Annotated in this window: 90 protein-coding genes, 2 tRNA genes, 1 rRNA gene and 1 pseudogene (1 of these 94 running past the window's edge); 34 read left to right on the top strand and 60 right to left on the bottom strand. The window is 45.3% G+C overall.

What is annotated here, in order from left to right; genetic code table 11:
• Positions 1-711, bottom strand: partial view of an exodeoxyribonuclease V subunit gamma gene (recC, locus tag F0231_RS04775; protein WP_171758577.1) — the 5' portion only. 2,751 nt of this gene lie to the left of the window's left edge; only the first 711 of its 3,462 coding nucleotides appear in the window; it begins with the start codon at positions 709-711; its stop codon lies beyond the left edge, outside the window.
• A gap of 94 nt (positions 712-805) precedes the next feature.
• Positions 806-1,774, bottom strand: coding sequence for a TDT family transporter (locus F0231_RS04780; RefSeq protein WP_171758578.1), 969 nt, complete (start codon positions 1,772-1,774; stop codon positions 806-808).
• A 108-nt stretch (positions 1,775-1,882) separates the two neighbouring features.
• On the opposite strand from F0231_RS04780, the gene F0231_RS04785 reads away from it, so the two are divergent.
• The 7 genes from F0231_RS04785 to F0231_RS04815 all read left to right on the top strand — a co-directional run bounded on the left by F0231_RS04785 (position 1,883) and on the right by F0231_RS04815 (position 7,052).
• A complete protein-coding gene (locus F0231_RS04785) occupies positions 1,883-2,776 on the top strand; it encodes a LysR family transcriptional regulator (protein WP_171758579.1) in 894 nt (297 codons plus the stop codon).
• 102 nt (positions 2,777-2,878) lie between these two features.
• Positions 2,879-3,172 carry a YebG family protein gene (locus F0231_RS04790; protein ID WP_171758580.1) on the top strand — a complete coding sequence of 98 codons (294 nt, stop codon included), beginning with the start codon at positions 2,879-2,881 and terminating at the stop codon, positions 3,170-3,172.
• 161 nt (positions 3,173-3,333) lie between these two features.
• Positions 3,334-4,077 carry a copper homeostasis protein CutC gene (locus F0231_RS04795; RefSeq protein WP_171758581.1) on the top strand — a complete coding sequence of 248 codons (744 nt, stop codon included), beginning with the start codon at positions 3,334-3,336 and terminating at the stop codon, positions 4,075-4,077.
• A 74-nt stretch (positions 4,078-4,151) separates the two neighbouring features.
• Positions 4,152-5,081: a LysR family transcriptional regulator gene (locus F0231_RS04800; protein ID WP_171758582.1), complete on the top strand. Its 930-nt coding sequence runs from the start codon at positions 4,152-4,154 to the stop codon at positions 5,079-5,081.
• Between the two features lie 238 nt (positions 5,082-5,319).
• Positions 5,320-5,778 (top strand): hypothetical protein, encoded by a 459-nt coding sequence (locus tag F0231_RS04805; protein ID WP_171758428.1) that lies wholly within the window; start codon positions 5,320-5,322, stop codon positions 5,776-5,778.
• A 50-nt stretch (positions 5,779-5,828) separates the two neighbouring features.
• A complete protein-coding gene (locus F0231_RS04810) occupies positions 5,829-6,503 on the top strand; it encodes a hypothetical protein (RefSeq protein ID WP_171758583.1) in 675 nt (224 codons plus the stop codon).
• Between the two features lie 33 nt (positions 6,504-6,536).
• Positions 6,537-7,052 carry a hypothetical protein gene (locus tag F0231_RS04815; protein WP_367613459.1) on the top strand — a complete coding sequence of 172 codons (516 nt, stop codon included), beginning with the start codon at positions 6,537-6,539 and terminating at the stop codon, positions 7,050-7,052.
• Here the strand turns inward: F0231_RS04815 and phoU are convergent.
• The 4 genes from phoU to F0231_RS04835 form a co-directional block, all read right to left on the bottom strand.
• Positions 7,049-7,747: a phosphate signaling complex protein PhoU gene (phoU, locus tag F0231_RS04820; protein WP_171758584.1), complete on the bottom strand. Its 699-nt coding sequence runs from the start codon at positions 7,745-7,747 to the stop codon at positions 7,049-7,051. The genes F0231_RS04815 and phoU overlap by 4 nt on opposite strands.
• An 81-nt stretch (positions 7,748-7,828) precedes the next feature.
• Positions 7,829-8,647 (bottom strand): phosphate ABC transporter ATP-binding protein PstB, encoded by an 819-nt coding sequence (gene pstB, locus F0231_RS04825; protein WP_171758585.1) that lies wholly within the window; start codon positions 8,645-8,647, stop codon positions 7,829-7,831.
• Positions 8,648-8,649: 2 nt separating this feature from the next.
• Positions 8,650-10,296, bottom strand: a complete 1,647-nt coding sequence (pstA, locus tag F0231_RS04830) for a phosphate ABC transporter permease PstA (protein ID WP_171758586.1) — start codon at positions 10,294-10,296, stop codon at positions 8,650-8,652.
• 25 nt (positions 10,297-10,321) lie between these two features.
• A complete protein-coding gene (locus F0231_RS04835; RefSeq protein ID WP_171758587.1) occupies positions 10,322-12,508 on the bottom strand; it encodes an ABC transporter permease subunit in 2,187 nt (728 codons plus the stop codon).
• Between the two features lie 196 nt (positions 12,509-12,704).
• Here F0231_RS04835 and ppk1 point away from each other — a divergent pair, with 196 nt between their 5' ends.
• Both ppk1 and ppx read left to right on the top strand, forming a co-directional pair.
• Positions 12,705-14,804, top strand: coding sequence for a polyphosphate kinase 1 (gene ppk1, locus F0231_RS04840; RefSeq protein WP_171758588.1), 2,100 nt, complete (start codon positions 12,705-12,707; stop codon positions 14,802-14,804).
• Positions 14,805-14,847: 43 nt separating this feature from the next.
• The gene (gene ppx / locus F0231_RS04845; RefSeq protein WP_171758589.1) at positions 14,848-16,347 is read left to right on the top strand and encodes an exopolyphosphatase; all 1,500 of its coding nucleotides are present in this window, start codon (positions 14,848-14,850) and stop codon (positions 16,345-16,347) included.
• A 40-nt stretch (positions 16,348-16,387) separates the two neighbouring features.
• Here the strand turns inward: ppx and F0231_RS04850 are convergent, their stop codons facing one another.
• Genes F0231_RS04850 through phoB form a run of 3 tightly spaced genes read right to left on the bottom strand, consistent with a single transcriptional unit; the run spans position 16,388 to position 19,361 of the window.
• Positions 16,388-17,347 carry a PstS family phosphate ABC transporter substrate-binding protein gene (locus tag F0231_RS04850; protein ID WP_171758590.1) on the bottom strand — a complete coding sequence of 320 codons (960 nt, stop codon included), beginning with the start codon at positions 17,345-17,347 and terminating at the stop codon, positions 16,388-16,390.
• Positions 17,347-18,645, bottom strand: coding sequence for a phosphate regulon sensor histidine kinase PhoR (gene phoR, locus F0231_RS04855; protein WP_171758591.1), 1,299 nt, complete (start codon positions 18,643-18,645; stop codon positions 17,347-17,349). The genes F0231_RS04850 and phoR overlap by 1 nt, the downstream gene beginning before the upstream one ends.
• A gap of 26 nt (positions 18,646-18,671) precedes the next feature.
• Positions 18,672-19,361 (bottom strand): phosphate regulon transcriptional regulator PhoB, encoded by a 690-nt coding sequence (gene phoB, locus F0231_RS04860; protein WP_171758592.1) that lies wholly within the window; start codon positions 19,359-19,361, stop codon positions 18,672-18,674.
• 208 nt (positions 19,362-19,569) lie between these two features.
• On the opposite strand from phoB, the gene rdgC reads away from it, so the two are divergent.
• From rdgC to F0231_RS04875, 3 genes are all read left to right on the top strand, one after another.
• Positions 19,570-20,484 carry a recombination-associated protein RdgC gene (rdgC, locus tag F0231_RS04865; RefSeq protein ID WP_171758593.1) on the top strand — a complete coding sequence of 305 codons (915 nt, stop codon included), beginning with the start codon at positions 19,570-19,572 and terminating at the stop codon, positions 20,482-20,484.
• Between the two features lie 259 nt (positions 20,485-20,743).
• Entirely contained in the window at positions 20,744-22,141 is a 1,398-nt protein-coding gene (gene yegQ / locus F0231_RS04870) for a tRNA 5-hydroxyuridine modification protein YegQ (protein ID WP_171758594.1), read from the top strand.
• A 2-nt stretch (positions 22,142-22,143) separates the two neighbouring features.
• Complete coding sequence (locus F0231_RS04875) at positions 22,144-22,398, top strand: YfhL family 4Fe-4S dicluster ferredoxin (protein ID WP_171758595.1); 255 nt, start codon at positions 22,144-22,146, stop codon at positions 22,396-22,398.
• A gap of 40 nt (positions 22,399-22,438) precedes the next feature.
• On the opposite strand, the gene F0231_RS04880 is transcribed toward F0231_RS04875, so the two are convergent.
• The 9 genes from F0231_RS04880 to queA form a co-directional block, all read right to left on the bottom strand.
• Positions 22,439-22,978, bottom strand: coding sequence for a Tfp pilus assembly protein FimT/FimU (locus tag F0231_RS04880; RefSeq protein ID WP_171758596.1), 540 nt, complete (start codon positions 22,976-22,978; stop codon positions 22,439-22,441).
• 83 nt (positions 22,979-23,061) lie between these two features.
• Positions 23,062-23,922 carry a penicillin-insensitive murein endopeptidase gene (gene mepA / locus F0231_RS04885; RefSeq protein WP_171758597.1) on the bottom strand — a complete coding sequence of 287 codons (861 nt, stop codon included), beginning with the start codon at positions 23,920-23,922 and terminating at the stop codon, positions 23,062-23,064.
• A 26-nt stretch (positions 23,923-23,948) separates the two neighbouring features.
• Positions 23,949-24,281 carry a DUF1904 domain-containing protein gene (locus tag F0231_RS04890; RefSeq protein WP_171758598.1) on the bottom strand — a complete coding sequence of 111 codons (333 nt, stop codon included), beginning with the start codon at positions 24,279-24,281 and terminating at the stop codon, positions 23,949-23,951.
• 101 nt (positions 24,282-24,382) lie between these two features.
• On the bottom strand, positions 24,383-24,877 hold the full coding sequence (locus tag F0231_RS04895) for a hypothetical protein (protein ID WP_171758599.1): 495 nt from the start codon (positions 24,875-24,877) through the stop codon (positions 24,383-24,385).
• An 82-nt stretch (positions 24,878-24,959) separates the two neighbouring features.
• Positions 24,960-25,907, bottom strand: coding sequence for a protein translocase subunit SecF (gene secF / locus F0231_RS04900; RefSeq protein ID WP_171758600.1), 948 nt, complete (start codon positions 25,905-25,907; stop codon positions 24,960-24,962).
• A 14-nt stretch (positions 25,908-25,921) separates the two neighbouring features.
• Positions 25,922-27,778 carry a protein translocase subunit SecD gene (gene secD, locus F0231_RS04905; RefSeq protein WP_171758601.1) on the bottom strand — a complete coding sequence of 619 codons (1,857 nt, stop codon included), beginning with the start codon at positions 27,776-27,778 and terminating at the stop codon, positions 25,922-25,924.
• Positions 27,779-27,798: 20 nt separating this feature from the next.
• Complete coding sequence (gene yajC, locus F0231_RS04910; RefSeq protein ID WP_171758602.1) at positions 27,799-28,128, bottom strand: preprotein translocase subunit YajC; 330 nt, start codon at positions 28,126-28,128, stop codon at positions 27,799-27,801.
• Positions 28,129-28,289: 161 nt separating this feature from the next.
• Positions 28,290-29,429, bottom strand: coding sequence for a tRNA guanosine(34) transglycosylase Tgt (gene tgt / locus F0231_RS04915; RefSeq protein ID WP_171758603.1), 1,140 nt, complete (start codon positions 29,427-29,429; stop codon positions 28,290-28,292).
• Between the two features lie 253 nt (positions 29,430-29,682).
• Complete coding sequence (queA, locus tag F0231_RS04920) at positions 29,683-30,735, bottom strand: tRNA preQ1(34) S-adenosylmethionine ribosyltransferase-isomerase QueA (RefSeq protein ID WP_171758604.1); 1,053 nt, start codon at positions 30,733-30,735, stop codon at positions 29,683-29,685.
• 296 nt (positions 30,736-31,031) lie between these two features.
• Here queA and F0231_RS04925 point away from each other — a divergent pair, with 296 nt between their 5' ends.
• Complete coding sequence (locus F0231_RS04925) at positions 31,032-31,472, top strand: CBS domain-containing protein (protein WP_171758605.1); 441 nt, start codon at positions 31,032-31,034, stop codon at positions 31,470-31,472.
• 213 nt (positions 31,473-31,685) lie between these two features.
• A complete protein-coding gene (locus F0231_RS04930; RefSeq protein WP_171758606.1) occupies positions 31,686-33,626 on the top strand; it encodes a methyl-accepting chemotaxis protein in 1,941 nt (646 codons plus the stop codon).
• A 135-nt stretch (positions 33,627-33,761) separates the two neighbouring features.
• On the opposite strand, the gene aceA is transcribed toward F0231_RS04930, so the two are convergent.
• The 3 genes from aceA to F0231_RS04945 form a co-directional block, all read right to left on the bottom strand.
• A complete protein-coding gene (gene aceA, locus F0231_RS04935; protein ID WP_171758607.1) occupies positions 33,762-35,075 on the bottom strand; it encodes an isocitrate lyase in 1,314 nt (437 codons plus the stop codon).
• Between the two features lie 132 nt (positions 35,076-35,207).
• Positions 35,208-36,854, bottom strand: coding sequence for a malate synthase A (aceB, locus tag F0231_RS04940; protein ID WP_171758608.1), 1,647 nt, complete (start codon positions 36,852-36,854; stop codon positions 35,208-35,210).
• Positions 36,855-37,486: 632 nt separating this feature from the next.
• Positions 37,487-38,392: a hydrogen peroxide-inducible genes activator gene (locus F0231_RS04945; protein ID WP_171758609.1), complete on the bottom strand. Its 906-nt coding sequence runs from the start codon at positions 38,390-38,392 to the stop codon at positions 37,487-37,489.
• A gap of 199 nt (positions 38,393-38,591) precedes the next feature.
• Between F0231_RS04945 and F0231_RS04950 the strand changes: the two genes are divergently transcribed.
• Complete coding sequence (locus F0231_RS04950) at positions 38,592-39,200, top strand: peroxiredoxin (protein WP_171758610.1); 609 nt, start codon at positions 38,592-38,594, stop codon at positions 39,198-39,200.
• A gap of 323 nt (positions 39,201-39,523) precedes the next feature.
• Positions 39,524-40,552, top strand: coding sequence for a 2,3,4,5-tetrahydropyridine-2,6-dicarboxylate N-succinyltransferase (gene dapD, locus F0231_RS04955; RefSeq protein ID WP_171758611.1), 1,029 nt, complete (start codon positions 39,524-39,526; stop codon positions 40,550-40,552).
• 91 nt (positions 40,553-40,643) lie between these two features.
• Here the strand turns inward: dapD and F0231_RS04960 are convergent, their stop codons facing one another.
• On the bottom strand, positions 40,644-41,894 hold the full coding sequence (locus F0231_RS04960) for an HD-GYP domain-containing protein (protein WP_171758612.1): 1,251 nt from the start codon (positions 41,892-41,894) through the stop codon (positions 40,644-40,646).
• A gap of 495 nt (positions 41,895-42,389) precedes the next feature.
• Between F0231_RS04960 and F0231_RS04965 the strand changes: the two genes are divergently transcribed.
• The 4 genes from F0231_RS04965 to glpD all read left to right on the top strand — a co-directional run bounded on the left by F0231_RS04965 (position 42,390) and on the right by glpD (position 47,514).
• Positions 42,390-43,244, top strand: coding sequence for an MIP/aquaporin family protein (locus F0231_RS04965; protein WP_171758613.1), 855 nt, complete (start codon positions 42,390-42,392; stop codon positions 43,242-43,244).
• A gap of 57 nt (positions 43,245-43,301) precedes the next feature.
• Entirely contained in the window at positions 43,302-44,819 is a 1,518-nt protein-coding gene (gene glpK, locus F0231_RS04970) for a glycerol kinase GlpK (protein WP_171758614.1), read from the top strand.
• A gap of 167 nt (positions 44,820-44,986) precedes the next feature.
• Positions 44,987-45,763 (top strand): DeoR/GlpR family transcriptional regulator, encoded by a 777-nt coding sequence (locus F0231_RS04975; protein ID WP_171758615.1) that lies wholly within the window; start codon positions 44,987-44,989, stop codon positions 45,761-45,763.
• A gap of 191 nt (positions 45,764-45,954) precedes the next feature.
• Entirely contained in the window at positions 45,955-47,514 is a 1,560-nt protein-coding gene (gene glpD, locus F0231_RS04980) for a glycerol-3-phosphate dehydrogenase (RefSeq protein WP_171758616.1), read from the top strand.
• 53 nt (positions 47,515-47,567) lie between these two features.
• Here glpD and F0231_RS04985 read toward each other — a convergent pair whose 3' ends face one another.
• Positions 47,568-48,752, bottom strand: a complete 1,185-nt coding sequence (locus tag F0231_RS04985; protein WP_171758617.1) for an NnrS family protein — start codon at positions 48,750-48,752, stop codon at positions 47,568-47,570.
• A gap of 246 nt (positions 48,753-48,998) precedes the next feature.
• On the opposite strand from F0231_RS04985, the gene F0231_RS04990 reads away from it, so the two are divergent.
• A complete protein-coding gene (locus F0231_RS04990) occupies positions 48,999-49,559 on the top strand; it encodes a gamma-glutamylcyclotransferase family protein (RefSeq protein ID WP_171758618.1) in 561 nt (186 codons plus the stop codon).
• Positions 49,560-49,606: 47 nt separating this feature from the next.
• Here the strand turns inward: F0231_RS04990 and F0231_RS04995 are convergent, their stop codons facing one another.
• Positions 49,607-49,939: a tRNA-binding protein gene (locus tag F0231_RS04995; RefSeq protein WP_171758619.1), complete on the bottom strand. Its 333-nt coding sequence runs from the start codon at positions 49,937-49,939 to the stop codon at positions 49,607-49,609.
• A gap of 181 nt (positions 49,940-50,120) precedes the next feature.
• Between F0231_RS04995 and F0231_RS05000 the strand changes: the two genes are divergently transcribed.
• Positions 50,121-51,125: a substrate-binding domain-containing protein gene (locus tag F0231_RS05000; RefSeq protein WP_171758620.1), complete on the top strand. Its 1,005-nt coding sequence runs from the start codon at positions 50,121-50,123 to the stop codon at positions 51,123-51,125.
• 77 nt (positions 51,126-51,202) lie between these two features.
• Here the strand turns inward: F0231_RS05000 and F0231_RS05005 are convergent, their stop codons facing one another.
• On the bottom strand, positions 51,203-52,084 hold the full coding sequence (locus F0231_RS05005; protein ID WP_171758621.1) for an aldo/keto reductase family oxidoreductase: 882 nt from the start codon (positions 52,082-52,084) through the stop codon (positions 51,203-51,205).
• A gap of 182 nt (positions 52,085-52,266) precedes the next feature.
• Here F0231_RS05005 and F0231_RS05010 point away from each other — a divergent pair, with 182 nt between their 5' ends.
• Entirely contained in the window at positions 52,267-53,175 is a 909-nt protein-coding gene (locus F0231_RS05010) for a LysR family transcriptional regulator (protein ID WP_171758622.1), read from the top strand.
• Positions 53,176-53,253: 78 nt separating this feature from the next.
• On the opposite strand, the gene ahpF is transcribed toward F0231_RS05010, so the two are convergent.
• From ahpF to ahpC, 3 genes and pseudogenes are all read right to left on the bottom strand, one after another.
• Entirely contained in the window at positions 53,254-54,846 is a 1,593-nt protein-coding gene (ahpF, locus tag F0231_RS05015) for an alkyl hydroperoxide reductase subunit F (RefSeq protein WP_171758623.1), read from the bottom strand.
• 176 nt (positions 54,847-55,022) lie between these two features.
• Positions 55,023-55,163: pseudogene (locus tag F0231_RS05020) on the bottom strand (LD-carboxypeptidase); the annotation flags it as partial.
• 218 nt (positions 55,164-55,381) lie between these two features.
• Positions 55,382-55,939 carry an alkyl hydroperoxide reductase subunit C gene (gene ahpC, locus F0231_RS05025; protein ID WP_032553653.1) on the bottom strand — a complete coding sequence of 186 codons (558 nt, stop codon included), beginning with the start codon at positions 55,937-55,939 and terminating at the stop codon, positions 55,382-55,384.
• A 259-nt stretch (positions 55,940-56,198) separates the two neighbouring features.
• On the opposite strand from ahpC, the gene F0231_RS05030 reads away from it, so the two are divergent.
• A complete protein-coding gene (locus F0231_RS05030; protein ID WP_171758624.1) occupies positions 56,199-56,543 on the top strand; it encodes a ribosome recycling factor family protein in 345 nt (114 codons plus the stop codon).
• A gap of 61 nt (positions 56,544-56,604) precedes the next feature.
• On the opposite strand, the gene galM is transcribed toward F0231_RS05030, so the two are convergent.
• The 4 genes from galM to galE form a co-directional block, all read right to left on the bottom strand.
• On the bottom strand, positions 56,605-57,663 hold the full coding sequence (gene galM / locus F0231_RS05035) for a galactose-1-epimerase (protein ID WP_171758625.1): 1,059 nt from the start codon (positions 57,661-57,663) through the stop codon (positions 56,605-56,607).
• A gap of 6 nt (positions 57,664-57,669) precedes the next feature.
• Positions 57,670-58,824, bottom strand: a complete 1,155-nt coding sequence (gene galK / locus F0231_RS05040) for a galactokinase (RefSeq protein WP_171758626.1) — start codon at positions 58,822-58,824, stop codon at positions 57,670-57,672.
• A 187-nt stretch (positions 58,825-59,011) separates the two neighbouring features.
• Positions 59,012-60,064 carry a UDP-glucose--hexose-1-phosphate uridylyltransferase gene (locus tag F0231_RS05045; protein ID WP_171758627.1) on the bottom strand — a complete coding sequence of 351 codons (1,053 nt, stop codon included), beginning with the start codon at positions 60,062-60,064 and terminating at the stop codon, positions 59,012-59,014.
• Between the two features lie 167 nt (positions 60,065-60,231).
• Entirely contained in the window at positions 60,232-61,242 is a 1,011-nt protein-coding gene (galE, locus tag F0231_RS05050) for a UDP-glucose 4-epimerase GalE (RefSeq protein WP_171758628.1), read from the bottom strand.
• 360 nt (positions 61,243-61,602) lie between these two features.
• Here galE and ebgR point away from each other — a divergent pair, with 360 nt between their 5' ends.
• From ebgR to F0231_RS05075, 5 genes are all read left to right on the top strand, one after another.
• Complete coding sequence (ebgR, locus tag F0231_RS05055; RefSeq protein WP_171758629.1) at positions 61,603-62,586, top strand: transcriptional regulator EbgR; 984 nt, start codon at positions 61,603-61,605, stop codon at positions 62,584-62,586.
• A gap of 326 nt (positions 62,587-62,912) precedes the next feature.
• On the top strand, positions 62,913-66,002 hold the full coding sequence (gene ebgA, locus F0231_RS05060; RefSeq protein WP_171758630.1) for a beta-galactosidase subunit alpha: 3,090 nt from the start codon (positions 62,913-62,915) through the stop codon (positions 66,000-66,002).
• Between the two features lie 3 nt (positions 66,003-66,005).
• Entirely contained in the window at positions 66,006-66,458 is a 453-nt protein-coding gene (locus tag F0231_RS05065) for a beta-galactosidase subunit beta (protein WP_171758631.1), read from the top strand.
• Positions 66,459-66,653: 195 nt separating this feature from the next.
• A complete protein-coding gene (locus F0231_RS05070) occupies positions 66,654-68,087 on the top strand; it encodes an amino acid permease (RefSeq protein ID WP_171758632.1) in 1,434 nt (477 codons plus the stop codon).
• Between the two features lie 167 nt (positions 68,088-68,254).
• A complete protein-coding gene (locus F0231_RS05075; protein WP_171758633.1) occupies positions 68,255-69,349 on the top strand; it encodes a phosphatase PAP2 family protein in 1,095 nt (364 codons plus the stop codon).
• On the opposite strand, the gene F0231_RS05080 is transcribed toward F0231_RS05075, so the two are convergent.
• Complete coding sequence (locus tag F0231_RS05080) at positions 69,346-70,254, bottom strand: LysR substrate-binding domain-containing protein (protein ID WP_171758634.1); 909 nt, start codon at positions 70,252-70,254, stop codon at positions 69,346-69,348. The two genes, F0231_RS05075 and F0231_RS05080, sit on opposite strands and share 4 nt — an antisense overlap.
• Before the next feature lie 105 nt (positions 70,255-70,359).
• Between F0231_RS05080 and chrA the strand changes: the two genes are divergently transcribed.
• Positions 70,360-71,505, top strand: coding sequence for a chromate efflux transporter (gene chrA, locus F0231_RS05085; RefSeq protein ID WP_171758635.1), 1,146 nt, complete (start codon positions 70,360-70,362; stop codon positions 71,503-71,505).
• A 58-nt stretch (positions 71,506-71,563) separates the two neighbouring features.
• Here chrA and F0231_RS05090 read toward each other — a convergent pair whose 3' ends face one another.
• The 12 genes from F0231_RS05090 to F0231_RS05145 form a co-directional block, all read right to left on the bottom strand.
• Positions 71,564-72,568 carry a lipopolysaccharide assembly protein LapB gene (locus tag F0231_RS05090; protein ID WP_171758636.1) on the bottom strand — a complete coding sequence of 335 codons (1,005 nt, stop codon included), beginning with the start codon at positions 72,566-72,568 and terminating at the stop codon, positions 71,564-71,566.
• Between the two features lie 9 nt (positions 72,569-72,577).
• The gene (locus F0231_RS05095) at positions 72,578-73,519 is read right to left on the bottom strand and encodes a type II secretion system F family protein (RefSeq protein WP_171758637.1); all 942 of its coding nucleotides are present in this window, start codon (positions 73,517-73,519) and stop codon (positions 72,578-72,580) included.
• Positions 73,520-73,522: 3 nt separating this feature from the next.
• A complete protein-coding gene (locus F0231_RS05100; protein ID WP_171758638.1) occupies positions 73,523-74,491 on the bottom strand; it encodes a type II secretion system F family protein in 969 nt (322 codons plus the stop codon).
• A gap of 14 nt (positions 74,492-74,505) precedes the next feature.
• Positions 74,506-75,981, bottom strand: coding sequence for a CpaF family protein (locus tag F0231_RS05105; RefSeq protein WP_171758639.1), 1,476 nt, complete (start codon positions 75,979-75,981; stop codon positions 74,506-74,508).
• Positions 75,982-76,009: 28 nt separating this feature from the next.
• Positions 76,010-77,233: an AAA family ATPase gene (locus F0231_RS05110; RefSeq protein ID WP_171758640.1), complete on the bottom strand. Its 1,224-nt coding sequence runs from the start codon at positions 77,231-77,233 to the stop codon at positions 76,010-76,012.
• Between the two features lie 212 nt (positions 77,234-77,445).
• Complete coding sequence (locus tag F0231_RS05115) at positions 77,446-77,712, bottom strand: hypothetical protein (RefSeq protein WP_171758641.1); 267 nt, start codon at positions 77,710-77,712, stop codon at positions 77,446-77,448.
• Positions 77,713-77,721: 9 nt separating this feature from the next.
• On the bottom strand, positions 77,722-79,188 hold the full coding sequence (locus F0231_RS05120) for a type II and III secretion system protein family protein (RefSeq protein WP_171758642.1): 1,467 nt from the start codon (positions 79,186-79,188) through the stop codon (positions 77,722-77,724).
• Positions 79,189-79,196: 8 nt separating this feature from the next.
• Positions 79,197-79,940: a Flp pilus assembly protein CpaB gene (gene cpaB, locus F0231_RS05125; protein ID WP_171758643.1), complete on the bottom strand. Its 744-nt coding sequence runs from the start codon at positions 79,938-79,940 to the stop codon at positions 79,197-79,199.
• Positions 79,937-81,283 (bottom strand): AAA family ATPase, encoded by a 1,347-nt coding sequence (locus F0231_RS05130; protein WP_171758644.1) that lies wholly within the window; start codon positions 81,281-81,283, stop codon positions 79,937-79,939. Before F0231_RS05130 ends, cpaB begins: the two co-directional genes overlap by 4 nt.
• A gap of 15 nt (positions 81,284-81,298) precedes the next feature.
• Complete coding sequence (locus F0231_RS05135; protein ID WP_171758645.1) at positions 81,299-81,817, bottom strand: prepilin peptidase; 519 nt, start codon at positions 81,815-81,817, stop codon at positions 81,299-81,301.
• A 21-nt stretch (positions 81,818-81,838) separates the two neighbouring features.
• On the bottom strand, positions 81,839-81,988 hold the full coding sequence (locus tag F0231_RS05140; RefSeq protein ID WP_171758646.1) for a Flp family type IVb pilin: 150 nt from the start codon (positions 81,986-81,988) through the stop codon (positions 81,839-81,841).
• A 108-nt stretch (positions 81,989-82,096) separates the two neighbouring features.
• On the bottom strand, positions 82,097-82,279 hold the full coding sequence (locus F0231_RS05145) for a Flp family type IVb pilin (RefSeq protein WP_171758647.1): 183 nt from the start codon (positions 82,277-82,279) through the stop codon (positions 82,097-82,099).
• A gap of 449 nt (positions 82,280-82,728) precedes the next feature.
• On the opposite strand from F0231_RS05145, the gene F0231_RS05150 reads away from it, so the two are divergent.
• The 3 genes from F0231_RS05150 to F0231_RS05160 all read left to right on the top strand — a co-directional run bounded on the left by F0231_RS05150 (position 82,729) and on the right by F0231_RS05160 (position 86,260).
• Positions 82,729-83,466 (top strand): helix-turn-helix domain-containing protein, encoded by a 738-nt coding sequence (locus F0231_RS05150; protein WP_171758648.1) that lies wholly within the window; start codon positions 82,729-82,731, stop codon positions 83,464-83,466.
• A gap of 132 nt (positions 83,467-83,598) precedes the next feature.
• Entirely contained in the window at positions 83,599-85,284 is a 1,686-nt protein-coding gene (locus tag F0231_RS05155; protein ID WP_171758649.1) for an AMP-binding protein, read from the top strand.
• A 70-nt stretch (positions 85,285-85,354) separates the two neighbouring features.
• Positions 85,355-86,260, top strand: a complete 906-nt coding sequence (locus F0231_RS05160; protein ID WP_171758650.1) for a LysR substrate-binding domain-containing protein — start codon at positions 85,355-85,357, stop codon at positions 86,258-86,260.
• Between the two features lie 101 nt (positions 86,261-86,361).
• Here the strand turns inward: F0231_RS05160 and fusA are convergent, their stop codons facing one another.
• From fusA to trmJ, 12 genes are all read right to left on the bottom strand, one after another.
• Positions 86,362-88,449 carry an elongation factor G gene (fusA, locus tag F0231_RS05165; RefSeq protein WP_171758651.1) on the bottom strand — a complete coding sequence of 696 codons (2,088 nt, stop codon included), beginning with the start codon at positions 88,447-88,449 and terminating at the stop codon, positions 86,362-86,364.
• Between the two features lie 227 nt (positions 88,450-88,676).
• Positions 88,677-89,102: a nucleoside-diphosphate kinase gene (ndk, locus tag F0231_RS05170; protein WP_171758652.1), complete on the bottom strand. Its 426-nt coding sequence runs from the start codon at positions 89,100-89,102 to the stop codon at positions 88,677-88,679.
• Positions 89,103-89,162: 60 nt separating this feature from the next.
• Positions 89,163-90,461, bottom strand: coding sequence for an aminopeptidase PepB (gene pepB, locus F0231_RS05175; RefSeq protein ID WP_171758653.1), 1,299 nt, complete (start codon positions 90,459-90,461; stop codon positions 89,163-89,165).
• A 150-nt stretch (positions 90,462-90,611) separates the two neighbouring features.
• On the bottom strand, positions 90,612-90,806 hold the full coding sequence (gene iscX / locus F0231_RS05180) for a Fe-S cluster assembly protein IscX (RefSeq protein WP_171758654.1): 195 nt from the start codon (positions 90,804-90,806) through the stop codon (positions 90,612-90,614).
• Positions 90,807-90,866: 60 nt separating this feature from the next.
• Complete coding sequence (gene fdx, locus F0231_RS05185; RefSeq protein WP_171758655.1) at positions 90,867-91,205, bottom strand: ISC system 2Fe-2S type ferredoxin; 339 nt, start codon at positions 91,203-91,205, stop codon at positions 90,867-90,869.
• Positions 91,206-91,216: 11 nt separating this feature from the next.
• Positions 91,217-93,070 carry a Fe-S protein assembly chaperone HscA gene (gene hscA, locus F0231_RS05190; protein ID WP_171758656.1) on the bottom strand — a complete coding sequence of 618 codons (1,854 nt, stop codon included), beginning with the start codon at positions 93,068-93,070 and terminating at the stop codon, positions 91,217-91,219.
• Between the two features lie 19 nt (positions 93,071-93,089).
• A complete protein-coding gene (gene hscB, locus F0231_RS05195) occupies positions 93,090-93,605 on the bottom strand; it encodes a co-chaperone HscB (protein ID WP_171758657.1) in 516 nt (171 codons plus the stop codon).
• A 57-nt stretch (positions 93,606-93,662) separates the two neighbouring features.
• The gene (gene iscA / locus F0231_RS05200) at positions 93,663-93,986 is read right to left on the bottom strand and encodes an iron-sulfur cluster assembly protein IscA (protein WP_171758658.1); all 324 of its coding nucleotides are present in this window, start codon (positions 93,984-93,986) and stop codon (positions 93,663-93,665) included.
• Between the two features lie 61 nt (positions 93,987-94,047).
• Positions 94,048-94,431 (bottom strand): Fe-S cluster assembly scaffold IscU, encoded by a 384-nt coding sequence (iscU, locus tag F0231_RS05205; protein ID WP_171758659.1) that lies wholly within the window; start codon positions 94,429-94,431, stop codon positions 94,048-94,050.
• A 48-nt stretch (positions 94,432-94,479) separates the two neighbouring features.
• On the bottom strand, positions 94,480-95,694 hold the full coding sequence (locus F0231_RS05210; RefSeq protein ID WP_171758660.1) for an IscS subfamily cysteine desulfurase: 1,215 nt from the start codon (positions 95,692-95,694) through the stop codon (positions 94,480-94,482).
• Between the two features lie 29 nt (positions 95,695-95,723).
• The gene (gene iscR, locus F0231_RS05215) at positions 95,724-96,230 is read right to left on the bottom strand and encodes a Fe-S cluster assembly transcriptional regulator IscR (protein WP_171758661.1); all 507 of its coding nucleotides are present in this window, start codon (positions 96,228-96,230) and stop codon (positions 95,724-95,726) included.
• Positions 96,231-96,348: 118 nt separating this feature from the next.
• Entirely contained in the window at positions 96,349-97,074 is a 726-nt protein-coding gene (trmJ, locus tag F0231_RS05220) for a tRNA (cytosine(32)/uridine(32)-2'-O)-methyltransferase TrmJ (RefSeq protein ID WP_171758662.1), read from the bottom strand.
• A 178-nt stretch (positions 97,075-97,252) separates the two neighbouring features.
• Between trmJ and suhB the strand changes: the two genes are divergently transcribed.
• Complete coding sequence (gene suhB, locus F0231_RS05225; RefSeq protein ID WP_171758663.1) at positions 97,253-98,056, top strand: inositol-1-monophosphatase; 804 nt, start codon at positions 97,253-97,255, stop codon at positions 98,054-98,056.
• 567 nt (positions 98,057-98,623) lie between these two features.
• On the opposite strand, the gene F0231_RS05230 is transcribed toward suhB, so the two are convergent.
• From F0231_RS05230 to rrf, 3 genes are all read right to left on the bottom strand, one after another.
• Positions 98,624-98,700, bottom strand: a tRNA-Trp gene (locus F0231_RS05230).
• 34 nt (positions 98,701-98,734) lie between these two features.
• A tRNA-Asp gene (locus tag F0231_RS05235) sits at positions 98,735-98,811 on the bottom strand.
• 40 nt (positions 98,812-98,851) lie between these two features.
• A 5S ribosomal RNA gene (gene rrf / locus F0231_RS05240) occupies positions 98,852-98,946 on the bottom strand; the annotation flags it as partial.

Here is a 98,946-nt window from a genome sequence, read left to right on the forward strand (position 1 = left end):
GTGGACATCAATATGTTCACCTATCGCTTTAAGAGCATCCATATAGCGTGGCGGCAATGAGGTAATACCAAATACAAAGAGACGTTTAGGTAGATGTTCGAAATTGCCAGAAAAGTTATCGAGCATATCAATAAAGTGCTCATACAGATTGGCACGATGATAAGGCGACTGGCCTAGAGCAAGCGTGTGATCATACAGCGCCTGCCATAGAACAGGCTGCCAAGGGTGCTCATCTTCCAATTCGGCAACAGGTAGCCCTGCTTCCCAACTCGCAATCCACTCAGGGCGATACACCAAATAGCCATCGAAGATATCAGCGATTTTTTCCGACAACTGGTAGAGCTTTGAATCATCTTCGTCTTGCTCTAAGTAGCGCTGCAGAGGCTCAAACTCAGGTTGGGTGAGCATGTTTGGCAAAATGTGCATTAACTTCCAAGTCATCGACTCTTTATTGAATGCACTGCGCTTTGGCACGTCGGGAAGGACTTCCGTAAACATATTCCAAATGAAGGTCGCAGGAAGTGGAAAGTCGATGTTTGCCGCTACACCAAATTCCTTGGCGAGCTCCATTTTTAACCACTGAGACATGCCTGGGCTTTGGACCAGAATTTGCTCTTTCTCAAATGGGTTTTCTAATGGGTTGAGCCGAACCAGCTCGACAAGTAAGGACTTTAACACGTCCACTTGGTTGGAATGGTAGACAGTAAACAAAATGCACTCACACTATTCTCGCCACAATTGGGTTGAGATTAGCATAAGTGCACGATTTTCTAGATAAATATACGCTTAGAAAAAGCCTAAAAGGTTACGCATTACTCACAATGCCACGATGAGGCTGATAGAAGTGGAAATAACGCAACGCGACATAACCCACAACCAAAGTCGCAATAATCAGTTCCACGCCAGCAAGCCAATGCACTTGAGCAACGTAGTGATCCTCTACCCCAATATTTTCCATCCAAGCAGCCAATTTAAATAGCGCTGTTGAGCCAATCACCATAGGGAAGGTAAACGCTGCATAGCCCGGACTAAACGGCAGTCTCAATAACTTAAAGAAAGCCAAATAGATTATCGCGGTCATCAGTATTGCAATGCCAAAAAGCACGCCGACAATCACTGGTGAAGGGTCAGCAGTCACTGTTAAGTAGCCCGCTAACGACAGACTGGCTGGTGCTGCCATTATCGCCATAGTAGGTTTTGCTACATCAGGAACTTCATGGGTGAACATAAAGCGATAAATCATCATCGGCAACATCACCGCATACGCCACCATGCCAAAGATCAAAGCACCGTGAGCGACCACATCAAGTGCTGGGTTGCCAGAAAAAGAGACATCGGCAACCACTATGCCTACAGGTGGGACAAACCAACTTGGCACCATATGATGAAGCTCAAATGACTGAGAGCGATGGTAAACAAAGCTAGCCAAAAAGATGATATGTAGAGCGACGGCGACTAACCACAAGGCATCGCCCGCTAACGGAAAAAAGTGCCCGAGTGAATTCGAGACAACCATAGTCCCCATTGCGAAAGTTGGGACCACACTTCCAACGACTGGGTGCGCTAAATCTTGGCGCAGTAAATGATTATGGAACAGAAACTTCACCGCAAGGATCACCAGTAACACACTGGCGATAGCAGCCCCGCTCCATTGCGCGACGCCATAGAAAGGCGCGGCGTTTTCCCAACACCAACCCAAACTGGCAATCCCTAGCGCTAAGCCAGCCATTGGAGTCGGCGCTCCCATTACTTTTGCTTTTGCTGCTTTAATCATGTTGCCTTGCCTCACACTCTCTTAACGACAGAGCCAGTTTACGCTTGCTAAACGTTCGGTAATATCTAATTATTTAGAACAGTCGTTCAACTATTCTTAACATTCTTTATGGCCACGAATATCTCTCTCAAACAGCTCAAAGTGTTTATTGCTATTACTCAGCACGACACGCTCACTGCCGCCTCAGATGCCCTGTTCTTGTCCAAAGCCGCCGTCAGTATGGCACTCTCAGAACTAGAGAAGCAGATTGGCCATTCGCTGTTTGATCGAGTGAACAATCGTCTTATCCTCAATCAAGAGGGGCAGAAATTACTCCCTTTGGCGGATGAGATCATTGAGCGATCGCAAGACATTGAGCAACTGTTTGATAACGACCAGACTCTTTCTGGTCAATTGAGGATTGGGGCCAGTGATACCATCGGCAATCAAGTCGCCCCCTATTTACTCCGAGACTTCCGCCGCGAAACTCAGCATGTCTCGCAAAGCCTGTTTATATCTAACTCTGCGCTCATCTGTCAGAAACTCGTCGACTATGAGCTTGATCTTGCATTGATTGAAGGAAAAACACTCCACCCTCAGCTGACTTCAACGCAGTTTAGTGAAGATGAAATGTGTGTGATCTGCGCGCCGAGTTCCGAGCTGGCCGAACAAGCAAGAATCACACTGGGTGATTTCGAAGGCAGTTACTGGATTCTGCGTGAGCCGGGATCAGGTTCAAGAGAGTTCTTCTTACGAGCCATTGCCCCTAGGATTGAAGAGTGGCATGAGTCATTTCAGTTAAACACCACAGAAGCACTGATTAATAGCGTTTCTGCAGGGCTTGGATTAGGCTGCTTATCGAGACTTGCTGCAGAGCCTGCAATCAAGGATGGCCGAGTGGTAGAGTTAACCCTGCCGCTCGATATGAAAAGGCGCTTTTGGCTGCTGGTTCATAAAGAGAAATACCAAAGCCCACTGCTTAAAGCCTTTATAGAATACTGCCATCAATGGCGTAAAGAGTAGTCACTTAGATCCCAGAACCAAGCTCTCACCTAGACTTAACTGGTTAAAAACTGTATAAACAGCCAGTGAATATTTTTGATAATTTGAGTTAGAGGAACAACCATGGCTGTAATCGTCAAGTACGTGGTCGAACGCAACGGAGAAGAGAAAATGACTTTTACCTCTAAAGCGGAAGCTGACGCATATGACAAAATGCTCGATATGGCTGATGAGCTTTTTGAGCTACTAGGTAAAAGTGAACTGCTAGAAGATGAAGGCAAGAAAGAAGACTTGGCTATGTTCCTAGCACAAAATAAAGAAGAAGTGCTTTACGCTCTAGGTGCTAAACGCAAGCCAGCACCAAAGAAAGCGAAAAAGATTGAAGCGGTTGAAGACGCGCAAGACGACGCAGCGTAATATCTCCAAGCCGGCTAAAATCCAAAACCTCAACCTCTGTGTTGAGGTTTTTTGCTTTATGCACTCCCTATTTAGGGAAAACGAAGCGACCTATCTTTACCCTAATATCTTTTTCTTCAGCTGCTAGAATAGCTCATCATAACCAAGATGAGCGTATGCCAATGAAGTACCATATTGAAGTTTGTATCGACAATCTAGAATCCCTACACAATGCGATTAGCGGCGGTGCAACTCGGATCGAACTCTGCTCTTCTCTCGCTCTAGGCGGGCTTACTCCTAGCTTTGGTTTTATGAAAAAAGCCGCTCAGATCTCCTCTATTCCTGTCTACGCAATGATTCGTCCAAGACAAGGGGATTTTCTTTATGATCAAGATGATGTCGACGCCATGCTGCTAGATATTGAAGCCGCTGCTGAGGCAGGTCTTCAAGGTGTCGTATTTGGCGTACTGACTGCAAATGGAGATGTAGATTTGCCGTTGGCCACTCAATTGGCTGAGCGCGCAAAGCTGCATGGTCTTGGGTTCACTTTCCACCGTGCGATTGATCAGTCTTCAAACTGGCAACAAGCGCTAGAAGCAGTCATCAGTCTCGGTGCGGAGCGCATTCTAACCTCAGGCCTTGCTGCGAATGTTATTGACGGTAAAGAAGTACTTTCACAGATGGTTGAACAGGCTAATGGACGTATTTCCGTTATGGCTGGGGCAGGACTTACCTCAGATAATGTGAGTACCATAATCAACCATACTGGCGTTCGTGAGGTTCATCTATCTGGAAAGACGACTCGAGCTAGCGGCATGAACACCATCAGTGATAAGGCAAAAATGGGCAATGAGAATCTTGATGATTTCATCGTTCCAATTACTAACAAGGCCGCGATAGAAAAAGTCGTCAACGTCCTCAGTTAATGGTAAAAAGGTGGCGGTTTAGAGGATTACATTCCTCTGTTCAATAGGTATAAACCTCTTATCAAGGATGGAGTATGGCAAAGGATCTGTTTTACAGCTTAGACTTAAATCTGTTGAGAACCTTTCTAGTGTTGTCTCAAGAGCTGAATATGCGTAAAGCTTCTCAGAGGTTATTCGTTTCCCAGCCTGCGATTAGCCAATCTTTGCAGAAACTTCGCCACCACTTTGATGATGAGTTATTTGTCAAAGTACCCAAAGGCCTAGAAGCCACCTCTTTTGCCGAGCAACTAGCACAAGCGATTGCCCCTCACCTCGATGGGCTTGCTGGAGCTTTAAATCAAAATGAGAGCTTTGATCCAAAAGAGCTTACGGGTTCAATCAAAATTGCGGTCGCGCCAATCGTACTGACATGCCTTTCAGGTACCTTGTTTCCACGTTTCAGAGAACACGCACCAAACTGCATGATTGAGTTAGTGGGCTGGTCGAAAGACACGTTCACTGATATTCAAAAAGGTGATGTACTTTTTGGTGTGAACTTAGATCTCAGTACTCCACAAAATGTATCCGCAAAGAAATTAGTCGAACTCCGTGGTCAGTTGATCGTGCGTAAAGATCACCCTTTGAAAAAGAAAACCGCCACGGCGTTTGATATGGAGCCCTACCCGATTGCTTCCGTTATTACTCCGGGATGGAATGATAACTTTGCCTATGCTGCAGAAATTATGAAGCAGGAAGGGGCAAACCCGAACATCGGTTTTCGTTCCGAGTTTGTCATGGCTGTCGTCGACGTCATTCAACACACCGATTTTTTCCTCCCCCATTCAAACTTATTCCCAGTTCAAAACTTTCCGAATCTAAAAGCGATTGATGTACTGATTCAGGGGCAACCTTACCATCACCAAATTTACAGCTATTACCACAATAAATATCGTCATAACCCATTGATTCATTGGGTTTATCAGCAAATTCTAGCTGTACTCGAAGAGCAAATTACTAATAAGTAATACTTATTAGCTTAATAAATTTTACGGATTAGCCAAATCAACATCCTTACCCCATTATCACTGACGAAATTTCTTAACCAGTAGAGGAATTACTGGCGAAGGGATAAGCGTAGTGAACACTTCTCTTTCTATATCTTTGTGACTCTGCTTTTCCTACCCAACAAGGACGTGAGTTTATTTATTTACACATTGCGCTCAGAGCGCGGTTAATACTCAACAGACTTTTAGGTAGTGAATTATGAAAAAATCACTTATCGCACTTATCGTTGCTGGTTCATTTGCTTTGGCTGGCTGTTCTTCTTCAGGTGGTACTGATGTTAACGATCGTGACATCGATCCTGAATGGGGTGTTGTACCACCACCAGTGCAGCCGCCAGTAGATAACACACCAGATCGCCCACAACCAGAAGTCGATCCAGACTTTGGTGTTGATACAACTCCTGATTGGGGCTTAGAACCTGTTGATCCTGACTTTGGGATCACACCAGATGACACTCCTGACCGCTTACCACCAACTTGGGGGGGCGCATGTGGCTCACCTGATGACGGTGCAAACTGTGACCCGATTCCACCGAAACCGCCAGCAGATGTAGATAACGACTGGGGAATCAGTACAGATCCAGAAGTCAGTCCTTCTATCAATAGCATCGACCGTAATAAAGTACGTGACGCAGTTCGCTCTCGCCTAAACGGTTAACCCTTAATTGAGCCCTTAGAGTTCTAAGGGCTCTCTATCAAAGTGAAACAATGAAAAAACTTTCAATAGCTTGCTTAGCGGGGCTTATAAGCCACTCTGCTATGGCAAATATCACTGTATCTATTGAAAAGGACTTCTTAGAGTTTGGTATATACGCACCACTTTTTGATGAGGCTTACTTGTTCGTTGGCGCTGATACGGATGATTGGTTGGGCGTTGGTGTCGGCTACTACTATGACATAAACCCACAATGGAAATTAGGAGCTTATTACGAATACGGCTTATACGACGATTGGTTGATGCACGAAGTCGGGATTGATGGCGTTAAAACATCTAGTCACCAAGTAGATCTCTCCGCCACTCACTATTTTACTAAAAGCGCAGCAAAAATCGGCATCACAGCTGAACATGTGCGTAATGGCTTCACATGGATAACGGTGGATGATGTAGACAAGTACTCAATCTATTTAAGTGCTTCTCACTACCTTCAGCATGTCTATTTCACTGGGAAATATGAACATTACTTAGCGATCGATCAATCCGATATGGAAGACTTTAATCAAGGTCACGCAAATATATGGGAGCTATCTATTGGCTCAATGCATCCACTGTTCAACTTTTATCCCTATACAAAAGTAAGTGTTTTTGATCCCAATGGTACCTATTACGGCCAAAGAAACTCAGATGTCACCTTCTCTATTAACGGCACGTTCTCATTCAGATGAGTAACGGGCGAGTAAGCACTTAACTGAGCACCCATGATGAAGAAACACTTTTTAGCCTTAATGCTTTTAACGCCATTTTCAGCTGCTGTGAGCGGGCTGCATATTTCTCCTGAACTTAAGATGGGCCCTTACTATGGTTCGGGTTTATCCGGTGGTGGTTTACAGCTTGGCGTCACCGATGTGGCCGGCCTTGATGCGCTGTACCTTAGTTACTCGCACACATCAGCCGAACTTTTATGGAATAAAGACAGATTAAAAACCTACCGAGTTGGTGGTCAATATCATTTTATCAATCAACCGGTAAAATTTGGTCTTCAGCTAGAAGCAGGTATCGTAGAGTATGACGGCCGTCGTGACCCAATTTTTAGCGGTGAAACTCAATATGCAGAGGGGACAGGAGCCAGCTTTTCAGCGGCTTGGGTATTCTTTCCTACCGATAATTTAGGTATTCGACTGGGTGGCGATTTCAACTACATCGACAAAAGCAAAACATTGTTGGAGTCAACTTGGTCTGCCACCCTAGGTACCGGAGTCATCTTACACTTTTAGCGTAGCGCATCGTCAATGCTTTGTTCGCCCAAGTGGCGAACATCTTTGCCTTTAACAAAGTAGATGATGTATTCACAAATGTTTTGGCATCGATCCCCAACTCGCTCAATCGCACGGGCTGACCACATCACTTGTAGGATGTTCGGAATGTTTTTCGGATCTTCCATCATGTAAGTCATTAACTGACGAATCACCGCTTCATATTCGGCGTCAATCTTGTCATCAAGCTTGTACACTTCTGCCGCCGCATCGACATCCATACGGGCAAACGCATCCAGCACTTGGTGTAACATGCTGATCGCTTGTCGACATAAAGGTTCTAGTGACACATGGAACTGACGCTGCTTAGTTGACGGGCTCTCTATCGCCACATAAGCAATTTTACTGGCAACATCACCAATACGCTCTAGGTCAGTAATCGTTTTGATGATCGCCATAATAAGGCGCAGGTCTTTCGCGGTAGGCTGACGTTTCGCAATGATGCGAGTACAAGCCTCATCAATCGAGACTTCCATGGAGTTAACTTTGTGGTCATCACGAACGACTTTCTTAGCAAGTTCAATATCATCCTTATGCAGAGCCTGCATCGCAAATGACAGCTGCTGCTCAACCAATCCGCCCATCGTCAGTACATGAGTACGGATTGATTCTAATTCGACATTAAACTGGCCTGAAATATGACGCCCAAAATTCATAAATAAAGTTAATCCCTATTTGTAAGTGAAGAAGAAAGATCGCTGTTAACACCGCTACAGTTTCAAATATGACGAACAAGTCTAACCATATCTACCTGTAATGTAGTCTTCCGTCTGCTTTTTCAATGGAGAAGTAAAAATGGAGTCGGTATCTGAGTACTCGATCAATTTCCCCATGTGAATAAATGCAGTGTGATCACTGACTCGCGCCGCCTGCTGCATATTGTGCGTAACAATAACTACAGTATATTTCGTTTTGAGCTCATTGATTAGCTCTTCAATGGTTAACGTAGAAATTGGGTCCAGCGCTGACGTTGGCTCATCCAATAATAAAACTTCCGGTTCGATTGCGATCGCACGAGCAATCACTAATCGCTGCTGTTGACCACCCGATAGTCCAAACGCATTTTCATGTAAGCGATCTTTGACTTCATCCCACAAGGCAGAGGCTCTTAACGATCGTTCGACGGCATCATCCAAAGCTCGGCTGTTTTTCACACCTTGTAGGCGTAGCCCGTAAACCACATTCTCATAGATTGACTTAGGGAACGGGTTAGGTCTTTGGAATACCATGCCAACTCGACGGCGTAACGTCGCGACGTCAACTTCTGGATCGTAGACATTTTTACCGTGCAGCTTCACTTTACCTTTCACACGGCACCCTTCAACCAAGTCATTCATTCGATTGATGCAGCGAAGCAATGTCGATTTCCCACACCCTGATGGACCGATAAACGCCGTCACTTGGCCTTTAGGAATACGCATCGAAATATCACTCAAAGCCTGAGCATTTTGATAGTGCAAATTCAAACCTTCGATAGCGATGGCTGTCTTCTCATCACTCAAATTATTGACATCTAATGGCGTCGGATAGCCCAGTGTTTGATTAACAGAAAACATGATTAATCTTGTCCTAAAGTTCGATATTTCTCTCGTAGATTATTTCGGATACTGATTGCAGTTAAGTTCAGTCCGATAATCACCGTTACGAGTAAAAATGACGTTGCGTAGACCAATGGTCGTGCGCTTTCGATGTTGGTAGTTTGGAAGCCAACATCGTAAATATGGAAGCCTAAATGCATGAACTTGCGCTCTAAATGCAAAAATGGGAACTGACTATCAACCGGTAAGCTAGACGCCAACTTCACCGCCCCTACCAACATCAAAGGAGCCACTTCACCTGCCGCCCTTGCCACTGCAAGAATCAATCCCGTAATAATAGCAGGGCTCGCCATAGGCAATACAATGCGCCACATTGTCTCAAACTGCGTAGCCCCCAGCGCCAATGAGCCATTGCGCACAGAACTAGGGATACGCGCCAAACCTTCCTCGGTTGCGACAATCACAACGGGCAAGGTTAAAACCGCAAGAGTGAGTGCTGACCATAGCAAACCTGGTGTACCAAACGTCGGTGCAGGTAGTCGCTCAGCGTAGAAAAGCGAGTCAATCGATCCACCTAAGGTGTAGACGAAAAAGCCTAAACCAAAGACACCGTAAACAATAGAAGGAACACCCGCTAAGTTGATTACCGCAACCCGAATTAAACGAGTAAAAGCGTTGTTTCTTGCGTATTCATGAAGATAAATCGCGGCAACAACACCCAACGGCATAACCACTACAGACATGATCAATACCATTAAAACAGTGCCAAACATCGCCGGAAATACCCCGCCTTCCGAGTTTGATTCTCTAGGATCATCAGACAAAAACTTCCACGCTTGTTGGCTCCAACGTACCAGCTTTTGCCCCAATGACATCTGGTTTGGATACCAAATATCAAGCATTTGGCTAAGCGGTATCGTCACTTGCTGGCCCGTCATATCTTCAACTAGCAAGCCTTGCCTAGCTAACTTGTCACGAAGGGAGTCCAGCTTAGCTTCTGCTTTCGCCAGCATATCCATATAGTTGGCGTATTGCTTGTCGTATTGCTCTATGAAAGCATCATCTAAACGATCATTGAGTCGACGTTTACGCTTTTCTAATCTGAGGCGCTCGGCTTGAGCACTAATAACCCGGACTTCTCGCGCGATAATACGGTCAATCTCTTCGCGCAAGGTATCGGCAAACGACAAACCTGAAATGATATTTCTTTCAACTTCGCGCGTTATCTTGCCATTATCGAGCACATAGCCAACAGGTTTACCATAAAAATCACCACCACGAGTACGCTCGATAACCGCCCAACCTTCAGGCTTGGTCGGCGGCATCAAATCCAGTTCAAGCAGTGTGAAAAAATCCGCATCATAGAGATCGCGGTTGGCTACCTTAATGCTGACACGTTTCGCCAGCCCACGCTCAACAATGTTTTCAGGCAACTCGATGTCCATTTCAGTCAAATGACTGATTGGCACGTACTCTTGAGAATAGATCTGCCCGACCAGAATATTCCCTTGCTTGGTTTCCCATTGATAAAGAGGCGCAGGCCAAAAATAGGAAAGCCCTTTCCAACCAATAAGCAGCAATAGCCCTAACACAGACAACAGGCTAATGCTGACCGCACCACCTGTTAACCATATCCAAGGAGAGCCTGATTTTAACCACTTAAACACGTTGATTGTTTCCTAATCTCATAAACTAAAGTGAGCGATATTTTTCACGAAGACGCTGACGAACCCACTCCGCTAACGAGTTAACCGCAAAGGTAAAGATAAGCAGCAGTAAAGCCGCTAAGAACAGTAATCGATAATGAGAGCTGCCCACTTCTGACTCTGGCATCTCAACCGCAATGGTCGCTGAAAGCGTGCGCATTCCTTCAAGAATATTCCAATCCATAATTGGCGTATTACCCGTCGCCATCAGCACGATCATGGTTTCACCCACAGCGCGCCCAAGTCCCATCATTATCGCCGAGAATATCCCCGGACTCGCCGTAAGTAAGACAACATGAGTCAAGGTTTGCCATTGCGTAGCACCAAGAGCGAGTGAACCGTCCGATAAGTGTTTAGGTACCGAAAAAATAGCATCTTCAGCAATCGTAAAGATGGTCGGAATCACCGCAAAGCCCATGGCAAAACCAACAACTAAGGCATTACGTTGGTCAAAATCGACCCCATGCTCTGCGAGATAGACTCGAACATCGCCTTCGAACAACCATGATTCAATGTTGCCGCTTTGCGCAAGAATAAGAACTGAGATGACCACTATCGCTGGCATCAAGATGGCCGCGTGAAGGCCATTCGCAAACTGGCTTGTCCAACGCTTAGGCAATTTGTGCCACATCATTCCCACCAGAATGGTCGAAATTGGCAAAAACAGCATCAAGGCTACGATAGCTGCAAGATGTGTTTCAACGATAGGTGCAAACCACAAACCGGCTAAGAAACCAATGATCACCGTAGGCAGTGCTTCCATCAATTCTATCGACGGTTTCACGACCCGTCTCATCTTCGGCGTCATGAAGTAAGCCGTATAAATCGCACCGAATACAGCAATCGGTACTGCAAATAACATGGCGAATGCCGCTGCTTTTAACGTGCCGAATGCGATAGGTACTAAACTGAACTTCGCTTCAAATTCATCGCTGGCTGACGTGGTTTGCCAAACAAACTCTGGCTCTGGGTAACTCTCGTACCATACTTTTTGCCACAAAGAAGACACCGACACTTCAGGGAATGGGTTGTCCACCTTGGCCAAATTTAGCCCTTGTTCGGTTAAAGCCAGTAAGTAGGACTCATTTTTCGACATGGCTGCAAGATATGGCGCTTTCTGGTACGCACGCTTAAAGATCACTAGCTTTTCACTGGTTGTATAGTGACTTTGAACTGTGCCGTTGAAGTAAAAGCTATAAAAACCTTTTCGGTAGGTGTCCGGCAGCAAGAATTGCAGCTCTGATGCTAGTTTAAATTCGCGAATATGAGTTAATGATCTTTGCCCATCAGCCAGTACATCAAACCATTGTGAAACCAAGCCATCACTGTGAGTCACCAGTAAAGAGTACGCCCCTGCCAACAGGTCAATATCAATCACATCATGCTTGGCTTTGCCCTGACTAAGATCGAGTACTTCACGCACCGAAAACGTGTTATTTCCCTTTTCAGCAATCGCGACGTCAGAGCCCGAACGTAGATAGATGGTGTTACCATCAGGTGTAACTAACAACTGGTCTAAGCCTTTCACCGCTTCAGGAAAGATGAAGCTTTTCACTTCTGACTCTTCGTTCGTCCAACGAATCTCTATTGAGCCGTCATCATACCAACCCGCTAAGGTCACGTCTCTTTCCGCCGCAAACGCAAACTTTTGCAGTCGTTTACCTTCGACCTTAAGATCAAATGCAGGGGAGAGCTCAACCACATTAGGAGAGAACTGACGGCGATTATGCTGAAACTCCGAATCCAAGCGAGGTTTGAAAATCTGGACATCACCTTGACTAGAGGCAAATGCATACCAACCGTAGGCTGCTAGGGATTGAGAAAAGAGGCTACCCGACTGGGCGATACGCTGGGTTAAAACGGGTTGCGTTGTCGGTTCGGTAAGTGACCAAAAGTCGATGGTGCCTTGGTCTGAAATGACAAAAGCGTTGTCACCATAGTCATCCACACCGACTGCGATAGGCTGTTCTGTGGTTATTTCAACACTACGAACATCGGGCGTGATCCTAGCATCACCAAACAGTGGCAACACCATTATCGCAAGGTAAACAAAGATCAAAACCAGTGCAGCCAATACACTTACGCCACCAGCAGATACAGCCAAGCGAACTAATCGATCTTTGATTAGTCGTTTTCGATCACGTTCTCGCAATGAGAATTCTGCTTTGGCCATTCCTATCTCTTACCTATTTTCGTCCGAGTGTATAATATTTCCGTAAGGTGACAATTATATTACAGATCGCATTAAACAACTGAAAACAATGCAATAAAAAAGTGCAATAAAAGTGTCATACTAACACTTTAAGTTGCTAATCACTTCGAGGTAGTTCACCTCAACCGTGATCGTCAGGCAGGGAATAGGGTTAGTTATGAGTGCAGAGAAACTGTATGTTGAGAAAGAACTAAGTTGGTTATCGTTCAACGAACGAGTGCTACAAGAAGCGGCAGACAAAACGGTTCCTCTCATCGAACGAATCCGATTTCTAGGTATATTTTCCAATAACTTAGATGAATTCTACAAAGTTCGTTTTGCCGACGTTAAACGCCGAATCCTGATCAATCAAGAACGCGGCGGTAATGACAACTCAAAGCACCTTCTGACAAAAATGCAGACCAAAGCGCTCAAGCTCAATGAACGCTTCGATGAACTTTACGCAGAGTTGATTCGAGATATGGCAAGACGTCGTATCTTTCTCGTAAATGAGAACCAGCTCAGTGAGACTCAACAAAAGTGGGTTAGAAAGTATTTCCGCAAAGAGGTACTTCCGCACGTTACACCGCTGATGATGCGCGATGATATCGACGTACTGCAGTTTCTGAAAGATGAATATGCCTACATTACCGTTGAGTTAAAAAAACACGATCAAAGCAAATACGCTCTACTTGAGATCCCAACTGATCACCTCCCCCGCTTTGTCATGGTGCCGGAGCAAAAAGGCAAACGCCGTAAAACCATCATCTTACTTGATAACATTATCCGCTACTGCCTTGATGAATTGTTCCGAGGGTTCTTCGATTACGATGAGCTCAATGGCTACGCTATGAAGATGACTCGAGATGCGGAGTACGATTTGAGTCACGAGGTGGAACACAGCCTGCTAGAGCAAATGTCGGAGGGGGTTAGCCAACGATTAACAGCGATGCCAGTCCGATTCGTGTATGAGCGCGAGATGCCACAAGATATGCTCGATTTCTTATGCGATAAGCTCAAGATATCTAACTATGACAACCTTATCCCTGGCGGTCGTTACCACAACTTTAAAGACTTCATCGACTTCCCAAATGTTGGCCGTGAGTACTTAGAGCACAAGTCGCTTCCTCCAATGAGATGCGGTGACTTCGACGGTTTTGATAACAGTTTTGATGCGATAAAAAACCAAGATATTCTGCTCTACTACCCATATCATACGTTCGATCATATCTCTGAGTTGGTTCGACAAGCATCGTTTGACCCCAAAGTTCTGAGCATAAAAATCAACATCTACCGTGTCGCTAAGAACTCACGCCTAATGAACTCGTTAATCGATGCAGTCCATAACGGTAAGAAAGTCACGGTTGTCGTCGAACTTCAAGCTCGATTTGACGAAGAAGCGAATATTGAGTGGGCAAAGGTGCTCACCGAAGCGGGCGTACAAGTCATTTTTGGCGCACCCGGCCTCAAAATCCACTCTAAACTGCTACTGATTAGTCGCCGTGAAGAGGAAGAGATCGTTCGTTACACTCACATTGGTACAGGTAACTTCCACGAAAAAAACGCCCGTATCTATACCGACTTCTCACTACTCACCGCCAACACAGAGCTCACCGATGAAGTACGCAATGTCTTTGATTACATCGAGAATCCGTATCGACCTGTGCGCTTCAATCATCTTATCGTTTCACCACGTAACTCTCGCAAACAGTTGTACAAGATCATAGACAGCGAAATCGCCAATGCCAAAGCAGGTAAAAAAGCAGAGTTGATACTGAAAGTGAACAACTTGGTCGATAAAGGGCTGATTAATAAGTTATACGGCGCTAGCGCCTCAGGCGTAAAGATTAAGATGATCATTCGCGGTATGTGTTCGCTCGTACCTGGAATTGAAGGGGTAAGTGATAACATCAAAATCATCAGCATTGTCGATCGCTTCCTAGAGCACCCGCGTGTTGTGATTGCCCATAATGGTGGTGATCCGCACGTTTACATCTCTTCCGCTGATTGGATGAAGCGCAACATAGATCATCGCATTGAAGTTGCTACACCAGTTCGTGACCAACGTCTTAAACGACGAATTATTGATATCATTAACATCCATTTTACCGATACAGTAAAAGCAAGATGGATAGATAAAGAGATGAGCAATAGTTACGTACCACGCGGAAACCGTAAGAAAGTCCGTTCACAAATTGCCATTTACGACTATCTTAAAAACATAGAAAAACAAACAAAGAAACGTAAATCGCAGTTACCGACCAATCAGGATAAGTAGCTGCCGATACAATTGCGCAGCTATAAATTTAGATTGGTATCCAATGACTCAAACACAGGACATTCGTGACGTTGCCGCGATAGATTTAGGTTCCAACAGTTTTCATATGGTCGTGGCTCGAGTCGCCGAGCAAGACCTTCAGCTTGTCAGCCGACACAAGCAACGTGTTCGCTTAGCTGCAGGGCTAGATGCTCAGCAGAATCTCGACAACGCTTCCATAGAAAGAGGTTTAGAATGCCTAGCAATGTTTGCCGAGCGCCTGCAAGGGTTTGAGGTCGACAACGTTCGAATTGCCGCGACTCACACTCTTCGACAAGCCAATAACGCGCATATTTTCCTCCAACGCGCGCGTGATATTCTCCCCTTTCCTATTGAAATCATTCCTGGTGTTGAAGAAGCTCGACTGATTTACCTTGGCGTGGCCCATACTCAGCCAGGGTCAGATTCAAAACTCGTGGTGGATATAGGAGGCGGCAGTACCGAGATGATTATTGGTGATGGATTCGACCCAAAGCTCATCAACAGTAAACAAATGGGTTGTGTCAGTTACACCAAAAAGTACTTCGCCAATGAGAAACTATCGAAGAAGAACTTTGCCAAAGCGACGCTCGCTGCCGAGCAAAGAATGGAGTCATTAGCCTATCGCTACAAGAAAAAAGGTTGGGATATTGCCTTCGGTTCTTCAGGGACAATCAAAGCCATTCGAGAAGTTTTAATTGGTTTGGGCTACAGCGACGGCATTATTAGTGCAAAACGGTTAGATAAATTGGTCTGCGCCTTATGCGAGTGGGAAACCATTGATGAAATTGAACTAAGCGGATTAACCCCAGAGCGAAAACCAGTTTTCGCCGCGGGTGTCGCGATTCTTTGTGCGGTATTCCAAAGCTTAAAGATTGACGAGATGCACTTCTCAGAAGGGGCTTTGAGAGAAGGCCTCTTGTTCGAAATGGAAGACAGCTTCAAACGCTCCGATATCCGCATGCGAACAACGGAAAGCCTCGCGAGCAAGCACCTAGTTGATTTAGAGCACGCCGCTAAAATTAAAGGTCAAGCGAAAGAGTTTTTACAACAAGCCCATAAGGAACTGGGCATTAAAAAGAGTTCAGAGCTGTTTGAACTGCTTGAGTGGAGCGCACTATTACATGAAGTTGGGCTGAGTATCAGCTTACAAGCTTTCCATCGCCATTCCGCTTATATTTTGCGTCACACCTATATGCCAGGTTTTAACCGAGAGCAACAACGGGTACTGGCAACGTTGGTGCGATTCCAGCGTAAGGCGTTAAAACTACATGAAATGGAAGAGTTCACACTGTTCAAGAAAAAACACATCATCGGACTTATTCGTATTTTACGTTTGGCAATATTACTCAATGGCCAACGCAACGATGATCCTCTGCCTAACTTGTCTTTGTCTATTGAAGAGGATAAGTGGTCACTTACTTCTGATGAGGATGAGTGGTTAGAAAACAATAAATTGCTTCACGCCGATTTACTGTCCGAGCAAGAGTATTGGCACAATGCAGGTTGGGAACTGCACTTCTGAAACTAAAAGGGAGCCGACTTTGGCTCCCTTTTTTTAATCACTATTCTATGCCAACTTTGGCGAGCTCCAGACGCGCAATATCACTCGATATCGGTATGTAACCATCTTTCGCCACTAACGTTTGTCCCTGACGAGAATAGATGAAACGGATAAACTCACGTTCAATTGGGCTAAGAGGTTTTAGTGGGTGCTTATTCACATACACATAGAGATAGCGTGATAGTGGGTACTCACCCGATAAGATATTTTCTTGGCTCGGATAGATATAGTCATCACCCGTTTGAGCAATCGGCAGCAGCTTAACGCCCGACACACGATACCCCGCCCCCGAATATCCAATAGTGTTGATTGCAGAGCCTACCGACTGTACAACCGATGCTGAACCAGGCTGCTCATTGACGTCACTTTTGAAATCTCCACCACATAAGGCGTTCTTCTTAAAGTAACCGTAGGTGCCCGAAACTGAGTTGCGACCAAAAAGCTGCATACTGCGTTTGGCCCATTTAAACTCTAAGCCTAAATCGGCCCACGTTTTGACTGACTCAGTCGCACCACAACGTAAAGTGGCTGAAAAAATACTATCAAGCTGAGTAAAGTTCAGTCCTTCAATTGGGTTGTCTCGGTGAACAAAGATCCCAATCGCATCAATGGCAACTCGCAGTTCTGTCGGCTTATAACCGTGTTCACGTTCAAACGCTTCAATCTCACGATTGCGCATTGGACGACTCATGGGGCCAAATTGAGCAGTACGTTCGGTCAATGCAGGCGGCGCCGTCGAAGACCCCGAAGCTTGCACCTGTCCATTCACACTTGGGTAAAGCTGTTTAAACTCCTCAACCCAAAGTGTTGTCATCCCCGCTAGGGTATCCGACCCAACGCTGGTTAACCCACCGGTAATACCCGCAACTTTGCTATAACGTGGTAATTCAGAGTCTACGGCAGCGTAACTGGCCGAAGAGCAACCCAAAAGAATCGTCAGAGCAATACGGAGCACTTTCATCAACTGACCACCAACCTTGGTGGTAGCGTGAATGAGAACTGGCTTCCAACGCCAACAGCACTGCTGATTTCAAGATGTGAATCATGGTGAGTCAATGCGTGCTTCACGATAGCCAGTCCTAAACCACTTCCGCCTGTATCACGCGATCGTGCTTTATCGACACGGTAGAAACGTTCCGTCAATCGATGTAAATGTTGTGGCTCTATACCATCACCACTGTCCGAGACTTCAAGGTGTGCCCCTTGCACAGATTGGTACCAACGAACATGAATATCAGCCCCCGGCGGGGTATATTTCACTGCATTGTAGACGAGGTTTGAAATGGCGCTGCGTAGCTGGTCATCATCGCCCAACACGCGCAAGCTGCTGTCCACATCAAAGGTCAGTTTGTGCTCATTATCACCACTCAAACTTGCCGCTTCTTTCTCAAGCACTTCAAGCATGGCTGGCACATTCACTACATCTTCAAGCTCGTGCATTGGCGCGGCTTCAATCTTAGACAGCGTCAGCAACTGATTGACCAAGCTGTTCATTCGGTTGAGCTGCTCGGTCATCACGCCATGAGCTTTGGTCCACATCGGGCCAACCACCATGTCGGGATCTTCGGTCATCTCTAGGTAACCTTGCAGCACCGTCATTGGTGTACGCAGTTCATGAGAAACGTTGGCAAAGAAGTTGCGACGCATGCCTTCTAACTGCTTCAGCTGAGATACATCACGTACCACCATCAGGTGCTCACCTTCGGTGTAAGGCACGATACGAAGCTCGAGCATACGCTCTACATTAAGTGGCGAGCGCATTTCAAGCGGTTCGGAAAAGTCTTGCTTATTAAGGTACTTAATGAAGTCTGGAGTACGGATAAGATTCGAGATCGGCTGACCAGAATCGTCAGGCCACTTAAAGCCAAGAAGATGCTGGGCAAGCTTGTTACACCAAACAATGTTCCCTTCGCTGCGAAATACAACGACGGCATCGGGCAACGATTCAGCACCATTACGGAAACGGCGAATCAGATTAGTCAACTCTTTGCGTTTTCTACGCTGTCGCTGCTGCAAACGGTAAATACCATTAAACAGAGATTCCCAGTTTCCGCTGCCAGAAGGTGGCGTCAGGCGCTTCTCATCCCAAAGCCAAGCGGATAGACGCATCTGATTGTGCAGGTGCCAGACAAGCTGCAAAACCGTGGCAGCTAACAGCAACCACGGCATATATCCAAAAATCCAACCTACGATCACCCAAGGGGTGTAAAAAAAAGCCAGCTCCCAGGCCAGCTTTTTCCAAGTTAACCGTTCTACCACTTACCTCTCCGAATGGTAAAGACCAATTACGACTTAGTTGAGAAACGATAGCCCGCGCCGCGAACTGTCTGAATCAACTTATCGTGTCCAGCTGCTTCCAATGCTTTACGCAGGCGACGAATATGTACATCAACCGTTCGGTCTTCAACATAGACGTTGGTGCCCCAAACGTTATTTAGCAGCTGCTCACGGCTGTAGACACGCTCTTGGTGTGTCATAAAGAAATGCAGCATCTTGAACTCTGTCGGGCCCATATCCAGCGCTTCATCATTGGCTGTCACACGGTGCGAAACAGGGTCTAGTTTCAATCCTTGAACATCAATTACATCTTCTAGTGCTGTCGGAGTTACTCGACGAATCACCGCTTTCAAGCGAGCCACCAGCTCTTTTGGCGAGAACGGCTTGGTAATGTAATCATCCGCGCCCACTTCAAGGCCGCGAACTTTATCTTCTTCTTCACCACGAGCAGTCAGCATCACAACAGGAATGTTGCGTGTTAGCTCTTCACGTTTCATGTGTTTGATGAAGTTGATACCACTACCGCCTGGTAGCATCCAATCTAGTAAAACTAGATCTGGGAAGGGTTCAGCTAATTTTGTTACCGCAGTGTCGTAATCTTCCGCTTCTACCGCTTGATAACCTTTTTGCTCAAGAACAAAGCACAGCATTTCGCGAATTGGTGCTTCGTCTTCAACAACCAGAATCCTTCTAGACATAATTGAATAACCTTATGTTAGTTGAGTTATTTGAGCTTTCAGAGCCCTTTGCAACGTTAAGCATTATTACTAGCAATTATGACACTTTTGTGACCTTTGAAAACAAATTTTCATATAACTTTCATCCCATTATTGTGTGTATCCAGTAAGACAACGTCATCAAAAGTCTTTATTATTAGCAGCTCAAGTGAAGGTATAGAGAAAAAGTATGTGGTTTAAAAACTGTCTGGTTTACCGTTTCAACCGTGAAATCGAGTTCAACGCGGACCAACTAGAAAAACAACTGGCTGAGTTTCGTTTTACCCCATGTGGCAGCCAAGACAAGCAGAAGTTTGGCTGGGTCACTGCGATGGGTAAACATGGTGACATGATGACTCACGTATCAGAAAACCGCATTCTGATTTGTGCTAAGAAAGAAGAGAAAATGCTTCCTGCATCAGTGATTAAAGAGTCTCTGAATGCAAAAATCGAAGCGATGGAAATACAAGAAGGTCGTCCTCTTAAAAAGAAAGAGAAAGACAATCTAAAAGACGACATTGTGATGGATCTGTTGCCGCGTGCGTTTAGCCGTAGTAATCACACCAATGTGCTTATCTTGCCTAAAGAAGGCTTCATTTTGGTGGACGCTTCTAGCTATAAAAAAGCAGAAGATGTACTGGCACTACTGCGTAAAACCATGGGTAGCCTGCCTGTTGTTCCAGCAATTCCAGAGCAAGCGATTGAAACAACCCTGACTGAGTGGGTGAAAACAGGTAATACACCAGTAGGTGTTCAGATGCTTGACGAAGCTGAACTAAAATCAGTTCTTGAAGAAGGCGGCGTGATTCGCTGTAAGAAGCAAGAGCTAACAGCGGATGAAATCCGTAGCCACATCGAAGCAGACAAAGTCGTGACTAAGCTGGCTATCTGGTGGCAAGAACGCATCGAGTTTATCTTGGCAGAAGATGGCAGCATCAAGCGCCTTAAATTCTCAGATGACCTCAAAGATCAAAACGACGATATTCCTCGTGAAGATCAAGCGGCTCGTTTTGACGCTGACTTCTCACTCATGTGTGGTGAACTGAGCGCGTTCCTACCAAATCTATATGAGTGCTTAGGCGGTTTGCCACATCCGAACGCATAAGTCTCGTCACAGGGCATACCACAATGACCTGTGTAGCTATTGCGTCAAGTATGCGCAGAGATTGCTCTGCGCATCTCCTCAGATATCAAATCCCATTCAAGCGACTTGGAAAGCAATGGCTATTCAGGTCATTCCTACCTCGAATTCAGTTAGTACAAATTCAGTTCTGGTCACAAGTCACGTTTTGACGTAAAATTTGCGCCCCCTATTCCATCTGGTGGATTAGGCCTGACTTGAGATCAGATTAAGAGAATTACACATGACTGAGAAAGCATTCGTACCTGAGCTACTGTCACCGGCAGGTAGCCTTAAAAACATGCGTTACGCATTTGCCTACGGCGCAGACGCGGTATACGCAGGCCAACCTCGTTACAGCCTTCGCGTACGTAACAACGAGTTCAACCACGAAAACCTACAAATTGGTATCAACGAAGCTCATGCACAAGGCAAGAAGCTTTACGTGGTATGTAACATCCAACCGCACAACTCAAAGCTAAAAACCTTCATCCGTGACCTTAAACCGGTTGTTGAGATGGGCCCTGACGCACTAATCATGTCTGACCCAGGTCTTATCATGATGGTTCGTGAAGCTTTCCCTGATATGCCAATCCACCTGTCTGTTCAAGCAAACGCAGTAAACTGGGCAACGGTTAAGTTCTGGGCGGCAAACGGCGTTGAGCGTGTGATTGTGTCTCGTGAGCTTTCTCTAGAAGAGATCGAAGAGATTCGTGAGCACTGTCCTGAAACGGAACTTGAAGTATTCGTTCACGGCGCATTATGTATGGCTTACTCTGGTCGTTGCCTACTATCTGGCTACATCAACAAACGTGATCCTAACCAAGGTACGTGTACTAACGCATGTCGTTGGGAATACAAAGTTGAAGAAGGCAAAGAGAACGACACTGGCGACATCGTAGAAAAATTTGACCCAACAGAAGCACAAGCAGTTGAAGTTCAAGACGAGCGTCCTGAAACCACCATCGGTCGTGGCAAGCCAACTGACGAAGTGGTTCTTCTGTCTGAAGCGCACCGCCCAGAAGAGAAGATGGCTGCTTACGAAGATGAGCACGGCACTTACATCATGAACTCGAAAGACCTTCGCGCGGTTCAACATGTTGAGCGTCTGACTAAGATGGGTGTTCACTCACTGAAGATTGAAGGCCGTACTAAATCATTCTACTACTGTGCACGTACTGCTCAGGTTTACCGTAAAGCCATTGATGATGCTGTTGCAGGCAAGCCATTTGATGAGAACCTAATGGGTACGCTTGAGAGCCTAGCACACCGTGGGTACACTGAAGGCTTCCTACGTCGTCACACACACGATGCTTACCAGAACTACGACTACGGTTACTCAGTTTCTGACGCACAACAATTCGTTGGTGAGTTCACAGGCAAACGCCGTGGCGACCTTGCGGAAGTAGAAGTGAAGAACAAATTTGTTGTGGGTGACAGCCTTGAGCTAATGACACCAAAAGGCAACGTAATCTTCACGCTTGAAGCGATGGAAAACCGTAAGTCAGAGAAAATCGAGGACGCAAAAGGAAACGGCCACTTCGTATTCATCCCAGTTCCAGAAGATATGGATCTAGAATACGGCCTATTAATGCGTAACCTAAACTCAGGTCAGGATACCCGTAACCCTACAGGTAAATAAGCATGGCTTTACTGATCACTGACAAGTGCATTAACTGTGATATGTGTGACCCTGAGTGCCCAAATGGCGCGATTACCATGGGTGACACTATCTTTGAGATCGACCCTGATCTGTGTACTGAGTGTAAAGGTCATTACGAAAAACCGACGTGTCAGTCTGTGTGCCCAATTACTAAATGTATTATCACAGACCCAAACCACATTGAGACTGATGAAGAGCTACTCGAAAAGTTCGTCATCATTCAAGGTTTAGCTTAATTAGAAACGCCGCTCAGTGAGCGGCGTTTTAATATAACAACTAGCACCCTTCGATCTCTGTTCCTACCCTTGTTGTAGATTCCGAATCAAGTACATAGAATGCTAAACACAAATCTGTCGCTCGGTATCCTCTCGGATAGATAGCACTGCCCCATGTGTTAACTGAAGCATCAATTGCCCTCATATCTAATGCGTCAACAGCACAAAGATCATTTGAGCACTCAACATCAATAATGTCTCTATTGTTAACATATCGCCCAATATAAGTGATATCCCCCTGTAAGATTCGTCCTAAGGACTGCCCCCAATTCGGGGAGGGTCTACCCAAAATAGTTCTCACATCTTGACCATGGTAATCAATACTGCCACTAGCTTCAGTCTCTATACCATCAATCACTGCTTTAGAATAGGTAAGGTCAGAGCCAGTACTTAGGCTAGCAGCCACACCTTGAACTTGTGATCTGCTTGCATCACTGCTGTAGCTAAAAAACTGAGGAGCGGCGGTCAGTGCCAATATTGCAATTAACACAATAGCGACCGTAAGTTCGATAAGAGTTAACCCTGATTGTATAGAGCCCATTGAACGCACGTTATAACCACCCCAAACTTAAGGAATAACAGACTGTATACTAATTTAGAGTAACTTTAATGTTCAATCAAGCATCAGGATTCATGTATGTTCAGTAAATCTATACAACCCTGTGGAAGCACTTTCTTAGGCTTAGTGACTTTCTTGTCTGGTTTAGGTTGGCTTATTTTAGGCTTTGGCTGCGGTTTCCAGCTTGCTAACTCTGCACCACAACCATCTCCTTGAGGCGGAGCCGCTTGAGGTTTGCAACTCGTGCTGTCTGGTGGGCAATTCAGTCGTACGTGCATGTGATAGTGATGCCCCCACCAAGGGCGCACTTTTCGCAACCAATCACGCTCATCCGACACTTCCGTTTTGCAAAGCTTATCTTTAATCACTGGGTGAACAAAAATACGGGCAACATCATCATCGCTCGCTGCCAGTTTAACTAACTCAAAATGACGCTGATCCCAGTTATTCTTCACTAATTGATACTGCTTTAAGTTAACCAAACTATGAGGAATCGGTTCAGAGAGTTCTGCGTCTGAGATGTTTACCTCAGAAAGTTTAAGCCAGATATCGATATCTAAACCCGTTTGATGACTAGAGTGTCCAGAGGAGAAGCGCCCGCCTTTAGGCAGGGAAATATCAGCGATAAGGAGTTGAGTGTTTAATGCTTGCTGAACAGAGCGAGATAGACGCTCAACGAAACCTATCGCGTTAGGGTGACCGTAATATCGGCCTCTTTGACTGCGAAGTACCTGATAACCTTGCCCTTCAAGAGGAAGAGCTTCTCCACCAGCTAAACAGCCGTTAGCATAGCCGCCTATTGCTTGTGGTGCGCCATAGGAAGGAGAATCCACTTGCTCCCATGGCGTAGCGTAAGCGGAAGTTGAGAAGATAATACAAGAGAGAAGGACTGATATCGCTGACCATCGATGGGTTATCGGCTTCATAGTGACTTCTCTCCTCTAAAGGCTAATTAATAATGTTCACCGTTATCGTAGTAGCCTTTTGCATCCAGTGCAGTGAAAACCACTGCGACATCAATGTCTTCGCCAATGATGCCACGCACTTGTTTAGTAATGATTTCAGCGACAGCATCTTGCTTATCTTGGCCACGATCAAACCACAACACTTCAACAAACGGATAAGCGGCGCTCACTTCACCTTCATGGAAAAACGTGGAATAGATATATTCAAAGGTAAAGTCCTCTCTTGGACAATCCATATGAGGCTGAAGCTCATCGATTAGCGGTTTTGATAGCGTCTGTACCGCCTGAGGCTCTACTGCTCGAAAACGTAAATGTGGCATAACTTGCTTCCTATTTATTATTTGTACCTATCATAGCAAGTTATTGTTCAATTACTTAATCCGTCACTAAAACGTGCGAGGACAAATGAGATTTCAGTCATTTATCGAGGATAAAAAGCGAGCCTAATCACCTCCCCATCACTGTCTAACTGAGCTACCCAAGTGTCTGATTGCCAACTTAGCAGGCGCGTTTCACTCTGTGGAAACTGGTTAAGGAACTGAATTAGTTGGCGGTCAACCTCTGTCATTTCGTCCTTTGATAATGCTCTTGTAACATCGAACTCTTGGCTGCCAATCTGTGCCTTTGTTAGGGTGAAACCATCACTACGAAGATGAAGCTGTATTTGGCCGAGTTGATGTGCACTGAATTCAGAGAATAGTACAATGGTAACTTGCTCACTCGCTATCTCTGCTTCGGCAATAAAAGGAACTCGATAGTAGTGAACAGAGTCCTCACACCAAAGACTTTCATCACACTGCTGCCACGATGATTGAATCATGTCACCCACTTGTTTTGGCGACTGATTAGCGAATATCAGGCTACTCGCCAACGCAGGTAAACCAACAAACCACATCAGGAAAATCCAAACCTTCACGCCTCTCCCTCTAAAACAAACCTGTTTAAACAACAAAGCCGCTGATAACAGCGGCTTTGATTTCAGTCGTTAACAAAACACCTTATGGCATCTCATCAAACTCTGCACCCTCTTTTTCTACTTGAGGTGGCATTAGGTGTTCTTTGGTAATACCCAGTTTCAATGCTAGTGCCGAAGCAACGTAGATTGACGAGTAAGTACCTACCGTAATACCCAGTAGAAGTGCCGTTGCGAAGCCATGAATCATCGCACCGCCTTGAGTGAATAGCGCAATAACTACGAATAGCGTGGTACCAGAAGTAATCAATGTACGGCTCAATGTTTGAGTGATTGAGCTGTTCATGATCTCTGCCGGTTCGCCTTTACGCATCTTACGGAAGTTTTCACGGATACGGTCGAATACAACAATGGTATCGTTGAGCGAGTAACCGACAACGGTCAGAAGCGCCGCAACGATGGTTAAGTCCACTTCAATTTGCATCAAAGAGAATACGCCCAGAGTGATGATAACGTCGTGAGCAAGGGCTAATACCGCACCTGCCGCCAAACGCCATTCAAATCGCACCGATACGTAAATCAAGATACAGATCAGAGAAACCAGGATCGCAAGACCACCCGCTTCTGTCAGTTCATCACCCACGTTTGGACCAACGAACTCGATACGACGCATCTCTACGCTTTCACCTGTGCCATCTTTAATCGCATTCAGGATCTGGTTACCTAGCGTTTCACCCGCAACATCATCACGAGGACGTAGACGAACCATTACGTCACGTGCACTACCAAAGTTTTGTACCGTTGCATCACCAAAGCCTTCCGCTTCAAGTGCGCTACGAATATCTTCAAGATTAGCTGGCTGTTCAAAACCCACTTCAATCAAGGTACCGCCAGTGAAATCTAGACCCCAGTTCAACCACTTAGTCGACAGAGTAAAGATAGAGGCACCAATCATTAGGATTGAGAAAACAAATGCCAGCTTTGACCAACGCATAAAGTCGATCATTTTGTCTGCTTTTAGAATCTGAAACATACTAATTCCTAGCCTTAGATCGACAGTTTGTTGATACGTTTACCACCGTATGCAAGGTTCACGATACAACGTGTACCTACAATAGCTGTAAACATAGAAGTTAAGATACCGATAGACAGCGTAACCGCGAAGCCTTTAATCGCACCCGTACCCACTGCAAATAGAATAATCGCAGTGATAAGTGTGGTGATGTTAGCATCGGCGATGGTACTGAATGCGTTCGCGTAACCTTGGTGAATCGCTTGCTGAGGACTGCGCCCATCACGAAGCTCTTCACGAATACGCTCGAAGATCAGTACGTTTGCATCGACGGCCATACCAACGGTAAGAACGATACCTGCGATACCTGGCAGCGTCATGGTTGCCCCTGGAATCATCGACATAACACCGATAATCAGCACAAGGTTAGCCATAAGAGCCACGTTCGCAATCAAACCAAACTTACGGTAGTAGAACAGCGTGAATAGCATTACCGCAACCATACCCCAAATCATCGCTTGGATACCCATGTCGATGTTTTGCTGACCCATAGATGGGCCAATGGTACGCTCTTCCACAATCGAGATAGGCGCGATCAGAGCACCCGCACGAAGTAGAAGCGCTAAGTTGTGAGCTTCAGCAGCTGAATCAATACCTGTGATACGGAAGTTGCGACCAAGAGCAGACTGAATCGTCGCTTGGTTGATCACTTCTTCATGCTTCGTCAAGATAACTCGGCCATCTGGCGTTTTACGACCACTGTCTTTGTACTCAGCAAAGACGGTTGCCATTAACTTACCAATGTTCTTTTTAGAGAACGCCGACATCTTGTTACCACCTTCACTGTCTAGTGAGATGTTAACTTGTGGGCGACCATACTCATCCACACTTGAACTTGCATCAGTGATGCTCGAACCGCCAAGAATGACACGCTTTTTCAGAACAACTGGGCGACCATCACGGTCTTGCTTGATTTCGCTACCAGCAGGCGCACGACCAGAAGCCGCTGCTGCTAGATCCGCTTTTGAGTCCACTTCACGGAACTCAAGCGTCGCAGTTGCACCAAGAATCTCTTTCGCACGAGCCGTGTCTTGAACACCAGGAAGCTCAACTACGATGCGGCTAGCACCTTGACGTTGAACCAATGGCTCTGCAACACCAAGTTCGTTAACACGATTACGAAGGATGGTAATGTTTTGCTCAACAGCGTAGTTGCGAATTTCTGTTAGACGTTGCTCAGTAAAGGTACCAGTAATCGCAAAGCGACCGTCTGAATCAGACGTTGTGAACAGCATGTCTGGGTGATTTGTTTCCAGAACACGTTCAGCTTCTGCAAGTTGTTCGGCATTACGTAGAAGAACTTCAACACCATCTTTACCCGCAGGACGAATAGCACGGTAACGAATCTTCTCTTCACGAAGTTCGCTACGGAAAGCTTCTTCTTGCTGACCGACTAGCTTGTCCATTGCAGCGTCCATATCCACTTCCATTAAGAAGTGAACACCACCACGTAGGTCAAGACCTAGCTTCATTGGTGCAGCACCAATAGATTCAAGCCAATCTGGCGTTGCTGGAGCAAGGTTTAAGGCAACAATCTTATCGCTGCTTAATGCTTCGTTGATAATATCGCGAGCACTGATCTGAGTATCAGTATCGTTGAAGCGTACAAGAATTGATCCATTCTCTAGAGCAATGGATTTATGAGATAAGCCCTCTTTATCAAGAGCTTTTGTGACAGAATCCAGCGTTGACATATCTACAGAGGCGCCACGCGCCCCTGTAACTTGAATAGCCGGATCTTCACCGTAGATATTTGGAAGTGCATACAATGCTGCGATAGCGATGGTAAACACCACCATCAGGTACTTCCATATAGGATAGCGGTTTAGCACAGCGAGGATCCTCTAGCTGTTTATAGAGACTTTAGCGTACCTTTTGGTAGCACTGCAGTAACGAAGTCTTTCTTGATTACTACTTCGTTATTCGTGTTCAGCTCGATAGAAACGTAATCGTTGTCTTCAGCGATTTTAGTGATTTTACCCACTAGGCCACCGCTAGTAAGAACTTCGTCACCTTTGCTCATCGAAGACATTAGGTTTTTGTGCTCTTTAACACGCTTAGCTTGTGGACGGTAGATCATGAAGTAGAAGATCACCGCAAACATACCTAGCATGATTAGCATTTCGAAACCGCCGCCTGCTGGTGCGCCTTCTGCTGCTGCGTGAGCTTGAGAAATAAACATTAAAATATCCTCTATTATTATTTATTAATATCCAAGTGGGGCATTCGCGATTTAGTTTCAAGTCTGAGAGTAATCAATAGAGATCACCCTCTCAAAAATAGCCTGCGTTTGCCTACTTTATTAGCAAAAGCCTCTGGCACAACACCAAAGGCTTTAATCTCTTACTGTTCTTCTTTTAGTAGCGGTGGCACTTCACGGCCACGACGCTCATAGAACTCTTGAACGAACTCATCGAAACGATCTTCATCAATGGCAGTACGAATGCTTTCCATCAGACGCTGGTAGTAGCGAAGGTTATGGATTGTATTCAGACGCGCGCCTAAGATTTCGTTACAACGCTCTAAGTGGTGTAGGTACGACTTAGAGTAATTTTGACAAGTGTAACAGTCACAGTGTGGATCAAGTGGTGTTGTATCCGTTTTGTGTTTCGCATTACGGATCTTGATCACACCGCCAGTCACAAACAGGTGACCATTACGTGCGTTACGCGTTGGCATTACACAGTCAAACATGTCGATACCGCGACGAACACCTTCAACGAGGTCTTCAGGTTTACCTACACCCATTAGGTAGCGAGGCTTATCTTCCGGTAGCTGAGGACAAGTGTGCTCCAGAATACGGTGCATGTCTTCTTTTGGCTCACCTACTGCTAGGCCACCAACAGCATAACCATCAAAACCGATTTCCGTTAGGCCTTTTACAGACACATCACGTAGGTCTTCGTAAACGCCACCTTGAACGATACCAAATAGGTTGTTCGGGTTTTCTAGTTTATCGAAATGATCACGTGAACGCTGTGCCCAACGTAGTGACATTTCCATCGATTTTTTCGCTTCGTTGTGTGTCGCTGGGTAAGGCGTACACTCGTCAAAAATCATAACGATGTCTGAACCTAGGTCTTTTTGGATTTCCATCGACTTTTCAGCGTCCATGAAAATCTTGTCACCATTTACCGGGTTACGGAAGTGAACACCTTGCTCAGTGATAGTACGCATCTTACCTAGGCTGAATACTTGGAAACCGCCTGAATCGGTAAGAATAGGACCGTGCCAGTTCATGAAATCGTGCAGGTCACCGTGCATTTTCATCACTTCTTGACCTGGACGTAGCCATAGGTGGAATGTGTTACCTAGAAGAATTTCAGCACCTGTGCCTTTAACTTCTTCTGGCGTCATACCTTTAACAGTACCGTACGTACCTACTGGCATAAACGCTGGCGTTTGAACTGTGCCACGTTCGAAGGTCAGTTGACCACGACGCGCAACACCGTCTTTTTTCTTAAGATCGAATTTTAACTTCACGAAGCCTCCGGTTGTCAGAGAAACAGTCTGACATTAAGTTCAGAGCTTTAAGCTCTATGAGGAGCGGTCGCCTTCCGTGCGAGATGCAAACCAACTTTTTAGTTTGCGTCCTAGCCTACTGCTAGCACTCGTAAACAATAAATTATAAAAAAGCTTACTAGCAAAATATTACGCTTTAAGAGCAAGGAAAAAGCGCGGAGCTTACGAATGTAAGTGAGCACTTTTGACGCAGCTATTGAAGCGTAAGATACAGCTAGTCAGTTTTTTTCTTGATGAACATCGAATCACCATATGAGAAAAAGCGGTACTTGTTCTCTACAGCGTGCTTGTAGGCATTCATCGTATTTTCATAACCTGCGAAAGCGCTCACTAGCATAATCAGCGTAGACTCTGGCAGGTGGAAGTTAGTGATCAAACAGTCCACTAACTGATATTCGTAACCAGGGTAGATAAAGATTTCAGTGTCGCCAAAGAATGGAACCAATTCAGTACCTTTCTTAATCGCATCTTGAGCAGCACTTTCTAGAGATCGCACTGAGGTGGTACCTACGGCAATGATTCGGCCACCACGAGCTTTGGTTGTATTGATTGCATCAACGACGTCTTGAGGAACTTCAACATACTCAGCGTGCATATGGTGATCGTTAATATCGTCCACTTTTACTGGTTGGAATGTTCCTGCACCCACGTGCAAAGTCACGTAAGCAAACTCAGCGCCTTTTGCTTTGATCTTCTCTAATAGAGGTTCATCAAAGTGCAGGCCTGCCGTTGGAGCTGCGACTGCACCCGGTTTTTGGTTATAAACCGTCTGGTAGCGCTCTTTGTCTGAATCTTCATCAGGACGGTCGATATAAGGTGGAAGCGGCATGTGACCGATCTCTTCCAGTACCGCTAGCACGTTCTGCTCTGAATTAAACTTGAGCTCAAACAGTGCATCATGGCGTGCGACCATCTCTGCAGAATGCTCGTCGTTTTCACCAACAAAAATCGTTGAACCTGGCTTTGGCGATTTAGAACAACGCACATGAGCTAAAATACTTTTTTCATCCAGTACACGCTCAACCAACACTTCCAACTTACCGCCCGACTCTTTGCGGCCAAACATACGTGCAGGAATAACGCGCGTATTGTTAAACACCACAAGATCACCCGGCTGTACTTGATCCAGTACATCGGTAAATGTGCCATCGGCAAGTTCACCGCTATTACCATCTAATTGCAGTAAACGGCTAGCTGTACGCTCTGGCTGAGGGTAACGAGCAATAAGCTCATCAGGTAAATCAAAGTGGAAGTCTGATACTTGCATGTTACTAATCTTTTGTCGTGATTTCGTAGTGTGAGTCGAACTGATTCTGTCACAAACAGACGACGAGTTTTTCGCAGCCGACTAGTATATTCTGCGTGCGAGCAATAGCAAGGAAAGAGATGTGAATTTTGGTAAATAGAGTGGAACAATTGCCTTAAAACCAGCATGGAATAATGTGTACATATTTCGCCACATTTTTTTCATGGTTAAGCCACCAAAAACTCGTTCATCTCTCAATATCTAGGTCAGAAACTGACTATATTAAAAGAGTAAAAACAATAACTCAGGAGGCAGCCATGATTAAGGTTGAAGACATGATGACGCGTAACCCTCACACGTTACTGCGCTCACATAACCTTGCAGACGCAAAACATACCATGGAAGCACTAGATATTCGCCACGTACCGATTGTTGATGCACACAAGCATTTACTTGGCGTAGTTTCACAACGTGACGTATTGGCCGCGCAAGAATCCAGCTTGCAACAAATCCCAGAAAATCAATCTTTTACTCTAAGTACACCTCTCTATGAAGTCATGAAAACCGGCATAATGACCGTCTCCCCACAAGCTGGGTTAAAAGAGAGCGCTATCTACATGCAGAAACACAAAGTGGGTTGCTTGCCTGTGGTAGAAAAAGGCAGCTTAGTGGGCATTATTACTGACAGTGACTTCGTTTCCATCGCGATCAACTTACTTGAATTGCAGGAAGAAGTAGAACCTGAAGAAGTTGAATAACAGCGAATAAGTTTTATCTAAACTCTACCTAATTTACTCGTTGGCTCTAATCATAAAGGGCCAACGCAGCCTTCTTCGACAATTGTTGAATAAGCAAAAGCATTCTTATCAGCAAAATCGCAATACGTCTCTTATAATTTAGTGACAATAAAATAAATAAACATCGTCAGTTCAAAGCCGTCCACTATTATCAGCTAACATAGGGATATTGCTATGAGCCTGAAAAAGCTTTTGACCCTTGGTTTTGGGGTGATCCTTGCCCTCATTTTGGTCATTTCCGTCGTTGCCTCGTTTCGTTTCCTCCAATCCAGTACCGGTTTTAATACTTATCGAGCCCTTGCCCTTACTAGCGTTGCAACAGGAAGAATACAAGCGAACATTCTTGAGGCTCGCCTAGCTGCATTGAAATACATAAAAAACCCAGACCAGAAACATGTTTCGGAGCTCAATAAACGAGTCACAACCGCGATTACGCTAATCGAAGAGGTGCTCGACGCTCATATCGATGATGGCCACAAATCAGACTTCATTGCGATTGAAAACCAGCTAGAGCAATACCAGCAAGGCTTTAATAACGTCATCCAATTGGTCAATCAGCGAAACCAGCTCGTGAAAGAACAACTTGATCCTGCTGGTCTACAAATGCGCCAGTCAGTCACCACCCTCATGAACCAGGCGGCCACTGAAGATGATTTAGATGTGGCAGTCAGTGCCGGGACGTTACAACAACATCTGCTGCTATCGCGCCTATACGCTTCCAAGTTTTTAACCAGTAACGCGCAAAGTGATGCCGAGCGTGCGCAAAAAGAGTTTCAACTTGTCGCAAGTATTGCGGAAACGGTCGAATCACAGTTGATGTCCGCTCAACAGATTTCGACGCTCAAAACATTCCAACAAGCGTTTGAACAATATCAAAATACCTTCTCTCGAGTGGTTGAGACCATCAATTCTCGAAACGGGATTATTTCGAGCACACTGGATGTCGTTGGGGCGTCCGCAGCCAGTACCATCGAAGAGATCAAACTATCCACGAAAGACAAACAAGATAAAGTGGGGCCAGAAATGGTAGACCGTTTCAGCAATGCGCAAATGCTCATTTTAATGTTGTCAGTCATTGTCATTGCGAGCGCATTAGGTATCGCAGTTGCTATCTACCGTAACGTACTGAAAGTTGTCGGCGGCGAACCGAGTGAGATTCAATCCCTCGTCGCTGAAGTGGCCTCTGGCGATCTGTCGAAGCAGATCCAAACATCCGGCAACGAAAGTGGTATTTACGCGAATATATTGCAAATGAGGATGGAACTGCGCCGCATTATCGAAGGTTTCCATGATATCTCCGATAACGTGTCTTCTTCTTCTATTTCATTAACCGGCATCATGAGTGACACCGAGAACAATGCACAACAAGAACTCAGCCAAGTCGAACAGATTGCGACAGCGATTAACGAGCTATCAAGCACCGCGTCTGAAGTGAGCCAAAATGCCGCCAATGCAGAGAATGCAGCCAATGATGCGACCAACAATGTAGTTGAGGGGGGACGACTGCTCGATTCTTCCGATGAAGTATCACAAAAAGTGGATAGCTCCATTGAAGAGACGTCAAAAATCGTTAACCAACTGCAAGAGTACTCGGTAGAGATTGGCACCGTCGTTGAGGTGATCAACTCTATTTCAGAACAGACCAATTTACTGGCTCTTAACGCAGCAATTGAGGCAGCGCGAGCCGGTGAACAAGGACGAGGATTTGCTGTGGTGGCAGACGAAGTGCGCTCTCTTGCTGCTAAAACTCAGCAATCTACGGTCGATATTCAAGACATCATTTCGCGCCTTCAAGCTCAGGCTAAAGATGCGAATCAATACATGCAATCTAACTTGGTATTGGCAGAAGATTCACGCAAATACAGTGAGCAATTGCGATCCGCATTCTCTTCCATCACCGAGTCCGTCTCTCTGATTTCAGATATGAACACCCATGTCGCAACAGCATCAGAAGAGCAATCTGGTGTGACTCAAGATATCTCCCAAAACGTTTCACACGCTTTTGACTTGGTGAACAAAAATGTGGCGGGGATTGAAGAGAGCAAGCGCGCGAGTGATGAGTTATCGAGCCTTGCCGAAAAACAGAAAGAACTATTAAGCTTCTTTAAACTGTAAATAAAAAAGAGCGGCCTACGCCGCTCAAAAGCATGTCAAAGTTTATGCCTAAAACAGAATATCCATACCCAAAGTTTGGAGAGCCAAAGCCTGCATGTTTTAGCTCTCCAACAAGGTACTAATGGCTAGGGATTCTTAGAATTGGTCTTCTTCTGTTGAGCCAGTTAACGCTGTTACTGATGAGTTGCCACCTTGGATAGTATTGGTCATCTTATCGAAGTAACCAGTGCCCACTTCCTGTTGATGAGCAACAAACGTATAGCCTTTCTCAGCCGCTTGGAACTCAGGGCGTTGTACCTTCTCAACGTAATGGCGCATACCCTCACCCTGTGCGTAGTCATGCGCAAGTTCGAACATGTTGAACCACATATTGTGGATACCGGCTAGCGTGATGAACTGGTACTTGTAACCCATGTCCGACAGCTCTTGTTGGAACTTAGCAATGGTTTCTGCGTCTAGGTTCTTCTCCCAGTTGAATGAAGGAGAACAGTTGTATGCTAGTAGTTGACCTGGGTATTCCGCGTGGATAGCTTCAGCAAACTTACGCGCCTCTTCTAGACATGGTGTTGCCGTTTCACACCAAATAAGGTCTGCGTATGGAGCATAAGCTAGGCCACGAGCAATCGCTTGGTCGATACCTGCACGCACTCGGTAGAAACCTTCTTGAGTACGCTCACCTTCGATGAAGTCCGCATCGTAAGAATCACAATCAGACGTAATCAAGTCAGCGGCGTTCGCATCAGTACGAGCAATAACCAGCGTCGTAGTACCCGAAACGTCTGCTGCCAAACGTGCTGCCACCAGCTTTTGCACCGCTTCTTGAGTCGGAACCAATACTTTACCGCCCATGTGACCACACTTTTTCACTGACGCGAGTTGGTCTTCAAAGTGAACGCCTGCAGCACCTGCATCAATCATCGACTTCATGAGCTCGTAAGCATTAAGAACACCACCAAAGCCTGCTTCCGCGTCCGCGACAATTGGTAGGAAGTAATCAATACCGCCTTCGTCTGCTGGTGATTTACCATTTGACCATTGAATTTGGTCAGCACGGCGGAATGAGTTGTTAATGCGCTTAACCACTGACGGTACAGAATCTACTGGGTATAGCGATTGGTCTGGGTACATCGTTGATGCAGTATTGTTATCTGCCGCTACCTGCCAGCCTGATAAGTAAATCGCTTCGATGCCTGCTTTTGCTTGCTGTACAGCCTGACCGCCCGTTAGCGCACCAAGACAGTTCACATAGCCTTTTTTCGCATCACCGTTGACCAGTGACCATAGCTTGTCAGCACCACGTTGGGCAATGGTGTTTGCAGGCACCATTGAGCCACGTAGTTCTACCACTTCTTCAGCCGTATAAGGACGCTTAACGTTCTTCCAGCGTGGGTTTGTTGCCCAGTCTTTTTCCAGAGCTTCGATTTGTTGGCGGCGAGTTAAGTTAGTCATTGGTCTATCCCTCTTTTGATATGCGCTTCTAATATGTTGAAAACACAGGCGCTGTTTTTTCCTTGTTCTTTGGCAGTACTTCCTTCTCTGCCGCAGACGATTCACGTTATTGTTGAGTAGTTATTGGTTTACTTAATCCAAGTAGTCGTAACCTGGAACAGTTAAGAAATTGGTGAGCTCATCACTGGTCGTCAGTTTGGCCATGAGAGCAGCGGCTTCATCAAAGCGTCCTGATTCAAAACGCTCTTGCCCTACTTCTTGTTTGACGATTTCGATCTCTTCGGCAAGGTAAAGCTCAAATAGCTCTTTGGTGACGGTTTGCCCGTTATCGAGCGCTTTACCATGTTGAATCCATTGCCAGATAGAAGCGCGAGAGATCTCTGCGGTTGCCGCATCTTCCATCAAGCCATAGATAGGCACACAGCCATTACCTGAAATCCACGCTTCAATGTATTGCAAAGCTACTCGGATATTGTGGCGCATACCGTTTTCAGTAATCCCACCATCACAAGGAGCCAGCAGTTCTTCTGCCGTCACAGGTGCATCTTGGCTGCGAGAAACATTCAACTGGTTGGTGCGTTCACCGAGTGCTAAATCAAAGACAGCTAGAGCAGTATCAGCAAGGCCAGGGTGTGCAACCCAAGTACCATCGTGTCCGTTGTTCGCTTCCAGTGACTTGTCGTTATGAACCTTGTCCAGCACTTGTTGATTGGTTTGTGGGTCTTTCGCTGGGATAAAGGCGGCCATCCCTCCCATAGCGAAAGCACCACGTTTGTGACAAGTACGAACAAGTAAACGGGAGTATGCGTTTAGGAACGGCTTGTCCATTGTCACGACCTGACGATCTGGCAACACTCGGTCAGGGTATTTTTTCAGTGTTTTGATGTAGCTGAAGATGTAGTCCCATCGGCCACAGTTAAGACCAACGATGTGCTCCTTCAGTGAGAACAATATTTCATCCATCTCGAATACGGCTGGCAGCGTTTCAATCAGCACTGTCGCCTTAATCGTGCCAGTATCTAAACCAAAGTAATCTTCGGTGAAGTGGAATACTTGGCTCCACCACTGAGCTTCTTTGTGAGATTGTAATTTAGGAATGTAAAAGTAAGGGCCGCTGCCTTTTTTCAACAACGCTCGGTGGTTGTTGTAAAAGTAAAGCGCGAAGTCAAACAGCGCCCCAGGGATAATCTGCCCATTAAACGTGACGTGTTTTTCTTGTAGATGGAGGCCACGAACACGACAGATTAAAACCGCTGGATCTTCATCCAACGCATAGTGCTTGCCATTTACCGGGTTGGTATAGCTGATGTCGCCGTTAACTGCATCGCGCAAGTTAATCTGACCATCAAGCACTTTACTCCAAGCGGGTGCCATCGAATCTTCAAAATCTGCCATGAACACTTTTACATTGGCGTTCAGTGCATTAATCACCATCTTACGATCGGTAGGACCCGTGATTTCTACTCGGCGATCTTGAAGATCCTGCGGAATCCCTTGGATCTTCCAACTTCCTTCTCTGATATCTTGCGTATCCTCAAGGAAGTCCGGCAGCTCACCTCCATCAATGCGTGCCTGCTTCTCTTCACGAGCAGTTAATAACGCATCAACTTGGTTAGCGAACTTGTCACACAGTAGAGATAAAAAGGTTTGGGCTTCAACAGGGAAAATCGCTTGATGCTCTGGCGAAAGGGTACCAGTAACCTCAAGCATGCCTTCGGTATGTAGGGTTTCTTGGGCTTCTACTGTTGTTGTCTCTCTATCTGGTGTATTGGCAAGCATAATCAATTCCTTTCGATTCTATTTTGACTCCGAATTACATTTGTAAGTATCAAACAACTTTTGTTATTTCTGACATCTGTCAGGTTATTGCTGTTTGAATCCGGTTTCGTCCGTTCTGTGGTTCTACTTTCACCGACCTCGAATCGCTTTTCAATCTAGACATAAGTCTTACAAGGCCTGCATTTAAGCTATACCAACACCCGATAGAGTAAAAGACCTAAAGTAAACAAAACGTTAAATTCGAAGTTTTATTCCGCTAGGTGCAAGTTATTGATTTCGATCACTAAAATGTAATTAGTTACGTAATTTAATTACAGTAAAATTGGCTATGTAAAATCGTTTCAAACGCACGTTTGATTTTAAGGAGAGGATAGAAAAGCCTTACTAGAAAAGGCTCAAAGAGGATATGCAACCGACTTATCAAACAGGCTATTTTTTAACAGCTGTAAAATTCACATTGTGAAATTTCACAATTTAATGAAAGCTTCATCAAGATTTCGTTGTGAAATTTTACAAGTCAAAGTTTACCAACAGAATAAAATGCTAAAAAGCACACTAAAACTAGTGTGCTTTTTGATAGCTAGACGAGCCAGATAGCTAATACTAAGCGCTAAAATGACTTTTAAATTATCTTAAAGTAATTCTGAAACCACATCAGCAAGTTGATTAAAGGTGCTAACGCGTGAGGAACTTGGTCGCCAAACTAAGCCAATATGACGATGGGCCTGTTGCCCGGGAGCATCCACCACCACCAAGTTTTGGTTTTCAATTAAGCCATGGTCGATCGCCATTTGAGGAATAAAGGTCGTGCCCATGCCATTAGCAACCATTTGAACCAAAGTATGAAGGCTTGTGGCAGAGAATGGATTGATCTTCTCTTTATCTGTTAACTGACAGGCAGAGACTGCATGTTCCGTTAAACAGTGTTCTTTCTCTAATAAGAAGACGAATTCATTCGGAAGATCAGCGTACTTAATTGGTGTTCTAATCGCATCCGCTTGATTTTGACTAATGATCATTCTGAAAGGGTCGTTACCGACAATACGGCTGTCCATACCATCAATATCAACCGGCAAAGCCAAAATGAGTACGTCCAGCTCACCATGACGAAGCGCATCTAGTAGATTGGTTGTCGTATCTTCTCTTAATAGAAGGTTTAGTTGAGGAAAACGTCTATTTACCTCTTGGACTAAATCACAAAGTAAAAAAGGCGCAATGGTCGGGATACATCCGACTCGTAACTGGCCACCCATTTCATCACCCTGGCACAATCGGCCGAGTTCAACTAAGTCTTGTCCTTTTGCAAGAAGTTCACGCCCCTGCTGAACGACTAATTCTCCCGCTTGAGTAAAAACTAACGGGCTTTTCTTATCTTTCTTTTCATAAAGAGGACAACCGATCAGCTCTTCAAGGTTTTGAATGCCTTTACTTAGCGTTGATTGGCTAACAAAACACTTTTCAGCAGCGTCGCTGAAGTGGCGGGTCTCGTGGAGGGTAATAAGATAGTGTAACTGTTTGAGGCTAGGCCACTTATTCATAATAGTATTAATTAATTTTGGCTAGAGATTGACCAAGTTAATAAAATCAAACTTATCGCTTTTTTCGATTAACTTAATCTATTTAATTCGCTTTTTTACATACTACAATCTGTACTATAGTTTGTCGCGTACAAACACGGACCAAACCAAAAACAACTTTATTGGTTTGGAACAAACCATATATTTTAGGAGCAAAAAAATGGTACTAGTAGGTCGTCAAGCCCCAGATTTTACTGCTGCAGCTGTTCTAGGTAACGGTGAGATCGTTGATAACTTCAACTTTGCAGAGTTCACTAAAGGTAAGAAAGCAGTAGTTTTCTTCTACCCACTAGATTTCACGTTCGTTTGCCCATCTGAGCTAATCGCGTTCGATAACCGTCTAGCTGATTTCCAAGCTAAAGGCGTTGAAGTAATCGGCGTTTCTATCGATTCTCAGTTCTCTCACAACGCATGGCGTAACACTGCTATCGAAGATGGCGGTATCGGTCAAGTTAAGTACCCACTAGTAGCTGACGTTAAGCACGAAATCTGTAAAGCTTACGACGTTGAGCACCCAGAAGCAGGCGTTGCTTTCCGTGGTTCTTTCCTAATCGACGAAGACGGTCTTGTACGTCACCAAGTAGTTAACGACCTACCACTAGGCCGTAACATCGACGAAATGCTACGCATGGTTGACGCTCTAAACTTCCACCAGAAAAACGGTGAAGTATGTCCTGCACAGTGGGAAGAAGGTAAAGCAGGTATGGACGCATCTCCAACAGGTGTTGCAGCGTTCCTATCTGAGCACGCAGAAGACCTAAGCAAGTAATTTCACTTGTCCGTACCCAAGCTCAACGGGTATGAATGGTTGGTAACTATAAAGCTAAAAGCTCAGAGCGCAAAAAGCGCCGCGCCAATCAGTGATAAGTAAAGTCTTACTAAAGAGCCCGAAGCACTGCTTCGGGCTCTTTTTATTTGCCTGAATATAGTCAAAAAGACAAGGTATCGCTAAAGAGACATAAAATATCGGCTTACAGACTTTATCCTCCTCCCCTCTTTAAAGTCTCGCTCGCTCTCTTTATGATGAATTCAACTTAATTTAAGACAGAGCATGACCGCTCTGCTTCACGAATCAATACATGGAGATTTAACATGGCTTACTTTTCTTTAGCCTTCGGTACGGCAACCAAAAACCGCGACGGTAAAATCATCGAAGCGTTTTTCCCTAACCCAGCTTTAAACCCAGCCGACGCACTAGTTGAGGCCGTTGCTAAAGTGGCAGGTTACGAGCAAGGTAACCAAGCTATCGAAATCTCTGCAGCGCAAAGTGCTGAACTAGCAGCAGCATTTGAAGCGAACGGTGATGCAGCAAATGCTTCTTTTGCAGCAAAAGCCGCTGAATCTTCACAACCGCTTGTGTTAGTTGTTCTTGCTACTGACGAAAAACCAGCATCTGTAGCGGAAGGTTTCCTAAAGCTTCAACTTATCTCTAACCGTCTAGTTAAACCACACGGTACGGTACTAGATGGCATCTTCGGTCTACTGCACAACATCGCGTGGACAAACGAAGGTCCTATCGATCTACCTGAACTAGCTGATCGCCAAATCGAAGCTCGCCTAGCAGGCCGTAACCTTTCTGTAGATTGTGTAGACAAGTTCCCTAAAATGGTTGACTACGTGGTACCAACTGGCGTTCGTATTGCTGATACATCTCGCGTGCGTCTTGGCGCACATGTGGGCGAAGGCACTACGGTTATGCACGAAGGCTTCATTAACTTCAATGCGGGTACAACTGGCGTAAGCATGGTTGAAGGTCGCATCTCTGCAGGTGTTGTTGTTGGTGACGGTTCAGACATCGGTGGCGGCGCATCTATCATGGGTACATTGTCTGGTGGCGGTACTGTGGTTGTTTCTATTGGTGAAAACTCACTACTTGGTGCAAACGCAGGTCTAGGCTTCCCACTAGGTGATCGTTGTACTGTTGAATCTGGTCTATATGTAACGGCGGGTTCAAAAGTACGCATGATTGCAGAAGGCAAAGAAGTAGAAGTAGTGAAAGCTCGCGACCTTGCAGGCGTTTCTGATCTTCTATTCCGTCGCAACTCAGTGACAGGCCAAATCGAATGTCTAGCGAACAAGACTGCTGTTGAGCTTAACTCAGAGCTACACAGCAACAACTAATTCGCATACTCAGTATTGGAAAGCCCCTTAGTCATTTTGGCTAAGGGGCTTTTTTGTATCAATCGAGACATATCGCTGCCCAAGGTGGGGATTACTCCATGTCGATAAAGTACGTGGACTGCGACGAAGGGTTTAAGTAGTGATACTGGTCTAGACTGAGCTCTTTAACATCCATCACTTTTTTAATCGTTAAGCCAAACTCAGAAATATTGATGATCGCCGCTTCATGGCGAGGCACGTTAGCGTCATAAACCAAGATATAAGGGCTTAACCGCTCTTCTTCATTCGTCGAAATCACCACACCAATTTGCTGATCGGACAATTCCACCAGCGTTCCCGGAGGGTAAACCCCAACAACACTGATTAAAGCCATCACATCCTGTAAGTCATGTTGATCACGACACTCATGGTACAAATGAGTTAATGCTTTATGAGGGCTATGCTTGGTCGCGATGCCATTACAAAGGTTATCGTAACGGTTAGCTAAAATCAGAACGCGAGAAATAGGATTAATGGCATCTTTCGTTAACTTGTTCGGGTAGCCTGAGCCATCATTGAACTCATGATGTTGCCCTATCACTTTCAGTGCCGCTTCTGGAAATTTAGGTATCTTCTGCGCCAATTTAACCCCTATATCTAGGTGAGATTGAAGCTTCTGAAGTTCGTCATCTTCTAAAGGTGTTGCTTTGGATAAAAGGCTCTTTGGCAGTTTCAGCTTACCAATATCATGATACAGCGCCGAAAAGGCCACGAGCTGACACTGTTTCGCAGTAAAACCTTTTACCTGGCCAATTAATACCGACAACAATGAAACGTTAAGCGAGTGATAATGCAACCTGTCATAACCCACCGAGTCGTTCATTAAATGAATCGTGTTCTTGCCGTCTTTATCAATGTTCTTGTATAAGCTACTCACAATCGAAACAGAGGCCGTGATGGATGGATCAGCCGCCAACTTTTCCTCATCAAAGATCGCTTCAACGTCATTCAGTGTCTTGGTAAAGGCTGCCTTAGACAGAGTGATGCGCTCTTCAATATCGGCTAGCTGTTGAGAGCTTGCGTTCTTTTTTGACCACAGCTCATCTAAAACTTGCTGACTAGGTTGCTCGACAGGTACTTCAGGAATCGACTCAGGTATAACAGCAAGGACGGGCTCCTCTAAGACGTCACTTTTGAGCGCATTAATCGTTAAATGGCTTAACCCCAAATTTTTGATAATACTGAGCTGTTCATTACTTTTAATTTTGAATGAATTCAGTAAGAAAGGATGCTGCCCCCACTTTAAAGGCAGATGCACGTAGTGACCGATTTGTAATTGTTCTATTGCTAGTCTTACTTTCATTTACTCTGCTTCAACAAGGCGTTTCTCGATTAGAGATGACGGAGCCACTTCGATAATGAACATGCCGCTTTTGACTAAACTTGGACGGCATTCCGTTTGTTGCATTATTCACCATTCTTCCTCTTTGCAAAAGCACTATGATGAATAAGGCCAACCAGAATAACTATCGGGATAATTTTGTTGCTCATCTATTTATCCCAATTGGTACAAATTCTCACCATCAACGAAGCGATCTCACAAAACTCCTCTTACCAGTTTGTTAAATACTCTCCACATAGGTAGCTTTAGCTCGGTTAAAGCAAACCCCCTACTCATTTATCTTCGAATAAGTTTCCTTTACAACCAAAACGGTGCGTTATTTAACAAAAAGAAACCGTTTGGTTAACAATTTTATGCTCAAACGCTCACTTTTAATGTTCGTTTGTTTTCGTAAAGGTTTATATATGCACAATACCATCGTGCTAGATAAGCAAAAAAATAAAAAGGACTCTTACTATGACTACAAACAAACAGCCGTCTCTTCTCGGAGAATGCTTGGCCGAGTTTATCGGGACGGGACTACTCATCTTCTTTGGCGTGGGCTGCGTTGCGGCACTGGTTCTAACCGGGGCAACTTTCGGGCAATGGGAAATCAGTATTGTATGGGGCTTTGGTGTCACCATCGCTATTTACTGTACCGCTGGTGTCTCTGGTGCGCATATCAACCCAGCCGTTACCATTGCGCTCGCCATGTTCCATGGTTTTGATAAGGCGAAAGTCGTACCTTACATCATTGCTCAACTGCTTGGTGCTTTTTGCTCGGCTGCGCTCGTTTACAGCTTGTACAGCAATTTATTCACTGATTACGAAATCGCTCATAACTTTGTACGTAGCAGTCAAGATGCTTTAGCAACTGCTGGCATTTTCTCTACATACCCACACGCTTCCCTCTCTTTCTTTGGCGCTTTTGCTGTGGAGTTTGTTATCACTGCTGTATTGATGTTTGCGATTCTTGCTTTAGGTGATGAAAACAATGGTGCGTCTCGTGGTGCAATGAACCCATTACTGATCGGCATTCTGATTGCGGTGATTGGTGGTTCTTTAGGTCCACTTACAGGATTTGCGATGAACCCAGCTCGTGATTTTGGTCCTAAGCTATTTGCTTACTTTGCAGGTTGGGAATATGCCCTAAGCGGCGCTAAAGACATTCCTTACTTCATCGTTCCTGTGTTGGCACCGATTGCCGGAGCCTGCTTCGGTGGTTGGTTATATCCAAAAGCCATTGCTGCTTACCTACCAACGCAAGGTCACGGGTGCACAATTCCAAATCAGTGTGATGAAGAAGACGCTGCCAAAGAAGCTCGCGCTTAACCTCTGCAATACAACATTGAACTAAAATATAAATAACGAAACAAAAGGATTCCTACCATGACTGAGCAAAAATACATTGTTGCCCTAGACCAAGGCACAACAAGCTCTCGCGCTGTCATTCTTGACCATGATGCAAACATTGTCAGCGTTGCTCAACGAGAGTTCACACAGATCTATCCTCAGGCAGGTTGGGTAGAACACGACCCAATGGAAATTTGGGCGACACAAAGCTCAACATTGGTGGAAGCGCTAGCAAAGTCAGGCATCAGCAGCGACCAACTCGCAGCAATTGGTATCACAAACCAACGTGAAACCACCATCGTTTGGAATAAAGAGACAGGTAAGCCAGTCTACAATGCGATTGTTTGGCAGTGTCGCCGCACCGCAGATATCTGTGAAGATCTCAAGGCTCGTGGACTAGAAGAGTATGTTCGTGACAACACAGGTTTGGTACTTGACCCATACTTCTCTGGAACAAAAATTAAGTGGATTCTAGACAACGTAGAAGGTGCACGCGAAGACGCAGAAGCGGGTAAACTCCTGTTTGGTACCGTCGATACTTGGCTAGTTTGGAAGATGACGCAAGGCCGTGTTCACGTGACTGATTTCACCAACGCCTCTCGTACTATGCTGTTTAATATCAATGACCTAACATGGGATGCGAAGCTTCTTGATGAGATGGGTATTCCGGCAGCAATGATGCCAGAAGTGAAGCGTTCTTCAGAAGTTTACGGCCAAACCAACATTGGTGGTAAAGGCGGTACTCGTGTGCCAATTTCAGGTATTGCGGGAGACCAACAAGCCGCGCTTTACGGTCAAATGTGTGTAGAGGCAGGCCAAGCGAAAAACACCTACGGTACAGGTTGTTTCTTGTTGATGAATACCGGTGAAGAGAAAGTAACATCGAAAAATGGCCTACTAACCACTCTTGCTTGTGGACCAAAAGGTGAGCCTGCATACGCACTTGAAGGTGCGGTATTTATGGGCGGTGCTTCTATCCAGTGGCTACGTGACGAGATGAAGATCCTTGCGGGTGCGGAAGACTCAGAGTACTTCGCAACGAAAGTCGATTCATCAAATGGCGTCTACGTTGTTCCTGCATTTACTGGTCTAGGTGCTCCTTACTGGGACGCTTATGCTCGCGGTACCATTGTTGGTCTAACTCGTGGCGTAAACTCAAACCACATCATCCGTGCAACGCTTGAAGGTATTGCTTACCAAACTCGTGACGTATTGGATGCGATGCAAGCGGATTCAGGGATTGAACTTGCGAACCTTCGCGTTGATGGTGGCGCGGTAGCTAACAACTTCTTGATGCAGTTCCAATCAGACGTTCTCGATACGCAAGTACTTCGTCCAAAAGTCACTGAGGTGACCGCTTTGGGTGCCGCTTACCTAGCAGGACTTGCCGTCGGTTACTGGGATAGCCTTGATGAGCTGAAAGATAAAGCTGAGCTTGATCGTACCTTTGACCCTCATCACGATGAAGAGAAGCGTAACCGCCGCTACAAAGGTTGGAAACGTGCGGTTAAATGTGCGCAAACATGGTCTGAACTGCACGACGAAGAAGATTAATTTCAAGCAAAACGATTTAAGAGCGCCTATTGGCGCTCTTTTTTGCGTCTTGGCGCGGATAATGTTGCCCCTCTACTTCTCACAATGTGGCAATTCGAGCACAATAGAACGAGTTTTTATTTTCGAATTGACAGCATTGACGCTCGTCATTGCTCAGGGAGTGGTAAGTGAAGCAAATACCAAGGCACCAGCAGATCGTAGAGCTGGTCAAGAAACAGGGCTACGTCAGTACAGATGAGCTGGTTGAGAAGTTCAACGTCAGCCCACAAACAATTCGACGCGATCTCAATGAGCTCGCAGACGAAGATAAAATTCGCCGCTATCATGGCGGAGCAACCATCCCTTTAAGTTCAGAAAACACCTCATACAACACTCGTAAAGCGATGAACGACAATGAAAAAGATGTCATTGCTGAAGAAGTGGTTAAGCACATTCCTGACGGCGCAACTCTGTTTATTGATATTGGTACCACACCAGAAGCTGTCGCTCGTGCGCTCAACAAAAACCATAAACAGCTAAGAGTCGTGACCAATAACATCAACGTGGCGACCATTTTATTCCCTAACCCTGAGATTAAAGTGATTTTAGCCGGTGGCGAAGTGCGTAACCGAGATGGCGGCATTGTTGGTGAAGCAACACTCGATTTCGTTAAACAGTTCCGCCTTGATTTCGGCATTCTCGGAATCAGTGGTATCGACTTTGATGGCTCACTGTTAGATTTTGACTACCATGAAGTGCGAGTTAAACAAGCAATTATCGATAATAGCCGCAGCGTATTTTTGGCCGTGGACCACACAAAATTTGGTCGTAATGCAATGGTCAAACTTGGCAACATCGCGCAGCTCAATATGGTCTTTACTGATAAGCAGCCACCAAAAGAGATTTTATCGATTCTGAACGAAGCGTCGGTTCCGCTCGAAGTGGTCAACACTCAAGTCATCTAGACACATTAGCGCAACATCTTCGACAACAATTGTCATTATTCGAGCCTTCCTTTGACTAAAGGAAGGCTTTTTTATGCACAAATCACACAAAACGCTCATAAACGAAAATAATTAATGACCAAAAACGAAACCTAAGCTACGATTGTTTTACATTCTAAAATGCTCGTTCGCTCATCGTGAGGTCAAAATTTATGAGTAACACACAACATGCAACCACCCAAAGTGGATCTAAAATTCTCGATTTGATCGTTATCGGTGGCGGTATAAATGGTGCAGGTGTCGCAGCAGACGCCGCTGGTCGTGGTCTTTCGGTAGGTCTTTATGAAGCGAATGACTTTGCCTCCGCAACCTCTTCAGCCAGTTCTAAACTGATCCATGGTGGATTGCGCTACCTTGAACATTACGAGTTTCGTTTAGTTTCGGAAGCACTGGCAGAGCGTGAAGTCTTATTGAAAAAAGCACCTCATGTCGCGAGACCAATGCGTTTTCGTCTACCACACCGTCCGTTCCTTCGACCAGCTTGGATGATTCGTTGTGGCCTTTTCCTCTATGACAACCTTGGAAAACGCACAACACTTCCTGCCAGTGAGTCAGTGGATCTTTCACGCTCAGGACTGCTAAAACCTGAAATGAAAAAAGGGTTCGAATATTCCGATTGCTGGGTTGATGATGCACGACTTGTACTCCTTAACGTCTTAGCAGCAAAAGAGAACAATGCCGAAGTACGTAACTACTGCCGAGTGGAGAAAGCACACCGCGAAGGATCTGTATGGCATGTCACCATCCTTGATGTCATGACTGGTCAACGCTTCGAACGCCAAGCAAAGGCCCTCGTCAATGCTGCAGGCCCGTGGGTGAAACAGTTCTTTGATGATGGTTTAGAGCAAGATTCACCACGCAATATTCGTTTGATCAAAGGTTCACACATCGTTGTGCCACGTATTCATGACGAGCCTCAAGCTTATATTCTGCAAAACAAAGACAACCGAATTGTCTTTATGATCCCTTACCTAGATAAGTTCTCGATCATCGGCACAACGGACGTTGAATACAAAGGTGATCCAAGGGAAGTCGCCATCGATGACGACGAAGTTGACTACTTAATTGATATTGTTAATCAGCACTTCGTTAAACAACTTGATCGTGAAGATGTGGTGTGGACATACAGTGGCGTGCGCCCTCTTTGTGACGACGAGTCTGATTCACCACAGGCGATCACTCGTGATTACACGTTAGAACTTGAAGCGGAATACGATCAACCGCCACTACTTTCAATCTTTGGCGGAAAACTCACCACTTATCGTAAATTGGGTGAAGCAGCGCTAGAGAAACTGCAACCATATTTGACTAACATGGGCGCACCTTGGACTGCGAATCATGCACTTCCAGGCGGTAATTTTAGTTGTTCTCGAGAGCAGCTTGCAGGGACAATTCACGCCTCATACCCGTGGATTTCACAGGCACTATTGCTTCGATATGTAACGCAATTTGGTTCTTATACCTGGAAGCTACTTGAAGGCGTAAACAGCGAACCTGATCTAGGCGAAAAGTTTGCAGAGACAGCACATGGCGTCTACCAACGAGAGATTGATTACTTGATTGAGCAAGAGCTCTCGGTCACCGCTGAAGACATTCTGTGGCGCAGAACCAAGCTTGGACTCTACTTAAGCGCTGAGCAGCAACAAACACTCGGTGAATACGTAAAAAGCCAGCATCCACATAATGTGGTCACGCTTTCAGAAGTCGGGTGATTAGAAAAAAGGGCTTGGTCTTTTCACAGACCAAGCCCCTTCTCCCCGATAATTTATCCTGGGTGTCCATCTACCCTTGCAGTCACCAGCATTTTGCCAAAATAGCCAATATAGAGCGCAAAGGCTAAGATCCACAGCAGCCCACTAATGTTCACTGCCTCAATCAAATACTGAGGGAAAAACGCCGCGACGATACTACGTACCAGTGCTGCCATCACCAACGCAGCAAACGCGACACTCATATTTGGTCCTTGATAGATAGCTCTACCTGTATGCCCCATCGTCACCCGAGCGATCATCGCTAGAATAACCCCACCAATTGCACCAATCGCGAACAGGTGCAACATGTTATGACTGGCGTAAGGATTAGAAAGAACCCCACGAAGAATCAAGCTGACAGGTATACATAAGTAAGTCGCATGCAGAGACCATACGAGTGGTTCGCTCAAGGTCTTCCACGGTTGCCAACGCACAACACGTATCAAGTGTGCAACTCCAGAGATCAGCATCAATGGTTGGCCAAGCTGATTAAAACTAATCGGGAAAAAGCTCAAGATGAACAGCCCAACCAAAGGAAGGTTAGCCACCCAATCCAACCAGACGATCGGTTGAGTTTTCTCAAAGTTAAAACGTCTAGCGGTAAAGAATGGAATCACTCGGCTGCCCATGATCGACAACAACAACGTAAACCACCACAACATCGCTTGCCAAACGGCTGAAGCTGGAAACGGCGGCATGCCCTTGATTGCAGCATAACTGGCAAAGTTGGCGACGATCGCGAGTACGAACAGAGGGACAAAAAATAGATTTCGCCACCCTTTGGCTTTGATCACCCGACTGCCTACCTCGTACGCCACCAGCGCAAGAAATAACGCTTCAATAGAAGAAATTAACCACAAAGGTGCCGGCGTCCAGAAAAGCACTCTGGGTAAAAGCCATAACGCCACCAGCAATCCAAGGCGATGGTGTTTGGTCCCATTGATTCCAGTCCAGTTCTGCACCGCAGTGAGGACAAACCCAGCAACAATGGCCATTGCAAAGCCAAACAGCATTTCATGAACGTGCCACCAAAGCGCAGGGACTTTTAATGCGCTAGGCTGCCCTGATTGAAACATCCAGACCCATAAGGCAATGGCGACGACCGCGTAGATGGATCCCAGTAAGAAGAAAGGTCTAAAGCCTAAGCGTAAAATCGGTGGGATCGCCTCTTCCACTTTTTTGTCTGTAATATTGAGCACTGATGACTCCTATGCAGCATGCATTTTGTAACGATTTATCTAATGGAAGACATATCAAGAACCATTCCAACTTTTAGAACCCTTGAGTAACGGGCATTCACAAGCACCTCCAACATTAATCGAGTCAATAAAACACATTTAAAAAAGGTCATTAAGACTCTTTGGAATCATTTCGAACCACTTCTATTTTCAGCCAAAGATGGTAGGTTAGGTTTTAATAAGATTGAGTAAGGAGAAGGAGACACAATGACGCACTATATTTTTGGATACGGCAGCTTGATGAATTCCGAGTCGCGTCGCCTTACAGGTCAAACATCGCATGCAACGCCGGCGACAGTGCAAGGGTTAAAACGTTACTGGGGCAAGGTAGACGATAGCTATATTCTATCTCCCCTTGTCGTCGATAAAGGGCAGGGAAGCGTCAACGGCGTGCTTGTTAGCGTTGATGATGAAGGCTTGTCTGAGTTCGATCTACGCGAGCGCGGTTATCACCGCATGGAAGTCGAACCTCATCAAATCGAATCCGAACTTCGGTTTGCATCAGAGGATCGCGTATGGGTCTACGTGAAAGATAGCCCAGAGCCACCTTGCTCCCTTAGCCCAATCATGCAGACTTATGTCGACACTGTGCTAGCGGGGTGTTTAGAGATTTCAGAGCAGTTTGCGAAACAATTTGTCGAACAGACGATTGGTTGGAACTTTCCATTGGAAAACGACCGACATGAGCCGAAATATGGCAACTTAGCAGGAGTAAAACCAGAGCATCACAACGCCATTGACGCTCTGGTGGCCGAAGCAAGGGCCTAAAAACCAGTTAATAGAAATAGACTGGTTACAGAGAAAAAACTCAAAGATTAAACAATTCTTACCCCAGCAGGCATTGAACGCTCTGGGGTAAGCAGCACACTTTCCGACTCGTCATCGGTCTCAGCGCACAGCAACATACACTCTGACGTTTCACCACGCATTTTCGCTTTCGCTAAGTTACACAGCACCACCACCTCTTTGCCCATCAACTCCTCTTCCGTGTAGTAAGGAACAAGGCTAGTCACCGTCTGCAGTCTCTTTTCACCCACATCGATTTGCACTATGTATAGCTTGTCTGCATTTTCGTGGCGAGCAACTTCAATAATCTTGCCTGTGCGCATTTCCAGTTTAGCGAAGTCAGTATAAGCGATCGTTTCCATGATAAACCTCAGAGTTAATTAAACTTGGTAAAATTTTACTAAAAGACAACGTTTACACTATCACCAAAACCTTATATGGCAAGTGGTAAAGATCTCATTTTTGAGATGATAAATGCATATCGATTGCCTTATTTACATACGCAATGTTAAATAGTCACAGTAAAGTTTATTGAGGTTCCTTATGGCTACCATTAAAGATGTTGCAAAAGAAGCAGGGGTTTCGATTGCAACGGTCTCACGAGTGATCAACAAGTCTCCCAAAGCCAGTAAAGCATCGATTGAGTCAGTGACCAATGCGATGTCAAAACTTGGCTATCGCCCAAATGCTGCAGCGAAGGCGCTCGTTAGCCAAAGCAGCAGTACCGTGGGTATTTTGGTTGGCGATGTCTCTGATCCATTCTTTGGAACCTTGGTAAAAGCCGTCGACAATGTGGCCCATGAGCACGGCAAACACATTTTGATCGGTAATGGCTACCACAATGCGGAAGAAGAGCGCAAAGCCATTGAGCTGCTGATCAACAATCGCTGTGAAGCCTTGGTCATCCACTCAAAAGGTTTAACCGATGAAGAGTTGGTGGGTTACGCCAAGGAGGTCAAAGGAATGGTGCTGATCAACCGCCATATTCCTGAGATCGCCGATCGTTGTATCTCTTTAGACAATCATAAAGGGGCGTACCTTGCCACTGAGTATCTGATCCGACACGGGCACACGAAGATAGCTTGTGTAGCGTCTTCCCATGCGATTGAAGATTCGAATCAACGTGTTGAAGGCTATTTGGCTGCATTGCGTGATAACAATATAGAGTTACCAAGTAGCTACACTGAATATGGCGAGCCCAACAGTGATGGTGGTGAAGTCGCAATGACCAATTTACTCACTAAATCACTAGAGATTACCGGTGTGGTTGCCTACAACGACTACATGGCGGCTGGTGCGCTTTCTGTCCTTGATGAGAACGGCTTCGATGTGCCAGAGCAAGTCTCAATGATGGGCTTTGATGATGGCTTAATCGCGCGTTACGTGAGCCCACGCTTGACCACCATTCGTTACCCAATTGCGATGATGGCAGAAAGAGCTGCGCGCCTTGCGTTGCAACTGGCCAAGCAAGAAACCCCAAACCACGACGCGGCCGTGTTTACGCCAACTTTGGTAAGACGCAACTCAGTCGAGAAAGTCTCACGATAGTCATCTCCAACTAGACTCAACCTCACATACAAAAAGAGCATCGTTAATACGATGCTCTTGTCTATCTTTAGAACCGATTAAGCCACACCGTGACCTTTTGATGCTACCCAGATTCTGTACCATTGTTCTTGCGTCAGAGTCAGCTCTAGAGCACCAACCGCAGTTTTAACACGCTCAATATTACCACTACCTAGAATCGGTACTGGTTTCGCTGGCATCTTCATTACCCACGCAAAAATGACTTGATCAATCGAGCTCGCGCCAATTTCACCTGCAATATCAGTCAAGGTTTCACGAAGACGACTCATCTGCTCAGAGTTATCCGTAAAGATGCGTCCACCCGCTAGGCATGACCATGCCATAGGTTGAACACGTTGCTGCTGAAGTTGATCCAGCGTGCCATCTTCCGTAACTTGAAGATTCACTGGGTTGATCTCAACTTGGTTGGTGATCAGTGGCGTATCTAGGCGAGACTGAAGTAAATCAAACTGAGAAGTCGTGAAGTTAGAGACACCAAAATGCTTCACTTTGCCTGCCGCTTTCAAAGTCGCGAAGGCTTCCGCCGCTTCATCCGCATCCATAAGCAGGTCTGGGCGGTGCAGAAGTAGTACATCAAGATGATCCGTTTTTAGGCGAGATAGAGACTCATCAACCGACGCTAAAATAGCGGCTTTGCTGCTATCGTAATGGTTAACTTGCTTACCTTCACCACGGTAAATGCCGCATTTAGAAACAATCTCAATCTGGTCACGCAACGCAGGGTCCATCGCAAGTACCTCACCGAACATGCTCTCACATGCAGACTCTGGACCGTATACCGGTGCGTGGTCAACAGTCGTGATACCAAGCTCGATGTGCTGCTTTAGAAACGCATGCTGCTGTTGAGTGTCCATGCCCCACTCAGCCATACGCCAGTAGCCTTGAATTAACGGTGAAAACACTGGATGTGATTTCTGCATTTTGATTCCCCTATTTTGTTTCACTGCTTATGCAATGTTCTGACCTCAGTATACTGACAATTTATAGGGGGATTAAACGCCCAACCCAGAAAAGATAATTCGATATAACGGACAATCAACCAGCTTTCGTTTTTTATACAGACGGATATAATTGGCCTATCCGCTGATAAAGAGGTGTTTCTATGCACAAAGCCCACAAACGATTTGAGCGTTACGCACTGTTTAGTGAAGTCGCTAAACAGCTCAGTTTTTCTAAGGCTGCCGAGAACTTAGGTATATCTCGAAGTTACCTCTCATCGCAAATCAATCAGTTGGAACAGGAGCTTGAAACCAGCTTGTTAATACGTTCCACACGCACTGTACGCCTGACGGCTGCAGGGGAGAAAATCCTCGAACGAATGCAAGGCATCAATGCATCCATTGTCGAACTAGAGAAAGAGCTCGATCATACCAAATCAGCCGTCAGTGGCTTACTGCGCATCACCGCTCCCACAATTTTCAGCCATCGTTTTTTGATTCAAGTTTGCCAAGAGTTTCAACAGCTTCACCCTGACATCGAATTTGATCTCGATATCGGTTACAACCGAGAAGACCTTGCCAAGAGCCATTTTGATCTCGCCATTCGTGCCACCAATACACCACCAGACAATATGGTGGCCAAAAGGTTAATGGACTACGAGCATGTCTGTTGTGCATCACCGAGTTATCTTGCTAGAAGAGGCACACCCACTGAGCCAAATGACCTCGTCGCTCACAATTGTATGTCTGACCCAAACTTACGCCGGTGGCAGTTTTTTAACGCAGAAGAGAGCGTAGCCGTTGAGACTCACGGAGATATGCTGATCAGTGACAACCTATTGTTGTTGAGCGCTGCGATTGCAGACAAAGGGGTGATAAAGATGCCGTGTTATCTTGTAGGGCCCGCCATTCAAGAAGGTAAACTTGTGCGAGTGCTGAGTGACTATCAGCTAGCTAAGAGCCATATCTACTTAATTTACCCACCACAACTGCGCAGCAGCACTAAGTTGTCAGCCTTTACTGAGTTTATGCAGCAATGGTTTGAGGATAAAAACACCAAACCCCAGAATTAAAAAAACCACTTCCAATTGCTTGGAAGTGGTGTCGGATAATCGACGAAATGTTTGCAAATGAGTATGGACAGTAAATTACTACGCCGTTTCAGCGACTTTTGCTGGTGATGGGTTGCGGATTAGGAAATCAAACGCACCTAAGCTTGCTTTCGCGCCTTCACCCATCGCGATGATGATCTGTTTGTAAGGAACGGTTGTTACGTCACCTGCGGCAAACACACCTTTCATCGTTGTTGCACCGTGCGCATCAATTTCAATCTCACCGCGCGGTGATAGCTCAACCTTAGTGCCTTTTAGCCATTCGCTGTTTGGCATTAGACCGATTTGAACAAAGATACCCGCCAGCTCAATCTGTTTCAGTTCGCCAGTATTACGGTCTTTGTACTCTAGACCTGTTACTCGGTTCCCATCACCCAGCACTTGTGTGGTTTGTGCCATTTTGATGATTTCGATGTTTGGTGTTGCGTTCGCTTTGTCGATAAGCACTTGGTCAGCGCGAAGCGTGTCAGCAAACTCTAGTACCGTTACGTGCTCTACAATGCCCGCTAGGTCGATTGCCGCTTCGATGCCTGAGTTACCACCACCGATTACGGCTGTTTTCTTACCTTTGAATAGTGGGCCGTCACAGTGTGGGCAGTATGCTACACCTTTGTTGCGGTACTCTTGCTCACCTGGAACGTTCATTTCACGCCAGCGCGCACCTGTACTTGTGATTACCGTGCGAGCTTTTAGTACTGCGCCACTTTCAAGTTCAACGTGGATGTAACCATCTTCTGTGTCTTCCGCATCGATGATGTTAGCAGCGCGCTGCTCTGTCATCACTTCAACACCGTACTCTTTTACGTGCTCTTCTAGGCTTGCTACTAGTTTAGGACCCGTAGTCGCTTTCACTGAGATGAAGTTTTCAATCGCCATGGTGTCCATCACCTGACCACCAAATCGGTCTGCAACCACACCAGTACGAATGCCTTTACGTGCTGCGTAGATTGCTGCTGAAGAACCAGCAGGACCACCACCAACAACCAGTACATCAAATGGAGCTTGCTCGTTTAGGCTTGCTGCTTTCTTCTCTGCTGCACCTGAATCCACTTTGTTTAGGATTTCAGCCAGAGACATACGGCCTTGACCAAATAGCTCGCCGTTAATGAATACGCTTGGTACCGCCATGATGTCACGAGACTTCACTTCGTCTTGGAACGCTGCGCCATCAATCATGGTCGTTTTGATTAGCGGGTTGATTGCCGACATCATGTTGAACGCCTGAACCACTTCTGGACAGTTCTGACACGATAGTGAGATAAAGATTTCAACGTTTAGCTCACTGTTTAGTTCTTTAATTTGCTCGATAACATCTGCTTCAAGCTTGATAGGGTGACCACCGCTGTGAAGCAGAGCCAGCACTAGAGACGTAAATTCATGCCCCATTGGCAGACCAGCAAAGCCGATTGCTGTGCCTTTCTCTTGGTTTACAACCTGCATGATTGGCTTACGTGCACTTGCGTTGTCGTCGCGAGTCACTTCAATCTTATCGGTCAGTGACGCAATGTCGTTTGCTAGAGCTTCAAGCTTGGTTGCGGTTTCGCTGCTGTCTAGGCTCAGTACAAGCTGTACATTTGTTTTTAGGTTTTCTAGGTATGCTTTTAGCTGCTGCTTCATTGCTTGGTCTAACATAATCGTGCCCTTTCCCAATTCTTGTCTTAATTCTTTGTGTTGCGCTCTTTTGCGCTGATGGGGTTAGTTTGCCCCGATCACTAAGATTGGTAAATTCGAACGTTTCTATCAGTTTGGTAGGTAAAACCTATTAGCAAAACAATGAGAACAAGCAATGAAATTCAATCAGTCTGAAAGCCAACGACTAACTGAAAACCTTTTGATGTTAGATACTCTTTTTCACGAGCAAAACGCTTAGGTGCGAACACAGTCGCTGGCGAAGAGGGGGAGAAAAAGCCAATCTTATCGCCGACTTTCAGCGCCTTTGGGAACATCATATCTCGAACTCCTCATCTGGATATGCAACAAGCTATATATCTTAGTTTTGTATCACAGCTACAAAGTCGTCACCACTTCCTATAAATCAATAAGATAAAAAGGTTCCAAGCACAAAAAAGCCACACCGAAATACGATGTGGCTTTGATGGTTAAGGCGGTACACTGAGCCCTTTAGGAGCGCGGACTCAATGTACCTTTAACATGTTCTAATCAGTGATTAGATTTTACCTACTAGGTCTAGAGATGGTGCTAGAGTCTCTTCACCTTCTTTCCATTTAGCAGGGCAAACTTCGCCTGGGTTGTTTGCTACGTACTGCGCTGCTTTCACTTTGCGTAGTAGGTCTTCTGCGTCACGACCGATACCTTCAGCAGTGATTTCCATTGCTTGGATAACGCCTTCTGGGTCGATTAGGAACGTTGCGCGGTCTGCAAGACCTTGACCTTCACGCATTACGTTGAAGTTGTTAGTGATAGTGCCTGTTTGGTCACCCACCATGAAGTACTCGATAGTACCAATCTTGTCTGAAGTGTCGTGCCACGCTTTGTGCGAGAAGTGTGTGTCAGTTGATACTGAGTAAACTTCTACGCCGCGAGATTGAAGCTCTGCGTATTTTTCTTGTAGGTCTACAAGTTCAGTAGGACATACGAAAGTGAAGTCTGCTGGGTAGAAGAAGAATACTGCCCACTTACCTTTTACGTCTTGCTCAGTGATTTCTACGAATTCGCCGTTTTTGAATGCCGTTGCGTTGAATGGTTTGATTTCTGTGTTGATCATGATTCTACTCTCTTTCTAATCTAGTGTTTGTGAACGCTGCCTTGCGTCGATGGAGTTATATTGCCCCGAACCACTTAATAGGTAAATTTGAACGTTTCTATTGCTCCAATAGGAAAAGGCTATCAATTGAAATAGGCAAAACTTATCGTGAGATTCAAACAGGCTTATGAGCAACGAAAGAGAGTCTGAATATGGCGGTTTGCTTATCGTTCAGATAAAGTGAGAGTCATTCTATTCAGCAGCCCTACTTTGGCGATTCATGCTTTGCGTCCCGCTAAACAGCTTTGTTCATCGTGTCTATGACAAAACTCAGTTCATGGAGTTAGCAAGTCAGCACGAATGTCAGTTAAAAAGAATCCGTCGTTCTCGACATTGGCAACTCAGTGGTGAAGAGCACGCTTTACGCGCTCTCAAGTCTGCGCTGGTTGATGAACGATCTTTGTGGATAGTCAAAGCGATTGATAAAGCCCTGCCTCTACCTGTCATCGATCTATCCAGCGTGATTTCTGCCACACCCAACATTACCGTCAAACAGTTAGTTAGCTTATCGGGGTGTAGTTTGTCTGAAGCCAGAATGGCCCTGGATGAGTTCGAAGATTTATAGTCGAAACGGCTGTGCTGAATCAATAAAAAAGCCAGCGTGATTGCTGGCTTTGTCCTTAGAATCAGAACGTTATCTGATAGGTCGTTTTGTAACGATACTCTTGGTTGGGCTCAAGAATACAGCTTGGTTGCTGCCATTCAGGGTGATTCGGTGAGTCTGGCAAAAACTGTGTTTCGAGCGCAATCCCTGCATAGTCAGCGTACTCTTCGCCATTTCTAGCGGGCGTGCCTGCTAACCAATTTCCCGTATAAAGCTGCATTGCAGGCTTATCCGTTACTACGTTCACAGCCACTTTCTCATCTTGACTCACTAAGCGAGCAACAGGCACCGTCACATCACGGTTTGGTTCAAACCAATAACTGTGGTCATATCCTTTTGCTGGCTGCTGCTGCTCATCAAGCAGAAAGTCTTGGGTGATGCTCTTTGCTTGCCTGAAATCAAACCCCGTCCCTTCGACGCTGTCTAGATTGCCAAGCGGAATCCCAGCATCGGTCGTGGGTAAGTAGTAGTTTGAGTCAATTGTTAGTGTGTGCTGACGCGCATCTAGAGTGCCACCAGCACCGTTGAGATTGAAATAGGCGTGGTTGGTTAAATTAATTGGCGTTGCTTTATCTGTGTGAGCAATGTACTCAATAGAGAAGTTACCTTCATCATCCAAAAGGTAAGTGACCGAAACCTCTAGGTTACCCGGGAAGCCTTGATCGCCATCAGGAGAGTGCAAGCTGAAAGTCACGCTATTATTGGCCTGCCTCACAGTCTGCCAACGCAACTTATCAAACCCAGAAACACCGCCATGAAGTGTGTTACCCGCTTGGTTAGTAACAAGCTGATGACTTTGTCCACTGAGATGAAAAAGACCATTGGCAATGCGGTTTGCATAACGACCAACCGTTACCCCCATGTAACTTTGTTGGCACTCGAAGTCTGCTATGGCCCCTACACCCAACAAGACTTCACGATGCTCACCGCACGCCAAAGGTAGACGACAACTGAGCCAAGTAGCCCCGATGTCCATCAACACAATGCTAACCCCCGTTGCATTGGTCAATTCCACGAGCCGAGCAGGCTGACCATCGTAGGCAGGCTGCTCAGTCATTGTTTGGAAAAGAGGATGGGTCATATTCGATTACTCCACTAGACCCGCACCATCTTTTGCCTGACAAACATAGATTGATTCTTTCAACCCTGTTGCCGCTTGGTATTTCGCTTCGACCGCTGACTTGACGTCATCCACCAGTTCAGGCGGCATCACAGCAACAATACAGCCACCAAATCCGCCACCAGTCATACGCACACCACCTTGCTCACCGATCACCTCTTTTACCATTTCAACCAAGGTATCGATCTCTTTTACAGTGATCTCAAAATCGTCGCGCATTGAAGCGTGAGACTGTGCCATTAACTCACCCATTCGCTTCATATCATGGGTGCGAAGTGCTTCTGCAGCTTCAACAGTTCGATCGTTTTCTGTAATCACGTGGCGAGCACGCTTTGCAACCAGTGCATCAAGCTCATTTACTTTAGTATTGAACTGCTCAATAGTCACATCACGCAATGCTTTTACACCAAAGATGCGAGCCGCTTCTTCACATTGCTCACGACGAGTGTTGTATTCACTGTCGACCAAACCACGTTTTTTGTTGGAGTTGATGATAACAACGGCCATATCCTCAGGCATGGATACAGCCGTCGTTTCCAAACTACGACAATCAAGCAACATCGCGTGATTCTCTATGCCCTCAGCTGAGATCATTTGGTCCATGATTCCGCAATTACATCCGACAAACTCGTTCTCAGCTTGCTGACCATTGAGTGCGACTTCCGCCTGAGAAATCTCAAGGTTGTAGAGCACTTTAAACGTTTGACCGATCACGACTTCGAGTGCAGCTGACGAACTTAAACCCGCCCCTTGAGGCACGTTACCGCTCACTGAGATGTCGGCGCCTTTGAACTCATAACCACGACCAATCAAACATTTCACTACGCCTCGAATGTAGTTGGACCACATCTTATCTTGCTGAAAAGTGATCTCTTGTGTGATGTCGAACTCATCCACTTCGTTCCCGTAATCCACCGAGACAACACGAACGATGTTATCGTCACGCTTCGCAGCGGCGACCATGGTTTGGTAGTCGATAGCACATGGGAGAACAAAGCCATCGTTGTAGTCTGTGTGCTCACCGATTAGGTTTACCCGACCAGGTGCTTGAACAAAATGACTTGGTGCATAGCCTAGCACTTGCTCAAAAGAGGTTTTTACTGCTTGGATTAGATCAGACATAGGTAATTCTCAAACTTTCTTATTCTTTAATAGCAGCTCGAATTTCAAGCCTCAATAATGACACCTCTTAGATAGTTGGAGTTGCAGCTAGGCGACAAACAAATTCAACCCTATGAGCATAGATCTTCTATGTGATTAGGGGGAATTTGTGCAGTCAACAACGCTGCAGCTTCAAATATGACAGAGGTTACTGTTCTTTGTAGTGGGTATCGCTTACATCACGCAGACGCTGCGCCGCTTGTTCTGCGGTCAAGTCACGCTGACTCTCAGCCAGCATCTCATAACCAACCATAAACTTACGCACCGTTGCGCTACGAAGCAGTGGTGGGTAGAACAGAGCATGAAGTTGCCAATGTTCGATATCGGTGCCTTCGTCAAAGAACGGTGCATAATGCCAGCCCATTGAGTACGGGAACGAGCATTGGAACAAGTTATCGTAGCGACTGGTCAGCTTCTTAATCGCAACCGCCAAATCACCGCGCTGCGCTTCACTCAACTCACTCATGCGACGGATATGGGTTTTCGGCAATAGCATGGTCTCAAATGGCCACGCAGCCCAGTAAGGAACAAGTGCCACCCAATGTTCAGTTTCGACCACAATGCGTGAACCATCTTTCAGCTCCGATTGGACGTAATCCACCAACAAATTTGAACCATGCTCTTGGTAGTAGGCTTTGAGGTTGTGCTCTTTACGTTCGATTTCGTTTGGCAAAAAGCTGTTCGCCCAGATCTGACCGTGAGGGTGAGGTTGAGAGCAGCCCATTGCTTCACCTTTGTTCTCAAATGCTTGAACCCAAACATACTCTTTACCTAGCTCTTCTATTTGTCCGTTCCAGGTATCAATCACACCGCGAATTTTCTCAACCGGCAGCTCTGGCAAGGTTTTACTGTGATCAGACGAAAAACAAATCACGCGACTGAGTCCGCGAACACCCTGAGTTTTAAATAACGGGTTGTCTGATTCAGGCGCATCAGGCGAGTCTGTCATCAGCGCCGCAAAGTCATTACTAAACACATAAGTGCCTTGGTAGTCTGGGTTCACATCACCCGAAATGCGTTCATTGGTCGGGCACAAAAAGCATTTTTCGTCATAGCTCGGCAGCTCATCGGTTGACGGTTTCTCATCGGCACCACTCCATGGGCGCTTGGCACGATGAGGGGAAATAAGGATCCACTGCCCCGTTAATGGGTTATAGCGGCGATGTGGATGGTCCACTGGATTAAACTCAACATTCGACATTTTAATTACTCAATTATTTGCTTTGGTGCTACACCAAAAATCATCAATCTGCTTCAAGAGATTCTCTACTCCGCTCGTCCCTCGCTCTAGGGAATGGCAAGGTGTGCATTTCACTAAAAGTTGCCACTCAGACGCAAAGTTACGAGACATCTGGAACCCCAAATTCATTAGTATCCGTTTGGATTATTAGACTGCCACTTCCACGTGTCGGCGGTCATCTCATCGACACTGCGGGTCGCTTTCCAGCTCAACTCTCGCTCCGCCTTTTCTGTGCTTGCCCAACACTCAGCAATATCACCAGCGCGACGAGGACAGACTTCGTAAGGTACTGATGCACCACACGCTTTACCGAATGCTTCCACCATCTCCAAGACGCTTGAACCTTTCCCCGTACCTAGGTTGTAGATATGTAAGCCAGACTTCTCGCCAACTGCTTTAAGTGCAGCAATATGGCCATCAGCCAAATCCATGACATGAATGTAGTCACGAACGCCAGTACCATCTGGGGTTGGGTAGTCGTTACCAAAGACAGACAAGTGCTCTCTGCGGCCAACGGCAACTTGTGCAATGAACGGCATTAAATTGTTTGGGATGCCCTGTGGGTCTTCGCCCATAGAACCTGAAGGATGCGCACCGACCGGGTTGAAGTAGCGCAAAAGGGTAATACTCCAGTCGGATTCTGCATTGAATAGATCAGAGAGACACTCTTCCACCATGTATTTACTGCGGCCATACGGGTTGGTCGTCGCACCGGTTGGTGAATCTTCAGTGATTGGCACTACATCAGGGTCACCATACACCGTTGCTGACGAGCTAAAGACGATACTTTTGACGCCCGCTTTTCTCATCGACCGAGCCAAAACTAAGGTGCCGTTTACGTTGTTATCGTAATATTCCAATGGTTTTGTGACAGATTCGCCAACCGCTTTTAGACCTGCGAAATGGATAACCGCTTGAATATCATGCTGCTCAAAGACACCGTCTAGGAAGGCCTCGTCGCGAATATCTCCTTGGTAAAACATCGGCTTGGAACCAGCAAGCGCTTCAATACGCTCCAAGACCTCTTGCTTTGCATTGCATAAGTTGTCGACGATAATTGGTTCCATTCCCGCTGCTATCATCTGAACGCAGGTATGACTGCCGATGTAGCCCATACCACCTGTCACTAACACTTTCACAATCGCATCTCCAAAACTGTTTATTTACCTATCTGTGCCGCAGTGCACCGTTATCTGCTAAAAAGTCTAGCAGCCAAACTCAGCAGAGATCCGTGATCAACACCTCGTTATGTAAACGTTTCCACAAAAAATCCATCAATTCCCGCACAAATTGAATGGAAATGAATTTATTTAGTAAAGAAAACCACCGCTTTTACCCGAAATAACATCATTTAGCGCTCTACAACGCAGGGAACGATGATTAAATGAGCATTGAAACGTATTTTTACTAAAAACTGGTGATTACTGACTGGGATTGTTTACAATGAAAGCTCAGCATGTATTTGCCCAGTGATTGCACGTATAGGGATATAGAAGTAAATGGCCACTCTCAAAGATATTGCAGGCGAAGCGGGAGTCTCATTGGCAACCGTTTCTCGCGTTTTGAATGACGACCCCACGCTTAGTGTAAAAGAAGAGACTAAGCACCGTATTCATGAGATCGCAGAAAAGCTTGAGTACAAGACCAGTAGCTCCAAGAGAGCAACCCTAGCAAAAAAACAAAATCATCACTTTCTTGCTCTGTACAACTACAAGCAAGAAGCTGAGGTCAATGATCCCTATTACTTATCGATTCGTCACGGCATTGAAACGCAGTGTGACAAACTAGGCATTGAGCTAACCAACTGTTATAAAAACGAAATTCAACTAGATAGCAATAAGATCACTGGTGTTCTTTTAGTTGGCCGAAGTAATACTGCGACACTCACTGAAGTCAAAAAGCTGACTGATAACATTTGCTATGTCGATTTTAGTGACACCTCTTCACCTTACGATTCGGTGGATATCGATCTGGCTCGAATCAGCAAAGAAATTACAGACTTTTTCATTGCACAAGACTTTACACGTATTGGCTTTATTGGCGGGCAAGATGCACCAAACGCAGCGGATATTCGCGAAATCGCGTTTACCGAATATGGCCAATTGAAAGGCGTGGTGTCATTAAATGACGTCTATCGCGGTGAGTTTACGAGTTCGTCAGGTTACTACTTGGCGAAAGAAATGTTAGCGAAGCCTGACTATCCCAATGCCCTGTTTATCGCTTCGGACTCGATGGCAATCGGTGTTTTACGCGCTATCCATGAACATGGCTTAAACATCCCGCAGGACATTTCCCTTATTAGTGTCAATGACATCCCAACCGCGAAGTTTACCTTCCCATCCCTTTCAACCGTGCGCATTCACTCAGAAATGATGGGCATTCAAGGCGTTAACTTGTTGCTTGAAAAAGCACGCGATGGTCGAGCTCTGCCTTTACAGGTCTACGTTCCGAGCCAACTGAAGCTCCGCGATACCACACGCTAAACACCTCTCTACCCCCTATATTTTTAAGCGCTGTCATTCAGCGCTTTTTTATTGTCTGCGCATATTCCACCAGCAATTACCGCTCAAAAATCACGCAAAAAATCGACGAGAAAACACCGTCCTTATCTCTCCTAAAAGGCAGCACGATATTCTTTTAAACGGATCACAGCTTTCAGATAAAACGCTCAATAAATCGTGATCGAGTTAAAGTAAAACGTTTTCACCAATTTTATTTAGTAAAAGTTTTACTAATATATTTTCCAGATGCTCACCGAGCTGTATTTCCAAATAAAACGTCGGCATTCGAAAGCCGAGGGAGAATCAACGTGAACAACTGGGAAAACTTCCTACATCTGCATGAGAACCGTATGGCGCCACGCGCTTACTTCTTCTCGTATGACTCAGTTAAAACAGCGCAAACTTTTCAACGCGAGCTAAGTAGCCACTTTATGCTGCTTAGTGGCCAGTGGCACTTTAACTTCTTTACTAACCCGTTGTTGGTTCCAGAAGAGTTCTACAACCAAAAGATGGAACAATGGGGCCACATTACGGTACCTAACATGTGGCAAATGGAAGGCCACGGCGATCTTCAATACACAGACGAAGGTTTCCCATTCCCAATCGATGTTCCGTTCGTTCCAACCGACAACCCAACAGGCGCTTACCAGCGCACCTTTACGCTTGGTGACAACTGGAACAACAAACAAACCATCATCAAGTTCGATGGCGTTGAAACCTACTTTGAAGTTTATGTAAACGGCGAATACGCAGGCTTTAGTAAAGGTAGCCGCTTAACCGCTGAGTTCGATATTTCTAAGCTGGTTCACCAAGGTGAAAACCTCCTGTCAGTCCGTGTGATGCAGTGGGCGGATTCGACCTACATTGAAGACCAAGACATGTGGTGGACAGCCGGTATATTCCGCGACGTTTACTTAGTAGGTAAAGAGCAAGTTCACGTCCAAGATCTTACTGTTCGTACCGATTTCGCCGACGATTACGTTGCTGCGACTCTCTCTTGCCAAGTTGAATTAGAAAACTTGTCAGCGTTACAGGCATCTGGCTACGCACTCGACTATGCCCTAATGGATAAAGGTCAGGTTGTTGCACAAGGCTCATGTAGCAACCTGACTATCGATGATACGGCTCAGACAAATTTTAAAATTGAACTCGACGCTCCAATCCATTGGACGGCAGAAAACCCATACCTATACCAACTGCTTGTCACGCTAAAAGACAACTTAGGTGAAGTGTTAGAGGTGATTCCACAGCGCGTCGGTTTCCGCGACATAAAAGTGCGTGATGGGCTGTTCTACATCAACAATCAATATGTGATGCTACATGGTGTAAACCGTCACGATAACGACCACCTAAAAGGTCGTGCAGTGGGCATGGATCGTGTTGAGAAAGACCTGATCTTAATGAAGCAGCACAACATCAACTCTGTACGTACTGCTCACTACCCTAATGACCCTCGTTTCTACGAACTGTGTGATATTTACGGCCTATTCGTAATGGCAGAGACAGACGTTGAAACGCACGGCTTTGCTAACGTGGGCGACCTAAGTCGAATCACCAACGATGCAGCGTGGGAGGCGGTATTTGTTGACCGTGCTGAGCGTCATGTTCACGCACAGAAAAACCACCCGTCGATCATCATGTGGTCGCTAGGTAACGAATCAGGTTACGGCTGCAACATTCGTTCAATGTACAAAGCAACAAAAGCAATTGATGACACTCGTTTGGTACATTACGAAGAAGATCGTGATGCGGAAGTGGTGGATGTTATCTCTACCATGTACTCACGTGCGCAGCTGATGAACCACTTCGGTGAATTCCCGCATGAAAAACCACGAATCATCTGCGAATACGCACACGCAATGGGTAATGGCCCTGGCGGTTTAACTGAATACCAAAACGTGTTCTACAAGCACGACTCTATTCAAGGTCACTATGTGTGGGAATGGTGTGACCACGGCATTCTAGCGCGCGATGAAGCAGGTACGGAGTTCTACAAATACGGGGGTGATTACGGCGATTACCCGAACAACTACAACTTCTGTATGGATGGTTTGGTTTACCCAGATCAAACACCGGGTCCAGGTCTGAAAGAGTACAAGCAAGTTATCGCTCCAGTGAAGATCCGCGAAGTCGATGCCGCAGCAGGTACCTTCATCATTGAGAACAAGCTGTGGTTCACTGACTTAAATGACTACACCATCACTGCCGATGTTCGCGCTGAAGGTGACACCCTACGAACCGTTCAGTTTAAAGTCGAGGATCTGGCAGCAAACTCTGAGCGCCAAATTGAAATCGCAATCCCTGCACTTGATGAGCGTGAAGTGTTTATTAACTTCACAGTACGTAAAGACTCTCGCACTCTCTACAGCGAAGCAAACCACGAGATCGCGGTTTACCAGCATCAACTTAAAGAGAGCACAGCAAACGAAGCACTGTTTGCGAACCACAATGCGACACCACTAGAAGTTGAAGAGTCACGCCTTAACACCTTGATTAAAGGCCACAACTTTGCACTGAACTTCTCGAAGGTAAACGGCAAGCTGACCTCTTGGTTAGTGAATGGCGAGGAGCTGATTAAGTCAGAGCCGAAACTGAACTTCTTCAAGCCAATGATCGACAACCACAAGCAAGAACACGAAGGTCTATGGGAACCTGCACACCTGCAAATCATGCAAGAGCACTTCCGCACACTTAGCGTTGAACAGGTTGAAGGCAAGGTTGAGTTAACCGTCACCAGCATCATTGCACCGCCAGTGTTCGATTTTGGTATGCGCTGTGAGTACCGCTACCAAATCGCTGAAGATGGTCAACTTAACGTTGAGCTAAGTGGCGAGCGTTACGGTGACTACCCACATGTGATTCCAGTTATTGGCTTCGACCTTGGTATCAACGGCGACTTCGACCAAGTGAAATACTACGGCCGCGGCCCTGAAGAGAACTACCAAGACAGCAAGCAAGCCAACATGATCGATGTGTACCAAAGCACCGTTGCTGACATGTTCGAGAACTACCCGTTCCCACAGAACAATGGCAACCGCCAACATGTTCGCTGGGCGGCACTGACTAATCGTAATGGCACTGGCCTACTGGTGAAACCTCAGCAAGAGATCAACTTGAGTGCTTGGTTCTACACCAACCAAAACCTGCACCAAGCGCAGCACACCATTGAACTAGAGAAGAGCGGTTACATCACTCTGAACCTAGACCACAAGCTCATGGGCTTGGGCTCAAATTCTTGGGGCAGCGAGGTGCTGGATTCGTACCGTGTCTACATGGATGAGTTCCGCTACGGGCTCACGCTAATGCCTCTTCAAGCGGGCGATTGCAGTGCTCAAACGATGGCACAACATCGCTTTGAACAAGGCTTCTTTACTTCAACTACAGCAAACGAGGCATAACCCATGATCGTGTTAGAGAGCTTAGAGCAATTCAAAGTCGTTTACCGCGATGGCCGTAAATGGAACCGCTGTGTCGAAGCGATTGAGAACATCGGCAACATCAAAGATGGCGTGATGTATTCAATTGGTGATTCCTTGGTTTACATGATTGCCGATGGCGTGGCGAACAATAGCGAAACGTTTGAAGGCAACCGTCGTTACTTTGATGTGCATTACTACCTAGAAGGTCGTGAAACGGTTGAGTTTGCTGAAAAGTCTCAGCTAGAACTTATCGAGCCATACAGCGATGAAACTGACCGAGAGTTTTTGACCGGTGAGGGTGAGAGCAAACAGCTACACGAAGGCCAAGTTGCGATTTTTGACAATAGCAAAGCGTATCGCTTCCACGGTGATGAGCGAGTGCGAAAAGTGCTACTTAAAGTCACCATCGAAGACGGCTACTTCTTAAACAAATAAATAAACATAACATCAGGGTCGGCTCAGCTGACCCAACCAATAACTACTACAACCTGAAGGTACTAACGTCACAAAAGCTAATAGCAACACTGGACTCTATCGCGACTTCACATACTATTCGCGCAGGATGACAGAACGCTCAATAGCAGTGTGGCTTAGTACCAAAGGAATTGACGTGATTCATCGGAGGACACTATGTCTGAATCTATGCGCGGTAAGTTAGGCAAATTTGCCCTACTTTCCATGACGTTTGCTGCGGTATTCAACGTTCGCAACATCGTGAACAACAACATCGAACTGGGTCTAAGCTCGGCACCTATCTTTTTGCTTGCTACCCTTGTCTACTTTATCCCGTTCGTATTTATCATTGCTGAGTTTGTTTCTGCCAACAAAAACTCAGAGTCTGGTATGTACGACTGGCTGAAAAAACCATTAGGTTCAAAGGCCGCTTACCTTGGCTCTTTCCTCTACTGGTTCGTAAACCTGTTCTGGTTCGTATCACTACTTCCAAACGTTATTGCTTACGCATCTTACGCCATGCTTGGCTACGAGTATGCATTCTCGCCGATGGTGACTTCAGCGATCTCGATTGTTCTATTCGCGGCAGCAACACACATCTCAACTAAGGGCGCGACTTGGTTAGGTAAAATCTCTGAAATCGTGGCTTACGGTGTATTCGCACTGTTCTTCATCTACGTTATCGGTGCATTCATGGCACTGGGTGGCAATCACGAGCCGGTGCAACCAATCACACTCGAAGCAATGACACCAACTATCAACTGGGCAACCATCGGTATTATGTGTTGGATCTTCCAAGCTGCTGGTGGTGCTGAAACTGCAGCAGCTTACCTAAACGATGTGAAAGGTGGCCATAAGTCATTCATCAAAGTCATCATTGGCGCTGGTATCGCTATCGGTTCAATGTACGCGCTAGGCTCTCTACTGGTAAACGTGTTCGTAGCGCGTGAAGACCTCACTTACGCTGGCGGTATGGTTGAAATCTTCACAGGTATGGCTCAGTACTTCAATATCTCTGAAGGTCTGGTAGGCCGCTTCGTGGGCATCATTCTATTCGTTGCGATGTTTGGCTCAATGATGATGTGGACAGCAGCGCCTGTGAAAATCCACTTCTCAGAGATTCCAAAAGGCGTTTACGGTGAGAAAACAACAGAGCTTAACGAACACGGTGTTCCAGTTCGTGCAGCATGGTGGCAGTTCGCATTCGTATTCGTAATGCTTATCGTCAATGGCTTCGGTTCTGAATCAGTTCAAGACATGATGAACACGGCAATCAACCTAACAGCGGGTACAGCGATGCTACCACCTATCTTCATCATGGTTGCTTACTTTGTCTTCCGTCTAAAATTCGATGACACGCCACGTGACTTCCGCATGGGTACACGTAAGCAAGGTATGGGTGTGGTATCAGTGCTTATCGCTATCTTCGTGGTAAGTATGACAGCATCAGCGTTCCCAACAGGTGTAGACCTAATGGAAGCTTTCTTCATCAACGTATTTATGACCGCTGTGTTCTCTGGTCTAGCTTGGTGGTGGATCTCTCGCTTCGAGAAGAAACAAGCGCTAAAGCAATCTGAAGAAGTGAAATCAGAGCCTGCAACTCAAGCTTAATTAACAAGCAAAATGTCTAAACAAAGCCCTCACTCCATATAGTGAGGGCTTTTGTTTTTATACCCCATCTGGAATTGGCTAAAAGACGACTGCCCGTTAGGTTAAAAAAGCAATGAGTTAAGTATGTTCTACACTTAGCTAAGAACATACTTAACGTATTCATTACTATGCAAATACAGACGACAGCTTCATCGAGTCAGCAGTGGCAAGAGATAAAGGACGCAATCAAACAAGACCGATTGCTCTACCTTTATGTGATTGTCACCACAGCCTTGCTTTATTGGCTGTCGAACACCATCGACTACAGCTCAAATATTGAGTACAACGTTTTCATCTATTTAAGTACTTTAACCAACATTTGCTACATCACTTTTCTCGCATGGAGCACGGGCTTTTATCTGTACTTGCTTTACCACCGAACACCACATCCAATAATGGTCTACATCAAAACCATTATTGCCTTCTTCAACCCTCTATCTAAGGCAATAAGCTTTGCTCTTCTGGTTTTAACGTTAAACCTTACCTTCTCTTGCTACACCTATTTAAAAGCCCACATTCCTGCACTCAATCCCTTTCAATACGACATGCTCTTCTATGAAATCGATAAATGGCTACACTTTGGTATCTCTCCGTGGAAGATTACCCATGCTATTTTCCCCAATGCAGCCGCCACCTACCTGATTAATATTTTGTATCATGCGTGGTTTCTTTTGATGTGGGGGATCACACTGTTCTTTATTATTCGAAGAGATTTACTGTTGCTGCGTAGCCAATATTTGCTGAGCTTCATGGGGAGCTGGTTTTTGATTGGAGGAATTAGTGCTGCCTTGCTCTCATCTGCAGGCCCTTGCTACACCCACTTACTTGACCATAACAACACTTATTACTTGCCTTTAATGGACCGTCTCGCGATTCAGAGCCAACAACTTATGGAAGCAGGATGGACACACATCTGGGCTCTCGATGTTCAAGATACGTTATGGCTCAACTATGTATCACTAGAGGGTGGGATTGGGGCCGGCATTTCTGCCATGCCGAGTATGCATGTCTCTGTTGCGGTTCTGATGGCACTGGCCACCTATCAGTTCAATAAAAAACTCGGATATCTGATGTGGGCCTATATGATCATGATTCAAATAGGTTCGGTCCACCTAGCTTGGCACTACGCCATTGACGGCTATCTCAGCACCATACTGACTCTACTGGTATGGAAAACTGCGGGATGGATATCTCATCGCTACCTTAGGGAGTCAACGCCTTAACGAATCGAGAGGCTAACGATCTCTCGTATCCAACGACTCTTCTCTTCATATTGATTGGCTTTGAGATACAGCAATCGAATATCAAAATCAGGGATCTCAATCGGTGATGCAATCGCCTTTAAGCCATGAGTATACACTTCCATCTCTGCAAAACGCTTTGGCACAATACAGACCAGTTCGCGTCCCAACAGCAGACGACGAATGGTGAGAAAGTTTCGTGAAGCAATACCAACGCGTCGTTCAAAACCGAGTTTGGCTAACCGCTTATCCACTTGAGTTTGTAAACTGCCATCGGGGCTCACTAGCGCATGCTCAATGGCGACAAACGCTTCGATACTCATAGGCTCTGTAACATTCAAAGAAGAAGGGTCGAAAAGGCACAAGTGCTGCTCGGTATAGAGGTAATCTGAAAGAAAATGTCGATTGAGGTTCTCAATACTGCCTATCACCACATCTAGTGATTCGCTCTCTGCAATATCAACGTAGTTGCTTCGGTTAACATTGAAGAAGCTAACTTGAGACTTGGGTGACTGCTGCTTGATGGCGTCATACAAAGAAGGCGCAAAAAGCTGCTCGGCATAATCCGTTAGCCCTATTTTCCATACACCTGAGTATGCCTCTGGCGTAAAGTGCTTTTTGACCAGCAGATCATTTTTAATGTTCGCCAACAGTTTATCGATGACGGGCGCAATATCTCGGGCATGTTGCGTGGGCTCCATTTTACTGCCTACACGCTCAAACAGAGGGTCGTCAAACAAGCTGCGCATTCTTTGCAAAGTGTGGCTCATGGCCGATTGGCTAACAAAGCACTGCTCCGCCGCTAAGCTGACGCTCCTAGCCTGATACAGTGCTTGAAAGGCCACCAGCAAATTAAGGTCAACCCCTTTCCAATTAAACTCTTTCACCACCTATCCCATTTAATTCATAGTGTCTATTAAGACTATCAATTTGAATCATCATAGTTCATTAATTACATTATGGGCAGTATTTGTTAATCGAGTAACGTGACAATGTTGTCCATTTTTAAAACCTTTTTCTTACTGGGCTGGATCAGTTTTGGCGGCCCAGCAGCGCATATCGGCTACTTCCGTAACACCTTTGTGGAGAAGCTCAAATGGCTAGATGACAAAGAGTACGCGCAGATCGTCGCTCTGAGTCAGTTCTTACCAGGGCCAGGGTCTAGCCAAGTTGGCTTTGCTCTAGGTTACAAACGTGGCGGTTTAACCGGTGCCTGCATGGCATTCTTGGGCTTTACTCTGCCTTCAGTTCTTATCATGCTAGCTCTGGCCGTTTTAAGCAGCCAGCTCACAGAGACGAGCCTGTTCCAAAACATCGTTCATGGCCTAAAGCTGCTTGCTGTGGTTGTGGTGGCAGATGCCGCTTGGGGCATGTACAAAAACTTCTGTAAAGAGAAGCTTTCGGTCACCTTGTGTCTAATGACTGCGGTCGCACTTTTAGTATTACCGAGCATCGCGACTCAAATGGTGGTTTTACTGATTGCAGCTTTGGTAGGGATGAAATACTTAGGTACGCCAAATGATGACTACCAAGGTAAGTTTGAGCCATCCATCATGCCTTTGGCTGCGTTTGCTGCCTTGCTGATTGGTTTACCATTTATTGCTAATGCCTTCCCTGCCATCGGGCTGTTCAACGACTTCTTCCAAGCCGGTAGTCTAGTCTTTGGTGGCGGTCACGTTGTCCTGCCTTTATTGCAAAACATCGTCGGCGATCAGCTGAGTCAAGATGCTTTCCTAACAGGCTATGCAGCAGCGCAAGCCGTTCCTGGCCCAATGTTTACGTTCGCTACTTACATTGGTTACGAACTCATGCCACAAGCGCCAATTGCAGGTGCACTTATCGCAACACTCGCTGTCTTCTTACCGGGTTTCTTACTGCTGCTAGGCGTGCTTAAGAACTGGCAGTCACTGGCTAAGAATCCAAAGGTATCTGGGGCTGTGAATGGCGTTAATGCATCGGTTGTGGGCCTTTTGGTTGCCGCGCTGTATCAACCCGTCTTTACCAGTGCCGTTCTGAATGCTTGGGATATTGCGTTTGTTCTGGTCGGTTTCTACCTACTAAAACAGCAAAAGCTGCCAATTGTATGGATGGTTGCCTTCTTTATGCTTGCAGGAATTGCGACAGGCTATATCGCCTAACGCGAGTCAATAAAAAACGGGAGAACAATGACGTTCTCCCGCTTTATCTGTCTGCCGATTAGTTATCTTTAATCTCACCTTCTCTTACCATTGCCAAGGCTCTTTCTAAGTTTTCATTCGCAATCTTGTAGTAAGTATTTTTAGAATCGATGGCTTGCTGTAAGTAAGGAATCGCTTTGTCTGGCTTACCTTGTAAAATCAGAAAGTAACCCACATTATTCAACGCTTCCGGCTTGTCCATGTGACGTGAGAACACGTTAATAGCCCGAGTAATTTCGCCTTTACCCAAATAGATCAATGCCAGATTGTTCAACGCTTTATCATTGCGTGGATCTTTCTCTAATGCTTCAATAGTAAAACGTTGCGCTTTGCGGTAATCGCCAGACATGTAAAATGAATAGCCAACATTGGTGAGCGTCTTCACCGAGGCTGGGTTGATACTTAATGCTTGCTTATAAAACGCTTGCGCTAAGGTATGGTTCTGCTCTAAATCCGCGATTACACCTAGCCCCATATACGCAAACTCTGGTGAAGAGGTATCACTTTTCAGCTCTGCCACATCTTTCGACGTCACCAAATCTTTACCATCTAAGGTGTTACTGTTACCAAAACGGATTTGGTCTGCATTTATCGCTTTTAAGAAATAACTTTTCCCTTGGTCAATGTCGCCATTTTTACTGTAGATAGAGCCAAGCTGCTCAAGTACCTGCACATTATTTGGATTCTCTTCTAACGCTAAGCTATAAGCTTTGTCAGCTAAGGTTAAGTTACCGCGAGACTGGTGGATACGACCGATACTGTATAAAGACTTATCTCGATACTGGCTATTTTCAAACGAAAGTGAGCGAATATATTCATACAGGGCTAAATCCATATTTCCTGAACTGAGCGCGACATCCCCCCGTTCAATCGCCTCTTTCTCTGTTTTTGGTGGCTCTTCCGAAGAGAGGGTATCTATCGGTTTACCGTCATAAAGGGAGGTATCGAGTTTAGGTTCATTTGATGCACAAGCAACCATCAAAAACACCGCAGATACGACTGTGATGAGCTTAATTCCTTTCATAACTTATCCTTAGTTTCCCATTGACGAGGTGAACAACAGCATTGAGGGACCAATGGCGACAATAAAGAAACAGGGCCATATAAAAATCAACAATGGAAATATCATTTTAGTTGGGATTTTTGCTGCAATCTCTTCAACTTCTTGATTGCGTTTATCTCGATAATCTTCCGTGTATTCACGAAGAGTTTGCGACAAGCTACCACCAATACGAGAAGCATGCGCCAACATGGTAACAAGGCCTGCGATTTCCGTTAAACCGGTACGCTGAACGAGATCGTTAAAGGCATCAGACATCTCAACCCCCGCTTTTATTTTCACACAAACGGTGTCTAGCTCATCGGCAAACTCAGGGTGAGAAATCGTTAACTCATCAGCCACTCGGCGCAGCGCAGAGTTGAAACCAAGCCCCGATTCAGTACACACCACCAGCAAATCTAATGCGTCTGGAATACCTGAACGGATCTTAAATTTACGTTTCTCAACCATCTTGTTCAGCACCACATTAGGTGCGTACAGACCTACGGCAACACTAACAATCATGGCAAGATTTAGGTTTGACATCTTAGGTGCAAAAAAATAGAAACCTGCCGCCATCGACAGCCCCAAAACCAGCGACAATGCCTTACAAGCATAGAATATCGTTAAGGCACTCGCGTCATGATAGCCAGCATGCATCAATTGCTCTCGAATGCTTTGGCTCTCTTTTGAGTTGCTGGCCATAGCGGGTGCCAACGACTCTAAGGTATTTTCTAACCGACGGCCTTTCTTCAATTTATTCCCGCCACTAGAACTTCGAATTTGGTCAAGCTTAGCTTTTAGTGGTGACTTGCTGCCAATAACAAGCATCGAGAGAGTAAATATCACCAGCATAGTGGCGAGCATGATCACCGCAAGCATCACGGTTTGCTCATCAAGGTCATAGGAACTCAAAAGATTGAAAATCGCGTCCATGCTCTACACCTCGAAACTGATGATTTTTCGGATCCAAATGGAGCCAATGAACAGGCTGATAATCCCACCACTCACTAACTTCATGCCACGAGGGTCGGTATAAAGGGGCTCAACATACCCAGGGTTAATAAAGCTCAGAAAGATGAACAAAACAAAAGGTGAGAGCACTAATATCCAAGCGGACAGTCGACTTTCTGCTGAAAGAGTTTTGATCTTTCGCTGCAATTTGAACCGTGACCTCAGTACTTTGGATACTTTCTCTAAGTTCTCAGAAAGGTTACCACCGGTCTCTTTTTGTAAGATAACCGCACTGGAGAAAGCCAGCATCGAAACAGTGGGGGTGCGTTCAGCCATCTGCATGATCGCCATTCGCATGTCATAACCGTAATTGAGCAGGTTAAACATGTTTTTGAACTCGATACCGATTGGGGCAGGCATCTCCGTGCCAACTTCATTGAAGGCTTGCGTCACTGGCTGACCGGCTTGCAACATACGGCGCATAATATCGAGCGCTTCAGGAAGTTGTTCTTCAAATGCAGAGAGTCGGTCTGAGATTTTCTTGGCAAGCCAAAAGTATAGACAAACCCAAACCGCCGCGATCGCAGCAAGTGCAACATAAAAAGGCTGAGCGAGAAGAAGAACGATGATCGCCCCGCTCAACGAAAGCATGGTCGTCACCATCAGAGTTTGAGTTAAGCTCCAATCATAACCAGAAAGCTCGATCATCTTTTTAAGCGACGAGAAAATTTCGTACTTCACCAAGCGTCTATCCCAAGGCGTTAAGCTTTTGAGATAGTGCTCTTGAAGAAGCGAACGCGCTTCTTCATCCAGCTTTGATTGAGATTCTTTCAGTCGCTCAGAGAGTTCTTTGTGCTTAGCTTTACTACCAGCTGCAGGAAGAATTAACGCCTGGGATATAAACACCACAGCGAAAAAGAGTAGAACAAAAAAGAGTGTCGCATCCTGCTGCATAACTTCCTCCTTTCCTAGAGTGACTCATTAAAGATATCGAATGGAAGATGAAGCCCTTTCTTCGACAGCTGATCATGGCACTGAGGCACGACCCCTGTCGCGGTAAAGTGACCCAACACGTTACCTTCTTCATCCATTCCTTTACGGTGGAACTTAAAGATTTCAGACATGGTGATGATTTCCCCTTCCATGCCGTTTATCTCGCAGATACTCACCATACGTCGTTTACCATCCTCTTGACGCTCCATTTGAACCACCAAGTGAATCGCAGAGGCAATTTGAGAGCGTAAGTTCTTAGCTGACATATTCCAGCCTGCCATCGCAAACATGTTCTCAACCCTTGAAAGCGCATCTCGCGGGGTGTTGGCGTGAATAGTCGCTAAAGACCCATCGTGACCTGTGTTCATCGCCGCAAGCATATCAACGGCTTCAGCACCACGAACCTCCCCTAATACAATTCGATCGGGGCGCATACGCAGTGAGTTTTTCACAAGATCACGCTGAGTAATTTCCCCTTTGCCTTCGAGGTTAGCAGGGCGAGTCTCCAACCTAACAACATGAGGTTGTTGAAGCTGCAGCTCTGCCGAGTCTTCAATGGTGACGATTCGATCATCGCTAGGAATAAAGTTAGAAAAGATATTGAGTGTCGTGGTTTTACCTGAACCCGTACCACCAGAAATCAGCACGTTCATGGCGCCACACACCGCCGCTTCGACAAACTTCGCCATTTCAGGAGAGAGTGAATTGAAGTTGAGCAAGTTATCCATGTTGAGCTTTTCAACCGCAAAACGACGAATCGAGACCGATGAGCCATCCAACGCGAGAGGAGGAATGATGGCATTGACACGAGAACCATCGATAAGGCGAGCATCCACCATAGGTGACGCTTCATCAATACGACGACCAACCTGACTCACGATACGGTCGATGATGTTACGAAGGTGGCGTTCATCTAAAAAGGTATAGGGAGTGAGCTCTAACTTACCTCTGCGCTCAACAAAAACATGCTTAGGTCCATTCACCAAAATATCAGACACAGTCGCATCATTAAGTAAGGGCTCCAACGGACCAAGCCCAAACACTTCATCTTCAATTTGCTGAATGACACGTTTACGACCTTCTGCTCCTAGTGCGTGGGTTTGGTCATCGGCCATCAACTGGACAACCGCATCATGCAGCTCTTTCTTTGCTCGCTCATTCTCTAAGCTAGCCAAAAGTCCCAAGTCGAGGGTTTCTAGTAAGCGTTGGTGGTAATAATGCTTCACCGATAATTCAAGTTCGAGTTGCTTTTTGGCCTCTTCAATAGCGTGTCCTTTCGCTTCCGCCTCTAATCGTTTTCGCTCTTGGAACGATTCACCAGCCGCTTGTGAAGTCACGCTTATTTCACCATCAGACTGCTCTACTTCTCTAGCGTGTTCTGATTGCTGCTGCTCGGCTTCTGCGACTTTTTGCTGTAGTTCTGGATTAATATTTTTCCTTTTAAAGAACATGAAAGCTCCCTTTATTTCATCACATTAACTACGAGAACAACTTCTTCAACCAACCCTTTTTCTCTTCTTCGGGTGGCAACAGAGATTTAGCAACGCCCCTAACAGACTTAGACATCGGGCTGCTCTTTTTGGCTTGAATATACGGCCTCCCTAAGTTGGCACTCTCAATGGCAACTTTGAACTCATTCGGTACCGTATGAATGGGTACATTACCTACCGTGTCTTTAATGTCTTTGAGTTTAATCGACTGACGATTCTCATAGCGATTAACGATCACTTCTACAGACTCTCTGGATACACCAAATTCAAAGGTCAGCGCTTTCATAATTTGAGTGGTGTTCTTAATCGCCACCAAGTTCTGCTGAGTGATCAAAAACAGCTTAGTTGCCGGTGAGATGACCGAGCCAAACAGACGATCAACACCCCTAGATAAATCAATAAACACGTAAGGGTAGCACTCACGAAAGATAGGTATTAGCTTGCTTATTTGACTCGCTTTTTCAAAGTTCTCATGGCTACTATCACGTTTAAAACCAATAACATGCAATCCAGATTCATGCTTAGTGACTAGCCCACCAACAGACACTTCATCCAAATCAGAGACATTGGCAATCGCATCTGCAAGCCCGTAGCTTGATTGGACATTGAGATAGTCTTCAATCACGCCAAACTGCATATCAAGATCAACCAGCAGCACTTCATTTGGTCGCTCTTTCGCAACGGTGATTGCTGTATTTAACGCAAGCATGGACGCACCCGCCCCCCCTTTGGTGTTGAGAAACACCACCAATTCACCTAAGTTTCGATTGGCGATTTTCTCTTCGGCTACGTTTTGTAGTAAAGGGGTTAGCTCATCAAGAGTGGCCTTATCGGAGATAAAGTCTGCCGCGCCGATGCGCAGTGCGATTTTCAACGCTCCATTGTCACTTTCGTTACCAAATACAATCAGTGACGCTTCATGACTGGACTCTTTCGCTGCTGGATTCTCATACTGCTGAAGTTCAACGATTTTCTGCGCCCAATTAGGCCCTGTCTCAACAAAAATCAGATCTGGTGGAGAAAAATGAGCAAGGTTTCCAACCACTAGTCCATGAAAAGATATCATTTCAAAACTAGCGCTCTGACACTTAGACAGCTCATGACTCATGTGGAGATGAAACGCATCAGATGAGTAAAAAACCCAAATCGTTAAATTTGTTTTTAGTCTGATAGGCCTATCTCCATTCGGTGTTAGCTTTACTGCCTCTCCCATACCTTTCTCCTAGCAGTCCATGCTCTTTTTGTTGTTATTTCCAATGTTCTACTAGCGGCAAGTCCCAACTTAGATTGAAGCCAATACTCGGGCTAATGCCACATTTTAAGTGTAGGAAACCAAACGCTATCTGTCAGAGTTCTGCATCATCATTTTGCATTACACACCTGGCTGTAGCAGTCACCTCAATTAACACCTAACTCCCAAGCTCACTACTCTGAAAACCCTTGTAGAACTTGGCTTTCATTACCCGTCAATTCTGAGTCTTGTTTACCCGTATACACTTGATAACTGGTTTCCATTCGCTCACCGCTACCGGTTGGAACAAACCCTAAGTTATCTTGGGTCGCATTCGGGTTATAAGTTTGCTCTACGCTCAATTTAGCCACATGGCTACCTAGTCTCTCCGCGTTATTCACGCAGCCAAGTAACAGCCCAGAAAGTCCTACAATAGCGATGGCGGTAGTTAAAGTTTTCATAGTGCCTCCCTATAAACTGTGTCCAAAGGTGCCTTCAGTGCCGCCTTTCGTGTTATCAACAAAGCTGTCCGTTTGCTCTTGCTTCGATTGAGCCTCGTTCGCTGGCGCTATATAAGCCCCGCGTCCAAGAAGGTAGTACTCAAAATCATTGGGCTCGACAAATGACTCTGTCGGCAACGAAATACGTCGACGATCCACTGGCTGCGCTAAACGCGGCGTGACTAAAATCACCAACTCTGTTTCGCCAGAAATGTACTCTTGGCTATTAAACATTTGGCCCAAGACTGGGATGTCACTAAAGCCTGGCATCTCTTCGACCACATCACGTACATTTTCACTCAATAGACCCGCAATACCGATGGTTTGGCCATCAGCAAGCTCTAGCGTTGAAGAAGCACTTCGGCGTGTAATAGGGGGAATAACATAGGTTCCGTTTGTCGCCCCCGGGCTCAACGTCAGCGTAGAAGCATTCGCAAGCTCACTCACATCAACCGCAAGATTGAGGTTAATTTTTTTGTCTGATAGAACTGTAGGTATAAACTTGAGGCCTACACCGTACTCTTTGTATTCAATGGTAATGCCGTCATCATCAGGCACGGGAATAGGAAATTCACCACCCGCTAAAAACTCTGCTTTCGCACCACTTAATGCGGTTAGGTTAGGTTCGGCTAATACTTTCGCCGTACCGTTTTGCTTGGCAATATCCAGTGCAAAGGTAAACAAGGTGTTGCTATCTATAAACGTCCCGAGTAGGCCTGTGCTATCGACGCCAGGCGCATTGAAAATTGGCCCCACGACGCCGCCGACATCATCAATCACACCACCAGCCGACGTCCCGCCCCAATTAAACTCGCCACCACTGGTTTGAAAGAAATGGAAATTGGAATCGAACTTTCTCACAAGACTGCGCTGAACCTCTGCCACAGTCACTTCAAGCATCACTTGCTGAGCACCACCAATGGTCATTAGATTGATGACTCCGGTATTGTTAACTTGCTCACTGTTTGACTCGTTAGCTTTGTCGGCTTCTTTACCCGCGGTATAAGTCTCGGCAACACGGAGCGCAATATTCATCGCTGACTGAGAGCTAATTTGTCCGCTCAAGATCAGACGATTTTGTGCACTGTGTACTTTGATCTCCTCATCGGGAAGAAACTCATACAATTTGGCCTTTAAGCTATTGAGGTCATGGGTGACTTCTATGTTGATGGATTCAATCAACTGCCCTCGACTGTCCCACGCCATTAAGTTTGTTGAGCCTAATTTTTTACCGATAAGAAACACTTCATCGGATTTAAGCATCACAATATCCAATACTTCGGGATCGCCCAATGAGACACGTTTTGCTTTTCCAGCCAGCGTGACATGGGTGGATTTGTGATGTGGAACTTTGACGATTTTCCCTGACTGAGTCGCCGCATAAGTGGTGCCACTGCTCATTAAGAAAATAGTAATTAATAAGAGTATATTTCTCATAGCTCACCTCAATCCTTGACTCGGATATTGCTAGATTCAGTGCCCTTGATGATAGTGACGCTTGGGGCAACATATCGTTTGACGACTTTTTCTTCTTCATGTGGGTTTCTCAGCGCAAGCTGGATCTTTCCACGACTCTCTGCAGATAAGAGCTTTTCGGCCTGTCTTGGTGAAACTTCAAGTGTGACGGCTCTTACGATGACAGGTTTGTTCTCTTTAGTTCGAGCTGTTTGGTCAACCGCCAGTACCTTTATTTCTTTAAGCACAGTGACTGTAGAAGCAGAGTTTTTGCCATACTTAACGGTATTGAGAATATCGACTTTGTTGCCTGGTAATAAAAATCCCGCGACACCAATAACGTCATTAACTCGTATAGTGACCGCTCTTTTATTTTCAGGAATTAAAGCGGCGAGGGTTGAACCTTCCCCAGAAGCAGAAAGCCGGTTCGCCGTTAGAATTTCACCTGGATAGATAGTGGTTGCCGCGACTTGACCAAGTAAATCTTCGGCCTTAGTTATCTGGAACTCATCTCGCCAGTCTTTCTCGAGTAACTTGCTCGATACATGTTGCTCCTCAATGATGGTGCCCGCCACGATTTCTTGTGTAGCGACCATCACTGGCTCACGTTCAACCACCTCAACTTCTGTTTGGGGAGTGAGTTGCCTGTCCATCCACTGCTTGGCAAAAAATACCGCAGCCAGACCAAACACAATAGAGAGTAAGAATAATAAAATAACTTGGTTTCGACTCATCGAGCGCCTCCTCCCTTGCCATCAGCAGTAAAATACACTTCCCACGCGCGGCTTATGATTTCAGGAGAGATAACGGGGTCAACTTCTTCAAATACGATGATATCTCGGCTGATCCCAACAATGTCCTTTGGTAGACAGGGATAAAAGCCCACGTCATGCTGACGATGTAAGTCAAATAAAGTATCGAAACATCCCTCTGATAGGGACAAATTTTTAGAATTAGAGATGATATGCCAGAGCTCTCTATACTCCTGCTCTAAAAGCGGACCAAATTGGATTTTGTAGCCTAAACGACGTAAAAAAGCGGGGTCACTGATCTTTTCAGGATCAAGGTTCGTAGAAAAAGCCAGCGTAAGAATGAAAGGGATCGAAATTTGCTGACCATTGGGTAAATTGAGGTAATCGTAGAAGTACTCCATTGGAACAATCCAACGATTGAGTAGCGTATCCACGGGCATTGGCTGACGGCCTAAATCATCAATAATAAAAATACCGTTGTTAGCCATCATCTGCAGTGGAGCCATCCACACCTTGTTGTGCTCACTATGATTAACCTCAAGCATATCCATAGTAAGCTCGCCGCCAACTTGAATACTTGGGCGCTCACACAGAGCCCATCTGCGATCAAAATGCTCTTTAAATGTTATGGATTGGATATCATCACTTCGAACCTTCTTGTGATGCTGAGGAGAAAACACTTTAATGATGTTTCCCGCAGCAAAGACCGCATAAGGCACATAAACGGAAGTATTAAGAGAGTTGAGGAGACGAGTCGCAACAAAAGTTTTACCCGAACCCGCACTGCCGTACAAAAGTAAAGCTCGGCCAGAATTAATCGCCGGACCAAGTACGCCGACCATGCGGTGTGCACCTAAAACGTCGGACAAAGCGTATTCGACATCATCGCGATTAACCATTTGAGCGCGAACATCTTGCTCTTCGACCATCTTATTGTATTGAGTTAATGAAACTGGCACGGGCCCTAGGTAGGCATCTTTAATGAAAGCAGTATCCGCTTCTTGCATACCGGCTTCAGACAAACCATATCTTACGTGACCGCTGGATTGAGCCGCGAAACTCGTCGGAGATGCTTGGTAAACTTCTATTAATGATTTAGAACGCAAGCTAGCCAAAATGTCTTCGATCATGTGGCTGTTTATGCACAGAAGCTTGGTCAGCTGAAGAAGATCAGACTTGGGGTATGCGGCAACGTGTTTGATCACTAAGTTTTCAACTACGGCTTGGGGTACGCCTAGACCATCAAACGTAGTTGGAACGACGGGCGCTTGTGCCTGAGGGGTGAGTTCGGTTCTATGTCTTACCTTGGAGCTTACCTGAACCATGTTGACTCCTTGTCACTAATTCAGAAAATAGAAATTGAGCGCCAAACCGATAACGACAACAGGAGCAAAAGGCATTCTATAATGCTCACTCATTTTTTTCGGAGATTCCAATGCTTTAGTACTAGATGCTCCATATTGAAATAGCATCGAATACTTATTTTTTAGAGTGGAGAGTTGCTCTGGATCCTCTGCAATTTTCAATAAAGCATAGAAAACCCCAACAACGACACTGGCAACTGCAATCCAAAAAATAGAATCTAATATGTACTCACTTCCAACCCAAAAACCTATCACACCCAAAAGTTTAACGTCTCCTGGTGCCATCACTTTTAAAAAGTAAAGGATGAGAGCGACAATAAAGCAAGTAATACCAGTAATAAAAGAAAATAGGACTAATGTATAATTTTGAATAAAAAAAGCTTTATCGATTAGTGATAAAGCCAATATAGATATTAATAAATAATTTGGGATTCGGTGTTCTCTTGCATCCGAAACCGCGACAACGAACAACAGAACCCAAATAAATGTATTCATATAAATGCTCGCTTTATTATTTTAAGTAAACAGTGATGCAAACTGCTCTGTCAGTAGCCCTCTAAATGCTAGGAACAACCCTGCAAAACCCACAACTAGCATCCCTGCGCCGACCACGTATTCAACAACAGTTAGGCCTTCTTCATCTTTCATAAATTCAATAAAAGTCATAGTAAAATGCCTCCCTAAGCATTTTTATTTGAGCAACCAATGATGTTCTCTTCATTGGTGACTCAAATAATAATTAACTATAGACCTTAAAGATTCAAAAAATATATTTTACGAACCGTCAGGTGCATTACCTAGCACTGTTCCTAGTTGACTTTCTAATGCAGAACTAAAAGTACCAAATATACCGGCCAACCCTGCGACTAATAAACCAGCACCAACAACGTACTCCACGACTGTCAGTCCTTCTTCATCCTTCATAAACGCAGTTATTTTATTAACTAATTTGCTCATGCTATGTCTCCTTCCAAAGTTCATTAAGCGTTGCGCTTATTGATAATTTAGAGTTTAGAAATCATAAGAGTTAGGATTTTTATGTCTATCTATAGCACTTTTTTGCCATATAATTATTCTTAACTACACTTGAAAAAAGCCGTAATTTAAATTATCGCGAATAAAACCTTCTTGATTAAAAATTCGACTCTTTTTTTTAGTCATTAATTTCGAATGGTTATGAAAGGACAATTTACATAATCCACGCAAATAATTCTCACTTTTACTTTTCTCATTTTTGATACTTGACAGCTAAAAGCAAGATTATAAATGTGATATTTAGCGCAAAATAGTCCCATCATAATTATTAATATAGTCAATATGAAACTTGAATAATTTGATGTTCTCGTACTAAGCTTTTGACCTATAGAGTGCCTACAATAATCAGTTAGAACTAAAGGTGATCTACAGTGGATGTGTTACTTAAAGGCTATTGGATTGGTCAATCTGTCACTTTTGTCCCCAAAGATTTCACACGTGATTTGGAAAACTATTTCCACATACTCGATCTTGGGCACGACGTATCCGTGCTTAGTGAACCAGATATTCATTTTTGTTTTTTCTATTACAGAGAGCCCTACCACTCGCTGTTTGAAACCACGGTAAAGTTATGTCGAAATCTAAACAAACAAGTTATCCTCATCTACGATGAAGAACCACCTTTAGACATTGAGCATGCTGACATAATATTTGATAGCTTTGATGCCACTATTGGCGACGCTCATCTGTGGTCAAAAGAGCTCAGCAATCGTATTCATTTCGAATTTACCCACCACCAAGAAATCTTAGACATCAACAAACTTACCGCTCAACAAGGCCAGAAACACATCAGCAAAGACTTGGTCGAAATGTTGAAATATATAGAAAAAAACCTATCCCGAACGATTCGTGAAGAAGATGTCGCCGATTATTGTCACTACTCGGTGACCTACTTTTCCAAGTTTTTTCATAAAACGATTGGCATCAGCTTTCGTGACTACTTAACTTTAAAGCGAATCAATCTAGCCAAACAACTACTCGTCAATGACCGAAAGGAGAAGATATCCTTTATCGCATTTCAATGTGGCTATAATGATGTTTCTTACTTTTCACGCATTTTTAAGAAAAAAACAGGCACAACTCCCGCGATCTACCGTCAACTTCACTAATCTATCTCCAGTCACAAGATAGGATAAAACTTGGTCTCTATTGCTTCCCTACAGTTTGATTCACATGCTAAAGTTAACATTCCATTAACAATAAAAATAACCATAACTTTGCCAATAACACGGAGTTAGAGAATGATTCAGCCTAACGAGTTAAGCAAACCGACCTGTGCTCTCCCACCACCAAACGAAATGATCCTAAAATGGGCAGAGGAACGCCCCAATGAGATCTATTTGAAACAAATCATCAATCGAAAGTTTGTTGAATACACCTACAGTGACGTCGCAGAACAAGCCTTAAAGCTTGTCACTGCGTTAAATGAACTTGGCGTTAAACCTCGCGATAAAGTCGCTTTAGTATCGAAAAACTGTGCTGAATGGTTCATCTGTGACCTTGCTATGATGCTAGGTGATTTTGTCAGTGTGCCAATCTTTCCTACAGCAGGCGCAGATACGATCGAGTACTGTGTCACTCACAGTGAGAGTAAAGTGCTGATTGGCGGTAAGCTTGATGATGCTGCTGCAACGCAAGAAGTCATCAATTCAAAGCCAGATTTAATTACTATCTCATTGCCATACGACTCAGCACCTAATTGTCAGCATTCATTTACTGACTTAATTGCAAACCACCAGCCTAGTGAAAGTCGCCCAGAGCATTATGACGACAAGTTAATGTCGCTCGTATATACCTCGGGGACATCTGGATTACCAAAAGGGGCAATGCTCACTTACGGTGCGTTCAGTTGGTCAGTTCAACAACTCATCAACCACATAGGAATCCAAGCCAATGACAGGCTGTTCTCATACTTGCCGCTTGCTCACATCACCGAGCGTGTTTACATCTTTGGCTCTTCGATCATGGGAGGTGTACAAACGGCATTCCCAGAGTCACTTGATACGTTCATTGAAGACGTGAAAATGCAGCGTCCGACGCTGTTTATCTCAGTGCCTCGCTTATGGACTCTCTTCCAACAGCGCATTCAAGATAAACTGCCGCAGAAGAAGCTCAATGTCTTGCTTAAGATACCTTTCGTAAACTCCCTGATTAAGAAGAAACTTGCCGATGGTTTAGGTCTGGATCAAGCACGCGTTTTAGGCTGTGGCTCGGCACCAGTCTCTCCAGCATTACTCGATTGGTACTACAGTGTTGGCCTCAACATTACCGAAGCCTGGGGAATGACAGAGTCGTTTGCCTACAGCACACTGAACTACCCATTCCGCGCAGATAAGATTGGCTCGGTGGGTAATGCTGGCCCTGGTATTGAGTTGAAGATAGCGGACGATGAAGAGATCATGGTTCGAGGCCAAGGTCTATTCTCTGGTTACTACAAGAATGACATTGCCACTCAAGAATCTTTTGACTCTGATGGCTGGCTACATACAGGCGATATTGGTTTTATCGACAATGAAGGCTATCTCACTATCCAAGGCCGTAAGAAAGACACCTTCAAGACAGCAAAAGGCAAATTCGTCGCACCTGTGCCTATCGAGAAGAAACTCTTTGAGTACAGCCGTGTAGAGATGATGTGTCTAATTGGGTTAGGGCTTCCTGCTCCAATTCTTTTGGTTGTGCCACACGACTTCCCTAACTTTGATCGTGAGCGTTATGCTCGCACGACTGAAAAGGTCATTGCGCGTATGAATGCTCAGCTTGAATCCCATGAGCAAATCAAAGGGGTATTGATGATCAAAGATCCTTGGAGCATTGAAAATGGCATTCTCACACCAACGTTGAAGATAAAACGTCATATCCTTGAGCAGAAGTACCATGATGTGGGCCACAATTGGCCAAAAGGTCAACTGATTGTTTGGGAAGAATAGTCTCAGGTGATATAAATAAAGGGAGAGCTTTGGCTCTCCTTTTTTGTTTTAGCGGAAGTAGGGATAGATTATGGATGCAAGGCTGCATCACCTGGCAGGACTGCGCTATTTTGAAGTAGCAGCACGGTTAAACAGTTATAGCCGCGCGGCAGATGAACTGTGTATCAGTCAAGCTGCTGTGAGCCAGAAAATTCGTCAACTTGAAGACGGTTTGGGTTGTAAGTTGTTTATGCGAAACGGCCGAGAAATGTGCCTAACAGAGCAGGGGAAAATCTTGTTCAAGCATGTCTCTCTAAGTTTCGAGAATATCGTCACTGGCCTGAACCAAATCCAGAGCGAGCCTGTTGAAGGACTTCTCTGTGTCAGTTCTACTCCTTCATTCGCTTCACGCTGGCTGTTACCCAGACTTTGGAAGTTCTCAACTCAACACCCAAATATTCCCATTCGCATTATTACCAGCTGCGATGCCCCTAATCTAAAGCAAGGCGATGCGGATCTAGCTATCTGGCAAGGTGAAGAGTTGGAAACAAGTGACGTACAGAAACTGCATAAAGAATTTTTGTTTGAAGAAGCCATTTACCCATTTTGTTCCCCTCACCTAACCCAATCAATTGAACTGTCAGACCCTCAACAACTACTCAAGACATGGTTGATCCACTACGAGTCCGGTGGATACCCTTGGCAAAGTTGGTTTGCTCAAGCAGGCGTAACGATGAATAAAGAGTCTGTTCAATGGATGGATGTCAGTACTTTTGACCACGCAATGAATGCCGTAATGGCCGGTCACGGTGCTTGCTTAGCTTCTGATTCTTTAGCAAGTGACTATGTTGAAAGAGGGCTACTGATTAAGCCATTTGATATAGGAATGACACCTGGTATTCAATTTAACTTGTTTTATGACGCAGGGTCACCACGTCGAAACCGAATACAAGCGTTTGCACACTGGTTACATGATGAGCTAGAAACACGCGAATAGCGCGCTATATCATCAGTATTTTTATAGCAGTTCTCAGAAAAAGAAAAACCCTGAAGCTTTCACTTCAGGGTTTTTTTAAGCTATCTAGCTAACTTAAAGAATTACTTCTTCTCGTTACGCTCTTTAACTTCTGCGATTACTTGCTCAGCAACGTTTGCTGGACAAGCTGAGTACTGACCGAATTCCATAGAGAACTGACCACGACCAGAAGTGATAGTACGTAGGTGACCGATGTAGCCAAACATTTCTGATAGAGGAACGTCTGCTTTAATACGAACGCCTGTAGTACCAGCTTGTTGGTCTTTGATCATACCACGACGACGGTTAAGGTCACCGATTACGTCACCAACGTTGTCTTCTGGAGTGAATACGTCAACGTTCATGATTGGCTCAAGAAGTTGCGCACCAGCTTTAGGCATAGACTGACGGAATGCGCCTTTAGCAGCGATTTCGTAAGCGATAGCTGAAGAGTCAACTGCGTGGAAACCACCGTCGAATAGTTCAACTTCTACGTCTAGAGTTGGGAAGCCAGCTAGAACACCAGTATCCATCATACCAGCGAAGCCTTTCTCAACTGCAGGCCAGAATTCTTTAGGTACGTTACCACCAACAACTGTTGATTTGAACGTGAAGCCTGAGTTTGGCTCACCTGGCTTGATGCGGTAGTCGATCTTACCGAACTGACCAGAACCACCAGACTGCTTCTTGTGCGTGTAGCTATCTTCAACTGCTTGAGTGATAGTTTCACGGTAAGCTACCTGTGGAGCACCTACTTCTAGCTCAACGCCGTAAGTACGCTTAAGGATGTCTACCTTGATGTCTAGGTGAAGTTCACCCATACCTTTCAGGATAGTTTCGCCAGACTCTTCGTCAGTCTCAACCTGGAATGATGGATCTTCTGCAACCATCTTACCGATAGCGATACCCATCTTCTCTGAACCGCCTTTGTCCTTAGGAGTTACAGCGATAGAGATTACTGGTTCTGGGAAGATCATAGCTTCTAGAGTACATTCGTGCTTAGGATCACATAGAGTGTGACCAGTCTGAACGTTCTTCATACCTACGATAGCGATGATGTCACCAGCTTGAGCTTCAGTTAGCTCGTTACGCTCGTCCGCTTGCATTTCACACATACGGCCGATACGTTCTGTTTTACCAGTTGCTGAGTTAAGGATAGTGTCACCCTTCTTCAGACGACCAGAGTAGATACGTACGAATGTTAGAGCACCGAAACGGTCATCCATGATCTTGAATGCTAGCGCTTTTAGTGGCTCATCTGCAGATACAGTAGCTACTTCGCCAGTTGGCTCACCAGTTTCTGGATCTGTTAGAGGCTGAGGATCAACTTCTGCTGGAGCTGGTAGGTAATCTACAACAGCGTCAAGGATAAGTTGCATACCTTTGTTCTTGAACGCAGAACCACAGAACGTTGGGAAGAACGCTAGGTCACGTGTACCTTTACGGATACAGCGCTTAAGGTCTTCGATAGAAGGCTCTTCACCTTCCATGTACGCTTCCATTAGGTCGTCGTCTTGCTCTACAGCAGTTTCAACTAGCTCTTCACGGTACTGTTCTAGGTCATCAACCATGTCCGCAGGAACATCTTGAATTTCGTAGTTTTCTGGTAGACCTGTGTCGTCCCAAACGTAAGCTTTACGGTTTAGTACGTCAACAACACCAACGAAATCGTCTTCACGACCGATTGGCAGAGTCATTACTAGTGGGTTTGCACCAAGAACGTTCTTAACTTGATCAACAACGTTGAAGAAGTCTGCACCCATACGGTCTAGTTTGTTTACGAAGATCAGACGAGCAACTTCTGAGTCGTTCGCGTAGCGCCAGTTTGTTTCTGACTGAGGCTCAACACCACCAGAACCACAGAATACACCGATACCGCCGTCTAGTACTTTCAGTGAACGGTATACTTCTACTGTGAAGTCAACGTGTCCTGGAGTATCGATAACGTTTAGGCGGTGGCCATTCCACTCACAAGTTACAGCTGCTGACTGGATTGTAATACCACGCTCAGCTTCCTGTTCCATGAAGTCAGTTGTAGACTCACCGTCGTGTACTTCACCAGTTTTGTGGATTTTACCAGTAAGCTTAAGAATACGCTCAGTGGTGGTAGTTTTACCCGCATCAACGTGCGCGAAAATACCAATGTTTCTGTACTTTGATAAATCTGCCATTGTCTTACTCTGTTTATAAGGTATAAATTGCGCGCAGAGTATATCACAATCTGTCAAGACTGATACCCTTGCACGCTCTGTATGTAAAAAAAACTTTTCTCACCAATACTAGCAGTTAATTCACCTTTTAGACGGTAAGTTCACGCTGATTGAGTCGGTTTTTTCAGAATAAAAATGCTGCTTACATCATCGTAAGCAGCATTGATGTATCCAAACTTGCCCTGATATTATCGAGGGCAAATTTCTGATTCAGGGAAGAAGAACTCGATTTCACGAGCCGCTGATTCAGGGCTATCTGAGCCATGTACTGAATTGTAGCGCATGCTGATTGCGTAATCAGCACGAATTGTTCCACATGCCGCTTCTTCTGGGTTTGTTTTGCCCATCAACTCACGGTAACGCGCAATTGCGTTTTCACCTTCAAGAACCTGAACCATAATCGGGCCTGAAGTCATAAATTCTTTAAGTGCTGGGAAAAACTCTTTGCCTTCATGCTCAGCATAAAAGCCACTTGCCTGCTCTTCAGTTAGATGAACCATTTTAGCCGCAACAATTTGTAGACCAGCTTTTTCGATGCGATGATAAATTTCACCGATAAGGTTACGTTTTACAGCATCGGGCTTAACGATCGAAAAAGTTTTTTCTAGAGCCATAGGGTATCCTTTCATTTATCTTGTTTTTGATAGAAGAGGCTCTTCGGCCTCTTATTATAATTATTTATTTGCTTGCTGTAGAAGCAGGCCAGCTAAGCTACGAACACCAACACCTGTTGCGCCTGCTGCCCATTTGTCTGTTGCTGACTTACGGTAGGTCGCCGCACAGTCAAAGTGCAACCAACCTTTCTTGTAATCTTCAACAAAGTATGACAAAAACGCCGCCGCTGTACTTGCACCTGGTGAGTAATCACCACTGCTGATGTTTGATAAATCAGCAAAGTTTGATGGCAGCATTCCACGGTGGAAATCCGCTAGAGGAAGTGGCCATAAACCTTCTTTCTCTTCACGTGCCGCAGTTAATGCTTGATGAGACAGTTCATCATCAAAGCTCATTAGCGCATGGTAGTCGTTACCTAACGCATTTTTAGCAGCACCTGTTAGGGTTGCGCAATCAATAATTAGCTCTGGGTTTTGCTCACTTGCATAAATGAGACCGTCCGCAAGAACAAGACGCCCTTCAGCGTCAGTATTCATGATTTCAACAGTCTTACCATTCTTATAGGTAATGATGTCACCTAATTTCAGGGCGCGACCTGAAATCATGTTTTCAGCACAACATAGAATCAATTTCACACGTTTGTTCAAGCCACGCATGATTGCTAGACCTAGACCACCAGTGATAGTACCAGAACCGCCCATGTCAGCTTTCATCGCAGTCATGAAGCCAGATGCTTTAATGCTGTAGCCACCTGAGTCAAACGTAATGCCTTTACCTACAAGACACGCAAATACTGGCGCATTTTCATCACCCGTAGGGTTAAAATCAAGCTGTAGCATCGCTGACGTACGGTCAGAACCGCGACCCACTGCAAAGATGCCCTGCCAACCTTCAGCTAACAAGTCTTTATCTTTAACAATACGTGCTTTCACTGTACCTTCTGGCGCTACAGACTTGATAAATTCAGCCGCCATCGTCGCTAGCTGACGCGGCGCCACTTCTTCCGCAGGTTTATTAATGATATCGCGAGTAAAATCGGTCGCTTTAATTCGAGCGACGAGCTCTGCTTGGTCAGCTTCAACAAGCGGTTGCCACTCAAGTGTGTTGGCTTTTTTAGGACCACGATAACCTTGATGGAATGCCCAAACGTTTTCAAGTTCCCAGCCCTCTCCCGCTAGAGAGACTGAAGCGATGCCTTGGCCATCAAGCTTACGAGCGGCTTTTTGAATGGCACCAAGGTCATGTTTATCGCCAAGATGGATAATTGCACCGCTTTCAGAGAACGAAAGGATTGCGTTGCTACCCCAATGTGGAGCAGCTGCCTCTTGGCTTAGAAATACTGACATCTGTGTAGACATGGTTTCTCCTTGTCTGTACTGGCGTTGCCTACGCCTTTTTCTATTCACTCAGGGATGTTAACACTTTAATGTTAAATTGATAAAAAAACGGACCATAAGGTCCGTTTTTTTTAGTAAATTTTGTTAACTGAGAGAGGTTTCCCGTTAGGGTTAATCCATTTCATCCATCCAACATAGGATGACAGCTTCCAAAATCTTTTCGTTAGAGCGGTTAGGCTCATCGTCAAACTCTTCTAACTCAAGGATCCATTGATGAAGATCGGTAAATCGAACATTTTTCGGGTCGATCTCTGGAAACTTATCGCACAGCTCAATTGCAATATCGCGTGAATCCGTCCATTTCATTGCTTACCTTCCTTTTAATATCTACTCTAGCGGCAGTATTTGAGATTAAAGAGTGAAGAATTAATGATCTTCAGATGCGTGATTTAGCGTGTATTTCGGGATCTCTACAACTAAATCTTCATCCGTTACTTTAGCCTGACAACCAAGACGAGACTCTGGCTCAAGACCCCATGCTTTATCTAGCATATCGTCTTCCAGCTCATCACTCTCTTCTAAAGAATCAAAACCTTCACGAATTACTACGTGACAGGTAGTACAAGCACAAGACTTTTCACATGCGTGCTCAATACCGATGCCATTTTTAAGTGCAACATCCAGTACCGTCTCACCTGCAGTAGCTTCTAGAACTGCACCTTCAGGGCATAGGTCTTCATGCGGTAATACAATAATCTTAGGCATAACTCTTTCTCTTAAATATCATTCACTGATTGACCTGACAATGCAGCTCGAATCGATTTATCCATACGACGAGATGCAAAATCCTGACTCGCCTTATCGGTATCTTTGATGCCTTGCTCAATGGCATCAGCACTGTCACCATTGCGAAGCTCAATCAGTGCTTCAATAGATTTCAATAGTGCTTGGCGCTCTTCTTCTGAAAGTAATTCATCGCCATCGGCTTGCATCGCGGCAATCAGACCTTCAATAACACGATCAGCTTCAACGCGCTGCTCTGCAAGTGCACGAGCTAGCATGTCATCTTTCGCATAGGTCATCGAGTCACGAAGCATGGTTGTCACTTCATCATCACTTAGACCATAAGAAGGCTTAACCTGAATTTCAGATTGGATGCCGGTGCTCTTTTCCATTGCAGTAACAGACAGAAGGCCATCAGCATCGACTTGGTAAGTCACACGAATATGTGCAGCTCCCGCAGCCATCGCAGGAATCCCTTTCAATGAGAAACGCGCAAGAGAGCGACAATCATCAACCATCTCACGTTCGCCTTGAACGACATGCACACTCATTGCCGTTTGGCCATCTTTGAATGTCGTAAATTCTTGAGCTCTCGCGACAGGGATAGTGGTATTGCGCGGAACAATCTTTTCAACCAATCCGCCCATGGTTTCAATACCAAGAGACAGTGGAATCACGTCAAGAAGTAGCATTTCCGAGTCTGGTTTATTACCCGCTAATATATCCGCCTGAATGCCTGCGCCGATTGCGACAACTTCATCAGGGTTAATGCTTGTTAGCGGCTTACGACCAAAGAAATCTCCTACCATTTCACGGACGAGAAGCGTACGAGTCGAACCACCAACCATTACAGCTTCTAGCACTTCGTCAGCGTCTACTTCTGCATCTTTTAGTGCACGACGGCATGACATTAGAGTTTTCTTAACAAGAGGACGAATAAGATCTTCAAATTGTTCACGGCTAACGCTGCCTTTCCAACCGAACACTTCAACATCAACGCTCTCTTTTTCAGAGAAAGCAATTTTGGTTTCAGTCGCGATGTTAAGTAACGCTCGTGTCTTCTCAGGTGATAACGGCGCTTCTAATCCTGCTTGTTCCATTAAGTAGTCAGCAAGTAAGTGGTCAAAATCATCACCACCTAACGCAGAGTCACCACCCGTTGCCAGCACTTCAAACACACCTTTAGAAAGGCGCAGAATTGAAATATCAAAGGTACCACCACCTAGGTCATAAACGGCAATAACGCCCTCTTGGCCAGAATCTAGGCCATAAGCAATAGCCGCTGCAGTCGGTTCATTTAGCAAACGTAAAACGTGCATACCAGCTAGCTTAGCAGCGTCTTTTGTACCCGCACGCTGAGCGTCATCAAAGTAAGCAGGAACAGTAATAACAACACCGGCTAGCTCTCCACCTAGTGTTGCCTCAGCTCTCTGACCCAGCGTTCTTAGGATATCGGCTGAAACCTCAATTGGATTCTTGTCGCCCGCTTGTGTTTCAAGAACAGGCAAGCCGTTATCACTTGCTTTAAATTGGTAAGGTAGATTTGGGTAACGCTGTTGAATATCGTCTAGAGAACGACCCAGTAAACGCTTTACCGAAATAATGGTATTTGCAGGATCTTGCTCGGCCAGTGCTTTTGCCTCTGCCCCAACAATAAGTTCTTCACCAGAGTAGTTCACTACAGAAGGTAAGATACTATGACCATGTTCATCTGTAAGAGTGGCAGCGTCACCACTACGCACTGACGCAACCAATGAATTGGTAGTACCTAAATCGATACCTGCTGCAAGTTTGTGCTCATGAGGTGCCGAGCTTTGACCCGGTTCTGCAATTTGAAGTAGTGCCATGAGTGGTCCTTGTTATTAACTAGCCGAGGAGCTTGTCTTCCACTAGTTCGATTTCATTTTTTAGCTTGGCGATAAACTTTAGCTTACGTACACAGTCCGCAGCTTGCTGCCAATCTGAATCACTAAGTTGCTGTTCCGTCGTTGCTAGTTGTTGCTTAAACATCTTGCTGACTTTGCTGTCGAAGTCGAACAAAGCATCTTCAGGATCAGAGCTAGATGAAATATCTTCCAGTTCTTCACGCAACTCCATCTGCTCCATCAGAAACATAGGATCTTGCATGGTTTGTTGTTCACCGCGAATCTCAACACCATTTTGCGATAACATGTATTCAGCACGAGAGATAGGGTTCTTGAGCACTTGGTAAGCGTCATTGATCTCTGCCGCTTTTTGTACAGCCATTAAACGGTCACGTTCAGATGCTGTGGCAAAGTTATCTGGATGGAATTGTTTTTGAAGTTCACGGAACTGTGAAGAAAGAAGGCTACCATCCAGCTGAAACTGACTTGGTAGCCCAAATAATTCGAAATAATTCATTGAGAATTCGGTCCTAGGTAATAAACCTGTGAGAAAGATACCCACAGGCGCTATCAATTAGACGTTGAAGCTTTCACCACAACCACATTCGCTTTTCGCATTTGGGTTATTGAACTCAAACCCTTCATTCAAGCCTTCTTTAACGTAGTCAAGCTCAGTGCCATCCAAGTACGCTAGGCTTTTTTGATCGATGATCACCTTAACGCCAGAGTGTTCAAATACTGAATCCTCTTCGTTTAGATCATCAACAAACTCAAGAACATAGGCCATACCCGAACAACCCGTCGTTTTTACACCCAAGCGTAGACCGATACCTTTGCCTCGGTTTTCTAGGAATGTTCTAACGCGACTTGCCGCGGTTTCTGTCATTGTGATGGCCATACTGCACCTTAGTTTGTCTATATTGCGAATGAAATGGGAGAATTAATCTCCCATTATATACTTATTCTTGATGTTTTTTCTTGTAGTCAGCAACTGCTGCTTTAATTGCATCTTCCGCTAGGATTGAGCAGTGAACTTTCACAGGAGGAAGCTCTAGCTCGTCTGCAATTTCAGCATTTTTAATTGCCGCTGCTTCATCAATGCTTTTACCTTTAACCCACTCAGTTACCAGTGAGCTAGAAGCGATTGCACTACCACAACCGTACGTTTTGAACTTCGCATCTTCAATAATGCCTTCTGGCGTTACTTTGATTTGCAGTTTCATTACGTCACCACACGCAGGAGCACCAACCATGCCGCTTCCTACTGCTGGATCTTCTTTATCAAATGAACCAACGTTACGTGGGTTCTCGTAGTGATCAATTACTTTTTCGCTATATGCCATGATATTTTACCTCGAATCCTCTATTAAACCTTGGGAATAACCTAGTACTTAGTGGTGTGCCCACTCAACTGTATCTAGGTCGATTCCTTCCTTGTACATATCCCATAGAGGAGACATGTCGCGCAGTTTAGTTACTGCTGTACGAATTTGTTCGATTGCGTAGTCGATCTCTTCTTCTGTCGTGAAGCGACCAAAAGAGAAGCGAACAGAACTGTGTGCTAGTTCGTCATTTAGACCAAGAGCACGAAGAACGTAAGATGGTTCTAAACTTGCTGATGTACACGCACTACCCGATGATACGGCTAGATCTTTAAGAGACATAAGCAGTGATTCACCTTCAACAAATGCAAAGCTCACGTTTAGGTTGTGAGGAACACGTTGCTCCAAGTCACCATTCACTGTTACTGCTTCAAGGTCTTTAACGCCATTTAGCAGGCGGTTACGAAGTGCCAATGCGTGATCGTAGTCTTTCTGCATGTCTTCTTTAGCAACACGGAAAGCTTCACCCATACCAACGATTTGGTGAGTAGGTAGCGTACCAGAACGGAAACCACGTTCATGACCGCCACCATGCATCTGTGCTTCAAGACGAATACGTGGTTTACGACGTACGTATAGAGCACCAATACCTTTAGGGCCGTAAGCTTTGTGAGCCGACATAGAGATCAGATCAACTTTCATCTCTTTTACGTCGATTGGTAGCTTACCAGCAGATTGAGCAGCATCAACGTGGAAAACAACTTTACGTTCGCGGCACAGTTCACCGATAGATGAGATGTCTTGAATCACACCAATTTCATTGTTCACGTGCATGATTGATACAAGTACTGTGTCTTCACGCATCGCAGCTTCAAGCTTCTTAAGATCGATAAGACCGTTTGATTCTGGCTCAAGGTAAGTGACTTCGAAGCCTTCACGCTCTAGTTGACGGCATGGATCAAGAACAGCTTTGTGTTCTGTCTTACAAGTTATTACGTGCTTGCCTTTCTTAGAGTAGAAATGTGCAGCACCTTTAATTGCAAGGTTGTCTGATTCAGTAGCGCCAGAAGTGAATACGATTTCACGTGGGTCTGCATTCAGCAGGTCTGCAATCTGTTCACGAGCGGTATCTACCGCCTCTTCTGCCTGCCAGCCGTAACGGTGTGAACGAGAAGCTGGGTTGCCAAACGTGCCGTCCATAGTCATGTACTGAACCATTTTTTCAGCTACACGAGGATCAACAGGACAGGTCGCTGAATAATCTAAATAAATAGGCAGTTTCATTTTCTACTCCAATGTAACAGGCAGACCGCTTAAGAGCGGACGTTTACACCGATGGGCGCGGTGCTTGTATTTTTATTAGCAAACCCATGGTTAACGGCAAGATCAATATCTTGTCGATCGGAAATTTCTAAAACTTCATTGTCAGTCATCAGCTCACCGAGAGTGATGTTGTTCAAGAAGTCACTAATACGTGAACTTAAGTCACGCCATAATGTATGGGTTAAGCAGCGAGAACCACCTTGGCAGTCTCCTTTACCATTACATTTCGTTGCATCCACAGATTCATCGACAGCCGCAATGACTGTACCAATCGCTATAGCGTGTGCGTCTTCACCTAAGCGGTAACCACCACCTGGACCACGAACGCTAGCAACTAATCCTGCTTTACGAAGCTTTGAGAACAGCTGCTCTAGATAAGATAGCGAAATACCCTGGCGCTCTGAAATATCAGCCAAAGGCACTGGGTTTGTTTGCGAATGCAGAGCCACATCTAACATGGCTGTTACTGCGTATCTTCCTTTAGATGTAAGTCTCATATAACACCATATCCACACCGTTTATATGGTATGAATTCTTCCATACCTGACTATTTTGGTCAAGTATTTAATTGACTAATTTAGTCAGGTATTAGACCTTTCAAATTAAAGGGAGATTTTACTTAGAAAGTCGTTTCTCAATAGAAGTCAAAATACCACGAAGAATATTGAGCTCTTGGGCTTCTGGTCTCGCGCGGTTAAACAGGCGACGCAACTTGTTCATCACCTTGCCTGGCTGATCTTCACTGATAAACTGGGTATCTTTCGCCACTTTTTCAAGGTGTGAGAAGAATAATTCTAATTCTTTATGTCTAGGGTACTCAGCCTGCTCTTGGCTTTGAAATTGGCTTTGCTCTCGCTCTAAAAATGCCATACGCACTTCATAACTCAGAGTCTGCACGGCCATAGCTAAGTTCAGAGAGCTGTACTCTGGGTTTGCAGGTATACACACATGATAGTGACAAGTCTGTAGCTCATCATTGGTTAACCCTGTGCGCTCTCGCCCAAACACTAAAGCCACAGGAGCGTTTTGCCCCTCTTCGACAAACTTAACACCACATTCACGCGGTTCTAGCATCGGCCATTCTAAAGTACGAGAGCGGGCACTTGAGCCAACCACTAGCGCACAATCGTCCACAGCTTCAGCTAGAGTACTAACTACTTGAGCATTTTCAGCAATATCGGCAGCACCAGCAGCCAAAGCGATAGTTTGCTCATCAACACTGCATTGAGGGTCTACTAGCACTAAGTTCGATAAGCCCATCACTTTCATTGCGCGCGCTGCTGAACCAATATTGCCGGAGTGAGACGTCCCAACTAGGACAACTTTAACGTTGTTAAGCATTGATAAACCCTAAGACTAAAAATAAAGCTGCGAGATAGTATCATATACCTGAGTAAAATGGTCAGACCCTTTATAGGATTAAAAACAAAAGCGTAAAAATTAACCACTTCCATTTGGTGATTAATCTGATATACTGCCGCCCGTTTTTCTGTTCTTTAACATCCGTTGGGAAATTAGTATGCATCCAATGCTTAATATCGCTATTCGTGCTGCACGAAAAGCTGGCAACCATATTGCCAAATCTTTAGAAAATGCTGAGAAGATCGAATCTACTCAGAAAGGCACGAATGACTTTGTTACTAACGTAGACAAAGAAGCTGAAACTATCATTATCGATACTATTCAGGCTTCTTACCCTGAGCACTGCATCGTTGCTGAGGAAAATGGCGTAATTGAAGGTAAAGATAAAGAAGTACAATGGATCATCGACCCACTGGATGGCACTTCAAACTTTGTAAAAGGTTTGCCACACTTCTCTGTATCTATTGCTGTACGCTTCAAAGGTAAAACTGAAGTAGCATGTGTATACGATCCAATGCTAAACGAACTGTTCACTGCACAGCGTGGTTCTGGCGCTCAGCTTAACAACGCTCGTATCCGTGTAAAACAGCTAAAAGACCTTCAAGGCACTATTCTAGCAACGGGTTTCCCGTTCAAGCAAAAGCAACACTCTGAATCTTACTTCAAGATCATGTCTTCTCTATTTGTAGATTGTGCAGACTTCCGTCGCACTGGTTCTGCAGCACTAGATCTATGCTACCTAGCAGCTGGCCGTGTAGATGGTTTCTTTGAGCTAGGTCTAAAGCCTTGGGATATCGCAGCAGGTGACCTAATCGCTCGTGAAGCTGGCGCAATCCTAACAGACTTTGCTGGCGGTACTGACTACATGAAGTCTGGTAACGTTGTCGCATCAAGTGCTCGCGGCACTAAGAGCATTCTGAAGCACATCCGTGAAAACGGTAACGAAGCTCTTCTAAAATAAGACGCTCCGTCACAGCTGATTATTCCAAAGCCCTGCTTTCACAAGCAGGGCTTTTTTGTATCTGCACCTCAGGCTAACAGGGATACTTCTTGTACCAATCGCATTTATTAATAAGCCTGTTTTACCTAACCTCCAAAACAAGGAGTAAATGAAGCTACTCCCACCGACTCTGCGCGCCTTGGAGCTTGTTTATTATAACGTTGTAACTGCCAAGCTTCGGCTAATGACTTCATACGGTTAAAGCTTCTCCCTGAACTTTGTCAATCGAGTTGGGGTCCAGTGACTAAAGAGGAGTATGAATAGTCATTAAGTTATCTAACTGCCAGAAAAACAGCATTGGTATACCAGAGGTTACTTAGATAAATTTAAATAACTGAAGGTCATATCAGATCCTTCAGAGACTGATATTTAGGCGAAAAATTAAAAGCAAAAAGGCCTCAGTCTTTCGACTCAGGCCTTGAATATGCAGAGATGAGGGGCTGACAGCGGGGCGCTAGTTATCAAAACATGGCTCGTAGAAGCAACAGATGTAAAAAAGCCCCAGCATTTCTGCTGAGGCTTAATATATGGCAGGGGTGGAGAGATTCGAACTCCCAACACGCGGATTTGGAATCCGCTGCTCTGCCAATTGGAGCTACACCCCTATCTTCGTGTTTATTGAGACGACTCTCAAATAAGTGGCGGAGTGGACGGGACTCGAACCCGCGACCCCCGGCGTGACAGGCCGGTATTCTAACCAACTGAACTACCACTCCGCAGTGGCTTACTTGCTTTAAGCAAGTGTCCATATTTAAAGCCTGGCGATGTCCTACTCTCACATGGGGAAGCCCCACACTACCATCGGCGCTAATTCGTTTCACTTCTGAGTTCGGCATGGAATCAGGTGGGTC

The organism is Vibrio sp. RE86 (assembly GCF_013114545.1).
Taxonomy (GTDB): domain Bacteria; phylum Pseudomonadota; class Gammaproteobacteria; order Enterobacterales; family Vibrionaceae; genus Vibrio.

Bases quoted from the DNA above. Each gene is read 5' to 3' on its own strand.
- F0231_RS04990 (WP_171758618.1), top strand. From the start codon at position 48,999: ATGACGCACTATATTTTTGGATACGGCAGCTTGATGAATTCCGAGTCG.
- F0231_RS05030 (WP_171758624.1), top strand. From the start codon at position 56,199: ATGCTTTGCGTCCCGCTAAACAGCTTTGTTCATCGTGTCTATGACAAA.
- F0231_RS04960 (WP_171758612.1), bottom strand. From the start codon at position 41,894: ATGAAAGTAAGACTAGCAATAGAACAATTACAAATCGGTCACTACGTG.
- dapD (WP_171758611.1), top strand. From the start codon at position 39,524: ATGGCTTACTTTTCTTTAGCCTTCGGTACGGCAACCAAAAACCGCGAC.
- iscU (WP_171758659.1), bottom strand. From the start codon at position 94,431: ATGGCATATAGCGAAAAAGTAATTGATCACTACGAGAACCCACGTAAC.
- F0231_RS04785 (WP_171758579.1), top strand. From the start codon at position 1,883: ATGGCCACGAATATCTCTCTCAAACAGCTCAAAGTGTTTATTGCTATT.
- hscB (WP_171758657.1), bottom strand. From the start codon at position 93,605: ATGAATTATTTCGAATTATTTGGGCTACCAAGTCAGTTTCAGCTGGAT.
- F0231_RS05210 (WP_171758660.1), bottom strand. From the start codon at position 95,694: ATGAAACTGCCTATTTATTTAGATTATTCAGCGACCTGTCCTGTTGAT.
- F0231_RS04835 (WP_171758587.1), bottom strand. From the start codon at position 12,508: ATGGCCAAAGCAGAATTCTCATTGCGAGAACGTGATCGAAAACGACTA.
- F0231_RS05140 (WP_171758646.1), bottom strand. From the start codon at position 81,988: ATGACTTTTATTGAATTTATGAAAGATGAAGAAGGCCTAACTGTTGTT.
- pepB (WP_171758653.1), bottom strand. From the start codon at position 90,461: ATGTCTACACAGATGTCAGTATTTCTAAGCCAAGAGGCAGCTGCTCCA.
- F0231_RS04875 (WP_171758595.1), top strand. From the start codon at position 22,144: ATGGCTTTACTGATCACTGACAAGTGCATTAACTGTGATATGTGTGAC.
- F0231_RS04950 (WP_171758610.1), top strand. From the start codon at position 38,592: ATGGTACTAGTAGGTCGTCAAGCCCCAGATTTTACTGCTGCAGCTGTT.
- F0231_RS05145 (WP_171758647.1), bottom strand. From the start codon at position 82,279: ATGAGCAAATTAGTTAATAAAATAACTGCGTTTATGAAGGATGAAGAA.
- aceA (WP_171758607.1), bottom strand. From the start codon at position 35,075: ATGACTAACTTAACTCGCCGCCAACAAATCGAAGCTCTGGAAAAAGAC.
- queA (WP_171758604.1), bottom strand. From the start codon at position 30,735: ATGCAAGTATCAGACTTCCACTTTGATTTACCTGATGAGCTTATTGCT.
- F0231_RS04880 (WP_171758596.1), bottom strand. From the start codon at position 22,978: ATGGGCTCTATACAATCAGGGTTAACTCTTATCGAACTTACGGTCGCT.
- F0231_RS05000 (WP_171758620.1), top strand. From the start codon at position 50,121: ATGGCTACCATTAAAGATGTTGCAAAAGAAGCAGGGGTTTCGATTGCA.
- F0231_RS04800 (WP_171758582.1), top strand. From the start codon at position 4,152: ATGGCAAAGGATCTGTTTTACAGCTTAGACTTAAATCTGTTGAGAACC.
- F0231_RS05075 (WP_171758633.1), top strand. From the start codon at position 68,255: ATGCAAATACAGACGACAGCTTCATCGAGTCAGCAGTGGCAAGAGATA.
- galK (WP_171758626.1), bottom strand. From the start codon at position 58,824: ATGTCTGATCTAATCCAAGCAGTAAAAACCTCTTTTGAGCAAGTGCTA.
- F0231_RS04995 (WP_171758619.1), bottom strand. From the start codon at position 49,939: ATGGAAACGATCGCTTATACTGACTTCGCTAAACTGGAAATGCGCACA.
- ppx (WP_171758589.1), top strand. From the start codon at position 14,848: ATGACTCAAACACAGGACATTCGTGACGTTGCCGCGATAGATTTAGGT.
- F0231_RS05115 (WP_171758641.1), bottom strand. From the start codon at position 77,712: ATGAAAACTTTAACTACCGCCATCGCTATTGTAGGACTTTCTGGGCTG.
- ppk1 (WP_171758588.1), top strand. From the start codon at position 12,705: ATGAGTGCAGAGAAACTGTATGTTGAGAAAGAACTAAGTTGGTTATCG.
- trmJ (WP_171758662.1), bottom strand. From the start codon at position 97,074: ATGCTTAACAACGTTAAAGTTGTCCTAGTTGGGACGTCTCACTCCGGC.
- F0231_RS05090 (WP_171758636.1), bottom strand. From the start codon at position 72,568: ATGAAAGGAATTAAGCTCATCACAGTCGTATCTGCGGTGTTTTTGATG.
- F0231_RS05005 (WP_171758621.1), bottom strand. From the start codon at position 52,084: ATGCAGAAATCACATCCAGTGTTTTCACCGTTAATTCAAGGCTACTGG.
- chrA (WP_171758635.1), top strand. From the start codon at position 70,360: ATGTTGTCCATTTTTAAAACCTTTTTCTTACTGGGCTGGATCAGTTTT.
- fdx (WP_171758655.1), bottom strand. From the start codon at position 91,205: ATGCCTAAGATTATTGTATTACCGCATGAAGACCTATGCCCTGAAGGT.
- ahpF (WP_171758623.1), bottom strand. From the start codon at position 54,846: ATGTTAGACCAAGCAATGAAGCAGCAGCTAAAAGCATACCTAGAAAAC.
- yegQ (WP_171758594.1), top strand. From the start codon at position 20,744: ATGACTGAGAAAGCATTCGTACCTGAGCTACTGTCACCGGCAGGTAGC.
- F0231_RS05160 (WP_171758650.1), top strand. From the start codon at position 85,355: ATGGATGCAAGGCTGCATCACCTGGCAGGACTGCGCTATTTTGAAGTA.
- ahpC (WP_032553653.1), bottom strand. From the start codon at position 55,939: ATGATCAACACAGAAATCAAACCATTCAACGCAACGGCATTCAAAAAC.
- mepA (WP_171758597.1), bottom strand. From the start codon at position 23,922: ATGAAGCCGATAACCCATCGATGGTCAGCGATATCAGTCCTTCTCTCT.
- F0231_RS04965 (WP_171758613.1), top strand. From the start codon at position 42,390: ATGACTACAAACAAACAGCCGTCTCTTCTCGGAGAATGCTTGGCCGAG.
- iscR (WP_171758661.1), bottom strand. From the start codon at position 96,230: ATGAGACTTACATCTAAAGGAAGATACGCAGTAACAGCCATGTTAGAT.
- F0231_RS05070 (WP_171758632.1), top strand. From the start codon at position 66,654: ATGTCTGAATCTATGCGCGGTAAGTTAGGCAAATTTGCCCTACTTTCC.
- F0231_RS04805 (WP_171758428.1), top strand. From the start codon at position 5,320: ATGAAAAAATCACTTATCGCACTTATCGTTGCTGGTTCATTTGCTTTG.
- iscA (WP_171758658.1), bottom strand. From the start codon at position 93,986: ATGGCCATCACAATGACAGAAACCGCGGCAAGTCGCGTTAGAACATTC.
- fusA (WP_171758651.1), bottom strand. From the start codon at position 88,449: ATGGCAGATTTATCAAAGTACAGAAACATTGGTATTTTCGCGCACGTT.
- F0231_RS04815 (WP_367613459.1), top strand. From the start codon at position 6,537: ATGATGAAGAAACACTTTTTAGCCTTAATGCTTTTAACGCCATTTTCA.
- phoU (WP_171758584.1), bottom strand. From the start codon at position 7,747: ATGAATTTTGGGCGTCATATTTCAGGCCAGTTTAATGTCGAATTAGAA.
- rdgC (WP_171758593.1), top strand. From the start codon at position 19,570: ATGTGGTTTAAAAACTGTCTGGTTTACCGTTTCAACCGTGAAATCGAG.
- galM (WP_171758625.1), bottom strand. From the start codon at position 57,663: ATGACCCATCCTCTTTTCCAAACAATGACTGAGCAGCCTGCCTACGAT.
- F0231_RS05135 (WP_171758645.1), bottom strand. From the start codon at position 81,817: ATGAATACATTTATTTGGGTTCTGTTGTTCGTTGTCGCGGTTTCGGAT.
- aceB (WP_171758608.1), bottom strand. From the start codon at position 36,854: ATGCTTGCCAATACACCAGATAGAGAGACAACAACAGTAGAAGCCCAA.
- F0231_RS05065 (WP_171758631.1), top strand. From the start codon at position 66,006: ATGATCGTGTTAGAGAGCTTAGAGCAATTCAAAGTCGTTTACCGCGAT.
- yajC (WP_171758602.1), bottom strand. From the start codon at position 28,128: ATGTTTATTTCTCAAGCTCACGCAGCAGCAGAAGGCGCACCAGCAGGC.
- F0231_RS04945 (WP_171758609.1), bottom strand. From the start codon at position 38,392: ATGAATAAGTGGCCTAGCCTCAAACAGTTACACTATCTTATTACCCTC.
- F0231_RS05105 (WP_171758639.1), bottom strand. From the start codon at position 75,981: ATGTTCTTTAAAAGGAAAAATATTAATCCAGAACTACAGCAAAAAGTC.
- hscA (WP_171758656.1), bottom strand. From the start codon at position 93,070: ATGGCACTACTTCAAATTGCAGAACCGGGTCAAAGCTCGGCACCTCAT.
- F0231_RS04890 (WP_171758598.1), bottom strand. From the start codon at position 24,281: ATGCCACATTTACGTTTTCGAGCAGTAGAGCCTCAGGCGGTACAGACG.
- F0231_RS05155 (WP_171758649.1), top strand. From the start codon at position 83,599: ATGATTCAGCCTAACGAGTTAAGCAAACCGACCTGTGCTCTCCCACCA.
- F0231_RS04790 (WP_171758580.1), top strand. From the start codon at position 2,879: ATGGCTGTAATCGTCAAGTACGTGGTCGAACGCAACGGAGAAGAGAAA.
- glpK (WP_171758614.1), top strand. From the start codon at position 43,302: ATGACTGAGCAAAAATACATTGTTGCCCTAGACCAAGGCACAACAAGC.
- F0231_RS04780 (WP_171758578.1), bottom strand. From the start codon at position 1,774: ATGATTAAAGCAGCAAAAGCAAAAGTAATGGGAGCGCCGACTCCAATG.
- glpD (WP_171758616.1), top strand. From the start codon at position 45,955: ATGAGTAACACACAACATGCAACCACCCAAAGTGGATCTAAAATTCTC.
- cpaB (WP_171758643.1), bottom strand. From the start codon at position 79,940: ATGAGTCGAAACCAAGTTATTTTATTATTCTTACTCTCTATTGTGTTT.
- F0231_RS05095 (WP_171758637.1), bottom strand. From the start codon at position 73,519: ATGGACGCGATTTTCAATCTTTTGAGTTCCTATGACCTTGATGAGCAA.
- F0231_RS04930 (WP_171758606.1), top strand. From the start codon at position 31,686: ATGAGCCTGAAAAAGCTTTTGACCCTTGGTTTTGGGGTGATCCTTGCC.
- suhB (WP_171758663.1), top strand. From the start codon at position 97,253: ATGCATCCAATGCTTAATATCGCTATTCGTGCTGCACGAAAAGCTGGC.
- phoB (WP_171758592.1), bottom strand. From the start codon at position 19,361: ATGTCTAGAAGGATTCTGGTTGTTGAAGACGAAGCACCAATTCGCGAA.
- F0231_RS04850 (WP_171758590.1), bottom strand. From the start codon at position 17,347: ATGAAAGTGCTCCGTATTGCTCTGACGATTCTTTTGGGTTGCTCTTCG.
- F0231_RS04810 (WP_171758583.1), top strand. From the start codon at position 5,829: ATGAAAAAACTTTCAATAGCTTGCTTAGCGGGGCTTATAAGCCACTCT.
- F0231_RS05130 (WP_171758644.1), bottom strand. From the start codon at position 81,283: ATGGTTCAGGTAAGCTCCAAGGTAAGACATAGAACCGAACTCACCCCT.
- ndk (WP_171758652.1), bottom strand. From the start codon at position 89,102: ATGGCTCTAGAAAAAACTTTTTCGATCGTTAAGCCCGATGCTGTAAAA.
- secF (WP_171758600.1), bottom strand. From the start codon at position 25,907: ATGTTTCAGATTCTAAAAGCAGACAAAATGATCGACTTTATGCGTTGG.
- F0231_RS04925 (WP_171758605.1), top strand. From the start codon at position 31,032: ATGATTAAGGTTGAAGACATGATGACGCGTAACCCTCACACGTTACTG.
- F0231_RS05100 (WP_171758638.1), bottom strand. From the start codon at position 74,491: ATGCAGCAGGATGCGACACTCTTTTTTGTTCTACTCTTTTTCGCTGTG.
- F0231_RS05110 (WP_171758640.1), bottom strand. From the start codon at position 77,233: ATGGGAGAGGCAGTAAAGCTAACACCGAATGGAGATAGGCCTATCAGA.
- F0231_RS05010 (WP_171758622.1), top strand. From the start codon at position 52,267: ATGCACAAAGCCCACAAACGATTTGAGCGTTACGCACTGTTTAGTGAA.
- F0231_RS04795 (WP_171758581.1), top strand. From the start codon at position 3,334: ATGAAGTACCATATTGAAGTTTGTATCGACAATCTAGAATCCCTACAC.
- ebgR (WP_171758629.1), top strand. From the start codon at position 61,603: ATGGCCACTCTCAAAGATATTGCAGGCGAAGCGGGAGTCTCATTGGCA.
- pstB (WP_171758585.1), bottom strand. From the start codon at position 8,647: ATGTTTTCTGTTAATCAAACACTGGGCTATCCGACGCCATTAGATGTC.
- F0231_RS05120 (WP_171758642.1), bottom strand. From the start codon at position 79,188: ATGAGAAATATACTCTTATTAATTACTATTTTCTTAATGAGCAGTGGC.
- F0231_RS05045 (WP_171758627.1), bottom strand. From the start codon at position 60,064: ATGTCGAATGTTGAGTTTAATCCAGTGGACCATCCACATCGCCGCTAT.
- iscX (WP_171758654.1), bottom strand. From the start codon at position 90,806: ATGAAATGGACGGATTCACGCGATATTGCAATTGAGCTGTGCGATAAG.